Origin of the sequence: Nocardia cyriacigeorgica, assembly GCF_029868385.1 — a bacterium.
Classification (GTDB): domain Bacteria; phylum Actinomycetota; class Actinomycetes; order Mycobacteriales; family Mycobacteriaceae; genus Nocardia; species Nocardia cyriacigeorgica_F.
This window is the reverse complement of record NZ_JARWNX010000061.1, coordinates 170,041-275,815: the sequence shown is the minus strand read 5'-3', so window position 1 is coordinate 275,815 and position 105,775 is coordinate 170,041. Positions and strand designations below refer to the sequence as shown.

At 67.7% G+C, this 105,775-nt stretch carries 90 protein-coding genes, 2 rRNA genes and 1 pseudogene (1 of these 93 cut by a window edge); 51 read left to right on the top strand and 42 right to left on the bottom strand.

Going from position 1 to position 105,775, the window contains the following annotated elements; all coding sequences use genetic code 11:
• Positions 1–46: 46 nt before the first annotated feature.
• Together QH168_RS22875 and rrf are read left to right on the top strand one after the other, a co-directional pair.
• A 23S ribosomal RNA gene (locus tag QH168_RS22875) occupies positions 47–3,186 on the top strand.
• Positions 3,187–3,373: 187 nt separating this feature from the next.
• Positions 3,374–3,490, top strand: a 5S ribosomal RNA gene (gene rrf / locus QH168_RS22870).
• A 589-nt stretch (positions 3,491–4,079) separates the two neighbouring features.
• Here rrf and QH168_RS22865 read toward each other — a convergent pair.
• Positions 4,080–4,739: a hypothetical protein gene (locus QH168_RS22865; RefSeq protein ID WP_280236820.1), complete on the bottom strand. Its 660-nt coding sequence runs from the start codon at positions 4,737–4,739 to the stop codon at positions 4,080–4,082.
• Positions 4,740–5,840: 1,101 nt separating this feature from the next.
• Here QH168_RS22865 and QH168_RS22860 point away from each other — a divergent pair.
• The 6 genes from QH168_RS22860 (at position 5,841) to recN (ending at position 12,364) form a co-directional block, all read left to right on the top strand.
• Positions 5,841–6,713 carry a tetratricopeptide repeat protein gene (locus tag QH168_RS22860; RefSeq protein WP_432421156.1) on the top strand — a complete coding sequence of 291 codons (873 nt, stop codon included), beginning with the start codon at positions 5,841–5,843 and terminating at the stop codon, positions 6,711–6,713.
• Positions 6,714–7,649: 936 nt separating this feature from the next.
• A complete protein-coding gene (locus tag QH168_RS22855; RefSeq protein ID WP_432421158.1) occupies positions 7,650–8,534 on the top strand; it encodes an HAD-IIA family hydrolase in 885 nt (294 codons plus the stop codon).
• 13 nt (positions 8,535–8,547) lie between these two features.
• Positions 8,548–8,823, top strand: coding sequence for a hypothetical protein (locus QH168_RS22850; protein ID WP_280236819.1), 276 nt, complete (start codon positions 8,548–8,550; stop codon positions 8,821–8,823).
• Between the two features lies 1 nt (position 8,824).
• On the top strand, positions 8,825–9,646 hold the full coding sequence (locus tag QH168_RS22845; protein ID WP_280236818.1) for a TlyA family RNA methyltransferase: 822 nt from the start codon (positions 8,825–8,827) through the stop codon (positions 9,644–9,646).
• On the top strand, positions 9,643–10,614 hold the full coding sequence (locus QH168_RS22840) for an NAD kinase (protein WP_280236817.1): 972 nt from the start codon (positions 9,643–9,645) through the stop codon (positions 10,612–10,614). The genes QH168_RS22845 and QH168_RS22840 overlap by 4 nt, the downstream gene beginning before the upstream one ends.
• Positions 10,592–12,364 (top strand): DNA repair protein RecN, encoded by a 1,773-nt coding sequence (recN, locus tag QH168_RS22835; protein ID WP_280236816.1) that lies wholly within the window; start codon positions 10,592–10,594, stop codon positions 12,362–12,364. The genes QH168_RS22840 and recN overlap by 23 nt, the downstream gene beginning before the upstream one ends.
• A gap of 227 nt (positions 12,365–12,591) precedes the next feature.
• Here recN and QH168_RS22830 read toward each other — a convergent pair whose 3' ends face one another.
• The 3 genes from QH168_RS22830 to QH168_RS22820 all read right to left on the bottom strand — a co-directional run bounded on the left by QH168_RS22830 (position 12,592) and on the right by QH168_RS22820 (position 14,954).
• A complete protein-coding gene (locus tag QH168_RS22830) occupies positions 12,592–13,011 on the bottom strand; it encodes an SRPBCC family protein (protein ID WP_280236815.1) in 420 nt (139 codons plus the stop codon).
• A 93-nt stretch (positions 13,012–13,104) separates the two neighbouring features.
• Entirely contained in the window at positions 13,105–13,608 is a 504-nt protein-coding gene (locus tag QH168_RS22825; protein ID WP_280236814.1) for a gluconokinase, read from the bottom strand.
• On the bottom strand, positions 13,605–14,954 hold the full coding sequence (locus tag QH168_RS22820) for a GntP family permease (protein WP_280236813.1): 1,350 nt from the start codon (positions 14,952–14,954) through the stop codon (positions 13,605–13,607). The genes QH168_RS22825 and QH168_RS22820 overlap by 4 nt, the downstream gene beginning before the upstream one ends.
• Positions 14,955–15,135: 181 nt before the next feature.
• On the opposite strand from QH168_RS22820, the gene steA reads away from it, so the two are divergent.
• The 11 genes from steA (at position 15,136) to der (ending at position 27,009) form a co-directional block, all read left to right on the top strand.
• Entirely contained in the window at positions 15,136–16,350 is a 1,215-nt protein-coding gene (steA, locus tag QH168_RS22815) for a putative cytokinetic ring protein SteA (RefSeq protein ID WP_280236812.1), read from the top strand.
• Positions 16,347–17,291 carry a copper transporter gene (locus QH168_RS22810; RefSeq protein ID WP_280236811.1) on the top strand — a complete coding sequence of 315 codons (945 nt, stop codon included), beginning with the start codon at positions 16,347–16,349 and terminating at the stop codon, positions 17,289–17,291. Before steA ends, QH168_RS22810 begins: the two co-directional genes overlap by 4 nt.
• A gap of 251 nt (positions 17,292–17,542) precedes the next feature.
• Positions 17,543–19,267, top strand: a complete 1,725-nt coding sequence (locus QH168_RS22805; RefSeq protein WP_280236810.1) for a CTP synthase — start codon at positions 17,543–17,545, stop codon at positions 19,265–19,267.
• Positions 19,268–19,921 (top strand): NUDIX hydrolase, encoded by a 654-nt coding sequence (locus QH168_RS22800; protein ID WP_280236809.1) that lies wholly within the window; start codon positions 19,268–19,270, stop codon positions 19,919–19,921.
• A 12-nt stretch (positions 19,922–19,933) separates the two neighbouring features.
• Complete coding sequence (xerD, locus tag QH168_RS22795) at positions 19,934–20,863, top strand: site-specific tyrosine recombinase XerD (protein WP_280236808.1); 930 nt, start codon at positions 19,934–19,936, stop codon at positions 20,861–20,863.
• Between the two features lie 318 nt (positions 20,864–21,181).
• Entirely contained in the window at positions 21,182–22,162 is a 981-nt protein-coding gene (locus QH168_RS22790; protein ID WP_280236807.1) for a ParA family protein, read from the top strand.
• Entirely contained in the window at positions 22,159–23,073 is a 915-nt protein-coding gene (locus QH168_RS22785) for a segregation and condensation protein A (RefSeq protein WP_432421155.1), read from the top strand. The genes QH168_RS22790 and QH168_RS22785 overlap by 4 nt, the downstream gene beginning before the upstream one ends.
• Positions 23,070–23,726 carry an SMC-Scp complex subunit ScpB gene (gene scpB / locus QH168_RS22780; RefSeq protein WP_280236806.1) on the top strand — a complete coding sequence of 219 codons (657 nt, stop codon included), beginning with the start codon at positions 23,070–23,072 and terminating at the stop codon, positions 23,724–23,726. The genes QH168_RS22785 and scpB overlap by 4 nt, the downstream gene beginning before the upstream one ends.
• Before the next feature lie 9 nt (positions 23,727–23,735).
• Positions 23,736–24,857, top strand: coding sequence for a pseudouridine synthase (locus tag QH168_RS22775; protein ID WP_280236805.1), 1,122 nt, complete (start codon positions 23,736–23,738; stop codon positions 24,855–24,857).
• Positions 24,858–24,922: 65 nt separating this feature from the next.
• Positions 24,923–25,600 carry a (d)CMP kinase gene (cmk, locus tag QH168_RS22770; protein WP_280236832.1) on the top strand — a complete coding sequence of 226 codons (678 nt, stop codon included), beginning with the start codon at positions 24,923–24,925 and terminating at the stop codon, positions 25,598–25,600.
• Complete coding sequence (gene der / locus QH168_RS22765) at positions 25,597–27,009, top strand: ribosome biogenesis GTPase Der (protein ID WP_280236804.1); 1,413 nt, start codon at positions 25,597–25,599, stop codon at positions 27,007–27,009. Before cmk ends, der begins: the two co-directional genes overlap by 4 nt.
• Positions 27,010–27,253: 244 nt before the next feature.
• On the opposite strand, the gene QH168_RS22760 is transcribed toward der, so the two are convergent.
• The 4 genes from QH168_RS22760 to QH168_RS22745 form a co-directional block, all read right to left on the bottom strand.
• Entirely contained in the window at positions 27,254–27,511 is a 258-nt protein-coding gene (locus tag QH168_RS22760; RefSeq protein ID WP_280236803.1) for an HPr family phosphocarrier protein, read from the bottom strand.
• A gap of 63 nt (positions 27,512–27,574) precedes the next feature.
• Complete coding sequence (locus tag QH168_RS22755; RefSeq protein ID WP_280236802.1) at positions 27,575–29,995, bottom strand: fructose-specific PTS transporter subunit EIIC; 2,421 nt, start codon at positions 29,993–29,995, stop codon at positions 27,575–27,577.
• A 13-nt stretch (positions 29,996–30,008) separates the two neighbouring features.
• Positions 30,009–30,959: a 1-phosphofructokinase gene (gene pfkB, locus QH168_RS22750; protein WP_280236801.1), complete on the bottom strand. Its 951-nt coding sequence runs from the start codon at positions 30,957–30,959 to the stop codon at positions 30,009–30,011.
• Positions 30,956–31,723 carry a DeoR/GlpR family DNA-binding transcription regulator gene (locus QH168_RS22745; RefSeq protein ID WP_280236800.1) on the bottom strand — a complete coding sequence of 256 codons (768 nt, stop codon included), beginning with the start codon at positions 31,721–31,723 and terminating at the stop codon, positions 30,956–30,958. The genes pfkB and QH168_RS22745 overlap by 4 nt, the downstream gene beginning before the upstream one ends.
• 144 nt (positions 31,724–31,867) lie before the next feature.
• Here QH168_RS22745 and QH168_RS22740 point away from each other — a divergent pair, with 144 nt between their 5' ends.
• On the top strand, positions 31,868–33,553 hold the full coding sequence (locus tag QH168_RS22740) for a putative PEP-binding protein (protein ID WP_280236799.1): 1,686 nt from the start codon (positions 31,868–31,870) through the stop codon (positions 33,551–33,553).
• A gap of 27 nt (positions 33,554–33,580) precedes the next feature.
• Here the strand turns inward: QH168_RS22740 and QH168_RS22735 are convergent, their stop codons facing one another.
• The gene (locus tag QH168_RS22735) at positions 33,581–34,684 is read right to left on the bottom strand and encodes a glutamate--cysteine ligase 2 (RefSeq protein WP_280236798.1); all 1,104 of its coding nucleotides are present in this window, start codon (positions 34,682–34,684) and stop codon (positions 33,581–33,583) included.
• Positions 34,685–34,757: 73 nt separating this feature from the next.
• Between QH168_RS22735 and QH168_RS22730 the strand changes: the two genes are divergently transcribed.
• The gene (locus tag QH168_RS22730; RefSeq protein WP_280236797.1) at positions 34,758–36,224 is read left to right on the top strand and encodes an aminotransferase class I/II-fold pyridoxal phosphate-dependent enzyme; all 1,467 of its coding nucleotides are present in this window, start codon (positions 34,758–34,760) and stop codon (positions 36,222–36,224) included.
• 8 nt (positions 36,225–36,232) lie between these two features.
• Here QH168_RS22730 and QH168_RS22725 read toward each other — a convergent pair whose 3' ends face one another.
• On the bottom strand, positions 36,233–36,466 hold the full coding sequence (locus tag QH168_RS22725) for a hypothetical protein (RefSeq protein ID WP_280236796.1): 234 nt from the start codon (positions 36,464–36,466) through the stop codon (positions 36,233–36,235).
• Positions 36,467–36,683: 217 nt separating this feature from the next.
• On the opposite strand from QH168_RS22725, the gene mbp1 reads away from it, so the two are divergent.
• The 4 genes from mbp1 to QH168_RS22705 all read left to right on the top strand — a co-directional run bounded on the left by mbp1 (position 36,684) and on the right by QH168_RS22705 (position 39,023).
• Positions 36,684–36,935, top strand: a complete 252-nt coding sequence (mbp1, locus tag QH168_RS22720) for a microaggregate-binding protein 1 (RefSeq protein WP_280236795.1) — start codon at positions 36,684–36,686, stop codon at positions 36,933–36,935.
• Positions 36,936–37,207: 272 nt separating this feature from the next.
• A complete protein-coding gene (locus tag QH168_RS22715) occupies positions 37,208–37,618 on the top strand; it encodes an STAS domain-containing protein (protein ID WP_280236794.1) in 411 nt (136 codons plus the stop codon).
• Between the two features lie 138 nt (positions 37,619–37,756).
• Positions 37,757–38,224, top strand: a complete 468-nt coding sequence (locus QH168_RS22710) for an ATP-binding protein (protein ID WP_280236793.1) — start codon at positions 37,757–37,759, stop codon at positions 38,222–38,224.
• A complete protein-coding gene (locus QH168_RS22705) occupies positions 38,214–39,023 on the top strand; it encodes an RNA polymerase sigma factor SigF (protein ID WP_280236792.1) in 810 nt (269 codons plus the stop codon). The genes QH168_RS22710 and QH168_RS22705 overlap by 11 nt, the downstream gene beginning before the upstream one ends.
• Before the next feature lie 14 nt (positions 39,024–39,037).
• Here QH168_RS22705 and QH168_RS22700 read toward each other — a convergent pair whose 3' ends face one another.
• The 5 genes from QH168_RS22700 to QH168_RS22680 form a co-directional block, all read right to left on the bottom strand.
• Positions 39,038–39,238 (bottom strand): hypothetical protein, encoded by a 201-nt coding sequence (locus QH168_RS22700; RefSeq protein ID WP_280236791.1) that lies wholly within the window; start codon positions 39,236–39,238, stop codon positions 39,038–39,040.
• A gap of 5 nt (positions 39,239–39,243) precedes the next feature.
• Positions 39,244–39,570 carry a plasmid stabilization protein gene (locus tag QH168_RS22695; protein WP_280236790.1) on the bottom strand — a complete coding sequence of 109 codons (327 nt, stop codon included), beginning with the start codon at positions 39,568–39,570 and terminating at the stop codon, positions 39,244–39,246.
• A gap of 69 nt (positions 39,571–39,639) precedes the next feature.
• The gene (locus QH168_RS22690; protein WP_280236789.1) at positions 39,640–40,605 is read right to left on the bottom strand and encodes a TIGR03557 family F420-dependent LLM class oxidoreductase; all 966 of its coding nucleotides are present in this window, start codon (positions 40,603–40,605) and stop codon (positions 39,640–39,642) included.
• A 54-nt stretch (positions 40,606–40,659) separates the two neighbouring features.
• A complete protein-coding gene (locus QH168_RS22685; protein ID WP_280236788.1) occupies positions 40,660–40,890 on the bottom strand; it encodes a DUF6480 family protein in 231 nt (76 codons plus the stop codon).
• A gap of 152 nt (positions 40,891–41,042) precedes the next feature.
• Positions 41,043–41,387, bottom strand: a complete 345-nt coding sequence (locus tag QH168_RS22680) for a hypothetical protein (RefSeq protein WP_280236787.1) — start codon at positions 41,385–41,387, stop codon at positions 41,043–41,045.
• 30 nt (positions 41,388–41,417) lie between these two features.
• On the opposite strand from QH168_RS22680, the gene QH168_RS22675 reads away from it, so the two are divergent.
• Positions 41,418–43,397, top strand: a complete 1,980-nt coding sequence (locus tag QH168_RS22675) for a copper-translocating P-type ATPase (RefSeq protein ID WP_280236831.1) — start codon at positions 41,418–41,420, stop codon at positions 43,395–43,397.
• Between the two features lie 22 nt (positions 43,398–43,419).
• Here QH168_RS22675 and QH168_RS22670 read toward each other — a convergent pair whose 3' ends face one another.
• Positions 43,420–45,963 (bottom strand): MFS transporter, encoded by a 2,544-nt coding sequence (locus QH168_RS22670; protein ID WP_280236786.1) that lies wholly within the window; start codon positions 45,961–45,963, stop codon positions 43,420–43,422.
• A gap of 424 nt (positions 45,964–46,387) precedes the next feature.
• On the opposite strand from QH168_RS22670, the gene QH168_RS22665 reads away from it, so the two are divergent.
• Positions 46,388–48,007 (top strand): hypothetical protein, encoded by a 1,620-nt coding sequence (locus tag QH168_RS22665; protein ID WP_280236785.1) that lies wholly within the window; start codon positions 46,388–46,390, stop codon positions 48,005–48,007.
• A 100-nt stretch (positions 48,008–48,107) separates the two neighbouring features.
• On the opposite strand, the gene QH168_RS22660 is transcribed toward QH168_RS22665, so the two are convergent.
• From QH168_RS22660 to QH168_RS22650, 3 genes are all read right to left on the bottom strand, one after another.
• Entirely contained in the window at positions 48,108–48,977 is an 870-nt protein-coding gene (locus QH168_RS22660) for a hypothetical protein (protein WP_280236784.1), read from the bottom strand.
• A 366-nt stretch (positions 48,978–49,343) separates the two neighbouring features.
• Complete coding sequence (locus QH168_RS22655) at positions 49,344–50,738, bottom strand: PQQ-binding-like beta-propeller repeat protein (RefSeq protein WP_280236783.1); 1,395 nt, start codon at positions 50,736–50,738, stop codon at positions 49,344–49,346.
• Complete coding sequence (locus tag QH168_RS22650) at positions 50,735–52,084, bottom strand: hypothetical protein (protein ID WP_280236782.1); 1,350 nt, start codon at positions 52,082–52,084, stop codon at positions 50,735–50,737. The genes QH168_RS22655 and QH168_RS22650 overlap by 4 nt, the downstream gene beginning before the upstream one ends.
• Positions 52,085–52,321: 237 nt before the next feature.
• On the opposite strand from QH168_RS22650, the gene QH168_RS22645 reads away from it, so the two are divergent.
• Positions 52,322–52,555, top strand: a complete 234-nt coding sequence (locus QH168_RS22645) for a hypothetical protein (protein WP_280236781.1) — start codon at positions 52,322–52,324, stop codon at positions 52,553–52,555.
• Positions 52,556–52,598: 43 nt separating this feature from the next.
• Here QH168_RS22645 and QH168_RS22640 read toward each other — a convergent pair whose 3' ends face one another.
• On the bottom strand, positions 52,599–53,642 hold the full coding sequence (locus QH168_RS22640) for an alpha/beta hydrolase (RefSeq protein WP_280236780.1): 1,044 nt from the start codon (positions 53,640–53,642) through the stop codon (positions 52,599–52,601).
• Positions 53,643–53,801: 159 nt separating this feature from the next.
• A complete protein-coding gene (locus QH168_RS22635; protein ID WP_348537609.1) occupies positions 53,802–54,350 on the bottom strand; it encodes a winged helix-turn-helix transcriptional regulator in 549 nt (182 codons plus the stop codon).
• Between the two features lie 125 nt (positions 54,351–54,475).
• On the opposite strand from QH168_RS22635, the gene QH168_RS22630 reads away from it, so the two are divergent.
• From QH168_RS22630 to QH168_RS22615, 4 genes are all read left to right on the top strand, one after another.
• Complete coding sequence (locus QH168_RS22630; RefSeq protein ID WP_280236778.1) at positions 54,476–55,687, top strand: pyridoxal phosphate-dependent aminotransferase; 1,212 nt, start codon at positions 54,476–54,478, stop codon at positions 55,685–55,687.
• Positions 55,688–55,818: 131 nt separating this feature from the next.
• Complete coding sequence (locus QH168_RS22625; RefSeq protein WP_280236777.1) at positions 55,819–56,670, top strand: NAD(P)H-binding protein; 852 nt, start codon at positions 55,819–55,821, stop codon at positions 56,668–56,670.
• 379 nt (positions 56,671–57,049) lie between these two features.
• A complete protein-coding gene (locus tag QH168_RS22620) occupies positions 57,050–59,503 on the top strand; it encodes an ATP-dependent Clp protease ATP-binding subunit (RefSeq protein ID WP_280236776.1) in 2,454 nt (817 codons plus the stop codon).
• Between the two features lie 57 nt (positions 59,504–59,560).
• Entirely contained in the window at positions 59,561–60,652 is a 1,092-nt protein-coding gene (locus QH168_RS22615) for a mechanosensitive ion channel family protein (protein ID WP_280236775.1), read from the top strand.
• 6 nt (positions 60,653–60,658) lie between these two features.
• Here the strand turns inward: QH168_RS22615 and QH168_RS22610 are convergent, their stop codons facing one another.
• Positions 60,659–62,311, bottom strand: a complete 1,653-nt coding sequence (locus tag QH168_RS22610; protein ID WP_280236774.1) for an alkaline phosphatase D family protein — start codon at positions 62,309–62,311, stop codon at positions 60,659–60,661.
• 183 nt (positions 62,312–62,494) lie between these two features.
• Here QH168_RS22610 and QH168_RS22605 point away from each other — a divergent pair, with 183 nt between their 5' ends.
• Positions 62,495–63,001 carry a nuclear transport factor 2 family protein gene (locus QH168_RS22605; RefSeq protein ID WP_280236773.1) on the top strand — a complete coding sequence of 169 codons (507 nt, stop codon included), beginning with the start codon at positions 62,495–62,497 and terminating at the stop codon, positions 62,999–63,001.
• A gap of 15 nt (positions 63,002–63,016) precedes the next feature.
• Here the strand turns inward: QH168_RS22605 and bla are convergent, their stop codons facing one another.
• Positions 63,017–63,919 carry a class A beta-lactamase gene (bla, locus tag QH168_RS22600; protein ID WP_432421157.1) on the bottom strand — a complete coding sequence of 301 codons (903 nt, stop codon included), beginning with the start codon at positions 63,917–63,919 and terminating at the stop codon, positions 63,017–63,019.
• Between the two features lie 187 nt (positions 63,920–64,106).
• On the opposite strand from bla, the gene QH168_RS22595 reads away from it, so the two are divergent.
• The 4 genes from QH168_RS22595 (at position 64,107) to QH168_RS22580 (ending at position 68,381) form a co-directional block, all read left to right on the top strand.
• On the top strand, positions 64,107–64,991 hold the full coding sequence (locus QH168_RS22595) for a LysR family transcriptional regulator (RefSeq protein WP_280236771.1): 885 nt from the start codon (positions 64,107–64,109) through the stop codon (positions 64,989–64,991).
• Complete coding sequence (locus QH168_RS22590) at positions 64,988–65,935, top strand: class A beta-lactamase-related serine hydrolase (RefSeq protein WP_280236770.1); 948 nt, start codon at positions 64,988–64,990, stop codon at positions 65,933–65,935. Before QH168_RS22595 ends, QH168_RS22590 begins: the two co-directional genes overlap by 4 nt.
• A 156-nt stretch (positions 65,936–66,091) precedes the next feature.
• Complete coding sequence (locus tag QH168_RS22585) at positions 66,092–67,318, top strand: cytochrome P450 (protein WP_280236769.1); 1,227 nt, start codon at positions 66,092–66,094, stop codon at positions 67,316–67,318.
• 79 nt (positions 67,319–67,397) lie between these two features.
• Complete coding sequence (locus QH168_RS22580) at positions 67,398–68,381, top strand: NAD(P)H-dependent flavin oxidoreductase (RefSeq protein ID WP_280236768.1); 984 nt, start codon at positions 67,398–67,400, stop codon at positions 68,379–68,381.
• Between the two features lie 18 nt (positions 68,382–68,399).
• Here the strand turns inward: QH168_RS22580 and QH168_RS22575 are convergent, their stop codons facing one another.
• From QH168_RS22575 to QH168_RS22560, 4 genes are all read right to left on the bottom strand, one after another.
• The gene (locus tag QH168_RS22575; RefSeq protein WP_280236767.1) at positions 68,400–69,647 is read right to left on the bottom strand and encodes an alpha/beta hydrolase; all 1,248 of its coding nucleotides are present in this window, start codon (positions 69,645–69,647) and stop codon (positions 68,400–68,402) included.
• A 67-nt stretch (positions 69,648–69,714) separates the two neighbouring features.
• On the bottom strand, positions 69,715–70,185 hold the full coding sequence (locus QH168_RS22570; RefSeq protein ID WP_280236766.1) for an NUDIX hydrolase: 471 nt from the start codon (positions 70,183–70,185) through the stop codon (positions 69,715–69,717).
• Between the two features lie 46 nt (positions 70,186–70,231).
• Entirely contained in the window at positions 70,232–71,827 is a 1,596-nt protein-coding gene (locus tag QH168_RS22565; protein ID WP_280236830.1) for a protein kinase domain-containing protein, read from the bottom strand.
• Between the two features lie 103 nt (positions 71,828–71,930).
• Entirely contained in the window at positions 71,931–72,905 is a 975-nt protein-coding gene (locus QH168_RS22560; RefSeq protein WP_280236765.1) for a helix-turn-helix transcriptional regulator, read from the bottom strand.
• A gap of 123 nt (positions 72,906–73,028) precedes the next feature.
• On the opposite strand from QH168_RS22560, the gene QH168_RS22555 reads away from it, so the two are divergent.
• Positions 73,029–73,424 (top strand): RidA family protein, encoded by a 396-nt coding sequence (locus QH168_RS22555; protein ID WP_280236829.1) that lies wholly within the window; start codon positions 73,029–73,031, stop codon positions 73,422–73,424.
• 50 nt (positions 73,425–73,474) lie between these two features.
• Here the strand turns inward: QH168_RS22555 and QH168_RS22550 are convergent, their stop codons facing one another.
• The gene (locus QH168_RS22550; RefSeq protein WP_280236764.1) at positions 73,475–75,313 is read right to left on the bottom strand and encodes a sensor histidine kinase; all 1,839 of its coding nucleotides are present in this window, start codon (positions 75,311–75,313) and stop codon (positions 73,475–73,477) included.
• A gap of 131 nt (positions 75,314–75,444) precedes the next feature.
• Between QH168_RS22550 and QH168_RS22545 the strand changes: the two genes are divergently transcribed.
• Entirely contained in the window at positions 75,445–75,894 is a 450-nt protein-coding gene (locus QH168_RS22545; RefSeq protein ID WP_280236763.1) for a MarR family winged helix-turn-helix transcriptional regulator, read from the top strand.
• Positions 75,895–75,906: 12 nt separating this feature from the next.
• Here the strand turns inward: QH168_RS22545 and QH168_RS22540 are convergent, their stop codons facing one another.
• A complete protein-coding gene (locus tag QH168_RS22540) occupies positions 75,907–76,473 on the bottom strand; it encodes an SRPBCC family protein (protein ID WP_280236762.1) in 567 nt (188 codons plus the stop codon).
• A 403-nt stretch (positions 76,474–76,876) separates the two neighbouring features.
• Here QH168_RS22540 and QH168_RS22535 point away from each other — a divergent pair, with 403 nt between their 5' ends.
• On the top strand, positions 76,877–77,929 hold the full coding sequence (locus QH168_RS22535; protein ID WP_280236761.1) for an alpha/beta hydrolase: 1,053 nt from the start codon (positions 76,877–76,879) through the stop codon (positions 77,927–77,929).
• Positions 77,930–78,157: 228 nt separating this feature from the next.
• Positions 78,158–79,129, top strand: coding sequence for a pirin family protein (locus QH168_RS22530; protein ID WP_280236760.1), 972 nt, complete (start codon positions 78,158–78,160; stop codon positions 79,127–79,129).
• 46 nt (positions 79,130–79,175) lie between these two features.
• Here QH168_RS22530 and QH168_RS22525 read toward each other — a convergent pair.
• The 6 genes and pseudogenes from QH168_RS22525 to QH168_RS22500 form a co-directional block, all read right to left on the bottom strand.
• Positions 79,176–79,346: pseudogene (locus tag QH168_RS22525) on the bottom strand (12-oxophytodienoate reductase); the annotation flags it as partial.
• A 52-nt stretch (positions 79,347–79,398) separates the two neighbouring features.
• Positions 79,399–80,136, bottom strand: coding sequence for an IclR family transcriptional regulator (locus QH168_RS22520; RefSeq protein ID WP_280236759.1), 738 nt, complete (start codon positions 80,134–80,136; stop codon positions 79,399–79,401).
• A gap of 148 nt (positions 80,137–80,284) precedes the next feature.
• Positions 80,285–81,571 (bottom strand): RNA polymerase sigma factor, encoded by a 1,287-nt coding sequence (locus QH168_RS22515; RefSeq protein WP_280236758.1) that lies wholly within the window; start codon positions 81,569–81,571, stop codon positions 80,285–80,287.
• 12 nt (positions 81,572–81,583) lie between these two features.
• Positions 81,584–82,006 (bottom strand): YciI family protein, encoded by a 423-nt coding sequence (locus tag QH168_RS22510; protein WP_280236757.1) that lies wholly within the window; start codon positions 82,004–82,006, stop codon positions 81,584–81,586.
• A gap of 99 nt (positions 82,007–82,105) precedes the next feature.
• Positions 82,106–82,252, bottom strand: a complete 147-nt coding sequence (locus tag QH168_RS22505; RefSeq protein ID WP_280236756.1) for a DUF1059 domain-containing protein — start codon at positions 82,250–82,252, stop codon at positions 82,106–82,108.
• Positions 82,253–82,322: 70 nt separating this feature from the next.
• A complete protein-coding gene (locus tag QH168_RS22500) occupies positions 82,323–83,594 on the bottom strand; it encodes a PucR family transcriptional regulator (RefSeq protein WP_280236755.1) in 1,272 nt (423 codons plus the stop codon).
• Between the two features lie 164 nt (positions 83,595–83,758).
• Here QH168_RS22500 and QH168_RS22495 point away from each other — a divergent pair, with 164 nt between their 5' ends.
• The 3 genes from QH168_RS22495 to QH168_RS22485 are packed head-to-tail and all read left to right on the top strand — an operon-like array spanning position 83,759 to position 88,521.
• Positions 83,759–85,222, top strand: a complete 1,464-nt coding sequence (locus QH168_RS22495; RefSeq protein WP_280236754.1) for a class I adenylate-forming enzyme family protein — start codon at positions 83,759–83,761, stop codon at positions 85,220–85,222.
• Positions 85,223–85,262: 40 nt separating this feature from the next.
• Positions 85,263–87,068 (top strand): DUF3556 domain-containing protein, encoded by a 1,806-nt coding sequence (locus QH168_RS22490; RefSeq protein WP_280236753.1) that lies wholly within the window; start codon positions 85,263–85,265, stop codon positions 87,066–87,068.
• A gap of 37 nt (positions 87,069–87,105) precedes the next feature.
• The gene (locus tag QH168_RS22485; RefSeq protein ID WP_280236752.1) at positions 87,106–88,521 is read left to right on the top strand and encodes a phytoene desaturase family protein; all 1,416 of its coding nucleotides are present in this window, start codon (positions 87,106–87,108) and stop codon (positions 88,519–88,521) included.
• A gap of 83 nt (positions 88,522–88,604) precedes the next feature.
• Here the strand turns inward: QH168_RS22485 and QH168_RS22480 are convergent, their stop codons facing one another.
• Positions 88,605–89,798: a cytochrome P450 gene (locus tag QH168_RS22480; RefSeq protein WP_280236751.1), complete on the bottom strand. Its 1,194-nt coding sequence runs from the start codon at positions 89,796–89,798 to the stop codon at positions 88,605–88,607.
• Positions 89,799–90,214: 416 nt separating this feature from the next.
• Between QH168_RS22480 and QH168_RS22475 the strand changes: the two genes are divergently transcribed.
• The gene (locus tag QH168_RS22475) at positions 90,215–91,141 is read left to right on the top strand and encodes an AraC family transcriptional regulator ligand-binding domain-containing protein (RefSeq protein WP_280236750.1); all 927 of its coding nucleotides are present in this window, start codon (positions 90,215–90,217) and stop codon (positions 91,139–91,141) included.
• Between the two features lie 234 nt (positions 91,142–91,375).
• Positions 91,376–92,566: a phosphotransferase gene (locus QH168_RS22470; RefSeq protein WP_280236749.1), complete on the top strand. Its 1,191-nt coding sequence runs from the start codon at positions 91,376–91,378 to the stop codon at positions 92,564–92,566.
• Here QH168_RS22470 and QH168_RS22465 read toward each other — a convergent pair.
• A complete protein-coding gene (locus QH168_RS22465) occupies positions 92,556–92,804 on the bottom strand; it encodes a hypothetical protein (protein ID WP_280236748.1) in 249 nt (82 codons plus the stop codon). The genes QH168_RS22470 and QH168_RS22465 overlap by 11 nt on opposite strands.
• A 231-nt stretch (positions 92,805–93,035) precedes the next feature.
• On the opposite strand from QH168_RS22465, the gene QH168_RS22460 reads away from it, so the two are divergent.
• The 4 genes from QH168_RS22460 (at position 93,036) to QH168_RS22445 (ending at position 98,147) form a co-directional block, all read left to right on the top strand.
• Positions 93,036–96,188 (top strand): acetyl-CoA carboxylase family protein, encoded by a 3,153-nt coding sequence (locus QH168_RS22460; RefSeq protein WP_280236747.1) that lies wholly within the window; start codon positions 93,036–93,038, stop codon positions 96,186–96,188.
• A gap of 44 nt (positions 96,189–96,232) precedes the next feature.
• Positions 96,233–96,739 (top strand): VOC family protein, encoded by a 507-nt coding sequence (locus QH168_RS22455; protein WP_280236746.1) that lies wholly within the window; start codon positions 96,233–96,235, stop codon positions 96,737–96,739.
• A gap of 27 nt (positions 96,740–96,766) precedes the next feature.
• A complete protein-coding gene (locus QH168_RS22450) occupies positions 96,767–97,573 on the top strand; it encodes a MerR family transcriptional regulator (RefSeq protein WP_280236745.1) in 807 nt (268 codons plus the stop codon).
• A gap of 79 nt (positions 97,574–97,652) precedes the next feature.
• The gene (locus QH168_RS22445; protein ID WP_280236744.1) at positions 97,653–98,147 is read left to right on the top strand and encodes a hypothetical protein; all 495 of its coding nucleotides are present in this window, start codon (positions 97,653–97,655) and stop codon (positions 98,145–98,147) included.
• 194 nt (positions 98,148–98,341) lie between these two features.
• Here the strand turns inward: QH168_RS22445 and QH168_RS22440 are convergent, their stop codons facing one another.
• The 3 genes from QH168_RS22440 to QH168_RS27620 are packed head-to-tail and all read right to left on the bottom strand — an operon-like array spanning position 98,342 to position 101,228.
• The gene (locus tag QH168_RS22440) at positions 98,342–98,977 is read right to left on the bottom strand and encodes a DUF1345 domain-containing protein (protein ID WP_280236743.1); all 636 of its coding nucleotides are present in this window, start codon (positions 98,975–98,977) and stop codon (positions 98,342–98,344) included.
• Between the two features lie 59 nt (positions 98,978–99,036).
• Complete coding sequence (locus QH168_RS22435; RefSeq protein ID WP_280236742.1) at positions 99,037–99,963, bottom strand: LysR family transcriptional regulator; 927 nt, start codon at positions 99,961–99,963, stop codon at positions 99,037–99,039.
• Positions 99,964–99,998: 35 nt separating this feature from the next.
• A complete protein-coding gene (locus QH168_RS27620; protein ID WP_348537608.1) occupies positions 99,999–101,228 on the bottom strand; it encodes an FUSC family protein in 1,230 nt (409 codons plus the stop codon).
• A gap of 390 nt (positions 101,229–101,618) precedes the next feature.
• Between QH168_RS27620 and QH168_RS22425 the strand changes: the two genes are divergently transcribed.
• Entirely contained in the window at positions 101,619–103,973 is a 2,355-nt protein-coding gene (locus tag QH168_RS22425; RefSeq protein WP_280236741.1) for an FdhF/YdeP family oxidoreductase, read from the top strand.
• 13 nt (positions 103,974–103,986) lie between these two features.
• On the opposite strand, the gene QH168_RS22420 is transcribed toward QH168_RS22425, so the two are convergent.
• Positions 103,987–104,778 carry an ABC transporter ATP-binding protein gene (locus QH168_RS22420; protein ID WP_280236740.1) on the bottom strand — a complete coding sequence of 264 codons (792 nt, stop codon included), beginning with the start codon at positions 104,776–104,778 and terminating at the stop codon, positions 103,987–103,989.
• Positions 104,775–105,775: the 3' portion of a taurine ABC transporter substrate-binding protein gene (locus QH168_RS22415; RefSeq protein WP_280236739.1), read on the bottom strand. 61 nt of this gene lie beyond the right edge of the window; the window shows 1,001 of its 1,062 coding nt (coding positions 62–1,062); its start codon lies off the right edge, out of view; it ends in the stop codon at positions 104,775–104,777. The genes QH168_RS22420 and QH168_RS22415 overlap by 4 nt, the downstream gene beginning before the upstream one ends.

Here is a 105,775-nt window from a genome sequence, read left to right as displayed (position 1 = left end):
CGGGTGTGTTGTTTGAGAACTGCACAGTGGACGCGAGCATCTTTGTTAGTAAGTGTGTAAGAGCGTACGGTGGATGCCTTGGCACCAGGAGCCGATGAAGGACGTAGGAGGCTGCGATAAGCCTCGGGGAGCTGTCAACCGAGCTGAGATCCGAGGATGTCCGAATGGGGAAACCCAGCACGAGTGATGTCGTGTTACCCGCCGTTGAATATATAGACGGTGTGGAGGGAACGTGGGGAAGTGAAACATCTCAGTACCCACAGGAAGAGAAAACAATAGTGATTCCGTGAGTAGTGGCGAGCGAAAGCGGAAGAGGCTAAACCGTGTAGATGTGATAGCCGGCAGGCGTTGTCTATGCGGGGTTGTGGGGCTCATTTTCTTGTCACTGCCGTGGCGAGCGACAGTCAGAAAAGTGTGTGTTAGCTGAATTGGTCTGGGATGGCCAACCGTAGACGGTGAGAGTCCGGTAAGCGAAAACATGTGCTCTGTTGTAGTGAGTACCCGAGTAGCAGCGGGCCCGTGAAATCTGCTGTGAATCTGCCGGGACCACCCGGTAAGCCTGAATACTCCCTGGTGACCGATAGCGGACTAGTACCGTGAGGGAAAGGTGAAAAGTACCCCGGGAGGGGAGTGAAATAGTACCTGAAACCGTGCGCTTACAATCCGTCAGAGCCTGTGAGTGCTTTAGTGTGCTGTGGGTGATGGCGTGCCTTTTGAAGAATGAGCCTGCGAGTTAGTGGCATGTGGCGAGGTTAACCCGTTGTGGGGTAGCCGTAGCGAAAGCGAGTCCGAATAGGGCGTGTTGAGTCGCGTGTTCTAGACCCGAAGCGGAGTGATCTACCCATGGCCAGGGTGAAGCGACGGTAAGACGTCGTGGAGGCCCGAACCCACTTAGGTTGAAAACTGAGGGGATGAGCTGTGGGTAGGGGTGAAAGGCCAATCAAACTCCGTGATAGCTGGTTCTCCCCGAAATGCATTTAGGTGCAGCGTCACGTGTTTCACGCCGGAGGTAGAGCTACTGGATGGCCTAGGGGGCCCACAAGCTTACCGAAGTCAGCCAAACTCCGAATGCCGGTGTGTGAGAGCGTGGCAGTGAGACTGCGGGGGATAAGCTTCGTAGTCGAGAGGGAAACAGCCCAGATCGCCGGCTAAGGCCCCTAAGCGTGTACTAAGTGGAAAAGGATGTGGAGTCGCGAAGACAACCAGGAGGTTGGCTTAGAAGCAGCCACCCTTGAAAGAGTGCGTAATAGCTCACTGGTCAAGTGATTCTGCGCCGACAATGTAGCGGGGCTCAAGTACACCGCCGAAGCCGCGGCACTCCAACACAACATCCGCACCCGACTATGGTTGGGTGTGCAGTGGTTGGGGTGGGTAGGGGAGCGTCGTGTAGCCAGGGAAGCAGCAGTGTGAGCTAGTTGTGGAGGCTGCGCGAGTGAGAATGCAGGCATGAGTAGCGAAAGACGAGTGAGAAACTCGTCCGCCGAATGACCAAGGGTTCCTGGGCCAGGTTAATCCGCCCAGGGTGAGTCGGGACCTAAGGCGAGGCCGACAGGCGTAGTCGATGGACAACGGGTTGATATTCCCGTACCCGTGTATCCGCGCCCATGATGAATCAGTTGTGCTAAGTGTCCAAATCCTCCGAGAAGGCCTTCGGGTCTCGGGTGAGGGGCTGCACACGATCCCGGTTGGTAGTAGTCAAGCGATGGGGTGACGCAGGAAGGTAGCTGGGCCAGTCAGTGGTTGTACTGGTGTAAGCCTGTAGGGCGCGACATAGGCAAATCCGTGTCGCATATAGCCTGAGAGGTGATGCGTAGCCGATTGAGGCGAATTCAGTGATCCTATGCTGCCGAGAAAAGCCTCTAGTGAGTTGGTACACGGCCCGTACCCCAAACCGACACAGGTGGTCAGGTAGAGAATACTGAGGCGATCGAGAGAACTGTGGTTAAGGAACTCGGCAAAATGCCCCCGTAACTTCGGGAGAAGGGGGACCACGCCTGGTGACGATCTTTACGGTCTGAGCTGGGGGTGGTCGCAGAGACCAGAGAGAAGCGACTGTTTACTAAAAACACAGGTCCGTGCGAAGTCGTAAGACGATGTATACGGACTGACGCCTGCCCGGTGCCGGAAGGTTAAGAGGACCGGTTAGCGCCCTTCGGGGTGCGAAGCTGAGAATTTAAGCCCCGGTAAACGGCGGTGGTAACTATAACCATCCTAAGGTAGCGAAATTCCTTGTCGGGTAAGTTCCGACCTGCACGAATGGCGTAACGACTTCTCTGCTGTCTCAACCACAGACTCGGCGAAATTGCATTACGAGTAAAGATGCTCGTTACGCGCGGCAGGACGAAAAGACCCCGGGACCTTCACTATAGCTTGGTATTGGTGTTCGGTACGGTTTGTGTAGGATAGGTGGGAGACTGTGAGGCATGCACGCCAGTGTGTGTGGAGTCGTCGTTGAAATACCACTCTGATCGTATTGGACCTCTAACCTCGGACCATGATCTGGTTCAGGGACAGTGCCTGGTGGGTAGTTTAACTGGGGCGGTTGCCTCCCAAAATGTAACGGAGGCGCCCAAAGGTTCCCTCAGCCTGGTTGGCAATCAGGTGTCGAGTGCAAGTGCACAAGGGAGCTTGACTGTGAGACAGACATGTCGAGCAGGGACGAAAGTCGGGACTAGTGATCCGGCACCGGCATGTGGAAGCGGTGTCGCTCAACGGATAAAAGGTACCCCGGGGATAACAGGCTGATCTTCCCCAAGAGTCCATATCGACGGGATGGTTTGGCACCTCGATGTCGGCTCGTCGCATCCTGGGGCTGGAGTAGGTCCCAAGGGTTGGGCTGTTCGCCCATTAAAGCGGCACGCGAGCTGGGTTTAGAACGTCGTGAGACAGTTCGGTCTCTATCCGCCGCGCGCGTCAGAAACTTGAGGAAGGCTGTCCCTAGTACGAGAGGACCGGGACGGACGAACCTCTGGTGTGCCAGTTGTCCTGCCAAGGGCACTGCTGGTTGGCTACGTTCGGAAGGGATAACCGCTGAAAGCATCTAAGCGGGAAGCCTGTTCCAAGATGAGGTTTCTCACCCACTTGATGGGTTAAGGCCCCCTACAGACCATGGGGTTGATAGGCCGGAACTGGAAGCCCAGTAATGGGTGGAGGTGACCGGTACTAATAGGCCGAGGACTTACCAACAAAGAAGCTACGCGTCCACTGTGCAGTATCTGAAACAACACACGAACTGTGTGATTGGAAGATGTTGAGGCCTCAGGCCAGTGTCTTCCGATGAGGGAGTGTCACGACACTCCCTTCGATCGGGTACTCCGAGGGCCAAGCCCTCGAAATCCCTGTCGTCACACGGGTGTGGATAGTTTCATAGAGTTACGGCGGCTATAGCGGTGGGGAAACGCCCGGTCCCATTCCGAACCCGGAAGCTAAGGCCACCAGCGCCGATGGTACTGCACTCGACAGGGTGTGGGAGAGTAGGACACCGCCGGAACATCCTTCACGATAGGGGACCCATACACTGGGTCCCCTATCGTCGTTTATATGCCAATAGTGCCCGGCGAACATCGGGCACATACCGCGAGAATTCGTGGCCGAAGCCACCCACGCGCGCAACTCAGAAAGGGACCACCGTGCCGGAACAGAACGACGGTCGGAAACCTTTCCGCCGCAACGATCCCGAGCGCGGAGGCCGCAGCGACAACCGGGGCGACCGCAGTGGCTCCGGTGACCGCGGCGGTCGGGCCCGAGGCGGATATGACGAGCGCGGAACCGGACGACGCGATGATCGCCAGGACCGCGGCGACGGGAACCGCGGCAAGAACTCCGGCGATCGTGGCAGATGGAATGACCGCGACGCCGCCCGCGGCCGCGGTGACTCCACGCGAGGCGGCGAGCGTGGCAGCTTCCAGCGCGGTGGACGCGACAGCTGGGAACCGCGTGAAGGTGGCCCGGCGCGGCGCGGACCGCGCAATGACAGCGGTGATCGTCCGCAGCGCGGCAACTGGAACCGCAGCGACGACGACCGTGGCGGATACCGGGACCGGCGGGAATCAGACCGACGTGATTCCGATCGGCGCGGATCATCCGAGGGTCGCCCGCAGTGGCGCGACCGTCGCGATGACGGACCGAGGCGCGACTCGGGTGACCGGTCCCGGAACGATCGCGGAGCCGACAACAGGTACGGCGGTGACCGCCGCGACCGAGGATCGTCGGATTATCAGGACCGTCGCGGATTCGGTCGGTCCGGCGACCGTGCCGACCGTCGTGGATTCGATGATCGTCGCCGATCCGACGACAACTCCGGTTCGCCGGCGCGCAGCGGCAACCGTGGCGGCGGCTTCCGCGGTGATCGTGATCGGGATTCCCGCCCGGAATCCGGACGTCGCGGAAACTTCGGCGACCGGCCCGGCGGATTCCGGCGGTCCGCGGACGACTCCCGCGGGGGGCGTGACAACCGTCAGTACGGTCGCGACGACCGGCAGCGCGGTACGGACGACCGATACCGGGGCGCCGGTGATCGTTACCGTGGCGGGGACGACCGCCAGCGTGGTCGTGACGACCGCCACCGTGGCGCGGATGATCGTCCGCGCGGTACGGGCCAGGGTGGTTTCCGTCGCCGCGATGATGACAGCGGACGTCCGGGCAAGTCGGGTGACCGGCCCGGTGGGTTCCGGCGCTCGGGGGACGATTCCCGCAGCGGCCGCGACGCGAACGGTGCTGGCTTCCGTCGGCGTGAACACGACGGCGGGCAGTCCGATGGCGGATACCGCGCGAAGCGCGACGACTCGGGCACCGAGGGGCGGCGCGGTGGCGGCTTCCGTCGCCGCGATGACGAATCGTTCGGCCGCTCGACCCCACGCTCTGACGCACGTGATCGCAGCTCCGGCTCCGATCGCGACTTCGGCGCCCGCGGTCGACGGGATGACAAAGACTTCGCGCCAACCGAGTCGACCGGTACCCGGAATGAGCGCGACCTGGGTGTGAGCCCGGAACCAGCGGATTCCGGTCAGCGGGGCGAGGGAGCGCCGCGACCGGAATCAGCGCGTGCGACGCAGGCTCACGAAGATCAGGCGCGATCCGACGTGTCGGGCGCGGCGCACACTCGTGACGATGAAGCGGGGACAGCGGACGCAGGACGCGCTGACGCCCGGCTGCGATCCGAGACATCGGGTGTCGAGCCCGCTCATGAGGGTGGGTCGACGGATGCAGGCCGAGCCGACGGCGACCGGCTGCGATCCGAGACGTCCGGCGTGGCGGTCGCTCGCGAGGGGGAATCGAGGAGGGCGTCGGTGGGTGCAGCGCGCACTGACGGCGACCAGGTGCGATCAGCGCGGTCGGGTGCGGTGGACGATCGTGACGATGAGTCGCGTCCGGCATCGTCGGATACTGCGCGTACCCGTGACGAGGAACTGCCACCAGAGTCAGCAGGGACGCGTCGAGATGAGTCGCGAAGCGTGTCGGAGGATTCGGCAACGCCGGCGGCTGATCCGGCGCGAATCGATGCGACCGATTCGGCTCACGCGGGCGGCGCAGCCGCATCCGTTGCGGAAGTGGGATCCTCCGGGAAGAACGCTGTCGACGATGTGCAGTCCGATCGGCCTGCTGGTTCGATTCACGAGGATCGCCCGGCTGACTTGATCGGCGAGGGTGGCGACTCCGGCCGGGAGGCGAACCGCGAGCGGGGCGCCGCCGACGGTACGCGGTCCGATCGGCGTGGCGATTCGAATCGTGCGGCTGGACCGGCAGACTTGATCAGCGACGGTGGCGACGCCGACCGCGACGAGAACCGCGAGCCCAGCGCGAGCGCGGCCTCCCGCGATAGCCTCGCCGAGGAGCGGTTCGTGGCAGCCGCACAGACCGGAGAGCGGGGCGATGTGGCCGACAACGGTGACCGTAACCGGCGCGAAGGCGGCTGGAACGAACGTGGGCCGAAGCGGCGCGATGAAGGACATCGCGGCGACGACCGCGGTGGCGATAGGCGACGCGGCGGCGAGGGTGGCCGGTCGCCGGGCGGTCGGATGATGGATCGTCGTCCGCCCCGCCCCGAAGAGCCGGATCTGCCCGACGACGTCCAAGCCTCTGATCTGGACACCACGATCCGGCGCGACCTGCTGAGCTTGGACAAGGGCAACGCCGAAACCGTTGCCAGGCATCTGGTGATGGCCGCGCGACTGCTCGACGACGATCCGGGCCTGGCCCTCGCGCATGCGCGTGCCGCACGGCAGCGGGCCGGTCGCATCGCGGTGGTCCGGGAAACTGCCGGTGTGGTGGCCTATCACGCCGGTGAATGGGCCGAAGCCCTGTCGGAGCTGCGCACCGCGCGGCGCATGTCCGGTGGTTCCGGGCTGCTCGCGGTGATGGCCGACTGCGAACGCGGACTCGGCCGTCCCGAACGCGCCATCGAACTGGGGCGTAGCGAGGAAGCCAGGGCACTGCGCGGCGACGAGGCCACCGAACTGCGCATCGTGGTGGCGGGCGCCCGCATGGATCTCGGCCAGTACGACCAGGCCGTGGTCACCCTGCAAACCAACGAACTCGACCCGGCCCGCACCGGCTCGGCAGCCGCGCGCCTGTTCTACGCCTACGCCGACGCCCTCGTCGCCGCCGGCCGCACCGATGAGGGCCTGACCTGGTTCCTCAACGCGGCCGCCGCCGACCTCGACGGCGACACCGACGCCGAAGAACGCGCCGCCGAACTCACCGGAGATGCGTAGCCGGACAGAGCGGCCGGTGTTCATAGCGTTTCGGTGGTAGGCGGCTCACGTCACCGACTCACGAGGGATGCGTAGCCGTCCGTGGCGGCGGGTGTTCGTACGGTCTCGACGTGGACCGCTCGCGCCGAACTCACCGGCCACGCACCTGGTCAGAGGGCTGGTGTTCTCCGCTGTAGGTCCAACGTGCCCGCCGGAGTCACCGAGGGCGCGTAGCCGGGCGGGAGCGAGAGTCCGAAGTGATCCGGCGATAGATCGCGCGCTGTTTGGACCGACCACGGATGCAAAGGCAGGATGGCCGGTGTTCATCGTGTCTCGGTGGCAGATCGCTCGCGCTGCGGGCCTGCCGGAGATGCGTAGTCGTGCACGGCCGCGGGGGTTCGTGCGGTCTCGCACGATAGATCGGTCAGGTCGGCGACTTCGCTGGGACGTGCAGCTGGTCAGGGTGGCTCGTATTTCTCGATCGTCGGTCCCGACGCGCTCGCTGAAGCCGCCGAGGGCGCGCAGCCAGGGCAGGTGGCGGGAGTCATAGCGTTCGGCGGTAGTCGCCCGCGCCATCGGACTGGCCAGGGATGCGATGGCCGGGAGGGCTGGTGTTCTCGGCTGCTGGTCTCGACGCGCCCGTCGGATGCACCGTGGGCGCGTAGCCGGTAAGGCGGCCGGTGTGTGAAACGTTTGGTGGCAGATCCAACGATTGTTCGACTCCGCAACGCCTGCCCGGTGTATTCGACCCCATGCGTGAGCCGCTCGTCGGCGTTGTCGCGGTCGCTCCAGCTGCCCCGCACGATGGGTGCGGATCCGCCGGTGAGACATCGCACCCGGATCTCGCGGGGTGCGCCCGATCGGCGAATGGCGTTCTCGACCGAGAATGCGTCGATCGGCACCGGTCGTGCTCGGGACGGGGGCGGATGGGAGGATCGGGCGGTGCGAGGGAGTGATGTGATGCGGTTGCGGGACGGGTACGGTGCGCTGCTGCTCGATCTGGACGGGACGCTGTATCGCGGGCCGGATGTGATCGACGGTGCGCCGCAGGCGTTGGCGGGTGGGGCGCAGCGGCTGGTGTATGTCACCAACAATGCGAGCCGCGGGCCGGGAGCAGTGGCGCGGCATCTGGCCGAGCTCGGCTATCAGGCCGGGACCGAGGACGTCGTGACGAGTGCGCAGGCGGCGGCGCGGCTGCTGGCCGAACGGCTGGCGCCGCGGGCGCAGGTTCTGGTCGTCGGCACCGATGATCTGGCCGCCGAGGTGACCGCGGCCGGGTTGAGTCCGGTGCGCCGGTTCAACGGTTCGGTTCCCGCTGCGGTCGTGCAGGGGCATTCGCCGCAGACCGGTTGGCCGGATCTGGCCGAGGCCGCCTATGCGTTGCGCGCGGACGCGCTGTGGGTCGCCGCCAACACCGATAGGACGCTGCCGAACGAACGTGGTCTCGCACCGGGCAACGGTGCGATGGTGGCGGCCTTGCGCGCCGCCTCCGATCGTGAGCCGATCGTCGCGGGCAAACCGTACGCGCCGCTGCTCGAGGACGCGCTGGTGCGGGCGGGTACGCGCGATGCGCTGGTCGTGGGCGATCGCCTCGACACCGATATCGAAGGCGCGCAGCGGGTGGAGCTGGATTCGCTGCTGGTGCTCACCGGCGTGAGCACCCTCGCGGAGTTGCCGGAGCTGTCCGCGGACCTGCTGCCCACCTATGTGGCGGAGAGCTTGGATGCCCTGAACCGGCCGCCGGTGCCGATGGTCGGCGGTATCGGTGATCTCGCCGACACGTTGCGCGACAATCCTGGTCGCGCCGTGACGGTACGCGCGTCCCGTTCCGAAATCCGATAGCGTTGTCGCCACGATGAGTACTCCCACGCCCCGCCCGCCTCTGCCCGGCCCTCGACCAGGGGCGCCGCTGCCCGGTCAGCATCTGCCGGGTGCGCAGGGACGTCCGGAACCGGCCGACCCCGACCGTATTCGCACCGAGATCGATGCGCTGCTCGGTGAACTCACGGTCCGCACGGGTGTGGTCGACACCGACCCGGACAGCGGCACCGATATCAGCAGGCGGGCACACATCCTGGAACAGGCACACGAGGTCCTGGTGCAGGCGCTGGCGACGGTGGACAAGATCTGAGGTGGCCAGGCGCGCACGAGTGGACGCCGAGCTGGTCCGCCGCGGATTGGCCAGATCGCGAGAACATGCGGTCGAACTGATCGGCGCGGGCCGCGTCCTGATCAATGGCACCGTCGCGGTGAAACCGGCGACGGCTGTCGAAGCCGGGACCCCGCTGCTGGTGCGGGAGCAGCCCGATGAGGTGTCGTGGGCTTCTCGGGGCGCGCATAAACTGCTGGGTGCGCTGGAAGCGTTCGAGCCGGGCGGGCTGACCGTCACGGGGAAACGCTGCCTGGACGCCGGTGCGTCGACCGGCGGATTCACCGATGTGCTGTTGTCTCGTGAGGCGCGTGAGTTGGTCGCCGCCGATGTCGGCTACGGCCAGCTGGTGTGGCGGTTGCAGAACGACGACCGCGTCCGGGTGTTGGATCGCACCAATGTGCGCACTCTGACCGCCGAGGCGATCGGCGGTCCGGTGGAGCTGGTGGTCACCGACCTGTCGTTCATCTCCCTCGCGCTGGTGCTGCCCGCACTGGCCGCGTGCGCGGCGCCCGGTGCGGACCTGCTGCCGATGGTGAAGCCGCAATTCGAGGTAGGCAAGGAAAGAGTAGGCTCCGGCGGTGTGGTGCGCGATCCGGCGCTGCGCGCCGAGGCGGTGCGCACGGTGGCCGCGGCCGCGGGAGAACTCGGATTGCGCACGTTGGCGGCGGTGGCCAGTCCACTGCCCGGCCCGTCGGGCAATGTCGAGTATTTCCTGTGGCTGCGCAAAGACGGACCGTTCGACTATGACGAGGCGGCGGTCGCGGCCCTGGTCGAGCGTGCGGTTGAGGAGGGTCCACAGTGAACGCGCTGACGGGCGAGACCGGCGGGCGGGAAATCCTGCTGGTCTCGCATCCGGGGCGGGCGGAGATCATCGAGACCGCGCATCGGGTGGCGAAGATCTTGGCCGATGCGGGTATCGGTCTGCGGGTGCTCGCCGATGAGGCCTACAGCACCAAGTTCGAGGTGGATCCCGGCGTCACCGGCGGCTATCCGGTGCGGGTCGTCGAGCACAAACCCGACGCCGCGCTCGGCTGCGAGATGGTGCTTGCCCTCGGTGGTGACGGCACCTTCCTGCGCGCCGCCGAACTGGCGCGCACCGCATCGGTGCCGGTGCTGGGAATCAATCTGGGGCGCATCGGTTTCCTCACCGAAGCCGAGGCCGAACATCTGGACGAGGCACTGGCGCAGGTGGTGCGCCGCGACTACCGCATCGAACAGCGCATGACCATCGACGTATCGGTCCGGGTGGACGACGAGGTGGTCGAAACCGGTTGGGCGCTCAACGAAGCCAGTATCGAGAACGCCGCCCGCATGGGCGTGCTGGAAGTGGTGCTCGAGGTCGATGGCAGGCCGGTCTCGGCATTCGGCTGCGATGGCATCCTCATCGCGACGCCCACCGGATCGACCGCCTACGCGTTCTCCGCTGGCGGGCCGGTGGTGTGGCCGGAGCTGGAGGCGCTGCTGGTGATCCCCAGCAATGCTCATGCCTTGTTCGCGCGGCCGCTGGTGGCGAGCCCGGATTCCCGTATCGCGGTCGAATCCGTTGCGACGGGCCACGATGCGATAGTTTTCCTGGATGGCAGGCGCACCCTCGCCCTGCCGAGGGGTGGTCGGGTGGAAGCGGTCCGCGGCGCCGAACCGGTGCAGTGGGTGCGGTTGGATTCCGCGCCGTTCGCCGACCGGATGGTGCGCAAATTCCAATTGCCCGTGACAGGCTGGCGTGGCCGACGGCGAACGGAGAGCACACGTGCTGACAGAGATCAGGATTGACGGACTCGGGGTCATCTCCACGGCGACCGCGCAATTCCATGAGGGTCTGACGGTCCTGACCGGCGAGACCGGCGCCGGAAAGACGATGGTGGTCACCAGTCTGCATCTGCTGAGCGGCGCCCGCGCCGACGCCGGGCGGGTCCGGTTGGGTGCCTCGCGGGCGGTGGTGGAGGGCCGGTTCACCGTCGACGAGGTGAACGAGGCGGCGCGCGCGGAAGTGGGCGAGGTGTTGGAAGCCGCTGCCGCCGAACGTGACGACGACGGCAGTGTGATCGCGATCCGCACGGTCGGCAGTGACGGCCGGTCCAGGGCGCATCTGGGTGGTCGCGGTGTGCCCGCGTCGGTGCTGTCGGACTTCACGGCGCCGCTGCTGACGGTGCACGGCCAGAACGATCAGCTGCGCTTGCAGCGCCCGGACCAGCAGTTGAATGCGTTGGACCAGTTCGCCGCCGATACTGTGGGGCCGCTGCTGCGCAAGTATCAGCAGTATCGCCGGGCGTGGCTGGATGCCCGCACCGAACTGCTCGAACGCACCGCGCGCAGCCGCGAACTCGCGTTGGAATCCGAGCGGCTCGAACATTCGCTGGCCGAGATCGACGGCATCGCACCGGAACCGGGCGAGGACCAACGGCTCGTCGCCGAGATCCGCAGGCTCAGCGATCTGGATTCGCTGCGCGAGGCCGCCTCCACCGCGCATGACGCGCTGGCCGGTCCGGCCGACACGCCCGAGACGAACTCCGGCGCGCTGGATGCGTTGGGGGTGGCGCGGTCTCGGCTCGAATCGGCCGACGACCCGGCGCTGGCGGCGTTGGCGCCGCGCCTGGGTGAGGCGATCGCGATCGTGGTGGATCTGACCACCGATCTGAGCGGTTATCTCTCGGATCTGCCGTCCGACCCCGGTGCCCTGGATTCGATGCTGACCAGGCAGGCCGAACTCAAAACGCTCACTCGCAAATACGCACCCGATATCGACGGTGTCCTCGCCTGGGCCGCCGAATCGCGGACCCGGCTGGAATCGTTGGACGTCTCCGAGGAGACGCTCGCATCGTTGGCCAAGGAGGTCGAGGCGGCCGCGGACAAGGTGCGGTCCGCGGCGGGCAAGCTCTCGGCGGCGCGAACCAAAGCGGCGGGCAAACTCGCCGCGGCGGTGAGCGCGGAACTCGGCGGGCTCGCCATGGGTAAGGCGCGGCTCGAGGTGCAGGTGAATCAGGTGCCCGCCGCGCCACAGGATTCGGCGCCGTTGACCATCGGGGATACCGAATTGCATGCCGGGTCGTCCGGGGTGGACGAGGTCGAGTTCCGGTTGTCGGCGCATTCGGGGGCGCAGTCACTGCCGTTGAGCAAGAGCGCTTCCGGTGGTGAGCTGTCGCGGGTGATGCTGGCGTTGGAAGTGGTGCTCGCCGGTGGGGAGCACGGCGCGACGATGGTGTTCGACGAGGTCGACGCCGGTGTCGGTGGCCGGGCGGCGGTGGAGATCGGGCGCAGGTTGGCCCGGCTGGCGCGCACCCATCAGGTGATCGTGGTGACCCACCTACCGCAGGTGGCGGCCTTCGCGGATACACATCTGGTGGTCAACAAATCCGATGACGGTGACGGTGCGGTCAATTCCGGTGTGCGGGCACTGACCAACGATGAGCGGGTGATCGAATTGGCGCGCATGCTCGCGGGTCTGGACGATACCGAGACCGGGCGCGCGCACGCCGAGGAACTGTTGCAGATCGCGCGGTCGGAGCGGGCGACCGCACGCTGAGTGCCTCCGCCGCCCGCCGCGCTGGTGGGCGCTGTCGTCACGCGCTGTCGGAGCGCTCCTGTGCGTCTCAGTGGTGCCCGCGGTGCGGTGGGTGTGGCAGCTCGAAACCGTGTGAAGGCGGCCGGACTCAGCGGTGGACAGTGCGATGACCGCGTCGGCCGGTCGGAAATGACACATGGTCGCGTCCGGTCGACCCGGACGCGACCATGTGTCGTCGGCGTTTCAGCTCAGCGAACAGCCTTCTTGGCGCCGCTGATGAACTGGCTGATGAGCACCCGCAGACCGGCCTCGAGCACCTTGGCGGGCACGGGGAGCGTCGGATCGGATTCCATCGTGTAGGTGACCCTGGTGCCGCCCTCGGTGTCGGCGAAGGTGACGATGCCGACGTGCCGCTTGACCGGTGCGCCCTTGACGACCTTGTACTCCATGCGTTCACCGGGAACCAGCTGGGTGATCTCCTCGGTGATGCCGACCGGGCCGATGCCCAGCTGATGCTGCGCGCCGACGCCCTCGCGTTCGGTGGTGCCCGGCGTGACCAGTTTGACCTGGATCGGCAGATAGGGGCTCATGCTCTCGCGGTCGGCGAACAGCCGGTACACGACCTCCCGCGGCGCGGCGATGACGGTATCGACGGTGGTGCTGGCCATGACGTCTCCTCTTCGGATATCTGTGACCCGGAGAATACGGGTATACCTGTGCGGCGCGAAAGGCGCACCCGAGGTAAGTGCGGGCAGTCGGTGTCAGTTCTGGTTCGGCAATTGTGCGAGCACCTCGGCGACCTCTTCCCGTGGTGGGCGGCCGATTTCGACGACGATGCCGTTCTCGTCGGGTGCCAGCGGCTCCAGGGTGTCCACTTGCGACCGGAGCAGTGAGGTCGGCATGAAATGTCCCGCGCGATGGCGTATCCGGTCGCGGATCTGGTCGGTGTCGCCGGTGAGGTGGACGAAGATCACGCCTTCACGCCGCAGGACGTCACGGTAGCTGCGTTTGAGCGCCGAACAGGTGACGATGCCCGGCCTCCCGGCCGCCTGACGGGTATCGATCCAGGCCGCGATCCGGCGCAGCCACGGCCAACGGTCCGCATCGGTGAGCGGTGTGCCCGAGGCCATCTTGGCGACATTGGCTTCGGGATGCATATCGTCGCCCTCGAGCATGTCCCAGCCGAGTTTCTCCGCGAGCAGCCGCGCCACCGTCGACTTGCCCGATCCGGATACGCCCATAACCACCAGCACCGTCGTACTCATACGACCACGCTCAGCGCCAGCACTCCGGCCAGACCGCATACCGATATCAGGCATTCCATCACCGTCCACGTCTTCAGATTCTGCGCCACCGTCAAGCCGAGATACTCCTTCACCAGCCAGAACCCCGCATCGTTGACATGCGAGAGGAACAGCGAACCGGATCCGATCGCCAGCACCATCAGTGAGACATGGGTGTTGGACAGGTCGGCGGCCACCGGCGCGAGAATTCCGGACGCGGTGACGGTGGCGACCGTAGCCGATCCGGTCGCGACGCGGATCAGGACCGCGACCAGCCAGGCCAGGAACAGCACCGGAAGGCTGCTGCCCTGGATGGCGTCGGCGATGAGATCGGCGATGCCGGTATCGACGAGGACCTGTTTGAAGCCGCCACCGGCGCCCACGATCAGCAGGATGCCCGCGATCGGCGGCAGCGAGTTGTTCATGGTCTCGGCGAGGTCGTCGCGGCTCATCCGCGCGGTGTAGCCGAGCAGCACGATGCCCGCGAGCAAGCCGATACCGAGCGCGACGACGGGGGTGCCGAGGAAATCGAGAGTGGACTTCAGCGCGGAGGTCGAGTCGGGCGCGATGACGTCGGCGAGAGTTTTGCCGAGCATGAGCACCACCGGAAGCAGGATGGTGCCGATGGCGATCAGGAACGGCGGCTGTGGCTTCTTGTCGGCGGCATCATCATCGTCGTCTTCGTCGCCGAACATCTCAGGGACCGGAACATCGACCCAGCGCGCGGCGAGGATGCCGAACAGCGGGCCCGCGACGATGACGGTCGGGATCGCGACCAACACGCCGAAGGCGAGGGTGAGGCCGAGATTGGCGTCGAGGGCGTCGACCGCGACCAGCGGACCGGGGTGGGGCGGCACCAGGCCGTGCATCGCCGACAGGCCCGCCAGGGTGGGGATGGCGATGCGCATCAGCGGCAGCCCGGAATGGCGGGCCACGATGATGATCACCGGCATCAGCAGCACGACGCCGATCTCGAAGAACATCGGCAGACCGATGACGGCGCCGACCAGACCCATCGTCCACGGCATCAGTTTCGGGCCGGAGAGATTGAGCAGGGTGTCGACCACACGCGACGCGCCACCGGAGTCGGCCAGAAGTTTGCCGAACATCGCGCCGAAGCCGATCAGGATGCCGACACTGCCCATCGTCGAGCCGAAACCGACGACGAAACTGGCGACCGTATCGGACGCGCCGGACCCGGCGCCGATCCCGACGCCGATGGCGCCGACGGACAGGGCGATGAACGGATGAATCTTGAGCCAGGTGATCGCGGCGACGATGACGACGATTCCGGCGACCGCGGCGGTGACCAGGTGCACGGTGTTCACGCCGGTACCCTACGTGTCCGCGGGCCTTTCGCCGTGACAGACACGTTTTCGGTCGCCGGTGGGTTGCTGGTGGCGACTCGCCGGTAGCGGGAGGTGTGCATTGGTATCACAGTGACGAATGTGGTACCGGGTTCGGCGCGCCTCCACCAATGGTTGAGGGTTTGCGGCCATCATCGGCCTCATGAAGATGCTGGCGTTGTTGTCGAAGAACACCGAGACGCTGCCCGGTCGCACCGGAATAGCCCGCGTGGACCGCAACACCCGGCGTCTGCTCAAACGTGTCGGCCCCGGCGATATCGTGGTGCTCGACGAAATGGATCTGGATCGGCTCACCGCCGACCGGCTCGTCGAAGCGGGTGTGGTCGCGGTGATCAACACCTCGCCGTCGATCTCGGGACGCTATCCCAATCTCGGCCCGGAAGTGCTGGTGGCCAACGATATCCTGCTGCTGGACACGGTGAGTTCGGATGCGTTCTCCAAGATCAAGGACGGCGCCAAGATCCGTATCGACGTCGGCGTCGTCTACGCCGACCGACTCACCAAGAAGGAACCCGAAGTCCTCGTCGAGGCCATCGAACTCACCGAGGCCGCCATCGCGGAGCGGATGATCGAGGCCCGCAATGGTCTCGCCGATCATCTGGAAGCCTTCGCCGGCAATACGATCGAGTTCGTCCGCACCGAATCGGCCCTGCTCATCGACGGCATCGGGGTGCCGGAGCTGGAGCTGGACATGCGCGGGCGGCATGTGGTCGTCGTCGGTGACGGGCCCGGCCACGCCGATGATCTGAAGAAGCTCAAACCGTTCATCAAGGAGTACGCGCCGATCATGGTCGGGGTCGGGCGCGGCGCCGACACCCTGACCAGGGGCGGCTACCGCCCGGACCTGATCGTCGGTGACCCGGACGAGATCACCACCGCGACACTGAAATCCGGCGCCGAAGTGATCCTGCCCGCCGATACCGACGGTCACGCGAAGGGCTTGGAACGCATCCAGGATCTCGGTATCGGTGCGACCACGTTCCCGTCCTCCGGCGCGCCCGCGGATCTGGCCTTGTTGCTGGCCCACCATCACGGTGCGGCGCTGATCGTCACCGCGGGTGCGGCCGCCTCGTTGGACGAATTCTTCGATCGCGGCCGTCGCGACAGCAATCCGGCGACGTTCCTCACCCGGCTCAAGGTCGGTTCGACGCTGATGGACGCCACCGCGGTGTCCACGCTCTACCGCAACCGGGTCTCCGGCACCGCGATCGCGCTGGTGGTGCTCGCCGCGCTGATCGCGGTGATCGTGGTGGTGCTGGCCTCGAGTTCCGGCGCCGAGGTGCTGGACTGGGGCGTCGACACCTGGAATCGCTTCGCGGTGTGGGTCCAGGGCCTATGGGGTGGGGGAGGGGCGTGATCTCGTTTCGCCAGCATGCGGTGTCGATCGCCGCGATCTTTCTCGCGCTCGCCCTCGGCGTGGTGCTCGGCTCCCAGACCCTTGCCTCGGACCTGCTGTCGGGTCTGCGTAGCGATAAGGACGATCTGCGCACCCAGGTCGACACCCTCACCGAACAGAACCAACGGTTGTCCGGCCAGATGAACGGCGCCGACGCCTTCCTCGCCCATTCCGCGCAGCGGATCCTCGGCGGCACCCTCGCCGACCGCAGCGTCATCGTGTTCACCACCCCCGACGCCGACCCCGGTGACGTCGACGGTGTCGTCGCCGCCTTGCAGACCTCCGGCGCCGCCATCACCGGCCGGATCGCCTTCACCGACGCCTTCGTCGACGCCACCGAGGGCGACCGGATGCGTTCCACCCTCACCAACATCATCCCGGCGGGCGCCGAACTGCGCACCGGCGCCGTCGACCAGGGCAGTATGGCCGGTGATCTGCTCGGCCTGGTGCTGCTGGTGGATCCGGCCACCGGGCAGCCGCGCAGCACCCCGCAGGAACTGGGGCTCTCCCTCGAGACGCTGCGCGGCGGCGGGTTCCTCGCCTACGGCGACACCCCCGTGCAACCGGCCCAGCTCGCCGTCATCGTCACCGGCGACGGTGCGAAGGCCGAGGAGAACAGTCGCGGCGCCAATATCGCCCGCTTCGCCGGAACTCTGCGCGCGCGCGGCGCCGGCACGGTGCTGGCAGGCCGCGCCGGAGCCGCCGAAGGCTCCGGCCCGCTCGCGGTGGTCCGCGCCGACGCCCCTCTGGCGGCCACGGTCACCACCGTCGACAACCTCGACCGCGAACTCGGCCGCATCACCACCGCCCTCGCTCTGTCCGAACAACTCGAAGGCCGCACCGGCCGCTACGGCACCGGCCCGACCGCCACCGCCCTCACCCTCGCCGCCATGCCAGGCTGAGCCCCCCAACGGTCTCCGACGAGTGGCACCTGGCTGCGGCAAACGCGAGAAGGCCCCGCGCTCAGGTGTCACTCGACGGTGTTGATCGGGGTTCTTCGGCGTATCGGCAGCATCGTGGCCATGCGTGGGGAGCGCGGTGGGTGACCTCGGTCGCAGGGGATTCGGGTGGTTATGGCCGATCTGTGGCGATCGGGTGGCAAACCGGGCGTGGCGTACAGGTGGGGAGCGGTTTCGTGTTACCGTGAAGACCCGTGGGTCAAACACGGATTCAGTCGCGGACAGCCACCAAACACATCTTCGTCAGTGGTGGTGTCGCCTCCTCACTCGGTAAGGGTCTTACCGCCTCCAGCCTCGGTCAACTGCTGACCGCGCGGGGACTGCGGGTCACGATGCAGAAGCTCGATCCGTACTTGAACGTCGATCCGGGCACCATGAATCCGTTCCAGCACGGAGAGGTGTTCGTGACCGAGGACGGTGCCGAAACCGACCTCGACGTCGGCCACTACGAGCGCTTCCTCGACCGGGACCTGTCCCGCGACGCGAATGTGACGACCGGGCAGGTCTATTCGTCGGTCATCGCCAAGGAACGCCGCGGCGAGTACCTCGGTGACACGGTGCAGGTCATCCCGCACATCACCGACGAGATCAAGGCCCGCATCCTGGCCATGCGCGGTCCGGACCTCCAGGGCCATGAGCCGGATGTGGTGATCACCGAGATCGGTGGCACCGTCGGCGACATCGAATCGCAGCCCTTCCTCGAGGCCGCCCGACAGATCCGGCACGACGTCGGCCGCGACAACGTCTTCTTCCTGCACGTCTCCCTGGTGCCGTACCTGGCGCCGTCGGGTGAACTCAAGACCAAGCCGACCCAGCATTCGGTGGCCGCGCTGCGCAATATCGGTATCCAGCCCGATGCGCTGATCCTGCGCTGCGACCGTGAGGTCCCGCAGTCGCTCAAGAGCAAGATCGCGCTCATGTGCGATGTGGAGGTCGACGCCTGCATCTCCACCCCGGACGCGCCCTCGATCTACGACATCCCCAAGGTGCTGCACCGCGAGGGCCTCGATGCCTATGTGGTGCGCAAGCTCGGGCTGCCGTTCCGCGATGTGGACTGGACGGTGTGGGGTGATCTGCTCGACCGCGTGCACTCGCCGCGCGAAACCGTCGAGGTCGCGCTGGTCGGCAAGTACGTCGACCTGCCCGACGCCTACCTGTCGGTCACCGAGGCGCTGCGCGCGGGCGGGTTCGCGTCGCGGGCGAAGGTGCAGATTCGCTGGGTGCAGTCCGACGACTGCGAGACCCCGGCCGGAGCGCAGGCCGCGCTGCGCGATGTGGACGCGGTGCTGATCCCCGGCGGATTCGGCATCCGCGGTATCGAGGGCAAGGTCGGCGCCATCCACTACGCCCGCACCCGCGGGCTGCCGCTGCTCGGGATCTGCCTCGGCCTGCAATGCATGGTGATCGAGGCAGCCCGCTCGGTGGGCCTCACCGACGCCAACTCGGCCGAATTCGAGCCCGACACCACCCACCCGGTGATCTCCACGATGGCCGATCAGGAGCAGGCGGTGGCCGGTGAAGCCGACCTCGGCGGCACCATGCGCCTCGGCGCCTACCCCGCGGTGCTGACCAAGGGTTCGGTGGTGGCGCAGGCCTACGGCGCCACCGAGGTGTCGGAGCGGCATCGTCATCGCTTCGAGGTGAACAACGCCTACCGCGACAAGATCGCCACGAGCGGCCTGGCATTCAGCGGCACCTCGCCCGACGGGCATCTAGTCGAATTCGTCGAACTGCCCGCCGACAAGCATCCGTTCTTCGTCGCCACCCAGGCGCATCCGGAACTCAAATCGCGTCCGACCCGTCCGCATCCGCTGTTTGCGGCGCTGATCGCGGCGGCGTTGAAATACAAGGCGGCCGAACGTCTTCCGGTCGACATTCCGGGTGAAGAATTTGCCGATGCGGGCGACCAGGCGTCGTAGATGACGGATAATCCCACCGTGCCGGGCACTCACGATTTCGAGACGATATCCAGCCGCACGGTGTATTCCGGGGCCATCCTGGCGCTGCGGCTGGATCAGGTGGCGATGCCCGGTGGGCGGGTCGCCGAACGTGAGGTGGTCGAACATCACGGCGCCGTCGCCGTGGCCGCACTCGACGATGACGACAACATCGTGCTGATCCGCCAGTACCGCCATCCACTCGGCACCCGCCTGCTGGAACTGCCCGCCGGGCTGCTCGACATCGATGGCGAGGATCCGCTCGAAGCGGCCAAGCGTGAGCTGGCCGAGGAGACCGGGCTGGCGGCGCGGGAATGGTCGGTGCTGGTGGATGTCGCGCTGTCGCCGGGCTTCACCGACGAAGCGCTGCGCGTGTACCTGGCGCGCGGACTGCACGACACCGATCGGCCCGAACCCGAACACGAGGAAGCCGATCTGGAGCTGGTGCGGATGCCGCTCACGGAGGCGGTGCGGGCGGCGCTGGCGGGCGAGATCGTCAATGCCACCGCCGTGGCCGGAGTTCTCGCGGTGTCGGCGGCGCGGGCCGAGGAGCTGACACCACGTGCGGCCGATGTGCCGTGGTCCGGGCAGCCGACCGCCCTGTTGCGCAGGCAAGCACGCCGGGCGCGGGACTGACGGGCCGCGACGGTGCGGGAGGTGGACGCCTACCTCGACCATCTGGCAGTCGAGCGGGGCGCCGCACGCAACACCCTCACCGCCTACCGGCGTGACCTGGGCCGGTATCGGGATTTCCTGGCCGGGCGCGGTATCGGTGAACTCGACGCCGTCGCCGAAAGCGATGTCGCCGAGTTCACCATGGCGCTGCGCTCCGGCGGTGCCGGGCATCCGCCGCTGGCGGCCGGTTCGGTGGCGCGAGCCCTGATCGCGGTGCGCGGGCTGCACCGGTTCGCCACCGCCGAGGGCATGACGAGCACCGATGTCGCGCATGCGGTGAAACCGCCCGCACCGGGACGCAGGCTGCCCAAGGCGTTGCCCTACGAGGATGTGCTGAAACTGTTGGAGGCCGCCGGCGGCGACTGCGGCACCAGCGGTGAGGGGGTGGCGCGTGGACTGCGGGACCGGGCCCTGCTGGAGCTGCTGTATTCGACCGGCGCGCGGATCTCGGAGATGGTCGGGCTCGATGTCGACGATCTCGATATGCCCGAGCGGGCGGTGGTGCTGCGCGGTAAGGGCGGTAAACAACGGATCGTGCCGATCGGACGTCCGGCGCTGGCGGCCGTGGACTCCTATCTCGTGCGCGGACGTCCGGTGCTGGCGGCCCGTGGGCGCGGTAGCGCCGGTGCGCTGTTCCTGAACGCGCGGGGCGGACGGCTGTCACGGCAGAGCGCCTGGCAGGTATTGCAGAGCGCGGCCGAACGGTCGGGTATCGACGCTGGCGTCTCCCCGCACACACTGCGGCATTCGTTCGCCACCCATCTGCTCGATGGCGGCGCCGACGTGCGAGTGGTGCAGGAATTGCTCGGCCACGCCTCGGTGACCACCACCCAGATCTACACACTGGTCACGGTGACGACCCTGCGGGAGGTGTGGGCCACGGCCCATCCGCGGGCACGGTGAGCGCCGCGGGAACAACGCCGTCGGCGGCTCCGGGATCGCGCTCGCGTGCCCTCGACGGGACCGGATGAACGGCCCGCGCGCCTGGCTCGATGCGCCTTCGACGGTGCTCCGCAATGGCGACGACAGCGAACAGGTAGCGTTTTGTTATCCGTGACGCGGCGTGGCGTTGCGAACACGCCGGTCGGACTCACGGCACTCGAGTACGAACAAGCGGTAGCGTCTACCGAGAGCTGGACCATCCGAAAGTGAGGTCGTGCACTGATCGGCCTCGCTACGCTCGGCGGGGAACGAGCAGGAACGTCAAAGGAGCAGCGGATCGTGACGACAGCCGGAGCGGCAGAGCCGCCGATGGGTGCTGGGACGGAGCCGCTTACGGACGCGGGCACGGGATTCGACGCCGATACCGGCACCCCCTCGGTATGGGGCAACGCCGCCGAACCGGCACCGGTCCCCGACGATGTCGAACTCGGACCCACCGGGCGTCCGTTGCGACTGGTTCCCGAACCACCCGAGGCGGCACCGAACGGCGATGCCCTGATCATCGCCATGTGCAATCAGAAGGGTGGCGTCGGTAAGACCACCTCCACCATCAATCTCGGCGCGGCCTTGGCCGAATACGGTCGCAAGGTGCTGCTGGTCGATCTCGACCCGCAGGGCGCGCTGTCGGCGGGACTCGGTGTGGCACACCACGACCTCGAGCTCACCGTGCACAACCTGCTGGTCGGCAACAAGGTCGCCATCGACGATGTGCTGATGGAGACCAGGGTCGAGAACATGGACCTGCTGCCGAGCAATATCGATCTGTCGGCGGCGGAGATCCAGCTGGTCAACGAGGTCGGCCGGGAACAGACCCTCGGGCGGGCACTGGAATCGGTGCGCTCGCGCTACGACTACATCCTCATCGACTGCCAGCCCTCGCTCGGGCTGCTCACGGTGAACGCGCTGGCCTGCTCGGACGGTGTGATCATTCCGATGGAATGCGAATACTTCTCGCTGCGCGGGCTCGCCCTGCTCAACGACACCGTGGAGAAGGTGCGCGACCGGCTCAATCCGCGGCTGAGCCTGTACGGCATCGTCGTCACCATGTTCGATGCGCGGCTGCTGCATTCACGGCAGGTCATGTCGCGGGTGGTCGAGGTGTTCGGCGATCTGGTGTACGACACCGCGATCTCGCGTACCGTCCGGTTCCCCGACGCCAGTGTCGCCGGTGAGCCGATCACCACATGGGCGCCGAAATCCGGTGGCGCCGAGGCGTATCGGGCGATGGCCAAGGAAGTCATCCACCGGTCCGGCCGGTGACCGGAGCGTCCGAGCCAGCACTGTCGACCAGCACCGATCAGCCCGGCTCCACCGATTCGAGCGCGGGCGCCGAACCCGAACGCGCGTCCGGATTCCATCTGCGGCTCAGCAATTTCGAGGGGCCGTTCGATCTGCTGCTGACCCTGATCAGTCAGCGTCGTCTCGATGTCACCGAGGTGGCGCTGCACAAGGTCACCGACGAGTTCATCGCCTACACCAAGGCATTGACCGCCGATCTGGCGCAGCAGCCAGCGCTGCGTGCGGACAAGATCCTGGATCAGACCACCGAGTTCCTGGTGGTGGCGGCGACCCTGCTCGATCTGAAGGCGGCGCGGCTGCTGCCCTCGGGTGAGATGACCGACGCCGAGGACCTGGAACTGCTGGAGGCGCGCGATCTGCTGTTCGCCCGGCTGTTGCAGTATCGGGCGTTCAAACAGGTCGCCGAACTGTTGGGGGAGTTGGAGGCGGCGGCGCTGCGCAGGTATCCGCGGGCCGTCGGACTCGAAGACCGGTTCACCGATCTGCTGCCCGAGGTGACCCTCGGCGTGGACGCCGCCGGATTCGCCGAGATCGCGGCCGCGGCATTCCGGCCACGGCCGGTGCCGACGGTGGGTCTCGACCATCTGCACGCGCACGCCGTCTCGGTGGCCGAACAGGCCGCGATCGTGCTGGAACGGCTCAAAGAGCGCGGTGCGGGCGGCTGGACCACCTTCGCCGAACTGGTCGCCGACTGTGGCGCACCGATCGAGATCGTGGCCCGCTTCCTCGCACTGCTCGAGCTCTATCGCGGTAAGACCATCGAGTTCGATCAGCCCGATCCGCTGGGCCCGCTGGCGGTGAGCTGGATCGGCGAACAGCCCGACGACGCGCACCACGCGGACGCGGTGACCATCGAAGAGGACTACGGATGACCGAGGCAGTGGCAGAGTTCACCCCCGAACCGCTCGGCGACGACGAATTCCGCTCGGCGCTTGAGGCGGTTCTGCTCATCGTCGACACTCCCGCCCCGGTAGAACAGCTGGCGGCGGCCCTCGACGACACCACCGAGCGGGTGGAGCGCACCCTGCGGGAAATGTCGGCGGAACTGTCCGCGCGGGGCAGTGGGATCGATCTGCGTTTCGCCGGTGACGGGTGGCGCTTCTATACTCGCAGCGAGTACGCACCGTATGTGGAACGGTTGCTGCTCGACGGCGCCCGGTCGAAATTGACCAGGGCCGCCTTGGAAACGTTGGCGGTGGTGGCATACCGCCAGCCGGTGACCCGGACCAGGGTCGGCGCGGTGCGCGGCGTGAACGTCGACGGCGTGATGCGCACCCTGCTGGCCAGAGGGTTGATCGCCGAAGCAGGCGTCGACCCGGAGACCAACGGGACGCTCTACCGCACGACCGAACTGTTCCTGGAACGGGTCGGACTGGCGTCACTGAGCGATCTGCCAGCACTGGCGCCCCTGCTACCGGGCGTCGACCTGATCGATGAGATCAACGAGAGCCTGGATACGGACCCCCGCTACACCAGGCTGAAGAAACCCGCCGAGGACGACATAAACCTCGGCACCGAGGATTGACAGGACAACGTGAATACTCCCGCTCGCCGAGATGGCACACCGGACCGTAGGAAACGTAACGACCAGCAGCCGAGGAGTGGGCGCCCGGTCGGCACCCGCGACGCGCGCGCGGCCCAGCGGGGCGTCACCCCGCGCGGCGCCGCGACCGGCGGGACAGGCCAGCGCGGCACCGGCGGAACGGCCGGAACCCAGCGCGGCGGCTCCCCGGCCGCATCGCAGCGTGGCGGGCAGGGCGGCGCCGGAGCCCGCAGGACCGACCGCACCCAGCCACCCGCGCGCAAGAACAAATCGGCCAAACCGCAGCGGCAGACGACGTCGCCGCCGCAGCTCAGCAATGCGAAACCGGCCAAACGTCAGCACGTGGAGTCGACCGAGACCCACACCAAACTGCCGTGGGGCGAGGGTGAGCGCTTGCAGAAGGTGCTGGCCAAGGCCGGTGTCGCCTCCCGGCGCGCCGCCGAGGACATGATCGCGCAGGGCCGCGTCGAGGTCGACGGTCTCATCGTGCGCGAACAGGGGCTGCGCATCGACCCGCAGCATGCGGTGATCCGGGTGGACGGCACCCGCGTGATGGTGCGCGAGGAGCTGGTGCATCTGGCGCTGAACAAGCCAAAGGGCTGGCAGTCGACCATGTCCGATGATCTCGGCCGCCCCTGCGTCGGCGATATCGTCGCCGAACGCATCGCGGCCGGGCAGCGGCTGTTCCATGTCGGGCGACTCGACGCCGACACCGAGGGCCTGCTGCTGCTCACCAATGACGGCGATCTGGCGCATCGGCTCATGCACCCCTCGTTCGAGGTGTCCAAGACCTATCTGGCGACCGTCAACGGCGAGGTGCATCGTGCGGTCGGCAAGCAGCTGCGCGACGGTGTCGAACTCGAAGACGGTCCCGCCAAGGTCGATCGTTTCCAGGTGCTCGATATCGGCGAGGGACGTTCTCTGGTCAAGATCGTGTTGCACGAGGGGCGTAAGCACATCGTGCGCCGACTGCTGGATGCGGTCGGTCATCCGGTGACGCGGCTGGTGCGCACCGATATCGGCCCGGTGGCGCTGGGCGATCAACGACCGGGCACCCTGCGGGTGCTGGGTCGGGCGGAAATCGGCAAACTCTACGAGGCGGTGTCGTTGTGAACGGTGTGGAGAGCGCGGTCGAGGTGCTCGAGTCGCTGTCGGGTTCGTCATCGCTGGTCGTGGCGATGGACGGGCCGTCGGGGACCGGTAAGTCCAGTGTGTCGCGGCGGCTCGCCGCCCGGCTGGGCGCCCGCTACCTCGATACCGGCGCCATGTACCGGGTGGCGACCCTGCGGGTGCTGCGCGAAGGCGTCGACCTGGACGATCCCGCCGCCATCGCGGCGTCGGTCGAGGAGCTGCCGTTGACCATCGGCACAGACCCCAGCCATGAGGTGATCCAGCTCGACGGCGCCGACGTATCGGCCGAGATCCGTGGCGATGCCGTCACCAAGGCCGTGTCGGCCGTCTCCGCGGTGGCGCAGGTGCGTGCGGCGCTGGTGGCATTGCAGCGCGAGATCGCGGTGTCGGCGGGACGGATCGTGGTCGAGGGACGCGATATCGGCACCGTCGTGCTGACCGACGCCGACGCCAAGATCTATCTGACCGCTTCCGCCGAGGCGCGGGCACAGCGGCGCAATCAGCAGAACATCGCCGAGGGCAGGGGTGACGACTACGCCGCCGTACTGGCCGATGTGCAGCGCCGCGACACCCTCGACTCCACCCGCACGGTGTCGCCGCTGCGGCCCGCCGCGGACGCGGTGCTGGTCGATACCAGCGAACTGAGCATGGACGAGGTCATCGACGAGCTGTATCGCGTGGTCGCGCAGCAGGTTTCGGTGCGCAGAACGGGAGAGACCAAATGACCGAGGACGTGCTCGCGGGCGACGGCGTCTGGAGTGACGAATCCGAATGGGAGATCACCGATCTCGAGGGTGATCTGGAGGCGGGCGAACATATCGCGATGCCGACGCTCGCCATCGTCGGGCGGCCCAATGTCGGCAAATCGACGCTGGTGAACCGGATCCTCGGTCGACGTGAGGCGGTTGTCGAGGACATTCCCGGTGTGACGCGCGATCGGGTGTCCTATGAGGCGAACTGGGCTGGCCGTCGCTTCCTGGTGCAGGACACCGGCGGCTGGGAGCCCGATGCGAAGGGTTTGCAGCAGTCGGTGGCGCGCCAGGCCGAACTGGCGATGAATACCGCCGACGCGATCCTGCTCGTCGTCGACGCCACCGTCGGCGCGACCGCGACCGATGAGGCCGCGGTGAAGGTGCTGCGTCGGTCCAAGACGCCGGTCATCCTGGTCGCCAACAAGGTCGACGATCAGCGGGTCGAGGCCGACGCGTCCACGCTGTGGTCACTTGGCCTGGGTGAGCCGCGCATGGTTTCGGCCGCGCACGGCCGCGGCACCGGTGATCTGCTCGACGACATCCTCGGGGTGCTGCCGGAAACCCCGCGCGAAGGCACGGGTGGTACGGGACCGCGCCGGGTCGCGCTCGTCGGTAAGCCCAATGTCGGCAAATCGAGTCTGCTGAACAAGCTGTCCGGTGATGAGCGCTCGGTGGTGCACGATGTCGCCGGGACCACTGTCGATCCGGTCGACACCCTGGTCGACCTGGGCGGCAAGGTCTGGAAATTCGTCGATACCGCTGGGCTGCGCCGCAAGGTGTCCACCGCGAGCGGTACCGAGTTCTATGCCTCGCTGCGCACCAAGGCGGCATTGGAGGCCTCCGAGGTGGCGATCATGTTGATCGACGCCTCGCAGCCGATCACCGAACAGGACCTGCGGGTGATCAGCCTGGTCGCCGATTCCGGGCGGGCGCTGGTGCTGGCGTTCAACAAATGGGATCTGGTCGACGAGGACCGTCGGCTACAGCTGGAGAAGGAAATCGACCGCGAGTTGGTCCGGGTGCCGTGGGCGCAGCGGGTCAACATCTCCGCGCACACCGGCCGGGCCGTGCAGAAGCTGGTGCCCGCCATGGAGACCGCGCTCGAATCCTGGGACAAGCGGATCTCGACGGGCCGGTTGAACAACTGGCTCAAGGAAGTCGTGGCCGCCACTCCGCCGCCGATGCGTGGCGGCAGGCTGCCGCGGGTGCTGTTCGCCACCCAGGCGACCACGCGTCCGCCGACGTTCGTCCTGTTCACCACCGGATTCCTGGAGGCGGGCTACCGCCGCTTCCTGGAGCGTAGGCTCCGCGAGGAATTCGGATTCGACGGTTCGCCGGTGCGGATCTCGGTGCGGGTGCGGGAGAAGCGTCCGCGCAAATAGGAAACGGTCGACGGTGTCGCCCGACCGGCTGATGCGTTCGCATCCGTCGGCACCGCCATCGAAGCGGCGGTGCCGACGGATGCTGCTGCGGCGCTGCTCGGGGCGACCACCTGCGTCCGTGGTGCACCTCGCCCCGACCGGCGATGCCGAGGCGAACGGAGCTGGTAGACGTGGTCCGGGCCGCCACCGACCGAGGTGACGCGCCCGAACCGAGCCGCCACGGCTCCGCGGGTACGGCGTGGCCTCAGGCGTCGAGGTCGCTGGCGACCATACCCGCGATCTTGTCCAGGGTCGGCTGATCGTCGCTGGTGACGACGACATCGGTGCCGAAGGTGGCGCCGAGGGCCATGATCATCAGTGACGAACCCGCGTCGACGGGCTCACCACCGGGCAGTGCCAAGGTGACGGGGACGCCCGCGGCGCCGACGGCTTCGGCGATGAGGGCGGCGGGGCGGGCATGCAGCCCGATCGACGAACCGACGGTGACAGTGGTGCTCGGCATGGCTACTCCTTGTTTCGATGGATATCGGATGCTGTTGTGCGTGGGTCGAATTGCGCGCTCACCTCAGGCGGCGACCAGCGCGGCGTCGGTGCGGGTGCGGGCCCGGCCGAAGGACTTGGCAGCGGTGACGCAGACCGCGGCGGTGACGGTGCCCGCGGCGATCGCGATGAGATACCAGACGATCTGCCCGACCGCGAAGAATACGAAGATACCGCCGTGCGGTGCGCTGAGCGTCACGCCCGTGGCCATCACCAGCGCGCCGGTGACGGCACCACCCGCCATCATCGATGGGATCACCCGCAGCGGATCGGCGGCGGCGAACGGGATGGCGCCCTCGGAGATGAACGAGGCGCCCAACAACCAGGCCGCCTTACCGTTCTCGCGTTCGGCGGAGGTGAACAGTCCCGGCCGCAGTACGGTCGAGGCCAAGGCCATGGCCAGCGGCGGCACCATGCCCGCGGCCATCACGGCGGCCATGATCTTCAGTGTTGCCGGATCGCTCACCGACAGGCCCGCCGCCGCGAACGAATAGGCGGCCTTGTTGACCGGGCCGCCCAGGTCGAAGCACATCATCAGACCGAGAATGATGCCGAGCGCGACCGCCGAAGTACCCGACAGCCCATTGAGCCAGTCGGTGAGGCTCTCGGTGACCACGGCCAAGGGCTTGCCGAGCACCGTCAGCATGAGTACACCGACGATCAGCGAAGCGAACAGCGGGATGACCACCACCGGCATCAACCCGCGCGCCCACTGCGGCACCGGAATCCGGCTCACCCATAGTGCGGCGAACCCGGCGATCAGACCGCCGACGAGACCACCGAGGAACCCGGCGCCGACGAACACCGCCACCGCACCCGCGGTGAAACCCGGTGCCAGACCGGGCCGATCGGCCATCGCGAAGGCGATATACCCGGCCAGGGCGGGGACGAGAAAACTGAACGCGAGCGAACCCAGCTGATAGAGCACCGCGCCGAGGTAGGTGGCGAGCCCGCCCGGCGGTAGCGAGGTCAGAGAATTGTCCAGCACGATCGAGCGGGCATTGTCGGCGATCTCGTAGCCGCCGACCAGGAATCCGAGCGCGATCAGCAGACCGCCCGCCGCGACGAACGGGATCATGTAGCTCACGCCGGTGAGCAGGATCTGGCGCAATCGGGTGCCCCAGCCGAGCGCGGCGGCGGGCGGTTCGTCGGGCGTCGTGGTGGGGGCCGGTGCGGCGGCGGGATCGCGCGCCACCCGCAGCGCCTCGGCGATCATCGCATCGGGTTCGTTGATCGCTCGCTTCACCCCGGATTCGATCACCGGCTTATCCGCGAACCGCTCCCGGCCCTTCACACCCACATCGGTGGCGAGGATGACGGCGTCGGCCGCCGCGATGATCGCGGCGGACAGCGGAGTGGTACCACTGGAACCCTGGGTCTCCACCTCGACCCGAACGCCCGCCCGCTCACCAGCGGCGACGAGCGCGTCGGCGGCCATGTAGGTGTGGGCGATCCCGGTGGGGCAGGCCGTCACCGCCACCACGGTGCGGGTGGACGGGGCCTGCCGAGTTGTCGGCTGGTCGACGGCCTCCGATGTCGTGGTGCTCGAGGCGGGATCGGTTGCGGTGCCCGATGTCATCTCGGATGCGCCGGTGATCGTGCCCGCGGCAGCGCCTGCCGATCCGCGACCCTCGGCCGTACCCGATCGTGAAGCAGGGGATGCCGCATCGTTCGAGGTAGCGGTTGAGTGCGGCGGGATCGATGCTGCGGCTGCTGAAGTCGCTGCGGCGCCCGATGTCACGACAGTGCCGGGTGCGTCGGTTGACCTCGCCACAGCGCCCGATGTACCGGCCGCGCCGGATGTGCTGGTTGGCGTCGCTGTAGCGCCCGATGTACCGGGTGACGACAGGGCAGCGTCGGACGCGCCGGTCGATGTCACGGCAGCGCCCGGTGCGTCGACCGAAGCCGCCGAGGCCCTCGGCCCGGACGTCGCGGTCGCCGACCCGGCCGAGGCTGCCCCGGCACCAGATACCGCCGCTCCTGTCGTCGCCGGAGGAGTCAGTACCGAATCCACCAGCGCCACCACCGCATCCGGGGTTTGCGCCGCCCGCAGGCTGCCCACGAACTCCGGTTTCACCAGCGCTCGTGCGAGGCTGGACAGCAGCTTCATGTGTTCGGCGCCAGCGCCTTCCGGTGCCGCGATGAGGAATACGAGGTCGGCGGGACCATCGGGTGCGCCGAAATCGACCTTCGGCGCCAGCCGTGCGAAACCGAGCGACGCCGCGGTGATCGTGGCGGCCCGGCAGTGTGGGATGGCGAGCCCACCGGGCAGCCCGGTCGCCGACTGCGCCTCCCTGGCGAGGACCGCCGCGGTGAGCGCCGACACGTCCTCGGCCCGTCCGGCGTCGACGAGTCGTTGTGCGAGGGCGGCGATCACGGCGTCCTTCGATGCGCCGAGATCGGCGTCGAGACTGATCGTTTCGGGGGTGATGATCGAATCGGCCATCGCGATGCGTCCTTCAGGAATGGGGGAGGAGGTCCAGCGCCGTGACGGATACGGCGTCGGGGTCGGTGTGATGGGGGCCGGGTAGACCGGTGCCGGGCAGGGCGGCGGCGGCGCTGCCGTAGGCGACGGCGTGGCGTAAACGGTCGGCCGGGTCGGCGCCGGACAGATCGGCGAGCAGATAGCCGGCCAGCGCCGAATCGCCCGCGCCGACCGTGCTGCGTGGGCGGATGACGGGTGCGGTGGCATGCCATGCGCCGTCCGGGGTGACGAGCACCGCACCCGCGGCGCCGAGGGTCGCCAGTACGGCGCCGAAACCGCGGTCGACGAGCCCGGCGGCGGCGCGCGCGGCAGCGAGGGGATCCTCCAGTGTGGCGGCGGCGGTGCCGGTCAGCTGAGCGAGTTCGTCGGTATTGGGTTTGATCAATTGCGGTGCCACCGAGAATGTTCGGTCCGCGAGTGCCAGCAGCGGCGCGTCGGAGGTGTCCACGGCGATCCGGGTGCCCGGCAGCCGCTCGATCAGTTCGACGTACCAGTCCGCGGGGACCGCCGGTGGCAGCGAGCCCGACAGCACCACCCATTCGGCATCGACGGCCAGCTCGCCGAGCAGGGCCGTGAGCGCCTCGAGGGCGGCCGCGGTGAGCGGATGGCCGGGCTCGTTGATCTTGGTCGTGGTGCCGTCGGTCTCGGCGACAGTGAGGTTGATCCGCGCCGAACCCGCGGTCGGCACGCTGCGATGCTCGATGCCCGCATCCGTGAGCGCCCGCAGCAGCGGATCATCGGCATTGCCCGGCAGTACGGCGACGGTGGCGACACCGGCGGCGGCGACCACCCGCGAGACGTTGACGCCCTTACCTCCCGGATGAGTGGCGACACCGGAAGCCCGGTGCACCGCGCCGCGCAGCAGCGGTTCGGCCAGGGTGACGGTGCGGTCGATACTCGGGTTCGCGGTGAGCGTGACGATCATGGCGCCACCACCTCGATGCCGCTGTTGCTCAGTTCGTTCCGCACCGAGGCGGGGATGCCGGAATCGGTGACCAGTACGTCGATCTCATCGATTCCGGCGAAGCGAACGAAATCCTCCCGGCCGATCTTGGACGAATCGGCGACGACCACGACGCGGTGCGCGCTGGCGACCATGGCGCGTTTCACCGCCGCCTCGTCCGCGTCCGGGGTGGACAGCCCGTGCACCGGGGTCAGGGCGTTGGTGCCGATGAACGCGGTATCGACGCGCAATCCGGCGAGTACGCGCAGCGTGTCGGCGCCGACAGCGGCCTGGGTGACCCCACGCACGCGCCCGCCGAGCAGATGCAGCTGCACCCCGGCGTGCGCGCTGAGTCGCGTCGCCACCGGCAACGAGTTCGTGACACCGACCAGTTCGCGGTCGGTCGGCAGCAGAGCGGCGACCCGCGCGGTGGTGGTGCCCGCGTCGAAGAGCACGCTGCCGCCGGTGGGTGGCAGGAATTCCACGGCGGCCTTGGCGATGCGCTCCTTCTCGGCGGTGCGCGCGCCTTCGCGTTCGGAGGTGCCGAGTTCGATCGCGGTGAGGGCGGCGGCCGGTACCGCGCCGCCGTGGACCCGGCGCACCAGACCCATGCGATCGAGCACCGCGAGATCGCGGCGGACGGTTTCGCTGGTGACGCCGTACTGCTCGGACAGATCGGTCACCGATACGCGACCGCGCTGCCCGACCAGGGTGGCGATGGCCTGCTGCCGCTCCTCTGCGTACATCCCGATCCCTCCTGCAAATGTTGGTTTATGTTGTTTTACGTCTGAGTCTGTTGCTTTGTCAATGGTTTGGAGTAGTCTGGATCACATCAACTCAGGCGTTGATATGAACAACACAGTCCGACTTCGGTGCGAAGGAGACCGCAAATGAGCCGATCACAGCAGGTAGAGGCCGTTGAATTGGTTTTGCGCGGAACCCCTGCGGTGCCGGGAGTCGCCGCCGCGCCTGCTATTCGACCGAACCCGAGGGTGCGGATCGATGTCCGAACAGACACGGTTGCGGAGTCCGATCGGGCCTCCGAACTCGCCGCCCTGCGGGCCGCCGCCGAAACCGTCGCGGCCCGGCTGCGCTCGCGCGCCGACGCGTCGACGGGTGCTGCCGCCGAGGTGCTGTCGGCCAATGCGGCTATGGCCGCCGATCGCGGCTGGCTCGCCGCGGCCGAGAAGCTGATCGCGACCGGTGCGGCCGCACCCGCGGCCGCGACGGCGGCCACCGAGCAGTTCGCCGAGATGTTCGGCAAGCTCGGCGGGCTGATGGCCGAACGGGTGACCGATCTGCGCGATGTGTGTGACCGAGTGGTGGCCGAAGTGCTCGGACTGCCCGAACCCGGTGTGCCGGCCCCCGAACGGCCGTCCGTGCTGATCGCCCGTGATCTGGCTCCGGCCGATACCGCGGGCCTCGACCCCACCCGCATCGTCGGGCTGGCGACCTCGCTCGGCGGCGCCACCAGCCATACCGCCATCATCGCCCGTCAACTCGGTATTCCCTGCGTCGTCGCGGTATCGGGTCTCGATGACGTCCCCGTCGGGGCGGATCTGTTGATGGACGGTGCGGCGGGCACGGTAACCGTCGGTGCCGACTCGGCCGTGGCCGAAGCCGCCGTCGCGAGCTACCGCGCCACCGTGGCCAGGAATGCGAGCTGGACCGGTCCCGGCGCCACCGCCGACGGTCACCGTGTCGCGGTCCTCGCCAATGTGCAGGACGGCGCCGGTGCGCGCGCCGCGGCGGCCACCCCCGCCGAGGGCATCGGACTGTTCCGTACCGAACTGTGCTTCCTGGACCGCGATACCGAACCGTCGGTACCGGAGCAGGCCCGCATCTACCGGGATGTGCTCGACGCCTTTCCCACCGCGAAAGTGGTGCTGCGGACCTTGGACGCGGGTTCGGACAAGCCGCTGCGCTTCGCCGACCACCCCGAGGAGGCCAATCCGGCACTCGGCGTCCGCGGTATCCGGATCGCCGCCCGCGACGGCGGCATACTCGAGCGTCAACTCGATGCCGTCGCCGCAGCGGCGGAGGGACGCGACCTCCCGCCGATGGTGATGGCGCCGATGATCGCGACGGTCGGCGAAGCGCGTTCGTTCGCGACGCGGGTCCGGGCCAGAGGGCTGGTCGCCGGGGTGATGATCGAGGTGCCCGCCGCCGCATTGCTGGCCGAGGCGATCCTGGCCGAGGTCGATTTCGTCTCGATCGGCACCAATGATCTCGCCCAGTACACGATGGCGGCCGATCGGATGTCACCCGATCTGGCCGCGCTGACCGACCCGTGGCAGCCCGCGGTGCTGACCCTCGTGGCCGGTACCGCCGCCGCGGGCCGCCGGGCCGGAAAACCGGTCGGCGTCTGTGGTGAGGCCGCCGCCGACCCGCTGCTGGCCTGTGTGCTGACCGGGCTCGGCGTCACCTCGCTGTCGGCCGCCGCCCCCGCCGTCGCCGGGGTCGGCGCCCAGCTGTCGGCGGTCACCCTGGCCGACTGCGAAGCGGCCGCCGCGGCGGTGCTCGCCGCCACAGACCCGGACGACGCGCGGGCCAGGGCACGTCGAATCCTGCTCTGAGCAGTGCACCTTCGGATGTAGGACTGCTTACACGCAACCTTCCAGCGTGGCATCCCGCAATACCGCGAGCACATCGCTGATCTCGTGGCGTGCACGGAAAGCGTCGCATTGTCGACGGGCGCCGTTCCCGCCGTCGAGTACCGCGGCGATCGTCTCGCCGACGAAGTCTTCGGCCTCGAGCGCCGCGAGCGCCGGGGAGATCCGGTCGAGCAGTTCGGCCAGCAATACGCGCATGGGGGCGATCCGGCCGTCGACCGCATCGACGCCGTCACCGTCGAGGCCGGAGCGGGCCGCCTTCCAGTACGCGGTTCGCAACACCTCCGCCGACACCATCGGTGCGGCGGCGCCGCGGTCGAGTTCGGCGCGCACGGTCAGCACGGTGGCCCGGACGAGGGTGGCGAGCAGCGCCGTCTCCCGGACCGTCGCGGGCACATCGCTGACTCGGATCTCGATCGTGGGGAAGGTGATCGAGGGCCGGATATCCCAATAGACCATCTTCTTGTCCAGAATGCTGCCGCTGGACAACATCATCTCCACCATCGCGTCGTAGGCCCCGGCGTCGGCGAAGTACGGCGGCGGGCCCGCACTGGGCCAACGCCGCCACAGCACACTGCGCCAACTGGCGTAACCGGTTTCGGCACCACGGTAGATCGAGGAATTGGCGGTGAGTGCGAGGAATACCGGTAACGACGGCCGCAAGCAATTGCTGATCTGCACCGCCGTCTCCCGATCGGGAATGCCCACGTGGATATGGCATCCGCACAATCCCTGTTCGTGCGCGATCATGCCGAAACCGCGGGCGATGCGCTGATAGCGCGGGGTGTCGGTGATCGGGAACTGCTCGGGCACCGTCGGTGGAATCGCCACCGCGAGCAGGCGGGTGTTGTGCGCACGGGCGCAATCGGCGACGCCGCTACGCAATTCGCGCAATTCGGTGAGCAGTTCGGCGGTGTCGGTGTGCACGCCGGTACTGGTCTCCACCTGGCATCGGGTCAATTCGAGTTGCAGATCGATGCCGATATCCTTCGCCGACCGGGCCACCTCGACATTCTTCGCCGCGGGCGCACCGCTGTCCGGGTCAACGAGGAGGAATTCCTCTTCAACGCCGACTGTCGACGAGGCCGGGTCCATTCCTCGTAGGCTACTCGTCACCGCCGGGCGTGGGGTCGACATATTTCCGGCCCGATCGGGTAGGACTGCGAGCATGGACCATGCGCGAGCGCCGCTGCTCGATGCGCTGGCCGACTACCGGCGCGTGGGCAGATACGGATACACCCCACCGGCCCATCGGCAAGGCCGCGGGGTCGATGAGCGGGTGGCCGCGATCATCGGCGCCGATGCCTTCGGCTCCGACGTCCTCGCCGGACCCGGTCTCGACGACCGGCTCATGCGCGGCGGCTATCTCGCCGACGCCGAAGCCCTGATGGCCGACGCGGTCGGCGCCGAGACCACGTTCTTCTCCACCTGCGGCAGCTCCCTGTCGGTGAAAGCGGCGATGATGGCTGTGGCGGGCGGCAAGGACGGTGGGCTGCTGGTCGCGAGGGACAGCCACAAATCGATCGTGGCGGGTCTGGTGTTCTCCGGTGTGCAGCCACGCTGGATCACGCCCCGCTGGGACGCCGAGCGGCATATCTCGCATCCGCCGTCGCCGCAGCAGGTCCGCGACGTGTGGGACCGCCATCCCGATGCGGCGGGCGCGCTCGTGGTCAGCCCGAGTCCCTACGGCACCTGCGCCGATCTGGCCGGGATCGTCGAGGTCTGTCATGAACGTGGCAAACCGCTCATCGTGGACGAGGCGTGGGGCGCGCATCTGCCGTTCCATCCCGAGCTGCCCACCTGGGCGATGGATGTCGGAGCCGATGTGTGCGTGGTGAGTGTGCACAAGATGGGCGCTGGCTTCGAACAGGGCTCGGTGTTCCACGTGCAAGGCGACCTGATCGACCGGTCACTGCTGAGCGCCTGCGCGGACCTGCTGATGACCACGAGCCCCAACGTGCTGATCTATTCGGCGTTGGACGGTTGGCGCAGGCAGATGGTGCAGCACGGACACGAACTGCTCGGCGCCGCGCTGCGCACCGCCCAACGCGCCCGTCGTGAGCTGGATCGGATTCCCGGCGTCGATGTGCTCGAAGATGTGCTGCTCGGCGCGCAGGCCTCCCATGATCTCGACCGGATGCAGGTGCTGATGGATATCGAAGGCACCGGAGCCACCGGCTATCAGGCCGCGGACTGGCTGCGCGAACATCGTCGGCTCGATCTCGGTCTCAGCGATCACCGCAGAATCCTTGCGACGCTGTCCATCGCCGATGACGACGCGAGCATCGACACGCTGGTCGAAGCCGTGACGGCGTGGCGCGCGCAGATCGATCCCGCTGCCACGCCGCCATCGATACGCCTGCCCTCGCCCGAGCAGATCCAACTGGAGTCGGTCATGCTGCCGCGCGACGCGTTCTTCGGTCCGCTGGAATCGGTGCCCGTCGCCGAGGCGGCGGGCAGGATCGCCGCCGAACAGCTCACCCCGTATCCGCCGGGAATTCCGGTGGTGGTGCCTGGAGAGCTGCTCGACGACGCGGTGCTCGAGTACCTGCGCTCCGGGCTCGCGGCGGGCATGAATGTGCCCGACGCCGCCGATGCGTCGTTGGACACGATTCGCGTCGTCGCTCGGCGGTGAACCGGGCCTCAGGCGTGGTCGACGAGTGATTCGTGACCGGCGCGGCGCGCGCAATGCGCACAGCAGAACGTCTGCTCGGCGGCTTCGACGCCATGGCCGAGCACCCGGCACCCGCAATGAGCGCAGGTCGGTGCGAGTTCGCTCACGGCGCATTCGAAGCTGTCGAACGTCCACGAGCTGCCGTTCCTGCTGACGGTGAAGGTCTTGTCGTAATCGTTGCCGCAGGTATCGCAGATCGCCATGGTGATCAGCCCTCTTCCTGTTCGATGGGCATGGTCCGCACGTCACGGGCGGTTTTGATCGTGGGTGACGACGGCGGTGGGTGCGCCGTCACGGTGGCGCTACCCGGCGTGCCCACCGGTAAACCATCGAGACCGTGGTGCCGGTTCCGATTGAGACCACCGAGACCGGGTATGCGGCGACTGTCCAGCAGGAACCGATCACACGGAGGTGACTATCGTGTCGGAGTCCACAAGCGGTCCCCGCGAGGGCGTCGAAGGCGTTGTCGAGGGCGTGAAGGGCCGAGTCAAGGAGACCGCCGGAACCGTACTCGGCAACGATGAGCTGCGCGACGAAGGCCGCGCACAGCAGAACAAGGCCGACTCCCAGCGCGAAGCCGCGAAGAAGGAAGCCGAAGCCGAAAAGCAGCGCCGTGAAGCCGATCTCGACGAGGCGCGGCAGAAGTCGCATCAAAGCGATGAGGCCCGCTGACCCGAATCGGTGGTAACCGACAGCGGTTGCCGCGGCATCGCGCCCGGCAACCGCTCTCGTGCGTCGTGGTCACCTCGGGTTCTGGCCCGAGCTGGTGACAGGGTGCGGTTCGCGTGCCAGAATAGTGCCAGGTCGAGACCCGGCCGACCATGTTTCACAGCTGGAACGCCGACGTGGGGCGACTGTGCACATCGTCTCCCGAGTCCCTCGTTCCGGCCGCTGCTCCACAGCACGGAAACCGATCGGAAGCCCCTGTCCCACAGGAGGATTCGATGTCATTGGTGACCGAACATCAGATCGCCGAACAGCTGCATCGGCTGGCGAGGCCGCAGCACGGCTGCGATATCCGGCGGTTGAGTTGGCAGGACGGCGTGCACGGTGGCTGCGCTGTCGCTCGGGTCGAGGGTGAACTCGACGCCGCGCTGTACGACGATTTCTACGATCTGGTGCGCAAATGCCTGCACACCGACCGGCCGATCGTCGTGCTCGATCTGCGCGCGGCCACGTTCCTGAGTATCCGGTCCGCCACGCTGCTCGCCTCCGCGAAGGTCGATGCGGCCGCACGCGGACGTGATCTGCGCCTGGTGAGCGGACGAAAAGACGTCGAACGAGTACTCGAGGTGGCCGGTGTGCGGCCACTGTTCCAGCACTATCCGACCCTGCGGGAGGCCCTCGACACCTGACCGCGCGGCGAGCCGTCACCGGTGCCGGTCGGTCTGCGTCGACGAGCCCGCGCTCGACACCGTCTCCGGCGTTTCGCGCGGGCCGGGCCGGGTACGCGAGCAGATGACACCGGATCAGGGCGGACCGAGGTGGTGGGCATGACCGAGCACATATCCCGCACAGCCACAGGCACTACGACGGTGGGAGTCCGGTTACCCGCGCAGCTCGAACAGTTGCTGATGTTGCGGGCGCTGGCCGAAACGGTGTCGTTGATCGCCGACTTCGCACTCGACGAGGTCACCGATATCCGGCTCGCGCTCGACGAGGTGGCGACCTCGCTGATCCTGGACGCGGTACCCGGATCGGAACTGACCTGCGAGTTCACCTATGGGGACGACCGCATGAGTGTCGCCGTATCGTCGATCGCGGCGACCGAATCGGTCGGTGACCGGCACAGCTTCGGTTGGCATATCGTGCGCACCCTGACCGAATCCATCGCGACCGAGCAGCGGCCCTTCGACGACGTCGCGGGCGGATACCCGACCACGGCCCGGTTCACCTGGGTGCGCGGCGGTTCCGACGGCAGGGGCAGTCCCGACGGAAACGGCAGACCTGATGGCAGCTGAGCGGTCGCGGGCGTATTCACGACCCGCGCGCCGCCCGCCGGGCCAGGACAGCTACGACCACATCGAGCCGTTGCTGGAGAAACTCGCGTCCCTGCCCGACAGCGATCCGCGCCGCACCGCGATGCGCGCGGAGGTGATCGACCGCTGTCTACCGCTCGCCGAACACATCGCCCGCAAATTCGCCGGGCGCGGTGAAATGTTCGAGGATCTGCTGCAAGTGGCGCGGGTGGGACTACTACACGCGGTGGACCGGTTCGATGTGACGCGCGGGACCTCGTTCCTGTCGTTCGCGGTGCCGACCATCATGGGGGAGGTCCGCCGATATTTCCGGGACAACACCTGGTCGGTGCGGGTGCCGCGGCGGGTCAAGGAGATCCAGCGCGGCATCGGGCCCGCCACCGACAAGCTGGTGCAGCGGTTGGGCCGGATGCCGAGAGCCAGGGAGCTGGCGGCCGAACTTCAGGTGGATCTGGTCGAGATCACCCAGGCGTTGATCGCAGGCAACGCCTATCAGAGTTCCTCGATCGACACGGTGACCGGCGATGACGCCGAGAACGCGCCGGTGAGTGAAACCCTCGGCGCCGAGGAACCGTCCTACCGCTACGTCGAGGACTATCTGGCCGTGCAGCCCTATATCGCCGAACTTCCCGAACGGGAACAGCTCATGCTCCGGCTGCGGTTCTTCGACTCTCTGACCCAGCACGAAATCGCCGAGCGGCTCGGTGTCTCGCAGATGCACGTGTCACGGATCCTGTCCCGCACCCTCGACCGGTTGCGGGAACAGGCGATGGGCGACTGACGGACCGCCCCGGCTCAGACCGGCGTCGGTGGTATCGGGTCCGGTGTCGGACCAGGGTCCGGTGGTGGCGGAATCGGCGGGGTGGGCGGATCACCCGGCTGCGGAGCAGGCGGCACCGGCTCCGGTTCCGGCACCGGATGCGGCGGCGGTGGTGGTGGCACCGGATCGGGTTCGAGCGGGCGATCCGGATGGGCAAGCTGGTCGGTGGCGCTCATCGGAGCTACGACCGGCCGAGCGCTCGGGCCAGCTGCGCCTTGTTCATCTTCGAGCGGCCCTCGATATTGCGCTGACGTGCTTCGTTGTACAGCTGGTCACGGGTGGGGCCCTGCGATCCGCTGTGCGAGCGCTTACCGCCGCGATGCTGTGGTGAGACGTCATGGGTGGATGAGCGGCTCGCGGTCTTGGACTGGCCCGACTGGGCGCGATTCTTGTTGACGGTGCGCGCGGCGATTTCCTTCGCCCGTTTGGTGCCCGCACCGCGGTCCTCGGCCGAATCCTTGATGTGTTCGTACTGCCGTTCCTGTTTGTCGGTCCATTCCTTCGGCATGACACACCTCCTGTCTGCGGGACGTATACCCGGCGCGCGCGTACGCAATCAGCGGTTCGGACGACCGGATCACTTCGCGACGAGTTCACGCATCGGTTTATCGAGTTCACGCTGGTAGAAGTCGAGAAATCCGTCGGGGTCGGGCCCGGCGTTCTGCATCACGAGATGGTCGTAGCCCGCGTCCACGTAGTCCTGGGCGGTGGCCAGATAACGGGCGGGGTCGGGGCCGCAGGCCATGGCCGCGCGGATGTCGTCGACGCGCACGGTGGTGGTGGCCGCGGCGAAGTTCACCGGATTCGGCAGCTCGCTCATCACCTTCCATCCGGTCACCGCCCAACGGGTGGTCTCGTGCGCGGCTTCGGCGGCGGTCTGCTCATCGGGCGCCCATGCCATGCCGACCTCGGCGTAGCGCGGTCCGGTGCCGCCCGCGGCGCGATAGTCGTCGACCAGTCGCGCTTCGGGCCCGGTGGCGAACAGTCCATCGCCGAGTTCACCGGCGATCCGCGCTGCCTCGCGACCTCCGGCGGCAACCGCGATGGGCGGTGGGTTCTCGGGCAGGTCGAACACCCGGGCGTCCGATACCGACAGATATCTGCCGTCATAGGACCGGTACCCGCCGCACCACAGCAACCGGATGATCTCCAGCGCCTCCCGCAACATCGCCTGCCGCACCGCGATCGGCGGGAACTCGCGGCCGACGACATGCTCGTTGAGCCGTTCACCGGAGCCGACGCCGAGGGTGAATCGTCCGTCCGAGATCAGCGCGAGGGTCGCCGCGGCCTGCGCCACGATCGCCGGGTGATAGCGCAGGATCGGGCAGGTGACACCGGTGGCGATCCCGATCCGGTCGGTGCGGGCCGCGATGGCGCCCAGCGCGGTCCAGGCGAAACAGGAGTGGCCCTGGTTGTCCAGCCACGGATGGAAGTGGTCGCTCATCTCCACGAAATCGAAGCCCGCGGCCTCGGCGCGGACGGCTTGGCGGATCAGCTCGTTCGGGCCGAACGATTCCGCCGCCAGCTTGTAGCCGATCTGCATACTGCCTCCTCCTGATCGTGCCGATGTGGTCGTGTGCGCGCTGTCGGTGCCCGGCTATCCGAGCGAGATCAGCAGCACCACCGCCACCACGATGAACAGGCCGACGACGAGCGCGGTCACGACGATTGCGGCGACGCCGGTGAGCGGGAAATGGTGGCGGGTGTCGGGTTCCGGCGCCGACAGCCCGGAGGTCTGGGCGGTATCGGGCGGCGTGGCGCCCGGTGCTACACCGCCGCCCGGTTCGAGATCGGGAATGCGGGACGGATCGGGATCCATAGATGTCATGGCAGGCCTACTCACCGTCGTTGTCCGGTGTCAGCGGTGCGTTCGGACGTTTTCCGGTCGCCTTGCGGTAGATGATGACCGCCGCGACCAGCACTGGGATTGCGATGATCACGAGTAGTTCCATGGTTGGCGCGTACCCGGTGCCGCATCGGTCAATCGGACGGGAACGGTCTGATTGCCTCTTCGTGTTTCGACCGGTCAGCGAGGCGAGCGATCGTAATACCCCGGATGGGTACCATCTGGGTATGGGCTCCGAGCGCGGATCGCATCAGGACCATCACGCCGAACACGACCACGTCGGTCACGCTGCCGGTCATGCTGGTCAGGGTGGTCACGCAGGGCCCGGTGATCATGCAGGACATGCTGGTCACGCAGGGCCCGGCGGGCATGTAGGACATGCCGGTCAAGCGGGGCACGGTGATCACGCCGGGCACGCCGGGCACGCAGCGCACGGTGATCATGCGGGGCACGCAGAGCACGCCGGACACGGTGATCACGTGGCCCAGTTCCGGCGCCTGTTCTGGATCATGCTGGTCCTGGCGGTGCCGGTGGTCGCGGCCAATGCCATGTTCGCGGACCTGATCGGATACGAGCTGCCGCACAGCGGGCCGATCACTTGGATTTCGCCGGTGCTGGGGACGGTCATGTACGTCTGGGGTGGGCGGCCGTTCCTGACCGGTGCGGTCGGTGAGATCCGGGCCAGGCAGCCGGGAATGATGCTGTTGATCGCGCTGGCCATCACGGTCGCGTTTCTGGCGTCGTGGGGTGCGGTGCTCGGCATCCTGTCGCATGAGCTGGACTTCTGGTGGGAGCTGGCGCTGCTCATCGTGATCATGCTGCTCGGGCATTGGATCGAGATGCGGTCGCTGGGGCAGGCGTCGAGCGCGCTGGAATCGCTGGCCGCGCTGCTGCCCGACGAGGCCGAGCGGGTCGAGGGCGACGCGATCAGCACCGTCGCGGTCACCGAGCTGGCCGAAGGTGATCTCGTGGTCGTGCGACCCGGCGGACGGGTGCCCGCCGATGGTGTCGTCGAATCCGGTGCGGCCGATGTGGACGAATCCATGATCACCGGTGAATCCGTCGCGGTGCGGCGCGCGCCGGGCGATCGGGTGGTCGCGGGCACCGTCACCACCGATTCCGCGCTGCGGGTGCGCGTCACGGCCGTCGGCGCCGACACCGCGCTGGCCGGAATCCAGCGGCTGGTCAGCGAAGCGCAGAACTCCACCTCACGCGCACAGGTGCTCGCCGATCGCGCGGCGGGCTGGCTGTTCTGGTTCGCGGCGGGCGCCGCCGCGATCACCGCGACGGTCTGGCTCGCCCTCGGCGAACCGGACGCCGCCGTCACCCGCACCATCACCGTGCTGGTCATCGCCTGCCCGCACGCGCTCGGACTGGCCATCCCGTTGGTCGTGTCCATTGCGACCGAACGCGCGGCCGAGGCGGGGGTGTTGATCACCGATCGTCGCTCGCTGGAAGCCATGCGCACCGTCGACGCCGTGCTGTTCGACAAGACGGGCACCCTGACCAAGGGCGAGCCCGCGGTGATCGACGCCGCGGGCACCTCCGGATACGACGCGAACCAGGTGATCGCTGTGGCGGCGGCGGTCGAAGGCGACAGCGAACACCCACTCGGGCGCGCCATCGTCGGCGCCGCCGAACAGCGCGGGACCGCCGTGGCGGCCGCGACGGATTTCACGGCACGCAACGGTGTCGGCGTGACCGCACGCGTCGACGGCTCGACGGTCAGCGTCGGCGGTCCCGGCATGCTGGACGAGCACGGGCTACCGGAACTCCCCGAATCCGCCGCCTGGGCGGCGCAGGGCGCCACGGTGCTGCATGTGATCCGCGACGGCGCGGTGGTCGGCGCCCTCGCCCTCGCCGACGAGATCCGCCCCGAATCCCGGCAGGCCGTCGACGCGCTCCACGAGCGCGGCGTGCACGTCGCCATGATCACCGGCGACGCCGCTCCCGTCGCGCATTCGGTCGCGCGGCGGCTCGGGATCGACGAGGTCTTCGCCGGTGTCCTCCCACAGGACAAGGGCGCGAAGGTCCAGGCACTGCAATCGGCGGGACGGACCGTCGCCATGGTCGGCGACGGCGTCAACGACGCACCCGCCCTCGCCCAGGCCGATGTGGGTCTGGCCATCGGCGCGGGCACCGACGTCGCCATCGCCTCGGCCGGTGTGGTGCTGGCCGGTGACGATCCACGCTCGGTGCTGTCGGTGATGGCACTCTCGCGCGCCACCTACCGCAAGATGATCCAAAACCTCAGCTGGGCAGCCGGATACAACCTGATCTCGGTACCGCTGGCCGCCGGTGTGCTCGCGCCGTGGGGATTCACCCTGCCGATGGAGGTGGGTGCGCTGCTCATGTCGGCGTCGACGGTGGTGGTCGCGATCAACGCCCAGCTGCTGCGTCGTCTGGATCTGCGCCCGACGGCGGTGCTGGGCAGTGCCGGGAACACAGCGGATTCCTCAGCGGCGCACAAGCTTCCGGTCGCGTCCTGAGATCGGCCGTGAACTGCCGACCTCAGTTCTCCGTGTCGTACCCCAGCCGCACGTCGTGGGAGACCTCCCCACCCGACACCAGCACCTGACCGGTGACCGCCGGATAGCCCCGCGCCACGATCGTGTACCGGCCGACAGGCAGATCCGGCACGGTATAGCGTCCGTGCTCGTCGGTGCGTGCGGTGGCGGTCAGTTCGCCGGTGTCGTCGAGCACGGTGATCTGGGCGTCGGAAATCGTGCGGCCGTCCGCGGTGGCGGCCGTACCGACGAGCACCGCCATCGGCGTGAGCTCGATATCGTGGCGCAGCCTGCCGGTATCGGGCACCGACAGGGTGATCGCGTCGGGCCGCATATGGTCGGCCACCGCCACCAGCGTGTACGACCCCGCGACGACGCCTTCGCACGTGTAGGTGCCGTCCGCGCCGGTCACCGCCGTCGCGACGACCTCACCGCGCTGATCGGTCAGCGTCACCGTCGCACCGGTCAGCGGGTCACCACTGCCCGCCGAACGCACCACCCCGGACAGCCGTCCGGAGCCGAGCAGCGTGAGGTCAAGCCGTTGTGGCTGGGGCCCGACCGTCACATTGACCGCGGCCGGTTGGTGTCCGCTCGCCGAGGCGATCAGCACGTAGCTGCCCGCGTCGGCGGTCCCGAATACGAATTCGCCGTGCGCGTCGCCGGTGGTGCGCGCCGCTTGACGTCCCCGCTGATCGATCAGTGTCAGCGCCACATCGGGTACCGGATGTCCGTCCTCGCGGTGCACCCGTCCGGTGAGTGACACCTCGCCGGAGTCGATCGAGGCCGTCGCGGTGCGGTCGTGCCCGGCATGCCCATTGGCCTCGGCGTGACGCGCCGCCGCGGCGGCCAGGACGGGTTCCGGCTCCGACAGCGCCTGCGCCGCGCCCTCCCACACCTGGTCCTCGTCCCATGCGGACGCGCTGTCCTTCGCGACCGCGGCGTCATGGGCGTGTTCCGGATCGGGTCGCGTGGCGGGCGCCGGTGCGTCCTGGAGCGGGATCTCTTTCATGAACATCAACACCACGCAGGCCAGCAGCGCCACCGCGGCGGCGGCGTAGAACACGCCCTGCATGGAATCGGTGAATCCGGTCAGGATCGGCTCCCGCACCTGTGGCGGCAGCGTCGCGATTCCGCTGGTATTGCTCTGCAAGGCGCCGAGGGCGGCCGCATCGAATCCGGGCGGCAACTGTCCGCCGAACGCCTCGGTGATCTTGCGCGGCAGCAGATTGAACAGGATGGTCAGGAAGATCGCGACGCCGAGAGTGCCGCCCATCTGCCGGAAGAACGTCGCCGACGCGGTGGACACCCCCATATCCGAGCGTGGGCCCGCGTTCTGCGCGGCGATGATCAGTGTCTGCATACAGCAGCCGAGGCCGAGCCCGATCACGCCGCCGTAGACCAGCGGCTGCCACAGCGCGCTGTCGTAGTGCACCTGGGCGTACAGCACCGCGCCGACCGCGATGATGAACGTGCCCGCCACCGGCAGGATCTTGTAGCGGCCGGTGCGTTTGGTGATCTGGCCCGCCACGCCGGAGCCCACCATGATGCCGAGCACCAGCGGCAGCATCAGCAGGCCAGCCTTGGTCGGCGAATAGCCGCGCACCACCTGGAAGTACTGCGGCACCATGGTGATCGCGCCGAACATCGCCACACCCACGATGAAGCCACCGGCGATGGTGACGCTGAAAGTGGAATTCTTGAACAGCCGCAGCGGGATGAGCGCGGCGTCCTTCATCAGGTATTCGATCAGTACGAACAGCAGCAGTCCCGCCGCGCCGATGCCGTAGCAGGTCAGCGCCTCGGTAGAATCCCAGCCCCAGTATCTGCCCTGTTCGGCCACGATCAGCAGCGGCACCACGCAGACGGCGAGGGCGATCGCACCGAGCCAGTCGATGCGATGGTTCTGCCGTTGATGCGGGACGTTGAGCACCTTGGCGACCACGATCATCGCGAGCACCCCGACCGGCACGTTCACCAGGAATACCCAGCGCCAGCCCTCGATACCACCGAGGAAGTCGTAATCGGAGAAGAAGCCGCCCAGCACCGGGCCGAGCACCGTCGCACCACCGAAGACGATCATGAAATAGCCCTGGTACCGCACGCGTTCGCGGGCCGGAACGATATCGCCGATGATCGTGAACGCCAACGACATCAGACCTCCCGCGCCGAGCCCTTGGAAGGCGCGGAACGCGGCCAGTTGATACATCGACGTGGCGAAGGTGCAGGCCACCGAGCCGATGACGAACAGCCCGATCGCGATCAGATAGAACGGTTTGCGACCGTAGATGTCGGCGAGCTTGCCGTACAGCGGTGTGGTGATGGTCGCGGTGATCAGATAGGCGGTGGTGGCCCACGCCTGTTCATCGAAGCCGTGCAGGCTGTTGGCGATCTTGACGATCGCGACGCTCACGATGTTCTGGTCCAGTGCGGCCAGGAACATCCCGAGCAATAGACCGGAGAGGATGGTCAGCACCTGCCGGTGTGACAGGGTGGTCTCCTCGCCGGTCTCCGGGTGGTCGGTGTCCGCCCGGGTGGTCGATGTGGTCATCTGAGCCTGATCCTGATCTGGTAGCCGTGGGGTGTGGGGCAGGGGAGTGGGCGGGACGGTGCTGCCGTCGGCCGGATGTACCGGCGCTCGACCGGATCCGCACCGCCCCCGCAGAGTTGTTTAGCAACAGCAACTAGTTGCGTCGGGAAACTATACAGGCAGCTATTGTGTCGGCGGTCACGGGGTCGGTCGGCTCGTGGCGGCTGTCGACCTCGACCGAGCTATCCACTGACGGCCTTGGGGCAGTGCGCATTCGCGGCATTTCGGACCCGAAACCGGTCGGATCGGGCCTCGGTACGGCATCGTCACCGAAATTGGTGAATCCATGGTTTCGCCGACAACGGTGCATCGACTATGAATGTGGGGTGCCACTGCCACGTGTGACCGCCTGCCCGTCATCCGATCTCTGCCGCCGGGAGTCGATGTGACCATCGAGCACCCCATCGAAGACGAGGTCACGCAGCTGGCGCGGCGGGTCGAGAAGGCCCGCGGCCGCCTGGCGTACCAGTTCGATCCGGCGCTCACCGATGCGCTGTCGGAAGACGAGCTGCACGCCGAACGTGAACTCGCCGAGCGCATTCGGGTCCAGGACCGAGCGCAACGCTGGAAACAGGCCCAGGCCGCCGCCGCCGCGTCCGATCGAGCCAGACAGACCACCGAAGAAATCGAGAAGGCCGACATTCGAGATCTCTTGCTCGCCCGTAAGGCAATCGCCAATCAGCAGCGCGAATCCAGCCCGCACGCCAAACTGGCCTCGCTCTACCGGCACCGCGCGTGGTCGCTGCGGTCGCTGGCCGGTGTGGTCGGCGCGGGAATGCTGTGGTCGGCGGTCAATGTGCAACAGAACATCGCACCCGGCGGGCCCGGCGACCCGCTGTACTGGTTCAGCTATCTGATCGAGGCGATGATCAGCGTCTGCCTCATCATCATCATGATCGGCACCAACAAGGTGTCGGAATGGGGCGTGGTCGACAATCGGCAGAAGGTCGCCGCCGCCGAAATCGCCCTGCTGGCACTGACCGTCAGCCTCAACACCTACCCTTACGTCCGTGACGGCGCCTGGTACGAGGCGGCCGTGCACGCGGTCGCACCGGTGATGATCGGTGTCGCGCTGCTCATCCACGACGCGGTCAGCGCCCGATACGGTCTGGCCATCGCGCGCGCCACCGAGCAGGTCAAAGAACTGCCCGATCCGGCCGAACAGATCCGCAACCGGCTGCCGAGTATCTCCAGCTTCCGGCTCAGCGCGCCGGACTACGCGCTCCAGCAGCCGGTGGGCATGGAGTCGGAAGTGGTGGTGCGGGAAGAGATTTCGGAGCCCGAGGAGGCGGAGCCGGTCGAGGAGGTCGTGCCCGAGCCCGAAGCGGAGACCGAGGTGCTCGAACGTAACCCCGAGCCCGCCGCCCCGCGCGCCGCGTTCCGCACCTCCGGCAAACCCACGACACCGAAGGTGCCGATCTCGTTCGACGACGAGTTGTTCTTCGGTTCCACCGACCTCACCGCCGCCTCGCCGACCGCACGCGCCGCGTCCAACGGCGCAGCGTCGGACAGCAACGGCGTTGCGGTCAACGGCACCCGGACCGCGGCCGAGCCCACCTCTGCTGTCACCGAGCCGGTGAAGGTGAACGGTTCGTCCTCGGTCGGCAGTGCGAAGGCGGGTGCCTCGACCGCGGCCAGCTCGTCGAACGGTGCCGCCAAATCCGTCGAACAGCCGTCCTCGGCGGCGGCCAAGATGTCCGAGAACGGCGCCAACACCGTCGCGGTCGCCAAAACGCCGCTCGCGCAGGCGCAGACGGTGAGCATCGACCGGCCCGAGCCCGCACCGGCGTTCAGCGCCGCGATGGCGGCCGACACCGCCAAGGCGGCTCGCGGGCGCAAGACCAAGGGCAAGGCGACCGCCGACGGCGAGCCCACCCTGCACGAGGTCGTCAACGCCACCAGCATCTACGACACCGGGCAGTTCCGTATCGCCGAAGAACTCGAACGCGAACTCGCCGAGATGCAGGCCGCCCGTCGCCGCGCCCGCACCAGCAAGCAGCGCTGATCGGTTTCCCGACGGGCTGGATGTCCGGCTTCCCGGCTCGGTCGGCTGCCACCCTCGGCCTGTTCGGTGATCGGCGTCGGACGGCGGCCGGCCGGATCGGTCAGTGGTTCGCCGTCTCGGTGCGCACGGTGAAAGCCGCGGTGCGGACGGTGTCACCGTGCTTGAAATCGAGGAACAGTCGGTAGGTTCCCGGGCCGGGGACGGCGGTGTGGAACGAGATGTCCGGGCCGGGGGCGGTGACGCCGTCGCCCGGTTCGCCGTTCGGGTGGACGTGGACGTAGGCCAGATCGCCGCCGCGGATTATCACGAGGTGGCCGAACGCCGCGAGATACGGCTGCAAATCGGTGACGGGGGCGCCGTCCTTGTGGACGGTGAGCGTGAGCAGGCTCCCGGCGCCGGTGGTGAGTTCGCCCGCCAGCTCGACCTCGTAATCGTCCACCCGGAACGTCCGGGCCGGTTCGGGCACCGGCTGCGGTGTGTAGTCGCCCGCCACTGCCAGATCCGCACCGAGGGTGATGGTCCGGCCGAGTTCGCGCGGCGCGATATCGGTGAACACCCGATACCCACCCGCCTCCGGCAGATCCAACCGGACCGACCAGGTGCCGTCGGCGGCCCGCTCGGGATGTACATGCCAGAACCCGGTCAACTCCCGCGGCACCACGATCAGATGCAGTTCCTTGTCGTGGATCGGCGTGTATTCGGTGACCGCCCGCCCGTCCGGGCCGACGATCCGGAACCGGAAATCGACCTCACCCGGGTGAAGGATCGTCTCGGCGAGTTCGAGCGTGTAGCCGTCCTGGGTGATCAGCAGGCCGCCGGGGAACTCGGAGCCGCCGTGGGTCGAGTGGTTGCCGTGCCCGGTGTGGGTCGCGTGGTCGGCGTGAGCCACGTGATCGGCGTGAGCCACGTGATCGGCGTGGCTCGCTTGGCCGGTGTGCGTCGAATGGCCGGTGTGGAGGTTGGCGCTCATCGTCGTCGTCCTTATCGCTTGTCGCTGTGCTGTCTGCTGTTGTTCTGAAAATGAACATATACCCCCTGGGGGTATGTGGACAACATTGCGAGTGGTGATGCCGATCACAGAGATCGCATCGGTGAAAACTTTCCAGCGCGATGTCGATGTGCGGGTACACGGCTACGACGTTCGTGGTGAGGATGGATCAACGCACTGCCCGATGCTGCCTTCGCTCCTGCGTCTTCCGGGCCGGGATCGCTACGCGCAGCGCCACAGTGAGGACTACCCGGTCCCCACACTCCGGGGACCACCCCTCGCGCCTCCGGCGATCCACGAAGTCGGAGTCCGGTGCACGTTGTGAGCACGGCCCGAGTGTGTGTGGCTTCAATCCAAGGGGCGCAGGGCGATCATCGTGCGTGGTGCGGCGAAGAAGAAGTGGCCGGGGGAGCGGGCGGTGAGTTCACCATTGTCGGTGAGTGCGTCGGGGTCGGCGTCGATGGCGCGGAAGGGGGCGGTCCAGACGGTTTCGCCGGTGCGGGGATCGAGGGCGCGGAACCCGATGGTGTCGGTGAGGAGAGCGATGTCGGTGTCCCAGGCTCGGGCGGAGGCGAATCCGTCGGAGTCGGTGCGCCAGAGGCGTTGTCCGGTACGCAGATCCAGGCCGGAGACGGTGTGTGCGGCGTGGTCCTGGAGGAGCGCGATATCGCCGAGGATCGCGGTCGCGGCGCCGCGGATCGCGGGAGCACCCTCGCCCGAATCGGGCGCGGTGTAGACGAGGTCGGGGCTGGTCCAGCGGACGGTGCCATCGCGGCGGTCGTAGGCGGTGTCGTCGATGAGGACGGGGATGGTGTCGTCGGTGGGCAGGTCAAGCGTCAGGTCGTGCACGCCCGGTCGATCCGTGGCGGCCAGAGTGCGGCCGGTGCGGTCGAGGAGATCGGTGCCGGTGATCCGGTAGCCGTCGCATTCGGTGGTGACACGCAGGAGCAGTGCGTCGGATGTCGTTGTGGTGCGCGAACATCCGTTCAGTTCGGCGTTCCATGTGGGGTCGCCGGTCGCCAGGTCGAATCCGGCCAGATCCGCACCCAGCGTGAACACACCCTGCCCGTGCGTGACATCGAGCGCGTCGAAGGGCAGGCTCTCCCATGCCGTGCCCATGGCGAATGATCTGGACCAGTGGGCGTCGGGATCGGCGAGCGTGCCGGAATGCACTCGGACATCATCGGATTCGACATCGCCCTCCGCGAGATAGACCCGATCATCGACGGCGGCGATGGCGAAGACCATCCAATCGACGGGTGTGCGGGTCACCGCGCCGCTGTCGAGGTCGTATCCGATCACCGCGGGTTCCTCGGCCGACACCGACGTATAGCAGATCAGCGCGCCGTCGACCGGGACGTCCGCGCAACCACCCAGGTCGGAAGCGGGCGCCTGCCAACGCTGCTCGCCGGTGTCCGCGTCGAATCCGTACATCCGCGGTTCGCGCAGCGCCATATCGTCGCCGGACACCCCGATCACCGTGACGAGGGTGTCACCGGCGTCGATGAAACCGGCACCACCGAGGTCGTATTCGGTGCCATAGGCCGGATCGCGGAACTCGGCGAATGCCTCGCCATAGGTCGCGGCCGCGTCGACCGACCAGGCCAGACCGGGTGCGGCGTCGCCGGTACCGGTGATCTTGCGCGTGGTGTCGTGCGGCTGCGTCAACACCGCAACGGCGCCCGCGCTCGTGACGACGGCGGCCACGGCGGCGAGCACCAGATTGCGCATGCCCGCATTCATCGCTGGACCTCCAGTCCGGGGGCCGCCGCGATCGCTTCGAGTCGCGCGGTGGACAGGGGTTCACCGGGCTCGGTGGCGGTGGACGACACCTGAACCTCGGTGCCGGACGGTCGGGTCACGGTGACGGTGCGGTCGGACCGCTGTGCCCACCCGCCGGCGCCCCCGGGGGTGGCGTATCTCGACTCGCGGATCTCGATGACCGAGCCATCCGGCAGCCGTCGACCAGCGACCGTGTCGGTATCGGCGGAGGGTTGCGCGGGTTCGTTGGGCATGGATCGACCGGTGGTGATCGAAATGCTCAGCTGCGACTGCCGGTCGCCCTCGGCGACCCGGACGGTCTGGCACAGTCCACCGCGGCCGGAGCCGGCGGGACGCAGCTGCCCGAGCGGCCGGTCGAAGCTCAGGCCTTCCATCGGCAGCTCTGCCAGCGCCGCGTCCAGACGTCGCGCCGTCGCCTCATCGATCGGTGGGCTCTGGTCGTCGGTGACCGAACAGGGTTCGGGCGGCTGTGGTGTTCCCGGCGGTACCGCGGCGGTGACGCGCACACCGGGGACGGTCGCCAACGTGACGAGTTCATCGATGGTCAGCGGTACGGTGCCGGTCGGATCGCTGCCGTCGGGGGCGTCGGTGGCGCGCGCGATCACCACGGTGCCGTCCGACAGATACGCGGTGGCGCTGCGGGACAGAGTGCGGACACCGTTGGTCTCCGACCAGGAATCGTGGGTGTCGACGGTGGCATCGTCGAGCCTGCGACGTTCGTCGAGTTGCCCTGCGACACAGGACGGTATCGGATCATCGGACCTGCGAACCGACACCGACAACGAGCCCGCCCGGTCCCCTCGGCGCAGCGACGCCCGCGCGTTGGTGAAGCTGTCGAACTCGGTGGTTTCGGGGTCGCCGAGGATCGGCTGGAAGAACAGTGAGGCGTCGTTGGGGGCGAAGTCGAGAACGACCGCATCGGGGAGCGCATCGTGCAGGGCCGCCGACATGGCGACCGCTTTGGGACCGGAGAACCAGGGATGGGCGGGGTTGTCGTAGCCGAACTCGTTCACCGCGACCCACCCGAACAATCCGCCCTCACCAGGGGGATCTACGGTGTCGCAGCCCGGTATCTGCGTCGGATACGTCACCGACGGCGTGAGGTAGGTGTATTCCTCCTCCGGTTCCGGCGGCGCAGCCGTGGTCGTCGTGGGCGGGGCGGTGGTCAACTCCGGTTCGGGCTCGTGCAACAGCCCACCGACGATCACTCCGCAGGCCACGATGGACACGCACACCAACCCGGTGGTCCACCCACTCACCGCCCGCGACGGTCGGCCCATGCTGTCTTCGCTGTCGGTATCCGACACCCTGTTCTCCCTCCGGCTCGATCATTAGATCAGTCGGCCGCGCGCTCACCGCGGGTGGTCGTGTGCCGCGAAATCGGTGGTGCAGCCGCAGCGGGACCGGCTCGGCAGACCAGACAGCGAAGCACTCGGCCAGCATGGCCGGAGCGCTGGCGGCCCTCACATTGGGGTCTGGCAGGCGCGCCACCGCAGCCATAACCTCCGAGATGGTCGGGGGACCGAAGCAACCTGGAGGATCAAGTGAAACGCACTCTCGCCGCCGTGGCCATCACCGCCGCGCTCCTGCCCGCGGCTCAATTCGCCACCGCGACGACTGCCGCCGCCGCCCCGCAGCAGGCGTTTGTCGACGGACCGATGCTCGGCTCCGCCGACGTCGGGTGCGGTGCCCAGGGATGCACCAATCCGCTGGTGAAGTTCCTGCTCGTCGACCTGCTCGGACTGCTCCAGAGCGGATCGTCGGGCACCACCGCATAGCAGGTGAGGAGGGTGATCGCTTCGGCTCACGGAGCCGAAGCGATCATTCGGACAACGCTGCCCGGAACAACTCCCACGACCGGTGCAGGTCCTGCTCCCAATAGCCCCAGGAATGAGTTCCCGTCTCGCGGAAGTCGACGGTGGCGGGGATGTTCAGCTCGCGCAGGCGATCGCGGAGCCGGTGGGTGCAGAGGTTGGTGACCTGTTCGAGCGGAGCGCCGAAGAGGAGTTGGTAGGCGAGGTTCAGGGGGCCGTCGGCGGCGGGGAGGGTGTCGAGAGGGCCGGGGAGGCCGGTGCCGGTGGAGACATAGATCGCGGTGCCGCGCAGGTCGCCGGCGTGCAGGTAGGGATCTTTGGCAGCCCACACCTCGCGGCTCGCGCCCCACATGTTCGCCGGATTGCCGCCGTTGCTGGCGACGACCGCGCTGATCAGGGCCCGGCCGCTCAGATCGCTGGTCTGTACGCAGCCGCTGTAGGAGCCGATGGCGCGGTACAGCGTAGGTGCGGCCAAGGCGAGCTGGAATACCGCGGTGCCCGCCATGGAGATGCCCGCGATGGCGTTGTGTCCGGTGCCGTCGAAGGCGCTGTCGATGATCGGCGGCAGTTCTTCGGTGAGGAAGGTGGTCCACCGTTGCTTGCCCAGGACCGGGTCATCGGTGCGCCAGTCGGTGAAATAGCTGCCGCGACCGCCCATGGGAACGACGAGGGTGACCTGTTCGTCGGCGAAGAACTCGACCATATCGGTCGCGTTCACCCAGTTCCGGTCGGCGCCACCGTCGGCGCCGTTGAGTAGATACAGCACAGGTGCGGATGCGGAAGTATCGGGCGCCGGACGCACTTTCACGGTGATATCGGTCGCCATCGCGGTGGAGTGGACCTGTAGATCGAGCAGCCGGTCGGCGCCCTCGGCCACGCCGACGATCCGGGAGCCGTCGGGTGCGGGCCGCGCGTCGACCGGAACGGGCAGCCCCGGACTCTCGGGTGCGCCGGACGCGCTCACCGGGCACAACGCGGCGACGATCGACAACGGCACCAGCACGCTCATCGCCCGCCACCGCATCCGACCTCGCGCGGAACCGATGCTCACCGGACACCTCCGAATACCCGCCGTGCCTGTCGCTGACCTCGACGGTAGGGGAGTGCGAAAGGGGGTGACCGGGTATTCGGAAACCGTTGGGAACCTGGCCAGACCAGCGGGAACCCAGCTTGGGGCGGATCACAAGCTCGGTCGGCCCTCGGGAGTGATTCAGTGCCGACTCTCGGCGAGGACCTCCGACAGCTCGCGCGTTCCCCTGGCGATAGCGGTCGCGAGGTCGAGATCGAGGCGCACCTCGAGATCCGGTTCCACGGCGGCGCCGTCGTGGTGGGTGAGCCCGCTCCCGGTGATGACGTAGTGGAAGGTCGTCTCGCCGATGTGCACCGTGACCGTTCCGGTCGAAACCACCTCGGCGACAGCACGTCCCAGCGGCAGCGCGAGCCAGTGCGCGCGCACGGCGTCGGTCGTCCTGCGCTCGCCGAGCAGCGGGGTCCCCCATACCGACAGCGCTTCCAGCACCGGCCGCAATCCCGCACCGGCGGCGGTGAGTTCGTACAGGGCGGTCGTCGCGCGCGGGCCCACCCGGCGACGGGTGAGAATGCCCTCCCGTTCCAGCTCTTTCAGCCGTGCGGCCAGCACATCGGTGCTGATGCCCGGCAGGTCGGCGAACAGATCGCTGTATCGGCGCGGCCCGGCGGTGAGTTCGCGAACCACCAGCAGCGCCCAACGATCCCCGACGACCTCGAGGGCCCGGCTCACGGCGCAATGGTGGTCGTAGTTTCGGCGTGGCACCCCGCCACTCTATCGTCATGCTTGGAAAATCCAAGTGCTAACTTGGATTTTCCAAGTAGAGTAGCGCCATCCACACCGAGAAGAGGGCGTCCATGCAGGTCAAGCAGTCGAGCAAATTGTCGGGAGTGTCGTACGAGATTCGCGGCCCGGTGGCCGAACACGCCGCGCGACTGGAAGCCGAAGGCCATCACGTGGTGAAGCTCAACACCGGCAATCCGCTGCCGTTCGGCTTCGAGGCGCCCGTGGAGATCGTGCAGGACATCGTTCGGACGCTGCCGAGTTCGAGCGGCTACTCCGGCTCGAAGGGCCTGCTGTCGGCGCGACGCGCGGTGGTGCAGTACTACCAGACGCTGGGACTGCCCGATATCGATGTCGAGGAGGTGTTCCTCGGCAACGGCGTCTCCGAGCTGATCATGATGGCAATGACGGCCCTACTGGAAAACGGCGACGAAGTGCTCGTTCCCGCACCGGATTTCCCGCTGTGGACCGCGGCGACGGCCCTCAACGGCGGCCGGGCCGTGCACTATCTGTGCGATGAATCCGCCGACTGGTTCCCCGATGTCGCCGATATCGAATCGAAGGTCACCGAACGCACCCGCGCGATCGTCATCATCAACCCGAACAACCCCACCGGCGCGGTGTATTCGCAGGATGTGCTGCGCGACATTCTCGAAGTGGCGCGCCGCCACAACCTCATGGTGTTCTCCGACGAGATCTACGACAAGATCTACTACGACGGCGCCACCCACACCGCGACCGCCGCCCTGGCGCCCGACCTGCTGTGCCTGACGTTCTCCGGTCTGTCCAAAGGCTATCGGTGCGCCGGTTTCCGCTCCGGATGGATGGTCGTCTCGGGCCCGACCCAGCACGCCGCGAACTATCTGGAGGGCCTGACGATGCTCGCCGGTCTTCGCCTGTGCGCGAATGTCCCCGGCCAGCAGGTGATTCAGGCCGCACTCGGCGGACGCCAGAGCATCTACGATCTGACCCTGCCCGGTGGGCGGTTGCGGGAACAGCGTGATCGCGCGTGGGAAGCGCTCAACGCGATCCCCGGAATCTCGTGTGTGAAACCCAAGGGTGCGCTCTACGCCTTCCCGAAGATCGACCTCGACGTCTATCCCATCCACGATGACGAGAAGTTCGTCTTGGATCTGCTGCTCCAGGAGAAGCTGCACATCGTGCAGGGCACCGGCTTCAACTGGCCGCGCCCCGACCACTTCCGCATCGTCACCCTGCCGCACGCCGACGATCTCGAGGCCATCATCGAACGAATCGGCCGCTTCCTGGCGACCTACCGGCAGTAGGCAACCACGGCGCCGAGGTCGGCAACGGGGCACCCACCTCGCACAGGACAGGTCCCCGAACAGGCCAGCAACGCCGACTCGCCCGCATCGAAGTACGCATCCGCGCCGCCGACCGCCCATACGATCGACCCATGAGCGAGCTGATCGCAGTCAGTGGGGCGACGGGGGCGATCGGGGGCCGCGTTGCCCGCAGGTTGTCGGCGGCGGGAATCGAGCAGCGGTTGCTCGGCCGCAATGCCGCACGGGCGCCGCAGCTTCCCGGAGCACATTTCATCGCCGCGGACTACGCCGAACCCGCGAGCGTGCGCACCGCGCTGGAGGGTGTCGGCACCTTTTTCTTCGTCTCGGCCACCGAAACGCGTGATCGCGCCGATCAGCAGCGTGCCGTGGTCGGCGCCGCGGTCGCCGCGGGCGTGCGCCGCATCGTCTACGTCTCCTTCGTCGGCGCCGCACCCGACTGCACCTTCACCTTCGGGCGCGACCACTGGTGGACCGAACAGGAGATCCGGGCCTGCGGGCTCGAATTCACCTTCCTGCGGGACAACTTCTATCAGGACATGCTGCCGCTGCTCGCCGGTGCGGACGGTGTCATCCGCGGCCCCGCCGGTGCTGGACGGATCGGTGCGGTCGCCCGCGACGACGTCGCCGATGTCGCTGCCGCCGTACTCACCGGCGCCGAACACGACGGCCATACCTACGACGTGACCGGTCCACGCGCGTTCAGCCTCACCGAAGCCGCCGCCATGATCAGTGAGGCGACCGGCCGCACCATCACCTACCGCCCCGAATCCCTCGACGAGGCGTACGCGAGCCGCGCCGACTACGGCGCCGAGGACTGGGAGGTGGCGGGCTGGGTGACCTCCTATCAGGCCATGGCCACCGGCGAACTGGACATCGTCACCGATACGGTGCCGCGACTCACCGGGCATCCGGCCAAGGACTTCACCGAACTGCTGGCCGAGTCTGCTCGGTATGAGGGCTGAGGGCGCAATGTCGCCGACGTGCCCGCCGCCGACAGCAATATGTAGCCCTTCCGGTTGCTCTCGGATAGCCACGCGGCGGCGGTGAACCGCGTAAGCTTGCGCCCAGTTGCCGAAGCACTGGCACAGGTGGGCGAAAGCATGCGGATAGCGGTCGCCGAGAGTTTCCCACCGTGTGGGTGGGTGCCGTCGAACGCGGCGATCGCCGACCGCCACTGGGGAGCCTTCCGGCAGGCGAATGTCGTCGCGTGACCGGTGACTTCCGCTGGGGCAGTACGTATCCGAACGCGAGAGTCGAGAGGAGCGTCGCGTTGTGCAGCGGGCGCCGTCGGCGGCGGCGCCGATATGACCGCAGTCGGTAATGCCGAGATGGGATGTGACGATGACCGAGTCCTGGCCCAGTTCGATGAGTTCCTTCGACGACATCTTCCAGCGCTTCTTCGGCCCGGGAATGTCGGAGCGACCGCCGGTGCAGCGCACCGATCTGGGCCGGTTGCTCAGCGACAACGCCAAACAACTCGTCGCCACCGCACAGGCCGCGGCCAAGGACTGGCGAAATCCCGAAATCACCCCCGAACACCTGCTGTACGCGGCAACCCTGGTGGAACCCACCCGCGGTATCCTCGCCGAACTCGGCCACGACCCGGACGAACTCAGCGTGAAGATGCGCGATGCGGCGGCCGGTACCCGCGCCACCAACGGTAACGGCGCGCTCGCGCTGAGCCCATCGGCCAAACGTGCCATGCGCAACGCCCAGCGCAGCGCCGCCGAGGCGGGCAGCAGCTATATCGGACCCGAACACATCCTGCTCGGCATGGCCGAACTGGATACTCCCGCTGCCCAGGCCATGGCGGGCGCGCAGCTGCCCGGCAGCGACGGTCAACGCAAGGACAGCCAGACCCCGACCCTCGACGAATACGGCCGCGATCTCACCGCCGAGGCGCGGGCGGGCAAGGTCGACCCGGTGGTCGGGCGGGCCGAGGAGATCGAGCAGACCGTGGAGATCCTGTCCCGTCGGCGCAAGAACAATCCGGTGCTCATCGGCGATCCGGGCGTCGGTAAGACCGCCATCGTGGAGGGACTGGCCCAGCGCATCGTCAACGGGGATGTGCCGAGCACGCTCGCCGACCGCCGCGTCGTCGCACTCGATGTCGGCTCCCTGGTGGCGGGCAGCAAATACCGCGGTGAATTCGAGGAGCGGCTGACCAAGATCCTCGACGAGGTGCGCGCCCATTCCGATGAACTGGTGGTCTTCATCGACGAACTGCACACCATCGTCGGTGCGGGCGCCGGGTCGGAAGGCTCGATGGACGCGGGCAATCTGCTCAAACCGGCGCTGGCCCGCGGTGAACTGCACGCCATCGGCGCCACCACCATCGACGAGTACCGCCGCCACATCGAGAAGGACGCCGCCCTGGAACGCCGTTTCCAGCCGGTGATGGTGTCGGAACCCTCGGTGGCCGACACCATCGAGATCCTGCGCGGGCTCGTCGACGTCTATGAAGAACACCATCAGGTGCACTACACCGACGAAGCGCTGGTCGCCGCGGCGGAGCTGTCGGACCGCTATCTCACCGACCGGTTCATGCCCGATAAGGCCATCGATCTGATCGACCAGGCCGGTGCGCGGGTGCGGTTGCGCACCCGAACACCCGGCCCGGATGTGCGTGAACGCGAGGAGGAGGTGGCGCGGCTGCGCCGGGAAAAGGACGCCGCCGTCGCCGCCGAGGACTACGAGAAGGCCAAGGAACTCAAATCCGAGATCGCCGTCGCCGAAGAACAACTCGATGACGCGGGTACGACCGAAGCGCCGGAGGTGACACTCACCGATATCGCCGAGGTCATCTCCCGCCAGACCGGTATCCCGGTGGCCGATCTCACCACCGAGGAACGTCAACGGCTGCTCCAGCTCGAAGACGTACTGCACAAGCGGGTGATCGGCCAGGACGAGGCCATCGTCGCCGTCGCCGAAGCGGTGCGCCGGGCACGGGCCGGGCTCAAGGACCCCAACCGGCCCATCGGTTCGTTCCTGTTCCTCGGGCCCACCGGCGTCGGCAAGACCGAACTGGCGAAAGCGCTGGCCGAAGCGGTGTTCGGCGACGAGGACCGGCTGATCCGCTTCGATATGAGCGAGTTCCAGGAAAAGCACACCGTCTCGCGGCTGGTCGGCGCCCCGCCCGGATATGTGGGCTACGACGACGCCGCCCAGCTCACCGACAAGGTGCGCCGCCAGCCCTATTCGGTGATCCTGTTCGACGAGATCGAGAAGGCGCATCCCGATGTGTTCAACGTGCTGTTGCAGCTGCTCGACGACGGCCGGGTCACCGATTCCAAGGGTCGCACGGTGGATTTCAAGAACACCATCGTCATCATGACCAGCAATATCGGCTCCGATCTGATCCTGTCCGCGCCCGCGGGCGATCTGGACTCCATCACCCCGAAGCTGACCGAGCGCCTGCGCTCGCATTTCCGGCCCGAATTCCTCAACCGCATCGACGACACCATCGTCTTCCACCGTCTCGACCAGCAGCAGATCCATCGCATCGTGGACCTGGTCCTCGACGGCACCCGTCGCCTGCTGCGTGCTCAGGACATCGAACTCGATGTCACCGATCCGGCGGTCGACTGGCTGGCCGAACACGGTTACCAACCCGAATTCGGCGCCCGCCCCTTGCGCCGCACCGTGCAGAAAGAGGTCGACAACAAACTGTCGCGGTTACTGCTCGACGGCGACCTGGCCTCCGGTGACACGGTGCGCCTCGACGCCGACAGCAGCGGTCTGCAATTGGCGGCGGTCGAGCGTCGCGGGGCGAAAACGGTGGAGGCCGCGCCGTAGCCGGCATCGGTAGCCTGTCGTTGGACCGAAGAACACCAACGACAAGGAGCTCTTGCCTTGGAGGAAGTACTACGGCCGCTCATCGTCTTCTGCGGGACCATCGCGCTCACCGTGGTAGCCGGTCTGCTCTTCGATCGGCTGATGCGCTTCTACGCGCACAAACGCCCGGACACCCGGCTGCCGCTGCTGCTGCGCCGGGTGCGGATGCCACTCCAGGTGCTGCTCGGTGCGGTGGCCCTGCACGCCACCTACCCGCTGGCCGAACTGGACCTGCGCCAGGACGCGGTGATCCGCAATGTGCTGGCCACCATGGCGATCATGGCGGCGGTATGGCTGGTGATCCGGGCCGCCGACGCGGTCGCCGACAACACCCTCGGCGCCTACGCCCAGCGCACCCGTGATGTGGCGCGGGTGCGGCAGTTGCGCACCCAGCTCGCGCTGGTGCGCCGCATCGTGACCTCGGTGCTCGTGGTCACCACGGCGGCGGTGGCGATCCTGCTGCTGTTCCCCGGTCTGCGGACTCTCGGGACTTCGCTGCTGGCCTCGGCCGGTGTGATCGGCATCATCGCCGGTGTGGCCGCGCAATCGACCTTGAGCAACCTGATGGCCGGACTACAGATCGCCTTCGGCGATTCGGTGAAGATCGGCGACACCGTGGTGGTGGAAGGGGAGATGGGCACGGTCGAGGAGATCACCCTCGCCTTCCTGACGGTGCGGATCTGGGATGACCGCAGGCTGACCATGCCGGTGTCCTATTTCAACAGCAAGCCCTATGAGAACTGGTCGCGCGGCGGTCCGCAGCTCACCGGCACGGTGTATCTGCATCTGGACCACAGCACGCCGATCCCGCAGCTGCGCGAGCATCTGCACGAGTATCTGCGGGAGCGGCCGGAATGGGACGGGCGCTCGTGGAATCTGCTGGTCACCGATAGCACTCCGACCAATATCGTGGTGCGCGCGGCCATGTCGGCCGCCGACTCCGACGATGTGTGGACGCTGCGCTGCGCGGTCCGCGAGGAACTGCTGCACTGGCTCGGTCGCAATCATCCGTATTCGCTGCCCAAGATCTCGACGGCGATCTCCGGTCCGCCCGACGAGGAACGGCTACTGGCGTTGACGGCCGGTGGTGAGGACGGCTACCGCAACTGAGCGCCCTCAGTTACCGCCCGTCCGGACGCCGCCCCCGCCCGCGACCTGCGGGCTCTCGGCGGGCGGGTCCGGGCGCCACGCCTCGACCGCGCCGGGGCGTCCGTCTTCCACCACGTAGGCGGCCCTGGTCTCGATCGGTGCGCCGGGCCTGCGGATATAGGGCATGACACGGAAGTCGCTGCGCCACATCCGCTGATCCAGCTCGACCCGGACATAGCCGCGCTGGCCGTTGTAGAACTTCATATCGGGGTTCGCTTCGAGCAGCAGCCGCCCGCGTTCGGGGAGATCGGACCCGTCGCCGCCGGTGCTGATCGAGGTGCCGGTGAATTCGGTGGCGACCACCGGTGTGTCGGTGGTGGTCGGGTCGCGGCGTAGGTCGGCGGCGAAGTTCTCGTGCCGATCGCCGGTGATGACGACCAGATTGCGGACCCCGTGGTCGACGGCGGCGCCGAGCACCGCGGCCCGTTCGGCGACGTACCCGTCCCAGCCGTCGGTGCCGACGGCGGTGACCGGGCCGGGATCGTAATCGCTCTGGCTCATCGCCACCTGATTGCCGAGGATCTGCCAGCGCGCGGGCGAGCGGGCGAAGCCGTCGATCAGCCAATCGCGTTGCGGCTGGCCGAGTATCGTGCGGTCCGTATCGAAGCGGTCGGCGCACTCGGTGACCAGGCCGCCGTCGCCGCAGGCCTGCCGTGTCCGGTACTGCCGGGTGTCGATCATGGTGAACTCGGCGAGGTCGCCGAAGCCGTACCGGCGGTGCAGGCGCATATCCGGCCCCGACGGCAGCTGCGCGATCCGTAACGGCGCATGCTCGTAGAGCGCCTGGAACGCGGCCGCGCGGCGCCGCTGGAACAGCGCCGGAATCCGGTAGATGTCCACGCCGAGACCGGGCGCGTCAGCGGCCCAGTTGTTGTCGATCTCGTGATCGTCCATCGTGACAAGCCACGGAAAAGCGGCGTGGGCGGAGCGCAGCGGCAGCTCACTCTTGGCCTGGGCGTAGAGCAGACGGTAGCCCGCCAGATCGAAGGCCTCCTCGCGCATCTGCGGCGGCATCGTTGCGCCCACCCGCCCGAGCATCCAGGACTTCTCGTAGATGTAGTCACCCAGATGCACCACCAGATCCAGGTCCTCGGCGCTCATGTGCTCATAGGCGGTGTAATAGCCCGAACTCCAGGATTGGCAGGAGGCGAAGGCGAAACGCATCCGCGTGACCGGCTGTCCCGGTGCGGGCGCGGTCTTCGTCCGCCCGATCGGGGAGATCGCCGAACCGGCGCGGAACCGATAGAAATACCAGCGATCCGGTGCCAGCCCCCGCACCTCCGGGTGCACGCTGTGCGCCAACTCCCGTGACGCCACCGCGGTCCCACGCGTGACGACCCGGCGGAACTGTTCGTCCTCGGCCACCTCGTAATCCACGCTGACCGGCGCCAGTGGCATACCGCCCAGACCGTCGGGGGCAAGGGGATCGGGTGCCAGCCGCGTCCACAGCACCACGCCGTCAGGGGTGGGATCACCGGAGGCCACCCCGAGGCCGAAGGGATCATCGCTGATCAGCCGCGGTGCCGCGAACCGTGCGCTGCTGGCGACCGCCGCACCCGCGAGCACCGCGGCCGAACCTGCGGCACCCACGCGCAGCAGCTGCCGACGAGACAGATCCATGCCGTCCAGCATGCCCTGATCCAACCCGGTTGGGGAGTGGGCGCGGCGTATGCCGATCTGCCGGTGGGCATCCTGTCCGCTGTCCGGGACGTCGGATGCGTCGAGGCGCTCGGCGGGGCTAGGTTCGCCTGGCAGGGGTAGCGCGCCTCGGCCTGGGCCGAGCAGCCGATAAGGAGGACAAGGATGTCCGAATCACCGTCGCCGGAATCTCTCGACGCCGAGCTGGCGCGACGATTGGCCCGACTGGAGGCCGTCGAGTCGATCAAGGCCCTCAAACACCGCTACTTCCGCGCCTGCGACGCCAAGGATCCGAAGGGTTTCCGCGACTGTTTCATCACCACCGGTTCGGCACTCGACTACGGCGAACTCGGAGCCTTCGACGCCGACGGGATGGCCGCCGTCTTCGAATCCATCGCACTGAAGCAGATCGACGGCAAGAACGTCATCCTCGATATGCACCACGGCATGCATCCCGACATCACGGTGCACGACGAGACCACCGCCTCCGGCCACTGGACCCTGAAATTCCGCCAGGTGAATCTCGTCGAGAACACCGAAACCGTCTCGACCGGTGAATACACGGACGAATACGTGGTCGAGGACGGGGTCTGGAAGATCGCCACCTGCCGATTCGATCGCCTCTGGTCGATCACCAGACCGATCGATGAGTCCTGCCGCGTGGTGCAGTAGACGTGAGCGACCCGGTCACCCCAGTGCGTCGACCGCGACGCGGGTGGCCTCTGCCAGCAGCGCGCTGTCGGGCGTCGCGTCCGGTGTGGATTTGCCCGACAGCACCGCGATGACGATCGGTGCGCGTCCGGGCGGCCAGGCGACGGCGACATCGAGGGCCGAACCATATGCGGGCGTCCCGGTCTTGTCGCCGACCTTCCAGTCGTCCGGCAGACCCGCGCGGATGCGGGTGTCGCCGGTGGTGTTCGCGACCAGCCATGAGGTCAGTAGGTCGCGTTCGGGTTCGGCGAGGACATCGCCCACCACGAGGTCGCGATAGTCGGCGGCCAGGGCGGCCGGTGTGGTGGTGTCACGGTCGTCGCCCGGGATCGCGGTGTTCAGCTCGGTCTCCCAGCGGTCCAGGCGTGAGGTGTTGTCGCCGATCGATCGGAGGAACGCGGTGAAGCCCTCGGGACCGCCGAGCAGGGTGAGCAACTGGTTGCCCGCCGTGTTGTCGGAGACGGTGATGGCGGCGTGGCACAGTTGCGCGACCGTCATCCCGGTCTCGACCCGCGTTGCGGTCACCGGGGAATTCTCGACGAGATCGTCGGCGGAGAAATGGATCACCTGGTCGAAGTAGCCCGTCGACAGCGGATGATCACGCAGCAACGCCCCGCAGGCCAGGCCCTTGAAGGTGGAGGCCATGGGGAATCGCTCATCTGCCCGGTGGGCGATGCCGCGTCCGGAACCGGTGTCGATGGCGGCGACGCCGAGCCGGGCGTCGTATCTCGTTTCCAGTTCGGTGAATCCGGGGGCCGCGACCGCCGAGGTCGTCACGGCGGTGGTGCCCGAGGTGGCCGCGGAGTCCGTATCGCAGGCCGCGGTCAGCGTGAGCGCGGAGACCGTCAGCGCGGCGGCGAGCAACCGCTTGCGGTGGATGTGGAGGGGGTCGAAAGCTGAGATCGTCACGGCGCAACCACATCATCGACGCGGTGCCACGGGCCAATAGCGGGCAGCGGTATCCGCGAGTCGGACTCGATATCGCCGCTGGTAGGCATGCCTGTTCGGCCGCTGGAACAGGGCGCTCCCACCTGGTGGCGCCGGAGCGGCGCACCCGGCTGGTTCAATGACCGCCATGGACCTGATCCGCCACCTCCGCTTCTTCGTCGCTGTCGCGGACGAGGGGCATTTCGGGCGGGCGGCGGCCGCACTCGAGATGACCCAGCCGCCGGTATCGCAGGGTCTGCGGCGGCTGGAGCAGTTCCTCGGCGTCGAACTGGTGCACCGCACCCCGCACGGTGCGGTGCTCACCTCGGCCGGGCGGCAACTGCTACCGCGCTCGCGGCTGCTGGTCGACGATGCCGAACAGTTGCTCGCCGAATCGCAGCGCATCGCCCACGCACGCGGCGACGTGCACTGGGGTGTGGCCGCCGCGATCCCGGACCCGCTGATCACGGCCTGCGTGACGGCGTTGCGCGCCTCGGCCGGTGCGGGCGCCACGGTGTCCACGACGGTCGGCTCGACGACCGACCTTCTCGCCGATCTGCGCGCGGGTCTGTGCGATGTGGCGGTGATCGAGCATCCGGCCCTCGTCGACGGCGTCGAGGCCGGGCCGGTGGTGAAGATCCCGCGGTGGCTGATCGTGCCCTCGGTTCATCGCAGCGCCACCGCCGAGCGCCCCACCTTCCGCCTGCTCGCCGATCTGACCTTGGCGCATCCGCCGCGCACCGGTAACCCACCCGCCTTCGATACCGTGCTCGACCTGCTGCGCGAACGTGGTCTGGATGTGCAGATCACCACCGCCCGCGACGATCGCGCGGTTCTGGCCGCCGTCGCCGCAGGCACCAGCTTCGGGCTCACCGCGCTGCCGCCGTCACCGACACCGGGCGTGGCCTGGCTGAACCTGGCGCCGCAGGCGTTCGCGCTGCGGGTACGGGTGGTCGGCCGCGCGGACGCCCGACCGCAGAGGGATGCGCTGGATCGGGTGCTGTATCGGGAGCGGTTGCGATGAGCCGGCATTCTCCGGGTGAGCTACGTGCGTCCGTGGGTCCGGGTGGGCGCGAGGCAGTCGATCGGATCCGTGCCGTCTTCGCCGACGCGGGCTGCACGGGCTGGTTGCACGCCCGCCGCTGTGGGACCGACGTCGACCTCTCGGTCGACGGTCTGGACCGGGTGGTCACCGCATCGGTGTACAAACTGGTGCTGTTCCTCGCGTTCTGCCGCCGGGTCGACACCGGCCTGGTCGATCCGGATGCCCGGCTCACCGTGCGTCCGGCCGACTGCACGCCCGGCCCCACCGGCATCGCCGCCCTGCACGATCCGGTGACCATGAGCCGCCGCGATCTGGCGACCTCGATGATGACGGTCTCCGACAACGCCGCCGCCGACATCCTGCTCGGCGAGATCGGTCTGGACGCCATCGAGGAACTGCTGACCGAACTCGGGCTCACCGAGACCCGGATCGTCGGCGGCACCGCCGACGTCCACCGCAGCCTGGTGCGCGAGACCGACACCCACACCACCGCCGAGGCCTTCGCGGCGCTGGCCGATAACGACGAGGCGTGGTCGGTATCGGCCTACGACCCCTCCTATGCGAGCGCGACGACCCCGGCGGAGATGACCCGTCTGCTGGATCTCGTCTGGGGTGGCCGTGTGCTCTCACCCGCGCAGACCGCCTTCGTGCGCTCGGTGATGGGCAGACAGGTGTGGCCGCATCGCATCGCCTCGGCATTCCCGCATCGCGGCGTTCTCGTCGCGGGGAAGACCGGCACCATCGGCGTGATCCGCAACGAGGTGGCGGTGGTGGAGTTCCCCGACGAGCATCCGGTGGCGGTCGCGGTGTTCACTCGCGCGGCGCGCGCCGATCCACAGCTCGCCGTCGTCGACGCCGCCATCGCCGAGGCAGCGCGCATTGCGGTCACCGAGCTGCGTCACCCTCGCACGCAGGAGCGATAGTCGCCGAGGGCTGTGCGCACACAGCAATCCAGAATTCGATAAACAGGTATTACTAAACCCTGTTCACTCGGTGCGCGATTGTGGTCTAATCGGGGTGGAACCTGTTCTACACATTGCTGTGAGGTCTGCATCGGAGCAGGCCTCGAGGAGGTACTCGTGGTCGCACCGTCCATCCCGACCGGGTTCGATTTCACCGATCCCGATGTGCTCGCCCAGCGCCTGCCGATCGAGGAATTCGCCGAGCTGCGCCGGGTCGCGCCGGTGTGGTGGTGCCCGCAGGACACGGGCCTCAGCGGCTTCGACGACGGCGGCTACTGGGTGGTCACCAAGCTCGACGACATCAAGGAGATGTCGAAGAACCCCGACCTGTTCTCGTCGGAGGAGAACACCGCGATCATCCGTTTCAACGGCGACATCACCCGCGACGAGATCGAAATGCTGCGCATGCTCATGCTCAACATGGATCCGCCGAACCACACCAAGAACCGCCGCATCGTCTCCAAGGGCTTCACCCCGCGCGCGGTCAACAGCCTGCGTGAGGCACTCACCGAGCGCGCCGAGCGCATCGTGCACGAGGCCAAGAAGGAAGGCCGCGGCGATTTCGTCCAGCAGATCGCCTGCGAGCTGCCGCTCCAGGCCATCGCCGAGCTGATCGGTGTCCCGCAGGAGGATCGCGGCAAGATCTTCGACTGGACCAACCAGATGATCTCCTACGACGACCCGGATTTCGAGGGCGACCACAAGATGGCCACCGCCGAGGTCATGGGCTACGCCTGGAACCTGGCCGAGGAGAAGCGCAAATGTCCGATGGACGACATCGTGACCACCCTGGTCAACGCCGACCTCGACGGTGAGGCGCTCGGCTCCGACGAGTTCGCCTGGTTCGTCATCCTGCTCGCGGTGGCCGGTAACGAGACCACTCGCAATGCCATCACCCACGGTATGAAGGCCTTCGTCGACAACCCCGACCAGTGGGAGCAGTACAAGGAGCACCGCCCGCGCACCGCGCCGGACGAGATCGTCCGCTGGGCCACTCCCGTCACCGCGTTCCAGCGCACCGCGACCGCCGATACCGTGCTCGGCGGCCAGGAGATCAAGAAGGGCCAGCGCATCGGCATGTTCTACAGCGCGGCCAACTTCGATCCGCAGTCGTTCGACAATCCGTTCCAGTTCGACATCTTCCGCAACCCCAACCCGCACGTCGGCTTCGGCGGCACCGGCACCCACTACTGCGTCGGCGCCAACCTGGCCCGGCTCGAGATCGATCTGATGTTCAACGCCATCGCCGACGCGATGCCGAATCTGCGTCAGCTCTCGGAGCCGGTGCGGCTGCGTTCGGGTTGGCTCAACGGCATCAAGCGCTGGGAAGTCGCCTACGAGTGAGCCGCGGCGCGGGCACTACCCTCACGAGGGTGCCGGTCCGGTAGTGGACACGGCCCGTCGCGGTGGAGGTGGAATCCGTATGTTGTCGACAGCGTGGTCACGTGCGATGGGCCTGCGGGTCCCGATCGTGAACGCCCCGATGGGTGGTGTCGCCGGAGGCAGGCTGGCCGCCGCTGTCACCGCGGCCGGTGGGCTCGGCATGATCGGCATGGGCAGCGCGGGTTCGGCGGCGCGGTTGTCCGCCGAACTCGCGCAGCTCGGGCCGAATCCGGGCTCGTTCGGCATCGGGATGATCGACTGGGTCGTGGCCAGGGAGCCCGAACTGTTCGAGACCGCGCTGGCTGCTCGACCCACCCTCATCTCGGTGAGTTTTACCACCGATCTGTCCTGGGTGGAGCCGGTGCACCGGGCCGGAATCCTGGCGGCCACCCAGGTCTACGACCGTGAGCAGGCGCGCCGCGCGGAGGCGGCCGGGGTGGACGTGATCGTGGCGAGGGGAGCCGAGGGCGGCGGTCACGGCGAACCGACCTTGGCGACCTTACCGCTGCTCGAGATCGTCTGCGGCTGCGTCGATGTGCCGGTCCTCGCGGCCGGTGGCATCGCGACCGGCCATGCGCTGGCCGCGGTGCTCGGTGCGGGCGCCGCCGGAGCCTGGCTCGGCACCCGCCTGACCGTATGCCCGGAGGCGCTCACCACCGAACCCACGCGTGCGGCGCTGCTGCGTGCCGACGCCACCGACACCATCACCACCAGGGTTTTCGATATCGGCCAGGGTCTGCCCTGGCCCGCCCGCTATCCGGCGCGGGTGCTGCGCAACGATTTCACCGACCGCTGGGACGGCGCCGAAGACGCGCTCGCGACCGATCGGCGCGCCCACGATGAACTCGCCGCGGCGCTCGCCGCCGACGATCCGCGACTGGCGCCGATCGACGCGGGCCAGGGCATCGGTCTGGTGACCGACAGCAAACCGGTGGCCGAGGTGTTCGACGAGCTGTGCGCGGGCGCCGAGCGGTTCTTCACGGCGAGGTCGACGATCGTCGAATCCGACGGCACACCCGGCTGATTCCCGAGGATTGCGCGATCACCGGTTGTAGCGCTGCAACCACTCCAGGGTGAGTTCGCGCCCGAGCCGTGCGCCCGTGGTGAGGACCGCCGCGTCGTAGGCGTGCTCGACGAACGGGATCTCCACATAGCGGTGCGGGATCGCGGCGGCGGCGAGATCATCGGCGAAGTCGGCGGTGTGCGAGGCGAAGACGAGATGGTCTGCGCCGCTCTGGATCAGCAAGGTCGGCGGTGACTGCGGGGTCAGGTGGGGTGCGGAATCGGTGGCGGCGTACCGCTGCGGATATTCGGCCGGACCGCCGCCGAGGTACTTTCGACCGACGTCCGCGCCGCCGGCCGAATCGCCTTCGGCGGCGGTGAGATCGACCGCGGGATAGATGCCGACCGCGGCGCGCACCCGCGGTAGGTCGGCGGCGTCGCCGCACGTCGGCTGCAATGCTTCGGCATTGATCTTGTTGGCGACATTGATCGCGAGATTGCCGCCCGCCGATCCGCCGAAGGTCGCGACCCGGTCCATATCCCAGCGGTATTCCGCGGCGTGGGCTGCCGCCCAGGTCATCGCGCAGGCGACGTCGGCTTCCTCGGTGTCCCAGCGGTGGACGGTGGCGTCGGAGAGCCGGTAGTCGACGTCGATGACCGCGTACCCCTGGTCGCCCAGCCAGCGGGTGTACGGGGTGGGGCCGCGGCTGCCCGCGATGAATCCGCCGCCGTGGATGCTCACCACCAGCGGGACCGGCCCGTCGGTATCGGGCAGATAGAGGTCGGCCCGCAGCTGTTCGCCGTCGAGGGTGGCGTAGGTGACGGTGTGGTCGGGCTGCCCGCCGACCGTCGCGAGCGGCACCGCGGGCGCGAACAGCACCCAGCGGCCCGTGTGCTGATGCATCGTGTACACCAGTGCCACGCTGGTCACGACGGTCAATGCCAATCCGGCGCCGGTGATCCCGGCGACCGTGCCCGTCAGCCGCCGCGTGCCCCCGCCACGGAGGGCGAAGACCGCGAGGGCCACCGCGACGATCCCGAGCACGAGATTCCACGAACCCATCGAGTCCCGCAGCGAACCGAGCAGCAAGATGGCGGTCTGCACCGGAAAGAGCTGTAACAGCGGGCTCGTCCACGCCACCGGCACCACCGCGAACAACTGTGCCACCAGCAGATACAGCCCGAACAAGGCCGCGAAGACGAGCGCTGCCCAATGCACTATCGGTCGCCGCCGCCGATCCACGGTGGCTTCCGGTGTCGCGGACTGCGGTGCGGGTTCATCGCTCACTGCGGCTCTCCTCCTCGACGCCCCGCCTACCGTACCGATCAGCGCAGGCCCACCGCCGGTTCGGTCGTCAGAACCCCATGGCCGCCAGTCGTGGCAGCTCGCCCGTGCGGCATCCGTCGATGACGAACGATTCGTGCTCCACTAAGGGCGTCGGCAACGCATCGATCGGCCACCAGCGCAGATCGGCCGCCTTGTCCGGTTCCATGAGCCGCGGTTCACCGGACCACGTGCGGCATTCGAGAAAGAAGTCGACCCGGTGGTCGATGTCCTGTGCGCCGTCACCGTAGCGGCGGTGCAGGACGGTGAGCGGCACCAGATCCGCGGCCTCGACCGTGACGCCGAGTTCCTCGGCCGCCTCCCGCGCGCCCGCGGTGAACACCGATTCGCCCAGCTCGACATGCCCTGCCGCCGCATGCGCCCAGAACCCGTCCATGAATCCGGTGTGCTGCCGCAATTGCAGCAGTACCTCCTCACCGTCGCCGGTGGTTCGTCGGAACAGCACATACACCGCGGGCACCAGCCGGAATCGCTCGGTCACCCGTGCAGGGTAGCGAAATCCCGCCGAGCCCCGGCGGTTCGGCGTGCTACGCGTTCGCCGAACGCAGATGCTCGAGGACCGCGAGCACCCGCCGGTGGTCGTCGGCTTCGGGATGCAGCCCGAGTTTGAGGAAGATCGCCCGAACATGGGCCTCGATGGTGCGTTCGCCGAGGAACAGCGCCGCGCCGATGGCTTTGTTGGAGCGGCCCTCGGCCATCAGGGCGAGTACTTCGCGTTCGCGTTCCGACAGTTCGTCTACCGCGCGACGGCTTCGATGGGGACGTGCGACCATGCGGCTGACCACGCTCGGGTCGATGGCACAGCCACCGTCGGCGACGCGGCGCAGATCGCCGACGAATTCGTCGATATCGGAGACCCGGTCCTTGAGCAGATAACCCAATCCGGCGGTCCCGGCGGCGATGAGACCCGACACATGCTCGGTCTCGACGTACTGCGACAGCAGCAGCACGGCGGTGCCGGGATACTCGCTGCGGATCGTCATCGCCGCGTCGATGCCCTCGGTGGTGTGTGTCGGCGGCATGCGGATATCGACCACCGCGATCGCGGGCCGATGGTCGCCGACCATGCGCAGCAAGGTGGGTGCGTCGCCCGCTTCGCCGATCACCTCGATGCCCTCGTCCCGCAGCAGCCGGGTGATCCCGCCGCGCAGCAGGGCCGAATCGTCGGCGAGCACCACTCGCAGCGGCTCGTCGCGGCGCCGCGCGGTGGTCTGAACCGAATCGAGCCGGGTCTCCTCGGCGTCGACGGTGGGGTCGGGCATGGTGCTCGGCTCGATATCGAGTGCCTCGGCGGCAGCGGCGACGAAGGCCTTGCAGATCGGGTACCGGTCCGCGGGCGTTTTGGCGAGCGCTCGGGCCAGGACCGGGTCCAGGCGTGCCGGAATTCCCGGTCGGTCCCGACTGGGCCGGGGGATCGGGCCATGACTGTGTGCCTGCCACAGCTGCGCGAGGCTGCGCCCCGGATAGGGCGGGCGGCCGATGAGCAGCGCGTAGAACGTACAGCCGAGCGCGTAGATATCGCAGCGGTCGTCGATATCGCTGTCGCCGAACTGTTCGGGGGCCGCGTATTCCAGGCTCGCGACGAACATGCCGGTGCGGGTGAGCCCGGTGGCCGCGTCCAGCGCCTTGGCGATGCCGAAGTCGGCGAGCAGGACGCGTTCGGGCTCGTCGGGGCTCGGCGGCGGACCGAGCAGGATGTTCGCCGGTTTCACATCGCGATGCAGTACCCCGCGCCGGTGTGCGTGGTCGAGTGCGCGGCCGATCTCGCTGACGATATGCAATGCCCGACCCGGCCGAACGGGTCCGCCGCGGAGCAGCTCGGCGGCCGTGGTGCCCGGTACGTACTGCATGGAGATCCACAGCCGGTCCTCGACATGTCCACGGTCGTAGACGGCGACGATATTGGGGTGCTCGAGCCGGGCGGCGTGATCGGCTTCCAATTCGAACCTGGCGCGCACCGAGGCGTCGGCGGCGGGCCCGGTGTGCAGCACCTTCAACGCGACCCGGCGCGGTAGATGTGGATGCCCGGCGAGGTACACCGCTCCCATACCGCCGGAACCGAGCAGCCCTTCGATGCGGTATCCCGCGAAGAGGCTGCCGGTCGCCAACTGCCCGCTGTTCATCGCCAACCACCATCCTTCGCGGCGGCCCATCTCCATTCAACTACGTGCGCGCGGACCGGGAAACCGTCTGCCCGGATTGCTCCGCCGGTGGGGCGCCAGCAGATCAGGACGGCGCCGCGTAGCGGGCGGCGATCGCGGCGGCGCGGTCGCGCAGGGCGGTGCGCAGCGATGGCGGCGAGAGTGCTTCCGCGTCGGTACCGAGCTGCCACAGGGCCCATGCGGCGTGCCGTGCGTCCTGGAAGGTCACTTCCAGCCGCAGCGCGCCGTCCGCCTCGAATTCCTCGCTGCGGACAGCCAGCGCGGTGCTCACCAGTTCCTCTCGCCGTGCGGGATCCATCCGCACCAGCACGACGATCTGGTCGCCGCCGGTTCGGAACCGCGTGCTGCGTTCCTGCCAGGCCCGGTCCAGATCGACTCGTTCCGGTCGCTGTGCCGGTTCGGCCAGTTGCTCGGCGGCCGATATCCGGGCCAGCCGGTAGGTGCGGTCCGCGCCGGATCTGGTGGCCAGCAGGTAGCCCTGATCACGAACGATGACGAGGCCGATCGGGTCCACCGTGCGCCACTGCGGCGCCTGGTCGACGGCCGTGTAGTGGATGCGCAGTTTGTTCCCGGCGAACACCGCACGCCGTATCTCGGCGAGGATGTCGCCCGGCAGCTCCTCGGTGACCATCCGGCGAGACAGCAGATCGGTGTCCGGGTCGATGAGCAATCGCTGCGCCACATCGGCCGCGGTGTCCCGATAGGGCGCGGGGAGCGCGTCGACCACCTTGAGCATCGCCGACGCGAGGGCCGAACCGAGGCCGAATGCCTGTGCGCCGCGGCGCGATCCGGCGATCAGCAAGGCCAACGCCTCATCATGGTTGAGTCCGGTGAGTTCGGTGCGGAACCCGGGCAGCAGGGCGAAACCACCGTGTCTGCCGCGTTCGGCGAACACCGGAACACCGGCCACCGACAGCGCATCGATATCGCGCAGGACGGTGCGGGTCGACACCTCCAGCTCCGCGGCCAGTTCGGTCGCGGTCAGCCGTCCGCGCTGGCGCAGCAACAACACCAGCGATACCAACCGGTCGGCGCGCACGCGAGAAAATTTAGCAGGAATACACGACACAGGATGTCGTGATTCGTTGCGAGGCTTACCGCCACGGCGTCGCAGACAGCTGGACGTCGGTAGGTCGACACATCGAATGGAGCAGAAGTGGCAGTGCAACGAACCGCAGTCAACCCGGTGACGTGGTCGGTGGAGATGGGATTCAACCAGGGTGAACTGGTCACCGGGCACACCAGGACCCTGTACTGCTCGGGCCAGACCGCCATGGATGCCGACGGCAAACCCCAGCATGAGGGTGATATGGCGGCGCAGCTGGCGCTCAGCGTCGACAATGTGGAGGCTGTGCTCCGCGAGGCGGGGATGTCGCTGGCGAACCTGGTCCGGCTCGACGTCTACACCACCGACGTCGATCTGCTGTTCCAGCACTACGGTGTGCTGGCAGCACGGTTGGGCGCGGCCGGGGTGGCACCGGCCACCACGATGCTCGGGGTCACCCGGCTGGCGATTCCCGGCCAGATGATCGAACTGGAGGCAACGGCCGTCGCATGATGCCGCCCCGCCGCTTCCGGCGGAATTCCCGGAAGCGGCGGGTGGGTGCGTCAGGTGGTCGCCTCGGGTGCGAAGGGGAGCACGGCGGTGAGCCGGGTGCCGCCACCGGCCGGGCTGTCGATGGTGAGGGTGCCGCCGAGCGCCGCGATGCGATCACTGAGCCCGCTCAGTCCGCCACCCGGAGTCATCACGGCACCGCCGACGCCGTCATCGGTGATGTCGAGCGACAGGGCGTCGCCCTCGCGACCCAAGGTGATGTCGATGAGCCCGGCACCGGCATGTTTACAGCTGTTGGTCACCGCTTCGGCAGCGATGAAATAGGCCGCGAGCTCGATACCGGCCGGTGGCCGCGTCCGCAGACCGTCGTGGATGTCGACCGGCAGCGGGGCGCGTTCGGCCAGCGAGTTCAGCGCGGCGGCGATCCCGCGATCGGCGAGGACCGGTGGGTAGACGCCGCGGGCCAGCTCGCGCAGCTCGGTCAGCGCGGTGGCCAATTCGGTGGCGCCGTCCGACAGCAGCGCTCGCAGACGTTCCCCGTCGGGCGCGCGCTGGGCGCGGCGCAGCAGCAACTCGGCCGCCACCAGCCGTTGCTGTGCGCCGTCGTGCAGATCGCGCTCGAGGCGCCGTCGCTGGGTGTCGCCCGCGGTGACGATCCGCTCCCGTGACCGACGCACCTCGACGAGCTGGGCACGCAGTTCCTGTTGCAGCCGGGTGTGTTCGAGTGCGAGCCCGGCCGCGCCGCGCACCGCGGCGAGCAGCCCGGGCTGCGACCGCAGGGTCTCGTCGTAGACGAGCGCGCCGAGCGGCACACCGTCTCGCTCCAGCACGGTGGCCGCACGCGGGCCGCCGCCACTCGGCAGCGCCTGCGTGTGGCCGTCCTCGTCGAGGTACACACCACGCTCCGGCTCGTAGGTCCACAACACGAGCGTCGGGTCGTGCAGGGCACGGCGCAGCGCGCCGACGAAACTCTCCTCGACCGGAGCGTTGCCGATCTCCACCATCGCATCGCTGATGGCTGCTTTGGCCAGGCGGTAGCGCACCAGGCCCCACGCCACCGCGATCGGTAGCAGCGCCGTGGTCGGATACCGCAGATCCCGCAGGTTGTGGGTCCATCCCTCCTGGGAGCCGGGGAAACGCGCGGCCGCGAGCAGCAACCAGATGGTGACCACCGCCGACAGCAGACACGCCACGGCCAGCGGGGCGAAACCCGCACGGAAAGCCGGTGAGCCGGTCCGCCACCGATAGGCGATGACACCGAGCAGGGTGGCGCCCATGACCAGTGCGATCGCCCCTGCACCGAGCTGAATCGGCTCGGCCAGCGCGGGGGCGTCACGAATGAGCAGCAGATTGACCGAGGTCGACGGATAGGCGCTGTCGGCAAGCCGCGGATCGAAGAACAACCATTCGCAGGCGACCCCGACAGTCGCGAGCAGCCACGCGGTACCGACGAACCAGCGCTCCCAGGTGTGGCGCAGCCGTCCGGACGGGAATCCGAGCACCATGTGGATGAGGACCGGCAGATACAGATTGGTCAGCAGGACTCCTGCCGTGAACAGCGCCGGATCGCTGGACCGGCGGATGCCCCCGGCCAGCCACAACAATCCTGCGAGTGCGATCAACGGCCCGGCCCGCACGTCCGGGCGCGCCCGCCAGGCCAGCGTCCCGGAGATGACGAACGAGAGCCCGGCGCACAGGAACAGCACCAACTCCACCACCCCGAACACCGGTGGATTCGGTCCCTGCGCGGCCACGAAGGATTCCCGTGGACCGAGCAGCAGGGCCCGCGCCGGATCGTGGACCGCCTGCTCGGACCAGTCCACTGCCAGTACCACGGCCGTCACCACTGCCACGGTCGCCGCGACCATCAGTACGAGTGCTCGACGACTCATCGTCTGTCCTTCGATCACCCCGTCGCCATCCAGCTTGGTCCACCCGCGGCCGTCGCACCACCGTGCTCGCACCGAAATCCGCGTCGGGGCGCTGCGCCGGTCCGGCGGAGGCGATGCGCGAAGATGGGTCGGTGACCACCGAGAACGACCGGCCCGGCCCACCCGTGACCAGCGCGTCCATCCTCGTGTTGACCCTCGCGCGGCAAGTGGAGACCGAATTGAACGCCGCACTCGCGCCGCTGGAGCTCACCGTGGGCAGGCTCGGGCTGCTCGGCCACATCTCCGGTGTGCCGGGTGCGTCGTTCAGCGAACTGGCGCGGATGTCGGGTATCAGTGTGCAAAGTGTGCACACCGCGGTGAAGGCCCTGGTGGGGGCCGATTTGGTGCGCGACAGAACCGCGCGTGCTGGTTCGGCGTCCACGATCGAACTCACCGCGAAGGGTAAACGTCTGCTCGCGGAGGCACGGAAGGCGGTGTCGGCGGTGGACGAGCAATTGTTCGGCCCGGCGGCTGATCCGATCCAGCGGAAAGTCGGCGCCGCGATCGTCGCGGTATTCGCGGAGGCGATGGCCGCGCAGTGATCGGACCGGAATCTACAAACTGCTGCGCACCGTGGTGTTCGTCCTCATGATTGTTCGGCCCGCGTCCTCATCATCGTCTTCCAGTAGCGGGGCGGTCGGTGCCCGTGACGGTCGTTTTCCGTAACTCGGAGTATCACTGGTGGCGAATTGCGCCGCGAGGAGTTTGGCGCTGCGGTTCATCTCATCGGCGACGATGGGCATGATCACCGAATAATCGGTGCCGTTGCGCGCCGGGCCGTTGTAGCGGGTTTCCAGTGTGACCACCGTCGGTGAGTTCGGTGCGTCCGCAAGGGAAATCGAGTAGGTGAAATGATTGCCGGTGAGCCCGACGCCGCTGAGTTCCAGTCGTCGCATCGGGAGGCATTCGGTCACGGTGAGATCGAACTCGTGGATGATACTGGCGACGGTCGCCTGCGCGCGCACCGTGACGCCGAGAGTGAATCTCGCCGGTACCTCGCCGATCCAGAAATCATGATTCGGCACCCACTTCGCCAGCTGATCCGGGCGTGATATCAGCGCCCATACTTTCTCTTTCGGTGCATTCACCGCGCAGGAAGCGCTACTGCGGGCCAGGGCCACTACCGTTGCCTCTCCATCGACTGGGGTTGAAGGTTACATCATCGCCGGTCGACGGGCAGCCGGACTCGCCAATTCGGTGGGCGGAATACGAACTGCTGGAGCAAAATTCGATTCACCTGAATGCCATTGTCGAATGTAAGAACATTCGTGCCGTGCATTTGCAATTGATGTTCGCGGGCGGGTGGATTCGGTGGCGGTGCCGGCGGGTGGCCGAGTCGCCGTCGGTGACGGTAGCCAGTCATTCGCCACATTGCGGTGGGAGGCAAATGTCACAGCATGGTAACGGTGGGCCGCCGCGGTCCGACAACCCGGACAACTCACGTGGGTTGTCGATCCGGCGGTGTCGGGACCGGGGGTGGACCAGGCCACGTGATGCTCATTTGTCGTCGAGAAAGGTTCTTCGATGCGGTTGCGTCGCCACGGCCCCCGGCCCGAATCATCCCGTACCGGCATCGGCCGGGCACTGCTCGCGCCGCTGGTCGCCCTGATCATGGCGGTCGGTGCGGCCGTCATGGGCGCGCCGACCGCCTCGGCCGCGTTCAATCCGGACGGCTTCGACTTCTGGGTCGACTCCAGCATGGGGCCGATCAAATCGCGTGTGTTCCGCGCCGCCGACGGCAATACCGATCGGGTGGTCTACGCGCTCGACGGCATGCGCGCCCGCGAGGATCTCAACGGCTGGGAAATCGAGACCGAGGTCGCCAGGGAGCTGACGAAGTGGAACATCAACGTCGTCATGCCGGTCGGCGGCCAGTCCAGCTTCTACATCGACTGGAACGCGCCGTCCAACTTCCTCGGAGTCCCGCCCGGCGCGGTCGGCTCGTCCAGTGGCTCCGGTGGTTTGAACGTCTTCTCCGGCGGCCCGGGCAAGGACTACACCTACCGGTGGGAAACCTTCCTCACCCAGGAGCTGCGCCACTCCCTGCATGATCGACTCGGTTTCAACCCGAACCGCAATGGTGTGTTCGGGCTGTCGATGGGTGGCAGCGCGGCCCTCACTCTTGCCGCCTACCATCCCGACCAGTTCAGCTTCGCCGGTTCGTTCTCCGGCTATCTGAACATCTCCGCGCCGGGTATGCGCGAGGCGATCCGGGTCGCGATGATCGATGCCGGTGGCTACAACGTCGACTCCATGGCCGCGCCATGGGATCCCAAATGGCTGCGGATGGACCCGTTCGTCTTCGCGCCGCGGCTGGTCGCCAACAACACCCGTCTGTGGGTCTCCGCCGCCAGCGGCCTGCCGACGGCCACCGACGCTCCCAGCTTCGGCACCCTCAACGGCATGGCCTTGGAAGCGCTCGCCCTGGTGAACACCCGCGCCTTCCAGGTCCGCATGGCCACGCTCGGTGCGAACAACGCGACCTTCGATTTCCCGGCGTACGGCATCCACGCCTGGAACAACTGGCAGGACCAGGTGATGCGCATGCTCCCGGCCCTGTCGTCGTCCATCGGCTGAGTCCCTCCGCCGAACTGCCGCGAACCGGCGAAGCGATCAACTCGATCGCTTCGCCGGTTTCGTCTATCGGGGCCGTGAACTGGGTGGATGCTGGACCGATGGCAGGTGCTCGGCTCGTGGGGAAGAAACGAACGGGCCATGTCGTTAAAAGTTGAACCAGTTCGATTCGATACCGAGTAGCACGATCCGCGCCCCCGAATCAGGGGAGCGGCAGAGAATGGAGACGCTATGCCTGCTGTCACGGCCGATACGCTGACCCTGCCCCGGATCGCGCCCGCCGGACCCGAGACGATCGAGCGTCCCGTGCGCTCGGTGACCACGGGTCCGCGCGGCTACGAGGGCGAGGGATTTCCGGTGGTCCGTGCATTCGCCGGAGTGCCGACCGCCGATCTCGATCCGTTCATCCACATGGATCAGATGGGCGAGGTCGAGTACGAGCCAGGTGAGCCGAAGGGCACCGACTGGCATCCGCACCGTGGTTTCGAGACCGTCACCTACATGATCGACGGTCGCTTCCAGCATCAGGATTCCCATGGCGGCGGCGGCATGATCGAGAACGGCGCCACCCAGTGGATGACGGCCGGTTCGGGAGTCCTGCACATCGAGACCCCACCGGCGGAACTGGTGGATTCCGGCGGCCTGTTCCACGGCCTACAACTGTGGGTGAATCTTCCGGCCGCGGACAAATTCCTGCCGCCGAAATATCAGAGCCTCGAAGGCGGGCAGGTACGGTTGCTGGCCTCGGACGACGGTGGTGCGCTGGTCCGGGTGATCGCGGGATCCATCGACGGCCACGACGGTCCGGGCGCGACGCATACCCCCATCACCTTCGCGCACGCGACGATCGCCCCCGGCGCACAGCTGTCCGCGCCGTGGCAACCCGACTACAACGCCCTTGTCTACATCCTGTCGGGCCGCGGCACCGTTGGTGCCGAGGCCAGGCCGGTCGAGCAGGGGCAGCTGGTGGTGTTCGGCAAGGGCGATCGGATCACCGTCGCCGCCGACGCAGCACAGGATTCGCATCGGCCCGCGCTCGAGGTGCTGCTGCTCGGCGGCAGGCCGATCCGGGAACCGGTCGCGCACTACGGGCCGTTCGTGATGAACACCCGCGCCGAACTGATCCAGGCGATCGAGGACTTTCAGTCCGGCCGGTTGGGCGTCGTCCCGGACAACGCGCTCATGCCGCATCGTCCGCACTGAGGTAGGTGGGCGGCCTCGCTGCGACACATGATCGGTGGAGCACTCAGATCCGTCCGCCCGCGGCATGGACAGCGTCGACGACGCCTCGCCATCCGGCCAGCGCCGCATCACCGTGCAGCCGAGGCACTGTCGTACTGTCCACCGCGCTCGGATGGTCGATCGCGACACCCTCGGTGATGATCAGCCCGGTTCCGCCCTCCGCGCGGCGGCGGTAGTAGCAGTCGTTCTGCCGCGGCCGATGGTGTCCCATACGTCATGACTCAACGCTGTCAGCGCTGGTGGGAGACCACCAAGCGGGGATGCCGGTGAGCGGACGCGGGCACCGGGAGTCGATCGGCGGTCAGGTCGAGATAGTGGGCGATTGCCGCGGCGGTGAGCCGGACGGGGGCGGCATTCGGGGCGTCGAACCGAACCCGGGTGCGCGGCCCGCTGATGGAGAGTCCGAGCTGTGTGCCGCGGTAGGTGCCGACCCTGGCCCCGATGCAGCCGAGTCCACTGGTGCACACACCGAAGGCGATTCTCGCCGGGCGATCCGCACCCGCCCGATGCGTTGGTGCGGTGAGCGCCTTGCCGATCGTCGACGTGGCCGCCGGAACACGTGACCCGACCTGCGTGTGCAGAGTCGGAGTCGTCCGGTCGCCGACTTTGTCCAGGTAGACGATTTCGCCGCCGGCGAGTACACCCAGGTGCACGATATAGCCCGTCACCCGATGCAGTTCGCTCAGCAGCGGGCCCACCACCCTGTCGAATCCGTTCTGATAGGCGGCGAGTATCCCGATCTCGGCGAGTCGATCACCCAGCTCGTACCGGAGGTCGTGGCGACGCAGCCAGCCCATCCGCACCAAGTGCTCGAGCATGCGCAGGGTGCTGGTGCGTGGGATGCCGGTGTGGCGGGAGATATCGGTGAGCGTCGCGCGGGGTGCGTCGCGGAAATTATCGATGACCAGTGACAGCCGGTCGAGCGTCGAGGACGGAACGGCAGTGTTCGGTGTGTCGGTGACCGGCATACTCACCCCTCGGGCGTGGGCGGCCGATACGTGCGTCCGGCCGACGGTGTGGCGGGTTTCGCTCAGTGAACCACGGGGCGCATCGGGTGCCGGCCACCGATCCCGCTGTATGGGCAGCGCACTGCCGATCGAGGGTGTCGGCTTCATATCAGCCCAGATCGGCGAGTTTGCGGTGCAGGACGGCGCGCTCCCGATCGTTGCCGCACAGCTCGACGGCCAGTTCCAGCTGGATGCGGGCCTCCTCGCGGCGGCCGAGGCGGATGAGTAGTTCACCGCGCACGCTCGGCAGCAGATGTGAATGTGCGAACGCGTCGGCGGCGGCGAGTTCGTCGACGATCGGTAGGGCGGCCGCGGGCCCGTCGGCCATGGAGACGGCCACCGCCCGGTTCAATTCCACCACCGGTGAGGGTGCCAGCCGACCGAGCGCCTCGTACAGCAGTACGATCCGCTCCCAGTCGGTGTCCTCGACCGAGGGCGCGAGGGCGTGGCATTCGGCGATCGCGGCCTGGAGACCGTAGGCGCCCACACCGCGGCCCACCTGTCCGGCTCGGGTCAATGCCGCACGTCCGCGCGCGATTGCGGAGCGGTCCCAGCGGCGCCGGTCCTGCTGTTCGAGCAGGACCGGATGCCCCTCCGCGTCGGTGCGGGCGGGAAACCGCGCCGCGGTCAGTTCCAGCAGGGCCAGCAGGCCGTATACCTCGGGCTCATCGGGCACCAGCCTGGCCAGTACCCGTGCCAGCCGCAGCGCTTCGGCGGCCAGATCCAGGCGCATCAGAGCGGTCCCGGAACTGGCCGACGACCCTTCGGTGAAGATCAGATAGATCACGTTCAACACCGAGCCGAGCCGTTCGGTGCGCTCGGCGGCCGCCGGCACCTGGAACGGCACTCCGGCCGCGGCGAGTGTCTTCTTCGCCCTGGTGATCCTCGCCTGCACGGTGGCGGTCGGCACGAGGAAGGCCCGCGCGATCTCGTCACTGGTCACACCGGCCACGACCCGCAGGGTGAGTGCGATCCGCGCCTCCCGTGACAGCACCGGATGGCAGGAGACGAACATCAACGCGAGCAGATCGTCATCGATCTGGTCGGGATCCCACAGCACATCCTCGGCCTCGCGCACCGGATCGGTGGGCGGGCTGCCCGCGACGACGCCGCCCTCACCCAGCTCCTGGGCGAGGGCGGCGTACCGGACGTCACGGGCGGCGCGGCGGCGGAACGCGTCGATCGCGCGACGCTTGCCGACGGTGAGCAACCAGCCGGCGGGATGGCGCGGGACGCCTTCCCGCGGCCAGGTCACCAGCGCCTCGGCCAGGGCCTCCTGTGCGAGATCCTCGGCCAGCGCGAAATCGCCGGTGTAGCGGGCGAGCGCACCGACGATTCGCGCGGATTCGATCCGCCACACGGCGGCGACCGCTGCTCGCCCGGTGTGATCGGTCATCGTCGGGCGTGCTCAGAGCTGGCCGGTGGCCTCGCGCCAGGCCCGCTCCTTCTGGATCCACACATTGTCCTGCGGGAACTCGTCGATCGTGGTGACCCGGCGGATCTCGCATTTGGCGCCCGGTCCCGCCAGCGGCGCCCGCTTCGCCCATTCGACCGCCTCTTCCCGCGAGGCCACGTTGAGAATCCAGAAGCCGCCGAACAACTCCTTGGTCTCACCGTACGGCCCGTCGGTGACCACCGGCGTCTCGGCGGAGTAGTCCACCACGACGCCGGTATCGGGTTCCGGGTCGAGCCCCTCGGCGGCGACCAGCACTCCGGCCCTGATCATCTCGTCGTTGAACTTGCCCATCGAGTCCATGATCTCGGTGAAGTCGATGTTCTGGAATGCCGCGTAGGTCTCGTCGGTGGCGCGCATGATCAGCATGTACTTCATGGTCTGTCTCCTCGGGGTTGTCCGGGTCCCTCTGACCCTTTCACTCCTAGGTCGAACGGGAGGTGCGACCGATCGACACGACCGAGAATTTTTTTCTCATCAGTACGCGATGAACAGTATTTCCTCGCGCGAGTAGTCATGGCCCGGATGTTCGGCGGCGAGGTGGGCCTGCGTTCTGGCGACGAGTTCGTCCTCGTCGGTGCCGGTGATCTGCTCGCCGCAGGGGCAGTTGAGCCTTGTCTTCACGTGTGCGCCCTTCGTCCTGATGGAACACGTTCTGTCGAGTCAACCATGCGGCACCCCATTCGTGCAGCGTTCATGGCTGCTGCGGCCCGAGTACGGAGGCGCCGAACCAATGGCACAGCAGCAGCGCCATCTCCACATCGAGCCGATCGCCGGTGATGGGTGCGCCGCGGCGCTCGATCGCCCGGTTGACCCGGTATTTCACCGAATTGGCATGCAGGTTGAGCGCTTCGGCGGCCGCTTTGTGGCTCGAACCGGTCTGGAGGAACACCCGCAGGGTCGCCCGCAGCCTGGCGTCGTTGTCGCTATCGATGGCGAGCGGTCCGAGCACGGTGTGCACCCAGGCGCGGGCCTGCGCGAGGTCGCGTCCGAGCAGTGCCGCGGCCGTCAGACCCGGATCGCTCGCGGCGGTGACCCGCGCCGCGCCCGGCCCGGCGGCCAACGCGACTGTCCGCGCCTGTAGCGCCTGCCGGTGTGAATCCCGGAATCCCTCGATACCCGGCAGCGGGGTGCCGAGCGCGATCCACGGCGCGTCGGTATATTCCGCGGCGAATCGGCGGACCTGTTCGACGCTGTCGGATGCGCTGTCGGAGGCCAGCGGTATCCAGCCCCATCCGGTGAGGCGGTCGGCCGCGACGAACAGGCCGGCGCCGAGAGCATCCATCGTCTCGGCGAGGTCGCGGACGAATCGTTCCAAACGGCTCAGCTCGTCACCGCCGGTCGGCAACCACGCCACCAGTGCCAGATGGGTGCGCCGCAGCGGGTAGCGGATCGCGTCGGTCACCGCGTCGACATCCACGGCGGCGCCGTCGAGGACCTCGCGCACCCGGACAGCGCGTGTGCTGTTGCGGTTCTCCAACCAGTGATCGCGTTCGTACTGATACGTCGCGACGACCTGCTGGGAGATCCAATCGATATATCCGAAGGTGATGGTGGTGATCTGCTCGAAGACGTCCAATCGCAGTTGCGGATCGAGGTCGAGGGTGCGGACCTCCTCGAACACGATGCCGAGCAGTTTCTGCTGGCCGAGACGGTAGGCACGGACCAGCGCATTGGGGGCGACACCGTGCTGGGCGAGCCGTCGCGCGTATTCCAGTGCGGCGGTCGGCGGCTCCACGTGCTCGATCGGGATGGCGTGTTGGATCGCGGAGAAGATGGTGTCGACATTGCCCTCGACGCTGTCGCGCAACAACTCGCGCAACTGCTGATCGCCCTGGAGATCTTCGATCTCGGCCAGCAGATGCAGCTGGATCGTCCGGCTCACTTCGGCGATCCGGTCGGCGAGGCGTTCGACCGCGAGGGCGGCATTCACACCGACGGTCGGCTCATCGTCTCGACTGGGCATGGCCAACAGTAGAACGCGCCGCCGCCTGCGAGCGGCGCATTCGGCGTGACTTGTCTCCGGGAGACAAACCGGGCCGCAACCTTCATCGTCGCGCGACGGTGTGACCTGGCTCTCATATTTCTAGCGTGATGGCACAGACCGCATCCGGACCGCCAGGAGTGACGATGAACCTGTCCACGCTGCCCGATCGCCGTGCCGCGCAGCATCCGACCGCGCCCGCCCTCGCCGATGACGACGCCGAACTCGACAACACCGGGTTCCTCGACGCGGTGCGCCGCGCCGCGGGGGCCTTGCGCGCCAACGGGGTACGCACCGGCGACGTCGTCGCGGTCATGCTGCCCAACACCGTGGATCTGGTGGTCGCGCTGTTCGCCGCCTGGCGTCTCGGTGCGGCGGTGACCCCGCTGAATCCCGCGCTCGTCCCGGACGAGGTGGCCTATCAGGTCGCGGATGCGAATGCCGCGGTGTTGATCGTCGGGCAGCCGCTCGATGCCGTCGTCGATGTGCCGGTCGTGCTGCCGGTCGAGGCGCTCACCGGCGGCGATGACACCGTGGCGCCGGTCGATGTGCCCGGCGATGCGCTCGCCCTGCTCATCTACACCAGCGGCACGACCGGACGGCCCAAGGGCGTGATGCTCGACCACGCCAATGTGCGCGCGATGTGCGATATGACGATCGACGCGTTCGAGCTGACCGCGGCCGATCGCAGTCTGCTGGTCCTGCCGCTGTTCCACGTCAACGGCATCGTGGTGAGCACCCTGTCGCCGCTGCTGGTCGGGGCGAGCACCACCATCGCCGGTCGGTTCAGCGCGCGAACCTTCTTCGATCGGCTCGAACGCAGCGGCGCGACCTATTTCTCCGCGGTGCCGACGATCTACACCATGCTGGCCGATCTGCCCGCCGAAGTGCGCCCGCAGACCTCCTCGGTCCGGTTCGCGATCTGTGGCGCGGCACCCGCGAGTGTGGAACTGCTGGAGAAGTTCGAATCCCGGTACGGCATACCGGTCGTCGAGGGTTATGGCTTGTCCGAGGGGACCTGCGCCAGCACCGTCAACCCGCTGTCCGGGTTGCGCAAACCGGGCACGGTGGGCTTGCCGCTGCCCGGCCAGCGGGTGCGGATCGTCGACCCGGACGGTGCGGACGTCGGTCCCGGCGCAGCCGGTGAAGTGCTGATCTCGGGACCGAACATCATGCGCGGCTACTTGAATCGCCCGGAGGAGACCGCGCGCACCGTCGTCGACGGCTGGTTGCGCACCGGCGATATCGGCCGCTTCGACGAGGACGGCTATCTGGTGCTGGTCGACCGCGCCAAGGACATGATCATCCGCGGCGGGGAGAACATCTACCCCAAGGAGATCGAAGCCGTCGTCTACCGATTGCCCGAGATCGCCACCGCGGCGGTCGTCGGACGCGGCCACCCGGTCTATGGCGAGGAACCGGTGCTGTATGTGGCGCTCAATTCCGGCGCGAATATCGATGAGCAGCGAATCCGCGCCCATCTGAGCGCTTCGCTGTCGAAATACAAAGTGCCGGTGGAGATCACGATTCTGGACGAGCTGCCCGCCAACGCGGTCGGCAAGCTCGACAAACCGAGACTGCGTCAACTGGTGCTCGACACCGGCCGCTAGACGCGACAAACCTTTCGTTCATCACTGAGGAGTGGACATCATGGGTTTCACGAAACCGGATCTACCGGCGGTCGATCCTGCCGAATTCTTGCCGAAGCCACTCATGGAGCGAATGCGGATACTCGCGCTCGACTGGGCCGAAAACGGTTTCGGCTCACCGAAGATGGTGCACTGCGTATATATCGCGAAACTGGTGGTGCTGTACGCGATCGGTGGTATCGCGATCGCGACGGCGACCTCCGGTCTTCCGGCGTTCTGGCATATCGCCGAATGGTGGAACCAACCGATCGTGTACCAGAAGCTCATCCTCTGGACCGTGCTGCTCGAGGCGATCGGCGTCGCGGGCTCGTGGGGTCCGCTCGCGGGCAAGGTGAAGCCGATGACCGGCGGGATCCTGTTCTGGGCCAGGCGGGGGACCATCCGGTTGCGGCCGTGGACGTGGGTGCCGGGCACCGCCGGTGATCGGCGGAGCTGGTTCGATGTCGTGCTCTACCTCGGCCTGTTGGTCAGCCTGTTCGTCGCCCTGGTGCGGCCCGGTGTGATCGGTGATTCGCTGGCGGCCGCGCTGCCGGACAACACCTCCGGGCTGGTGAATCCCGTTCTCCTGGTAGCGCCGATCGCCCTGCTGATCCTCAACGGCCTGCGCGACAAGACCATTTTCCTGGCCGCCCGTGGTGAACAGTATCTGCCCGCGCTGATCTTCTTCGCCGCGCTGCCTTTCGTCGATATGATCATCGCGCTGAAATTGCTGATCGTGGTGGTGTGGCTCGGCGCCGGATTCTCCAAGTTCGGCAAGCATTTCTCGAATGTCGTTCCGCCCATGGTGAGCAACAGTCCGTCGACGCCGTTCAAGGCGATCAAACGCGCGCACTATCGGAGTTTCCCCGACGATATGCGTCCGTCACGGGTAGCCGATGCGATGGCGCATATCGGTGGTACGACCGTCGAGATCGTGACGCCGCTGGTCCTGCTGTTCTCCACGAACACGTATCTGACCGTGGCCGCTGTCGCGGTGATGGTGATCTTCCACCTGTTCATCCTGTCGACTTTCCCGCTGGCGGTGCCGTTGGAATGGAATCTGCTGTTCGCCTACGCGGCGGTGTTCCTCTTCCTCGGGTTCCCGAACGCGGATGGTTACGCACCGTGGAACATGTCGGCGCCGTGGCTGCTCGCGCTGATCGTGGCCGCGCTGGTCTTCTTCCCGATCCTGGGTAATCTGCGCCCGGACAAGGTGTCGTTCCTGCCCTCCATGCGGCAGTACGCGGGCAACTGGGCCTCGGCGATCTGGACGTTCGCGCCGGGCGCCGAAGCCAAGCTCGACCGGGTGACCCGTTCGGCGAAGAATCAGATCGACCAGTTCATCGAGTTCGGGTACGAACCCGAATGGGCGGAGATCACCTTGCAGAAGACCATCGCCTGGCGCAGTATGCACAGCCAAGCCCGCGGATTGTTCTCCCTGCTGATCGCGCGCCTACCCGATATCGATGCGCGGACCGTGCGTGAGGCCGAGTTCCTGTGCAATTCGATCCTCGGATTCAATTTCGGCGACGGCCATCTGCACAACGTCGACATGATCCGCGCCGTACAGGCCGAAGCGCGGTTCGAGCCGGGGGAGTGCGTCATCGCCTGGGTGGAGTCGGAGGCGTTCGGTAGCGGTATCCAGCGCTACCAGCTGATCGATGCGGCGCTCGGCGTGATCGAGCGGGGCACCTGGAAGGTCGCCGATGCGGTCGCCGAGCAGCCGTGGCTGCCCAACGGCCCGATTCCATTGCAGGTGGACTGGACTCGGGCCGCCGCGGGCGAACCGCAGACCTCGCGTCGAGGAGACTTCGGGGTCGTGGCCTGAGCGCGACGGGCGCCGGGTGGAGATGGGAGGAATCGGTATGAGTACCGCAGTGGTGGTCGGTGGTGGACCGAACGGACTGGCCGCGGCCGTCACCCTTGCCGCCGAGGGCGTGCAGGTGACGGTGCTCGAGGCCGCCGACGAGATCGGTGGCGGCGTCCGCTCCGGTGAGGCGATCGTGCCGGGTCTGCTGCACGATCACTGCGCCGCGATCCATCCGATGGCCGTCGGATCGCCGCTGCTCACGGGCCTCGGCCTCGACCGCTACGGGCTGCGGTGGCGGTGGCCGGAGATCGACTGCGCACATCCGCTCGATAATGGCCGGGCGGGCGTGCTGTACCGCTCGGTGCTCGATACCGCGGCCGGTCTCGGCGCCGACGGCTCCCGCTGGCGGGCGGCGTTCGCCGGGCCCGCCGCCCGTTTCGACGCCCTCGCCGAGGACATCATGGGGCCGCTGCTGCGGGTACCGCGCCATCCGTTGACGCTGGCCCGCTTCGGGATGCCCACCGTGCTACCGGCGTCGACGGTGGCGCGGTGGTTGCGCACCGAGGAGGGCCGGGCGTTGTTCGGCGGGGTCGCCGCGCACACCTTCCGGCCGCTGCATCATCCGATGACCGCCGCCATCGGCATGGGCATCATCACCGCCGGTCATCGGCACGGCTGGCCGGTGGCCGAGGGCGGTTCGCAGGCCATCACCGAGGCATTGGCCGCACTGCTCGGTGATCTGGGCGGCAAGGTCGAGACCGGTGTGCGCATCCGGTCGGCGTCACAGCTGCCGACGGCGGATGTCACGCTGTTCGACCTCGAACCCGCTGCGGTCGCTGGCATCCTCGGTGATCGGCTGCCCGCACGAGTGGCACGCGCCTATCGCCGATTCCGGCGGGCGCCGGGCGCGTTCAAGGTCGATTTCGCCGTCGACGGCGGCGTGCCGTGGACCAATCCGGCGGCCCGCCGGGCGGGCACGGTGCACCTGGGTGGCGATTACACCGAAGTGGCGGCCACCGAACGCGATGTACATGCCGGTCGCATGCCGCGGCGTCCGTTCGTGCTCGTCGGCCAGCAGTATCTCGCCGATCCGCAGCGTTCCGTCGGCGATATCCACCCGCTCTACACCTACGCGCATGTGCCGCATGGTTACACCGGCGACGCGACCGCGGCGATCGTCGCCCAGATCGAACGTTTCGCCCCCGGTTTCCGCGACCGGATCGTCGGCAGCACAACCCGTTCCACGAGCCAGCTGCACGCCTACAACGCCAATTACGTCGGCGGCGACATCATCACCGGCGCGAAGGACATCCGCCAACTCGTCTTCGGCCCCCGGATCTCGGCCCATCCGTACCGGGTCGGCGTTGCCGGGATGTACATCTGCTCGGCCGCGACCGCGCCGGGACCGGGTGCGCATGGAATGTGCGGGTACCACGCGGCGCGCGAGGCGCTGGCACATCTCGGACGGTGACCGCACAAACAGGAGCGGCGGCCCGGTGCCGAGCATCGGTTGGCACCCGAGAATCGCCGGACCGTGATCCGGTGCCGGCTCCGTCAGAGGTGCACCGTGGTGGACGGCGGAAACGTGACGGGCAGGCCCGCCAGCGCGCGGTGAAAGGGACCGGGCCGCCAGTGCGGGCCGCCACCGGGGAAGGCCGGAGCGAGCTCGGGCAGCGCGTCGAGCAGCTGATCGATCGCGTTCTGCGCGATCACATAGGCCAGTGACTGCGCGGGGCAGGCGTGCTGGCCGATACCCCAGGCCAGATGCGATCGGTTGCCGTGCTGACCGTCGGCGCGGATCGCGGGATCGTTGTTACAGGCCGCCATGCTGATGACGACCGGTTGATTCGCCGGAAGCCAGACCTCGTCGACGAGGATCGGATGGCGGGGATAGGTGATCAGGAAGTTCGCCAGCGGGGGATCGTTGAACAGCACTTCGTCGAGGGCGTCGCGGGTGCTCAGGCTGCCGCCGAGGACGTCGCCGCCGAATCGGTCGTCGGTGAGGATCAGCAGCAAGGTGTTGGCGATCAGGTTCTGCTGGAATTCGATACCGGCGCCGTAGTGCCCGGCCACCTGGTGGACCATCTCCTCGTCATCGAGCGTGGCGGGATGGTGCAACAGCCGTGAGGTGATGTCGTTGCCCGGTTCGGCCTGTTTGAGCGTGACCAGTTCCAGCATCGCCTCGCTGATCATCGTATTGCCCTGCTCGGCGTCGACCCCCTCGACGAGGGCCGCCATACCGGTGGCGACACGCTGCCCGATTTCCGATGGGCAGCCGAGCAGGGCATTGACCACCTGGAATGCCAGCGGAAAGGTGTAATCGGTGATGAGGTCGGCGGTCCCGGTTTCGCAGAAGCCGTTGATCAGTGGGATCGCGATCTGCTCCACCATGGTGTGCAGTGCGTGCACATCCACCTGGCCGATGCCCGCGGTGATGGCCCGCCGGTAACGCTGGAAATCCTCGCCGGTATTACGGCTTGCGGTCGGCCGCCACTGCATGATCGGCAGCACCGGGCAATCGGCGGGCACCTTGTGCTGCCACGAGCGCGGGTCCGCGGGAAAACGCACCGGATCGTTGAGGATTCGCAGCGCGGTGCTGTATCCGATCACCAGTGTCGCCGGGACGCCGGGCGCAAGTTCGACCGGAGCGAGCGAACCGCAGCGTGCCCGCATCTCGTGATAGGCGCGGTGTGGATCGGCGGCGAATTCCGTTGTGTGCAGGGCGATCCTGGGGCTTTTCGTATCCATCGAGCAGTGTGGTGTGCCCGATACGGGAGGAGGCTGCACGAGATTGCGCTGCGTCACGACGTGTCCTAACCGATTGATTCCACATACCTGCCGGATCCGGGCAGCCGATGTCATCGTGCGGAGGAGACGGGTCTGCGGACTGCCCCCGACGATGGTGGCAAAGGCGCCGACTATGCGACAGTGCCGCTCATGCCGGTGAGCGGGCCGATCACGCCAATATCGCGGGGCTCGCAAGTGCGGTCGAGGGCGACCGTAGCGACCGATTGCCGCCACCGATGGTGAACCTGCGGATCCCGCTATCGTTGACCGCGGCGGCGTTCACAGGCATCGAGTGTGGCCCTGATTCTGAAGGGTGTTCGGGTTTGCATACGGTGGATCACGTTTCGTTTTCGAACTTCATACTGGATGAGACGGGGTTGACCGGGGCGGCGCGTTTGCGGCTCGCGCGCGCGGCCGAATTGCCGGAGTGGGTACTGACCAGCGGTGACACCATGGTTTCCAGCACCCATCAGCTTCGGTTGTGGGAACTGGTCGAACAGCGGACCGGCGATCCGGATGTGGCACTGCACGTCGGTGAGTCCAACACCATGGGGCGATTCGGGATACACGACTATCTATTCGGTACGGCGCCGACGCTGGGTGATGGGCTCGCATTATCGGAGCAGTACGCCGACCTCATCACGACGAATATCGGATTCGCCGTCTCCGGCGAATCCGAAGAAGTGGCCAACGCCGATGTCCGGCTCCTGTATGGACACGGACGTGGACAGCAGCTGGCCATGCAATTCGCCCTGGCGGCGGTGGTGACCCGGGCGCGAAACGCCACCGGCCGCGATGTCCACCCCGTCCGAGTGCGCTTCCGGCAGCCCGCACCGCGACGCCACAGCGGATTCATCGAGATGTTCGGCACCCGGCGCATCGATTTCGGTGCACCGACCGATCAGATCACCTTCCGCGCAACCGATCTGGCCGTCCCGATGCGACGAGCCGATCCGGTTCTCGCCGATATCCTACGCCGCTACGCCGCGACCCAGCCGCCACCATTGCGGCTCGAGGTCACCTGGTCCGGTCAGGTGCACCAAGTGTTGATCGCATTGCTGGGCGACGGCCGGGTGACGATCGATCGGGCGGCCCGGTACATGGCCACCAGCACCCGCAGTCTGCAACGACGCCTCGCCGACGAGGGCACCACCTGGACCCGCGAACTCGATCGCGCTCGCAGTGTCCTGGTGGAGCAGCGCCTCCGAACCGGTTCCGACAGCACCAGGGCCGCGCTGGCCAAACAGGTGGGCTACTCCGATGCCGGAGCCTTGCGTCGCGCCAGGCGCAGGTGGTCCGGGTAGCCGAGACCGGTTGCTCCACCGGCGAATATCGCGCCACCCGTCGGGCAAACCATGCCATATCGTGCGACCGGCAGACCGAAGGGGAATGGTCGAAACAGCACGTCAGGAAGGTAAAAGGCCGGAATATCGGCGGTTTCTCGGGTTCTTGTTTCCGTGCGTAGCCACCGATCCGCTGCCGCATACTGCGTCGGTCAAGCAGCCGAGAGGCGCGACGAGGGCGAGGAGGGCGAGTGGATGGGCGAAACAACAGCGGGTGGTGCGTCGGCCGACGGGGTGCTGAGCGGGGCGATGAAGCTCGGCGGGCACGTGCTGGCGGAGAAGCTGCTCCGGCGGACCGATCGCGAGATCCCGATGAAGACGAGCGAGGTCGACAGCGCATGGCTCACCGCGGTGCTGGCCGCCGAACATCCGGGGGCGGAGGTGGAGTCGTTCGATATCGCCGATGTCAGCAGCGGCACCACGAGCCGATGGAAGGCGACGGTTCGCTATAACGAGGCGGGCCGCAGAGCACGACTGCCGGAGCATCTGTTCGCCAAGACCACCCTGACCTACACCCAGCGGTTGACGCAGTATCTCGCGCACGCGCTGCCGGGCGAACCGGGCTTCTTCCAACATCTGCGACCGGAACTCGATATCGAGGCGCCACACGGATATCTGGGCACCGCCGATGTGCGCACCGGTCGGTCCATCACACTGCTCGAGGATGTGGAGGTCACCCGGCAGGCCAGGTTCTGCACTCCGCTGGATCGGATCAGCCGCGAGCAGATCGAGAATCTGCTGGGAAATATGGCCCGCTGGCACGGTCACTACTGGGAATCGCCCGAATTGGCCGCGCGTGACTGGCTGAAAACCCCCGGCGCGCATTTCCGAAACTTCGATCGGCTCCTCGGTATGCAGAAGCGGGCCCGCGTCGGGCTCAGACGTGCCCCCGAACTCGTGCCCGACACCCTGCCACTGGTGCAGGACGAACTCTACGAGGCCTGCGGCCGGTCACTGCGGATCGCCGAGCAGGCCCCGCACACGCTGCTGCACGGAGACCCACATATCGGCAACGCCTATGTGTGCGCCGACGACAGCATGGGTTTCACCGACTGGCAGCTGATCATGCGCGGCAGCTGGGCCTTCGACGTCGCCTATACGATCACCTCCGGGTTGGCGGTGGAGGATCGACGGTCCTGGGAGCCCGATCTCATCGCGTTCTACATCGACAGTCTGCACGCCGCGGGCGGACCGGCCCTCACCTTCGACAGCGCCTGGCTCGCCTACCGGCAGCAATGCCTCTACCCGTATTTCGCGTGGATGATCACCATCGGACGCAGTGCGCTGATGCCCGAATTCCAGCCGGCCGATATCTGCCGCGCCATCGTGCATCGCACCGCGACGGCGATCATGGATCTGGATTCGCTCGGGGCCGTCAACAGGTAGCGGATACGCCGCGCTCGCGGTCCGCCCGGACCTCGCCGCCGACCCGGTCATCGTCGATTGCGTCGCCGTCGCGGCGACGATGGCCGAAGCCACGGTCGGCGGCGAGGTCCGGGCTCTCGATGTCCGCGGCCCCGTCGCGTTGTGCGCCCGCACTGTCCACGCGTTGATCCGAGCCGGGAACATCGAGTGGGCGATGCGGATACCGATCGGTGCCCGCACCGTCGCCGATGGCCCGCACCAACGGTGCACCGGTGGCGCAGGTGAATCACGCGTAGTGGACTACTCGTTCGGCGGGCCTGCTCGCCGCAGGTCTGGCTGTGGTCCGCGTCCGGTGGGGGAGTTCGCAGGTGGCGCGCTGCATCCTCGTCGAGGGGTTCGGGGCTGCTGGGCAGCGAGGAAGCTGCGGCATCCAGCGCGAGGACGACCTCGCCCTTGGACATCGGCGCCGATGTCAACGACGATGACCGGCATGGATGTCGTCGTGGCGAACCGGGGCGAGATCGCCGTCCGAATCGTGCGGGCCGCTCGTGAGCGCGGATACCGCACGCACGTTCTGCACACCCGCACGGAGGCCGAATCCTCGGCGGTCGGGCTGGCCGATCATGCGGTGCCGCTACCGGGCGAGGGCGCCGCGGCCTATCTCGACGTCGAGCAGATCGTCGAGGCGGCACGCAGGGCCGCACCGGGTGCGCTCGTCCATCCCGGCTACGGATTCCTCAGTGAGAGTGCGGATCTGGCGCGGGCGTGCGCGGAGGCCGGGTTGGTCTTCGTCGGTCCGTCGCCGGAGGTTCTCGGCACCTTCGGCGATAAGACGCAGTCGCGATCGGCGGCGGAGCGGGCCGGGGTGCCGGTGCTGCCCGCCACCGCGGCGGCAGGTCCGGCCGAGATCGCGGCGCTGCTGTCCGGCCACCCGGAGGGGGTGATGGTGAAAGCCGCCTCCGGTGGCGGCGGTCGCGGTATGCGGATGGTGCATGCGCAGGGTGAGGTCGACCTCGCCTACGAACGCTGCCGCGCCGAGGCCCTCGCCGCGTTCGGCGACCCCACCGTCTATGCCGAAGCGCTCATCGCCGATGCGCGCCATGTGGAAGTGCAGATCGTCGCCGACGGCAGGCACGCGATGGCCCTCGGTGACCGTGATTGCAGTGTGCAGCGGCGGCATCAGAAGCTCATCGAGGTCGCGCCCGCCCCCGACCTCGGTGCGGCTTTGCGTGCGCGGCTGCATCGTGATGCGGTGCGGCTCGCCGAATCGGTGGGTTGCCGCGGGGTGATCACGGTCGAATTCCTCGTCGCCGACGGTGCGGGATGGTTTCTCGAGGTCAATCCGAGGCTCCAGGTGGAGCATACGATCACCGAAGAGGTCACCGGCGTCGACCTGGTCGGCATCCAGTTCGACCTCGCGCTCGGCCGCGACCTCGCCGACCTCGCACTCGGTCATGAGCCGCGCGGATACGCCGTCCAGGCCCGCGTCAACGCCGAACTGGTCGGGGCGGACGGTGATCTGCTGCCGACCAGCGGCACCATCACCCAGTTCGCGGCGCCGACCGGCGGCGGCATCCGGGTCGACACCGCATGCCGCATCGGTCTGCGGCACGGCACCCGATTCGATTCGCTGCTGGCGAAGGTGATCGCCCGCGGCCCGTCGTTCGACGGCGCGGTGCGCCGCTGCCGCGATGCGCTCGCCGAAATGACGGTGACCGGTATCGACACCAATATCGCTGTGCTACGCGCTGTTCTCGACGCACTGGACGCCCCGGTCTCCACCTCGTGGTTCGACCAGCACACCGGCGACATCCTCCAGCGTGCTGCCGACTACACGGCACCGGCGGTCGCCGAGCAGCGGCAGGACTCCGTCGAACTCGGCGCCGATGAGTGGGTGGTGCGGTCGCCGATGGGCGCCACCGTGGTGACGGTGGCCGAGCCGGGAACGGTGCTGCCCGCCCGCGCCGAGGTCGCGGTGCTGGAAGCGATGAAGATGCAGCATGTGGTGCGTGCCGAGCGCGCGCTTCGGGTGCTGCGTCCCGTGGTGGACGCGGGGGAGGTCGTCGATCCGCACGCCGTGCTGCTTGTCGTCACCGATGCCGAACACGACGGCGCGGACGCCGAATCCGCTGCGCTCGACCTCGATGCGGTGCGCTCCGACCTCGCCGAAGTACGGCTGCGGCATGCGAGGCTGCACGACGCGGCCCGCCCCGACGCGGTCGCGAAACGTCATCGGCTGCAACGTCGCACGGCCCGCGAGAACATCGCCGACCTGGTCGACGCCGACAGTTTCGTCGAATACGGGGGATTGGCGGTCGCCGCGCAGAGTCGTCGCCGCAGCGCCGAGGACCTCATCGCGAATACCCCGGCAGACGGGCTGGTCGCCGGAATCGCGACCATCAACGCCGACCGATTCGGCGCACGGCATTCCCGCGCGGTCGTGATGTCCTACGACTACACCGTGCTGGCCGGCACCCAGGGCATGCGCAATCACGCCAAGACCGACCGCATGCTGGAACTGGCCCATGACCGCCAGCTGCCGGTGGTGTTCTTCACCGAGGGCGGCGGCGGACGCCCCGGCGACACCGATCACGCGGGCTTCTCCGGGCTCGACGTCACCACGTTCCGCGCCATGGGAGCGCTGTCGGGGCGGGTCCCGTTGATCGGCATCGTCTCCGGTCGGTGTTTCGCCGGAAACGCCGCCCTGCTCGGCATGTGCGATGTCGTCATCGCGACCCCCGACGCGAATATCGGAATGGGCGGCCCGGCCATGATCGAGGGTGGCGGCCTCGGCGTCTACCGGCCCGAGGACATCGGGCCCATCGACGTGCAGCGCCGCAACGGGGTGGTGCACGTCGTCGCGGCCGATGAGGCCGAGGCGGTGGCGATCGCACGGAACTATCTGGCCTATGTCCAGGGCCGCATCGACGAATGGGAGGCACCCGACCCGCGACTGTCCCGCCATATCGTGCCCGAGGACAGGTTGCGCGCCTTCGATATTCGCGCGGCCATCGAGGCGATCGCCGATATCGGGTCGGTGCTCGAACTGCGCCGGGACTGGGGCGTCGGCATCGTCACCGCCCTGATGCGGGTGGAGGGCCGGCCGTTCGGTGTGATCGCCAACGACTGCCACCACCTCGGCGGCGCCATCGACGCACCGGCCGCCGACAAACTGAGCGCCTTCCTGCGACTGTGCGACACCAACAACCTTCCCATCGTTTCCCTCTGTGACACGCCGGGTTTCATGGTCGGTCCGGATATCGAAAAGGAGGGCGTGGTCACCCGGTTCGCCAAGTTGTTCATCGATACCGCGGCGCTGACCGTCCCGTTCGGCACGATCATCCTGCGCAAGGGATACGGTCTCGGCGCACAAGCCATGGCGGCGGGCTCGTTTCGCGCGCCACGGTTCGTGATCGCATGGCCGACCGGGGAAATCGGCGGTATGGGTCTGGAAGGTGCGGTGCGGCTCGGATTCGCCAAGGAACTTGCCGCGATCGACGATCCGGATCGGCGCCGCGAAGCCTTCGACAACCTCGTCGACCTCGCCTACGCCCAGGGCAAGGCGCTCAACGCGGCGACCCTGCTCGAGATCGACGACGTCATCGATCCCGCCGATACGCGCCGCTGGATCGCCACCCTCTGAACCGATTTGACCCTCACGTCGCGTGAGGCCCGACGATGACTTCCATGACAGACACATACCCCGCATTCGACATCAGCCCGGTCCCGGCTCCCGCACCCGACGCGGCGGCGCCGGAACTGTTCCGCGGCATCTACGGCATGCCCATGTTCGTCACCGCACCGACGTCCGATCTGGCGGCGTCGGTGGATTTCTGGGTCCGGGGCCTCGGGTTCTTCGACTTGTTCTCGGTTTCCGGGCAGATCACCCATCTGCGCCGCTGGGCGTTCCAGGATGTTCTGCTCGTGCCCGGTGAGCCGTCGGACGCACCCGCGCTCACGGTCAGCTTCTCGTGCGTGCTGAATCAGATCGAGCAGATCGCCGCAGCATGTGAGGGGCTGGCGCCCGGTTCCACTACGGGCCCGCGCCGGATGCCGTGGAACACGGTGGAGCTGGAAGTCCGTACGCCGGAGAACACGCGGGTCATCATGACCGCGGCGCGCCCCTATGATCCGGACAGCCCCGAAGCCGCCAACCTGCGCGCCATGGGTATCGCGCCACCGCCCGCGGGGTGATCGGGGGTGGCTGTCAGACTGGCTCGTATGCCGGATCGTGCCGCTGCCACGGAGGGGCTCACCGTCGGGGCGGTCGCCGCGCGGGTGGGCGTCACCGTCCGTGCACTGCACCACTGGGATGCGATCGGGCTGATCAGCCCCTCCGAACGCACCGCCGCCGGCTACCGGCTCTACACGGCCGCCGATCTCGTCCGCATTCACCGGGTGCTCGTCTACCGGGAGCTGGGTGTACCGCTCGATGAGATCGGCGGTCTGCTGGAATCACCGTCGTCGGACGCGACGATCTCGCTGCGCCACCAACGCGACCGACTGCGCGAACGCCTCGCCCATCTCCAACAGGTGGGCGAGGCACTGGACCGCATGATCGAGGCCAGACAGTCGGGCCTTCTGCTCTCGGCCGAGGAGCAGGTGGCGATGTTCGGCGATCAGTGGCAACCGGAGTGGGTCGCGCAGGCCCACGATCGCTGGGGCGACACCGCGGAATGGGCGCAGTACGCCGAGCGGGCCGCCGAGCGCACGCCCGAGCAGTGGCAGGACATCGCCGACAGCGTCGAGGACCTCAACGCCGATCTGGCCGCGGCCTGCCGCCGGGGTGTGGCACCCGGCAGCGTCGAGGCCGATGCGCTGGCCGAACGTCATCGGGCGTCGATCGGTGCATACTTCCACTGCACCCATGCGATGCAGGTGTGTCTGGGGCGTCGCTACGTCGCCGATCCGGGATTCACCGCCTTCTACGACGATCTCGAACCCGGCCTGACCGCCTGGCTGCGCGAGATCATCGACGCCAATGCGCGCGCCAACGGTGTCGACCCGGACACCGCGACCTGGACCTGACCGTCCGAGCACGCCGCGCCCGTTTTGTCCAGGTTCTGACCGTCGGTAGGGTCCGTGGTGCATCGATATGGAGGGTGACATGGACGCGCAACAGCCGGCGGCGGCACCGACGCCGTGGCTCGACCTGGAACAGGTCGTGGATCGCGCGATATCGCGGCGGGTGGTGCAGGCGTTTCTGCGGTCGGTGATCGGCTGGCCGGTCCTCGCCGCGCTCATCGTGATCTGGCTCGGCATCTGGCTGGTCATCGCCCCGGTAGGTGGGCTGTATCTGCCGGTCTTCCTCTCGGTGCTGATGACGTTCATGGCGGTCGCGTTGCCGCTGGGACCCGCCCTGCGCAATACGACCCTGCGTGCCGCGACCGGCGCCGCACTCCGAGCCAGGTACTTCGAGGGCTTCTTCACCACCGGCACCGACGCCGACACCGACAGCCACCGATACGACCAGATCGAATCCGTCGATGTGCGCGACGCCGTTGTCACGGTCCGCTACTCCGACCACCGCCGCGAGATCCTGCCCCGCGAGCTGGTCCCGGATGCGGCGCTCGCCATCCTGCGCACCGGAGCGCCCGCCTGACCGGAACCCGCTCGAGACGAGCACCGCGCGGTCGGTCGATCGGATTCGAGCAGATCGCGCACCGCCGCGTACCAGCCCGAACGCACCTTCGGTCATGGGTGGGGACAAGTCGTGATCCGGTGGCGGATCTGCTCGTGCGCGGCATCGGGGTACTCGTCGTCCGGCGATCGCGCCGCATGAGCGCCGCGGCCGGATCAGCCGGTGGCGATGCCCATGACGAGGTTGATCGTGGTGGCGAGGATGACGGTGCCGAAAGCGTAGGAGAGCAGATTGTGGCGTAGCGCGACGGCGCGGATCCTGCGGTCGGAGACGTCGGTGTCGGAGACCTGGTAGGTCATGCCGAGGTTGTAGCTGAAGTAGAAGAAGTCGCGGTAGGCCGGTTGTTCGTCGGAGTTGAAATCAATACCGCCCCTGGGGGATTCGTAATAGAGGTAGGCGTAGCGCGCGGCGTACATGAGGTGCAGCGTGGCCCAGGACATGAACACACCGCCGAGGGCGACGGCGGCGGCCGCCTCACCGGCTCCGGTATCGCCGAGCACGAGGATCACCACGATGCCGATGAGCCCGCTCGAGGCCACGGTGACCACCGACAGTTCTTCGATCACCGGCCGGAAATCCTCGCGCCGCGCGTTGGCCCGCGTCTGCTCGGCATCCATCGGCCACAGCACGAACCAGCCGATGACGACGAAGATCGTATCCGCGGCGGCGACACCGGCGATCACTCCGAGCGGCCACTCGGTGAGTATGCCGACGAGCGCACCGATCACGATGCCGGCGACGACCGAACCGGCCAGACGAGTGACAGCGGAGTTGGGCAGCCGGGTGTCCATGCGGATTCACTGTACTGATCGGTTGCCGAGATATAGCTGATTCGGACCTCGATACCCACTCAGTCCGATCCTGGCGCCTGCACACCGTCGAGCACATCGTCGATTCGGGCGGTCCGCGCGGTCTCGGTGAGCGCGCGAGTGAGCACCGAACCCGGCTCCCCGCCCTGGGTGACCAGCACGATCCGCGCGGTGACGGGCGGGTCCTCCAGCCGCAGCACGCGGACCCCCGCCGGTGGACGCAGCGTCCGCAACCAGGGTTGCGGGACGACGCAGGCCCAGCGCCCGGTGCCCGCGTGCGCCAGCATGGCCACCACCGAGTCGGTGTCGAGCTGCGGGCTCGCGGTGAGTCCGCGGGTGGCGAGCGCGTCATCGATGAGCCGGCGGCCGTGCATCCCCTTGTGCAGCAGACACATCGGCATCTCCAGTGCATCGGCCCAGCTGATCGTGTCCGACCGACCGGCCAGGAGTTCCGTGCCCGCGACAAGGACGTGCCGCTCATCGTAGAGCGGGGTGACGGTGAGGTCGCCGGTGTCGATGCCGTGTGGGTACACGATCCCGGCGTCGAGTTCGAACCGGCGGATGCGTTCGACGATCTCGGGGGAGCGCAGGCTGGTCTCGAGCCGCACCCGCACCAGCGGATGTTCGGTGCAGAACGGATCGGTCAACAGGGCCACGGTGCCGGACGCGGCGGGAATCACCCCGATGCGCAGTTCACCGGTGAGGCCGGTGCGCAATGCGGTGACCTCGTGTTTGAGCGCGTCGTGGTCGGCGAGGATGCGCCGCGCCCACAGCACGAGACGCTCACCTTCGGGGGTCAGGCCCTCGAAGGTACGGCCGCGGCGCACCAGCGGCACTTCCAGTTCGCGTTCGAGCTTGCGGATCGCCTCCGACAGCGCGGGCTGGGAGACGTAGCATGCGCGGGCCGCGCGGGCGAAATGGCGTTCCCGCGCGAGTGCGACGAAATACTCGAGCTGGCGAAACAGCATGGGCTATTCGACCACGTCGCCGGTCTCGCGGCGGCTCAGTCCTCATCCTGTGCATCGGCGATGCGATTGCGGGCCTTGGCGATCTCCAGGGCGTTCTCGGCGGTCGCCTGGTCGGGGTACGGCCCCATCCGGTCGCCGACCCAGCAGTTCTTGCCCTGTTCGGCGCGATGGTGTTCGAGACAGTAGTACCAGGCATCGTTATCGGAAGTCATGGCGCCAGTATGCGCGAATTCGCATACGGTCGGCTCGACGGCGGGCGGCGTGGCGGCGTTGTGGATGAGCAGCGCCACGGCGACCCCGACCGTGACGCCGAGCAGCGTGTCGACGGCGCGGTCGCCGAGCATGGTCATGGGATCGGTCGGATCGGCCAGCTCGGTCATGAGCATGATCAGCGGCGTGAAGAAGCCGAGCGCCACCGCGTAGTGGCGGGCCATGAACAGTTCCGTCGGATACAGCAGCGCGATGATCGCCAGCGCGAGCACGGTCGGACTCGGTCCGGGGATCAGCAGGGGAGCGGTCACCGCGAGACCCGCGAAGGTGCCGACGACCCGGTGCACCCCACGCTGGACTCCGCCCCGGCGATCGGCCGCCACCAGCGGTACCGCGGCGCCCGCCATCGCCCAATTGGCATGACCGACACCGAGCAGCAGGCCGATCCCGCCCGCCACCGCGATGGCCGTGGCGTAGCGGGCGGCCTGTACGAGCGAGGCGCTTGCGGTCCGGCGCGACGGCGTCGCGGGGGTTTCGGCGCCGCGTGGGCGGCGTCTCGCATCGAGGTAGCCGACCACGACGCACAGTCCGGCCGCCGCGGCGCAGATCAGCAACGCCAGCGCGGGGTCGTCCTGGCCGCCCGCCACCATCGCGATGGCGCCGAAGGCGAAGATGCCGAAGAAGGGGCCCTCCGGCCGCAGCCCGAGCCGGTCGGTGATCGGTGACCACACCGCCGCGAAGATCGCCACCGCCGGGACCAGCAGCCAGGCCGGTGCGTGCAGACGAGCGAAGACGATGCCCGCACCGACACCACCGACCAGCAGCGCCGAGGCCTCCAGTTGGTGGATCATTCGCAGGCGCGGCGCTTCGGCGAACCCGTACATTCCGGTGAAGGAACCGAACACCGCGTAGATGAGCAGATCGGTGCGTCCGAGCGCGATCAGCAGCAGACCGGGTATCGCGAGGCCGACGAACACACGGGCGGCGGGCAGATGGTCGATCTCGGTGGTGAGCTGCCGCAGCATCGGACGCGGCCGTTGTCGCGTGGTGCGCAAGGTCCCTCCGAAGCTCGGTCGCGGGTGCGAGCAAATATGGTGTGGCGCCCGGTCGCGAAGCGTTTCCTCGGCCGAGTGCTCAGCCTGCCCGAGCCGTCCGCGGCCCGTCAACCAGCTGTTCTGCGCGTTCACGCGCGGATATCGGCCAAGAGCGGCGATGATAGGTGCGGCTTATCGACCGGTCGGAATCTCGTCTTGGACGTGGTCGGCGCCCACGCGCGACACTGGTCAGCACTGCGGGCTTCCGTTCCGCATCCGACCGTAATTCGATCCGGTGTCGGCGTTGTGGTCGCGTCCGATCGCAACGAGAATCTGGTCGTAGGACAGTGGTGAGCTTCGCACTTCTCGATCGTGAGAACCGGATGTCGGAATCGTCGAAAGGGATGCGTCATGACCGATACCGCGCGCGGACACTCCGATGCGGACACCGGCCCGAGCCGAGGTCGTGACGAGCGAGCCGAGCCCGAATTCCGCCCCTACCATCACCCGGCCGCCGGATGGGGCGCCGCCAAGAGCGTCACCCGGTTCCTCGCGCGCGAGGGTGAGGGCATCGCGGGCCCGCACGCGATCCTGAAGATGAATCACGAGGACGGCGGCTTCGACTGTCCCGGCTGCGCCTGGCCCGACGATATGAAGGGCCTGCACCTCGACATCTGCGAGAACGGCATCAAACACGTCGCCTGGGAGATGACGCACAAACGCGTCGACCGCGAGTTCTTCGCCGCGCATACGGTGGCGGAACTGTCGGGATGGAGCGAACTCGACCTGGAGAACCAGGGCAGGCTCACCGAGCCGATGAGCTACGACCCCGCCACCGACCGCTACCTCCCGATCAGCTGGCCGGAGGCCTTCGAACTGATCGGGCGCACCCTGCGCGAACTCGACGACCCGAACCAGGCCGCCTTCTACACCTCCGGCCGGCTCGGCAACGAGGCGACGTTCCTGTATCAGCTGCTGGCCCGCGAACTCGGCACCAACAATCTGCCCGACTGCTCGAACATGTGTCATGAGGCGAGCGGCCGCGCCTTGCAGGCCGCGCTCGGCACCGGCAAGGGCACTGTCGACCTCGTGGATTGGGAGACCACCGACGCGCTGTTCATCCTCGGGGTCAACGCGGCCTCCAACGCGCCGCGCATGTTGACCGCACTGGTCGAGGCGCATAAGCGTGGTGCGCAGATCGTGCATGTCAACCCGCTGGTCGAAGCCGCCGCCCGCCGCGCGATCATTCCGCACGACTTCCTGGACATGGCCACCTTCCGCGCCACGCCGACCAGCTCGCTGAATCTGCAACCACGGATCGGCGGCGATATGGCGCTGGTGCGCGGGATGGCGAAAGCCGTGCTGGAAGAGGCACAGTCGAATCCCAAGGCGCTCGACATCGAATTCATCGACCGCTACACCGCCGGTTTCGAGGACTATCGCGCGATCTGCGCGGCGACCTCGTGGACCGAGATCGAACAGCAGTCCGGGGTGGCGGTGGCCGAGATCAGGAAGGCGGCGCGGGTGTACTGCGACGCCGACCGCAGCATCATCAGCTGGTGCCTCGGCATCACCCAGCACGAGCACGGCGTCGACACGGTTCGCGAGATCGTGAATCTGCTGTTGTTGCGCGGCAATCTGGGCCGGGAAGGGGCGGGGCCCTCGCCGGTGCGTGGTCACAGCAATGTGCAGGGCAACCGCACCTGCGGTATCGATCACCGTCCCACCGCGGCCTTCCTGGACCGGTTGGCGCAGGTGTGCGGTATCGATCCGCCGCGCGACCACGGCCTGGACACCGTGGCGACCATCGACGGGATGCACGCGGGGACGGTGCGGGTATTCGTCGGTATGGGCGGTAATTTCGCCATCGCCGCTCCCGACACCGCCTACACCTTCGACGCGCTGCGCAACTGTGCGCTGACGGTGCAGGTCAGCACGAAACTCAACCGCAGCCATCTCGTTCACGGCACACGGGCGGTGATTCTGCCGTGCCTCGGCCGCACCGAGAAGGACGAGCAGCGCGGCGGTATCCAGGAGACCTCGGTGGAGGACTCGATGAGCATGGTGCATCTGTCCAAGGGCATGAAGAAGCCCGCCTCACCGCATCTGATGTCCGAACCCGCGATCATCGCCGGGATCGCCCGCGCCGCGCTGCCCGCCAGTGCCACACCGTGGGAGCGTTATGTCGAGGATTACGACCGGATTCGCGACACGATGGCCCAGGTGCTCGACGGCTTCGAGGATTTCAACCGCCGCGTCCGGTTGCCGCTCGGGTTCCGAATCCGCCAACCCGCCCGCGAACTGGTGTTCGGCACCCCCTCGGGCCGCGCCGAATTCTCCGCAGCCGCACTACCCGACCTGATCCGCGAACCGGGCACACTGACCCTGGCGACCATGCGCTCCCACGATCAGTGGAACACCACCATCTACTCCGATAACGACCGCTACCGCGGTGTGAAGAATCTGCGCACCCTCATCTTCATGAACGCCGACGATATGCGCGAACGCGGGCTGCGGCAGTTCGACGAGGTCGATATCACCAGCATCGCCCGTGACGGCAGTACTCGATCACTGCGCAACTACAAAGTCATCCCGTACGACATCCCGCCGGGCTGCGCCGCCGGGTATATGCCGGAAATGAATGTGCTGTGCGCGATCGGGGATTTCAGCACCCAGAGCGATCAGCCGATCATGAAGAATCTGACGGTGCGGGTCCAACGCTCATCCGAGCGTGCCGGGGGAGTGGACTCCGACCCGACCGAGTGAGTCCGCGTGTTACTCAGGTCGCGTGTGCACTGTAGATGTGCGCGGCGACCTCATCACGCATGGTCGTGAACCCCGGCTCGGCCCGCGCCGCCGTGAACGGTGCGTCGCCGAGGGCGTCCTTGAACGCGGTCGGTTCGTCGTAGATGATGCGCCCCGGTCGCGTACCCATGACGATCACCCGGGTGCCGAGCAGCAGCGCCTCATCGATGCTGTGGGTCACGAACAGGACGGTCTTACGTCGCTCCCGCCACAGCGCCAGCAGCTCGCCCTGGAGTTTCTCCCTGGTCAGCGCGTCCAGCGCACCGAAAGGCTCGTCCATGAGAATGATTCGCGGATCGTTGATCAGCACCCGCGCGATCTGGGCGCGCTGCTGTTGCCCACCGGACAGCTCATAGGGCCGTCGGTCACCGAGGTGGTCGAGCCCGACCATGTTCAGCAGCCGGTCGGCCGCGGCTGCTCGATCGGCTCGGGGGATACCGCGCAGCTTCGGACCGAATTCGACATTGCGTCGCACCGACAGCCAGGGATACAGCGTCGGCTGTTGGAAGACGACCCCGCGCTCCGGGTCCGGGCCGGTGATCGGCCGGTCACCGACCCGCACCACGCCCTCGGAGGGCTCGAGAAATCCCGCGAGGATATTGAGCAGGGTCGATTTACCGCAGCCGGAAGGTCCTACGACACAGAGGAATTCGCCGACCTCGATGGTGAGATCGGTGGGTGCGAGCACCAGGGTGGCGCCGTTGTCGCCCGGATAGCTCTTGGTCACTGCGGACAGCGTGATGCGATGCCCCTCGGGAACGGTCATATCGTCGCCGCCCGAGCCGCGTCCGGGTAGATGGCCGCGCCGTAGTCCTGCCTGCTGCCGACCGCCGCGACACCGCCCTGACCGAGCAGGAATTGGGCGGTCCTGTGCAGATCGTCGGCGAACCCACCACCGAGATACCGTGGTCCGGCCTGCTCGGCGGCGGTCGGGTAGGTGTATCCGGCCAGCTGCGCTTGTGCGACCGCGGGCTCGATACCGAGCTGCGCACCGACCGACACCGCCGCGGTACCGGGATCCTCACGTAACCGATCGACCGCATGGGCCTGCGCTTTCGCCCATACCGCCGCGAAGGGGCCCTGCTGCTCGAGGAAGGTCGTGGTCGCCGCGGCGAGATCGAAGGTGGGTGCGCCCTCGGCCGCGGTATCGGCGCTGGACAGTATCGCCTTGCCGCCCGCCGCGGTGAGTGTCGACAGCGTCGGATCCCATACCCACGCGGCATCGATCTGGTCGCCGCTCCACGCACCGGGAATCGCGTCCGGCTGCATATTGATCAGATTCACCGCACCGGCCACGCCCGCCCGGTCCAACGCCGCGAGCAGACTGTAGTGCGCGGTACTGCCGAACGGGGTCGCGATCCGCTGACCTCGCAGCCCCTCGATCGAGGTGATCGACGGATCCTTGACCACCAGCGCTTCCGACGTCCCGATGACATCGTGGATCCACAGCACCCGCACCGGCAGATTCAGCGGCGCCGACAGCGCTTTGGTGGCCGGACTCGATCCGAGCGTGCCGATATCGATACTTCCCGCCCCGAACGCCTGAACCACATCGGCGCCGGAGGAGAACCGGCTCCAGGTGATTCTCGCGTTCGGTGCGCACACCTGGAGCAGCCCCTGGTCCTTGACGTACAGGTCCGCGTTGGGGATCGCCTGATAGCCGATGCGAACCTCGGCGGTGATGGTCAGATCCGGCGCGAAGGGGCAGGCCGTCACGGTGTTCGACGCACCGGTATCGCTGCGGCCCGATTCCACGCATCCGG

What these genes read in the sequence shown, in the direction of transcription:
- QH168_RS22660 (WP_280236784.1), bottom strand. Translation starts at nt 48,977, where the DNA reads ATGAGCGCCAACCTCCACACCGGCCATTCGACGCACACCGGCCAAGCG.
- der (WP_280236804.1), top strand. Translation starts at nt 25,597, where the DNA reads ATGACCGAGGACGTGCTCGCGGGCGACGGCGTCTGGAGTGACGAATCC.
- QH168_RS22550 (WP_280236764.1), bottom strand. Translation starts at nt 75,313, where the DNA reads ATGAGTCGTCGAGCACTCGTACTGATGGTCGCGGCGACCGTGGCAGTG.
- QH168_RS22605 (WP_280236773.1), top strand. Translation starts at nt 62,495, where the DNA reads ATGTCCGAATCACCGTCGCCGGAATCTCTCGACGCCGAGCTGGCGCGA.
- QH168_RS22565 (WP_280236830.1), bottom strand. Translation starts at nt 71,827, where the DNA reads ATGAACAGCGGGCAGTTGGCGACCGGCAGCCTCTTCGCGGGATACCGC.
- QH168_RS22445 (WP_280236744.1), top strand. Translation starts at nt 97,653, where the DNA reads ATGGACGCGCAACAGCCGGCGGCGGCACCGACGCCGTGGCTCGACCTG.
- QH168_RS22455 (WP_280236746.1), top strand. Translation starts at nt 96,233, where the DNA reads ATGACAGACACATACCCCGCATTCGACATCAGCCCGGTCCCGGCTCCC.
- QH168_RS22760 (WP_280236803.1), bottom strand. Translation starts at nt 27,511, where the DNA reads ATGCCGAGCACCACTGTCACCGTCGGTTCGTCGATCGGGCTGCATGCC.
- QH168_RS22625 (WP_280236777.1), top strand. Translation starts at nt 55,819, where the DNA reads ATGAGCGAGCTGATCGCAGTCAGTGGGGCGACGGGGGCGATCGGGGGC.
- QH168_RS22825 (WP_280236814.1), bottom strand. Translation starts at nt 13,608, where the DNA reads ATGAGTACGACGGTGCTGGTGGTTATGGGCGTATCCGGATCGGGCAAG.
- QH168_RS22500 (WP_280236755.1), bottom strand. Translation starts at nt 83,594, where the DNA reads ATGCCCAGTCGAGACGATGAGCCGACCGTCGGTGTGAATGCCGCCCTC.
- QH168_RS22695 (WP_280236790.1), bottom strand. Translation starts at nt 39,570, where the DNA reads ATGCCGAAGGAATGGACCGACAAACAGGAACGGCAGTACGAACACATC.
- pfkB (WP_280236801.1), bottom strand. Translation starts at nt 30,959, where the DNA reads ATGATCGTCACGCTCACCGCGAACCCGAGTATCGACCGCACCGTCACC.
- QH168_RS22510 (WP_280236757.1), bottom strand. Translation starts at nt 82,006, where the DNA reads ATGAAGTACATGCTGATCATGCGCGCCACCGACGAGACCTACGCGGCA.
- QH168_RS22535 (WP_280236761.1), top strand. Translation starts at nt 76,877, where the DNA reads ATGCGGTTGCGTCGCCACGGCCCCCGGCCCGAATCATCCCGTACCGGC.
- QH168_RS22520 (WP_280236759.1), bottom strand. Translation starts at nt 80,136, where the DNA reads ATGCCGGTCACCGACACACCGAACACTGCCGTTCCGTCCTCGACGCTC.
- QH168_RS22595 (WP_280236771.1), top strand. Translation starts at nt 64,107, where the DNA reads ATGACCGCCATGGACCTGATCCGCCACCTCCGCTTCTTCGTCGCTGTC.
- QH168_RS22485 (WP_280236752.1), top strand. Translation starts at nt 87,106, where the DNA reads ATGAGTACCGCAGTGGTGGTCGGTGGTGGACCGAACGGACTGGCCGCG.
- QH168_RS22800 (WP_280236809.1), top strand. Translation starts at nt 19,268, where the DNA reads ATGACGGATAATCCCACCGTGCCGGGCACTCACGATTTCGAGACGATA.
- QH168_RS22655 (WP_280236783.1), bottom strand. Translation starts at nt 50,738, where the DNA reads ATGAATGCGGGCATGCGCAATCTGGTGCTCGCCGCCGTGGCCGCCGTC.
- QH168_RS22850 (WP_280236819.1), top strand. Translation starts at nt 8,548, where the DNA reads ATGAGTACTCCCACGCCCCGCCCGCCTCTGCCCGGCCCTCGACCAGGG.
- QH168_RS22450 (WP_280236745.1), top strand. Translation starts at nt 96,767, where the DNA reads ATGCCGGATCGTGCCGCTGCCACGGAGGGGCTCACCGTCGGGGCGGTC.
- cmk (WP_280236832.1), top strand. Translation starts at nt 24,923, where the DNA reads ATGGACGGGCCGTCGGGGACCGGTAAGTCCAGTGTGTCGCGGCGGCTC.
- QH168_RS22460 (WP_280236747.1), top strand. Translation starts at nt 93,036, where the DNA reads ATGGATGTCGTCGTGGCGAACCGGGGCGAGATCGCCGTCCGAATCGTG.
- QH168_RS22675 (WP_280236831.1), top strand. Translation starts at nt 41,418, where the DNA reads ATGCTGGTCCTGGCGGTGCCGGTGGTCGCGGCCAATGCCATGTTCGCG.
- QH168_RS22710 (WP_280236793.1), top strand. Translation starts at nt 37,757, where the DNA reads ATGACCGAGCACATATCCCGCACAGCCACAGGCACTACGACGGTGGGA.
- QH168_RS22480 (WP_280236751.1), bottom strand. Translation starts at nt 89,798, where the DNA reads ATGGATACGAAAAGCCCCAGGATCGCCCTGCACACAACGGAATTCGCC.
- QH168_RS22515 (WP_280236758.1), bottom strand. Translation starts at nt 81,571, where the DNA reads ATGACCGATCACACCGGGCGAGCAGCGGTCGCCGCCGTGTGGCGGATC.
- QH168_RS22530 (WP_280236760.1), top strand. Translation starts at nt 78,158, where the DNA reads ATGCCTGCTGTCACGGCCGATACGCTGACCCTGCCCCGGATCGCGCCC.
- QH168_RS22440 (WP_280236743.1), bottom strand. Translation starts at nt 98,977, where the DNA reads ATGGACACCCGGCTGCCCAACTCCGCTGTCACTCGTCTGGCCGGTTCG.
- QH168_RS22745 (WP_280236800.1), bottom strand. Translation starts at nt 31,723, where the DNA reads ATGTACGCAGAGGAGCGGCAGCAGGCCATCGCCACCCTGGTCGGGCAG.
- QH168_RS22700 (WP_280236791.1), bottom strand. Translation starts at nt 39,238, where the DNA reads ATGAGCGCCACCGACCAGCTTGCCCATCCGGATCGCCCGCTCGAACCC.
- QH168_RS22590 (WP_280236770.1), top strand. Translation starts at nt 64,988, where the DNA reads ATGAGCCGGCATTCTCCGGGTGAGCTACGTGCGTCCGTGGGTCCGGGT.
- QH168_RS22830 (WP_280236815.1), bottom strand. Translation starts at nt 13,011, where the DNA reads ATGGCCAGCACCACCGTCGATACCGTCATCGCCGCGCCGCGGGAGGTC.
- QH168_RS22580 (WP_280236768.1), top strand. Translation starts at nt 67,398, where the DNA reads ATGTTGTCGACAGCGTGGTCACGTGCGATGGGCCTGCGGGTCCCGATC.
- QH168_RS22690 (WP_280236789.1), bottom strand. Translation starts at nt 40,605, where the DNA reads ATGCAGATCGGCTACAAGCTGGCGGCGGAATCGTTCGGCCCGAACGAG.
- QH168_RS22435 (WP_280236742.1), bottom strand. Translation starts at nt 99,963, where the DNA reads ATGCTGTTTCGCCAGCTCGAGTATTTCGTCGCACTCGCGCGGGAACGC.
- QH168_RS22495 (WP_280236754.1), top strand. Translation starts at nt 83,759, where the DNA reads ATGAACCTGTCCACGCTGCCCGATCGCCGTGCCGCGCAGCATCCGACC.
- QH168_RS22420 (WP_280236740.1), bottom strand. Translation starts at nt 104,778, where the DNA reads ATGACCGTTCCCGAGGGGCATCGCATCACGCTGTCCGCAGTGACCAAG.
- QH168_RS22715 (WP_280236794.1), top strand. Translation starts at nt 37,208, where the DNA reads ATGTCATTGGTGACCGAACATCAGATCGCCGAACAGCTGCATCGGCTG.
- QH168_RS22630 (WP_280236778.1), top strand. Translation starts at nt 54,476, where the DNA reads ATGCAGGTCAAGCAGTCGAGCAAATTGTCGGGAGTGTCGTACGAGATT.
- QH168_RS22620 (WP_280236776.1), top strand. Translation starts at nt 57,050, where the DNA reads ATGACCGAGTCCTGGCCCAGTTCGATGAGTTCCTTCGACGACATCTTC.
- QH168_RS22685 (WP_280236788.1), bottom strand. Translation starts at nt 40,890, where the DNA reads ATGACATCTATGGATCCCGATCCGTCCCGCATTCCCGATCTCGAACCG.
- steA (WP_280236812.1), top strand. Translation starts at nt 15,136, where the DNA reads ATGAAGATGCTGGCGTTGTTGTCGAAGAACACCGAGACGCTGCCCGGT.
- QH168_RS22705 (WP_280236792.1), top strand. Translation starts at nt 38,214, where the DNA reads ATGGCAGCTGAGCGGTCGCGGGCGTATTCACGACCCGCGCGCCGCCCG.
- scpB (WP_280236806.1), top strand. Translation starts at nt 23,070, where the DNA reads ATGACCGAGGCAGTGGCAGAGTTCACCCCCGAACCGCTCGGCGACGAC.
- QH168_RS22725 (WP_280236796.1), bottom strand. Translation starts at nt 36,466, where the DNA reads ATGGCGATCTGCGATACCTGCGGCAACGATTACGACAAGACCTTCACC.
- QH168_RS22735 (WP_280236798.1), bottom strand. Translation starts at nt 34,684, where the DNA reads ATGGACCCGGCCTCGTCGACAGTCGGCGTTGAAGAGGAATTCCTCCTC.
- QH168_RS22730 (WP_280236797.1), top strand. Translation starts at nt 34,758, where the DNA reads ATGGACCATGCGCGAGCGCCGCTGCTCGATGCGCTGGCCGACTACCGG.
- QH168_RS22490 (WP_280236753.1), top strand. Translation starts at nt 85,263, where the DNA reads ATGGGTTTCACGAAACCGGATCTACCGGCGGTCGATCCTGCCGAATTC.
- QH168_RS22610 (WP_280236774.1), bottom strand. Translation starts at nt 62,311, where the DNA reads ATGGATCTGTCTCGTCGGCAGCTGCTGCGCGTGGGTGCCGCAGGTTCG.
- QH168_RS22740 (WP_280236799.1), top strand. Translation starts at nt 31,868, where the DNA reads ATGAGCCGATCACAGCAGGTAGAGGCCGTTGAATTGGTTTTGCGCGGA.
- QH168_RS22425 (WP_280236741.1), top strand. Translation starts at nt 101,619, where the DNA reads ATGACCGATACCGCGCGCGGACACTCCGATGCGGACACCGGCCCGAGC.
- QH168_RS22755 (WP_280236802.1), bottom strand. Translation starts at nt 29,995, where the DNA reads ATGGCCGATTCGATCATCACCCCCGAAACGATCAGTCTCGACGCCGAT.
- QH168_RS22670 (WP_280236786.1), bottom strand. Translation starts at nt 45,963, where the DNA reads ATGACCACATCGACCACCCGGGCGGACACCGACCACCCGGAGACCGGC.
- QH168_RS22470 (WP_280236749.1), top strand. Translation starts at nt 91,376, where the DNA reads ATGGGCGAAACAACAGCGGGTGGTGCGTCGGCCGACGGGGTGCTGAGC.